Annotated in this window: 114 protein-coding genes, 2 pseudogenes and 2 riboswitches (2 of these 118 cut by a window edge); of the genes and pseudogenes, 102 read left to right on the plus strand and 14 right to left on the minus strand. The window is 39.2% G+C overall.

The window, feature by feature from the left end; all coding sequences use genetic code 11:
- The 7 genes from AA980_RS04070 to AA980_RS04100 all read left to right on the plus strand — a co-directional run.
- A protein-coding gene (locus AA980_RS04070; RefSeq protein WP_047771260.1) for a TerC family protein crosses the window boundary here: on the plus strand, nucleotides 1-199 show its 3' end. The gene continues 590 nt to the left of window position 1, outside the view; only the last 199 of its 789 coding nucleotides appear in the window; the start codon falls outside the window, past its left edge; its stop codon occupies nucleotides 197-199.
- Nucleotides 200-470: 271 nt separating this feature from the next.
- The gene (locus AA980_RS04075; RefSeq protein WP_024030737.1) at nucleotides 471-1,133 is read left to right on the plus strand and encodes a phosphatase PAP2 family protein; all 663 of its coding nucleotides are present in this window, start codon (nucleotides 471-473) and stop codon (nucleotides 1,131-1,133) included.
- Between the two features lie 47 nt (nucleotides 1,134-1,180).
- Nucleotides 1,181-1,885 carry a CDP-diacylglycerol--serine O-phosphatidyltransferase gene (pssA, locus tag AA980_RS04080; protein ID WP_024030736.1) on the plus strand — a complete coding sequence of 235 codons (705 nt, stop codon included), beginning with the start codon at nucleotides 1,181-1,183 and terminating at the stop codon, nucleotides 1,883-1,885.
- A gap of 24 nt (nucleotides 1,886-1,909) precedes the next feature.
- Complete coding sequence (locus AA980_RS04085) at nucleotides 1,910-2,215, plus strand: HesB/YadR/YfhF-family protein (protein ID WP_024030735.1); 306 nt, start codon at nucleotides 1,910-1,912, stop codon at nucleotides 2,213-2,215.
- A gap of 129 nt (nucleotides 2,216-2,344) precedes the next feature.
- Entirely contained in the window at nucleotides 2,345-4,060 is a 1,716-nt protein-coding gene (locus tag AA980_RS04090; protein ID WP_024030734.1) for an ABC transporter ATP-binding protein, read from the plus strand.
- Nucleotides 4,061-4,582: 522 nt separating this feature from the next.
- The gene (locus AA980_RS04095; protein WP_024030733.1) at nucleotides 4,583-5,338 is read left to right on the plus strand and encodes a Cof-type HAD-IIB family hydrolase; all 756 of its coding nucleotides are present in this window, start codon (nucleotides 4,583-4,585) and stop codon (nucleotides 5,336-5,338) included.
- A 120-nt stretch (nucleotides 5,339-5,458) separates the two neighbouring features.
- Nucleotides 5,459-5,659 carry a cold-shock protein gene (locus AA980_RS04100; RefSeq protein WP_024030732.1) on the plus strand — a complete coding sequence of 67 codons (201 nt, stop codon included), beginning with the start codon at nucleotides 5,459-5,461 and terminating at the stop codon, nucleotides 5,657-5,659.
- A 154-nt stretch (nucleotides 5,660-5,813) separates the two neighbouring features.
- Here the strand turns inward: AA980_RS04100 and AA980_RS04105 are convergent, their stop codons facing one another.
- Together AA980_RS04105 and AA980_RS04110 are read right to left on the minus strand one after the other, a co-directional pair.
- Complete coding sequence (locus AA980_RS04105) at nucleotides 5,814-6,011, minus strand: YwbE family protein (RefSeq protein ID WP_024030731.1); 198 nt, start codon at nucleotides 6,009-6,011, stop codon at nucleotides 5,814-5,816.
- Entirely contained in the window at nucleotides 6,004-6,207 is a 204-nt protein-coding gene (locus AA980_RS04110) for a hypothetical protein (protein WP_024030730.1), read from the minus strand. The genes AA980_RS04105 and AA980_RS04110 overlap by 8 nt, the downstream gene beginning before the upstream one ends.
- 273 nt (nucleotides 6,208-6,480) lie before the next feature.
- Here AA980_RS04110 and katA point away from each other — a divergent pair, with 273 nt between their 5' ends.
- The 7 genes from katA (at nucleotide 6,481) to AA980_RS04145 (ending at nucleotide 14,949) form a co-directional block, all read left to right on the plus strand.
- Nucleotides 6,481-7,944 (plus strand): catalase KatA, encoded by a 1,464-nt coding sequence (gene katA / locus AA980_RS04115; protein ID WP_047771264.1) that lies wholly within the window; start codon nucleotides 6,481-6,483, stop codon nucleotides 7,942-7,944.
- A gap of 159 nt (nucleotides 7,945-8,103) precedes the next feature.
- Nucleotides 8,104-8,574 (plus strand): GyrI-like domain-containing protein, encoded by a 471-nt coding sequence (locus tag AA980_RS04120; RefSeq protein WP_024029428.1) that lies wholly within the window; start codon nucleotides 8,104-8,106, stop codon nucleotides 8,572-8,574.
- Nucleotides 8,575-8,724: 150 nt separating this feature from the next.
- Nucleotides 8,725-8,915, plus strand: a riboswitch (cobalamin riboswitch).
- A 134-nt stretch (nucleotides 8,916-9,049) separates the two neighbouring features.
- On the plus strand, nucleotides 9,050-10,882 hold the full coding sequence (locus tag AA980_RS04125; protein ID WP_024029427.1) for a DUF4430 domain-containing protein: 1,833 nt from the start codon (nucleotides 9,050-9,052) through the stop codon (nucleotides 10,880-10,882).
- Nucleotides 10,883-10,946: 64 nt separating this feature from the next.
- Nucleotides 10,947-11,756 (plus strand): DUF4430 domain-containing protein, encoded by an 810-nt coding sequence (locus tag AA980_RS25640; protein WP_024029426.1) that lies wholly within the window; start codon nucleotides 10,947-10,949, stop codon nucleotides 11,754-11,756.
- A gap of 18 nt (nucleotides 11,757-11,774) precedes the next feature.
- Nucleotides 11,775-12,653 carry an energy-coupling factor transporter transmembrane component T gene (locus AA980_RS04135; protein WP_024029425.1) on the plus strand — a complete coding sequence of 293 codons (879 nt, stop codon included), beginning with the start codon at nucleotides 11,775-11,777 and terminating at the stop codon, nucleotides 12,651-12,653.
- On the plus strand, nucleotides 12,635-14,278 hold the full coding sequence (locus AA980_RS04140) for an ABC transporter ATP-binding protein (RefSeq protein WP_024029424.1): 1,644 nt from the start codon (nucleotides 12,635-12,637) through the stop codon (nucleotides 14,276-14,278). The genes AA980_RS04135 and AA980_RS04140 overlap by 19 nt, the downstream gene beginning before the upstream one ends.
- Nucleotides 14,257-14,949, plus strand: a complete 693-nt coding sequence (locus AA980_RS04145) for an ECF transporter S component (protein WP_024029423.1) — start codon at nucleotides 14,257-14,259, stop codon at nucleotides 14,947-14,949. Before AA980_RS04140 ends, AA980_RS04145 begins: the two co-directional genes overlap by 22 nt.
- 66 nt (nucleotides 14,950-15,015) lie before the next feature.
- Here the strand turns inward: AA980_RS04145 and AA980_RS04150 are convergent, their stop codons facing one another.
- Nucleotides 15,016-17,121, minus strand: coding sequence for a transglycosylase domain-containing protein (locus tag AA980_RS04150; protein WP_024029422.1), 2,106 nt, complete (start codon nucleotides 17,119-17,121; stop codon nucleotides 15,016-15,018).
- Nucleotides 17,122-17,321: 200 nt separating this feature from the next.
- On the opposite strand from AA980_RS04150, the gene AA980_RS04155 reads away from it, so the two are divergent.
- From AA980_RS04155 to AA980_RS04170, 4 genes are all read left to right on the plus strand, one after another.
- On the plus strand, nucleotides 17,322-18,020 hold the full coding sequence (locus AA980_RS04155) for an ABC transporter ATP-binding protein (RefSeq protein ID WP_024029421.1): 699 nt from the start codon (nucleotides 17,322-17,324) through the stop codon (nucleotides 18,018-18,020).
- On the plus strand, nucleotides 18,011-19,360 hold the full coding sequence (locus tag AA980_RS04160) for an ABC transporter permease (protein WP_024029420.1): 1,350 nt from the start codon (nucleotides 18,011-18,013) through the stop codon (nucleotides 19,358-19,360). Before AA980_RS04155 ends, AA980_RS04160 begins: the two co-directional genes overlap by 10 nt.
- Nucleotides 19,361-19,456: 96 nt before the next feature.
- A complete protein-coding gene (locus tag AA980_RS04165) occupies nucleotides 19,457-19,726 on the plus strand; it encodes a phage holin (RefSeq protein ID WP_034724430.1) in 270 nt (89 codons plus the stop codon).
- Nucleotides 19,727-20,058: 332 nt separating this feature from the next.
- Nucleotides 20,059-21,273: an MDR family MFS transporter gene (locus AA980_RS04170; RefSeq protein WP_024029418.1), complete on the plus strand. Its 1,215-nt coding sequence runs from the start codon at nucleotides 20,059-20,061 to the stop codon at nucleotides 21,271-21,273.
- 235 nt (nucleotides 21,274-21,508) lie between these two features.
- Here AA980_RS04170 and AA980_RS04175 read toward each other — a convergent pair whose 3' ends face one another.
- Nucleotides 21,509-22,453, minus strand: a complete 945-nt coding sequence (locus AA980_RS04175; RefSeq protein WP_024029417.1) for an aldo/keto reductase family protein — start codon at nucleotides 22,451-22,453, stop codon at nucleotides 21,509-21,511.
- Nucleotides 22,454-22,653: 200 nt separating this feature from the next.
- Between AA980_RS04175 and AA980_RS04180 the strand changes: the two genes are divergently transcribed.
- From AA980_RS04180 to AA980_RS04200, 4 genes are all read left to right on the plus strand, one after another.
- Complete coding sequence (locus tag AA980_RS04180; RefSeq protein ID WP_024029416.1) at nucleotides 22,654-22,866, plus strand: hypothetical protein; 213 nt, start codon at nucleotides 22,654-22,656, stop codon at nucleotides 22,864-22,866.
- Between the two features lie 407 nt (nucleotides 22,867-23,273).
- Entirely contained in the window at nucleotides 23,274-24,857 is a 1,584-nt protein-coding gene (locus AA980_RS04190; protein ID WP_034724438.1) for a spore germination protein, read from the plus strand.
- On the plus strand, nucleotides 24,857-26,062 hold the full coding sequence (locus tag AA980_RS04195; protein ID WP_024029413.1) for a Ger(x)C family spore germination protein: 1,206 nt from the start codon (nucleotides 24,857-24,859) through the stop codon (nucleotides 26,060-26,062). The genes AA980_RS04190 and AA980_RS04195 overlap by 1 nt, the downstream gene beginning before the upstream one ends.
- A gap of 23 nt (nucleotides 26,063-26,085) precedes the next feature.
- Nucleotides 26,086-27,198: a GerAB/ArcD/ProY family transporter gene (locus AA980_RS04200; RefSeq protein WP_024029412.1), complete on the plus strand. Its 1,113-nt coding sequence runs from the start codon at nucleotides 26,086-26,088 to the stop codon at nucleotides 27,196-27,198.
- 40 nt (nucleotides 27,199-27,238) lie between these two features.
- Here AA980_RS04200 and AA980_RS04205 read toward each other — a convergent pair whose 3' ends face one another.
- The 3 genes from AA980_RS04205 to AA980_RS26090 all read right to left on the minus strand — a co-directional run bounded on the left by AA980_RS04205 (nucleotide 27,239) and on the right by AA980_RS26090 (nucleotide 29,880).
- Entirely contained in the window at nucleotides 27,239-28,888 is a 1,650-nt protein-coding gene (locus tag AA980_RS04205) for a PAS domain-containing sensor histidine kinase (protein ID WP_024029411.1), read from the minus strand.
- 145 nt (nucleotides 28,889-29,033) lie between these two features.
- Nucleotides 29,034-29,540, minus strand: coding sequence for a GNAT family N-acetyltransferase (locus AA980_RS04210; RefSeq protein ID WP_024029410.1), 507 nt, complete (start codon nucleotides 29,538-29,540; stop codon nucleotides 29,034-29,036).
- Nucleotides 29,541-29,727: 187 nt separating this feature from the next.
- Nucleotides 29,728-29,880, minus strand: a complete 153-nt coding sequence (locus AA980_RS26090) for a YpzG family protein (RefSeq protein ID WP_082195604.1) — start codon at nucleotides 29,878-29,880, stop codon at nucleotides 29,728-29,730.
- 219 nt (nucleotides 29,881-30,099) lie between these two features.
- Here AA980_RS26090 and AA980_RS04215 point away from each other — a divergent pair, with 219 nt between their 5' ends.
- From AA980_RS04215 to AA980_RS04225, 3 genes are all read left to right on the plus strand, one after another.
- Complete coding sequence (locus tag AA980_RS04215; protein ID WP_024029409.1) at nucleotides 30,100-30,549, plus strand: MaoC family dehydratase N-terminal domain-containing protein; 450 nt, start codon at nucleotides 30,100-30,102, stop codon at nucleotides 30,547-30,549.
- Nucleotides 30,546-30,947, plus strand: a complete 402-nt coding sequence (locus tag AA980_RS04220; RefSeq protein ID WP_024029408.1) for a MaoC/PaaZ C-terminal domain-containing protein — start codon at nucleotides 30,546-30,548, stop codon at nucleotides 30,945-30,947. Before AA980_RS04215 ends, AA980_RS04220 begins: the two co-directional genes overlap by 4 nt.
- Before the next feature lie 297 nt (nucleotides 30,948-31,244).
- Nucleotides 31,245-32,108 carry a GNAT family N-acetyltransferase gene (locus tag AA980_RS04225; RefSeq protein ID WP_024029407.1) on the plus strand — a complete coding sequence of 288 codons (864 nt, stop codon included), beginning with the start codon at nucleotides 31,245-31,247 and terminating at the stop codon, nucleotides 32,106-32,108.
- An 87-nt stretch (nucleotides 32,109-32,195) separates the two neighbouring features.
- Here the strand turns inward: AA980_RS04225 and AA980_RS04230 are convergent, their stop codons facing one another.
- Both AA980_RS04230 and motA read right to left on the minus strand, forming a co-directional pair.
- Nucleotides 32,196-32,951, minus strand: coding sequence for a flagellar motor protein MotB (locus AA980_RS04230; RefSeq protein ID WP_024029406.1), 756 nt, complete (start codon nucleotides 32,949-32,951; stop codon nucleotides 32,196-32,198).
- Nucleotides 32,935-33,732, minus strand: coding sequence for a flagellar motor stator protein MotA (gene motA, locus AA980_RS04235; RefSeq protein ID WP_024029405.1), 798 nt, complete (start codon nucleotides 33,730-33,732; stop codon nucleotides 32,935-32,937). The genes AA980_RS04230 and motA overlap by 17 nt, the downstream gene beginning before the upstream one ends.
- Before the next feature lie 191 nt (nucleotides 33,733-33,923).
- Here motA and AA980_RS04240 point away from each other — a divergent pair, with 191 nt between their 5' ends.
- From AA980_RS04240 to AA980_RS04415, 36 genes and pseudogenes are all read left to right on the plus strand, one after another.
- Nucleotides 33,924-34,763 (plus strand): CheR family methyltransferase, encoded by an 840-nt coding sequence (locus AA980_RS04240; RefSeq protein WP_024029404.1) that lies wholly within the window; start codon nucleotides 33,924-33,926, stop codon nucleotides 34,761-34,763.
- Nucleotides 34,735-35,775, plus strand: a complete 1,041-nt coding sequence (locus AA980_RS04245) for a protein-glutamate methylesterase/protein-glutamine glutaminase (protein ID WP_024029403.1) — start codon at nucleotides 34,735-34,737, stop codon at nucleotides 35,773-35,775. The genes AA980_RS04240 and AA980_RS04245 overlap by 29 nt, the downstream gene beginning before the upstream one ends.
- A gap of 413 nt (nucleotides 35,776-36,188) precedes the next feature.
- Nucleotides 36,189-38,081 carry a flagellar hook-length control protein FliK gene (locus tag AA980_RS04250; protein WP_160310240.1) on the plus strand — a complete coding sequence of 631 codons (1,893 nt, stop codon included), beginning with the start codon at nucleotides 36,189-36,191 and terminating at the stop codon, nucleotides 38,079-38,081.
- Between the two features lie 17 nt (nucleotides 38,082-38,098).
- Nucleotides 38,099-38,536, plus strand: a complete 438-nt coding sequence (gene flgD / locus AA980_RS04255; RefSeq protein WP_024029401.1) for a flagellar hook assembly protein FlgD — start codon at nucleotides 38,099-38,101, stop codon at nucleotides 38,534-38,536.
- A 37-nt stretch (nucleotides 38,537-38,573) separates the two neighbouring features.
- Nucleotides 38,574-39,518: a flagellar hook-basal body complex protein gene (locus AA980_RS04260; protein ID WP_024029400.1), complete on the plus strand. Its 945-nt coding sequence runs from the start codon at nucleotides 38,574-38,576 to the stop codon at nucleotides 39,516-39,518.
- A gap of 136 nt (nucleotides 39,519-39,654) precedes the next feature.
- Nucleotides 39,655-40,629, plus strand: coding sequence for a flagellar motor switch protein FliM (fliM, locus tag AA980_RS04265; RefSeq protein WP_024029399.1), 975 nt, complete (start codon nucleotides 39,655-39,657; stop codon nucleotides 40,627-40,629).
- 1 nt (nucleotide 40,630) lies between these two features.
- Nucleotides 40,631-41,758, plus strand: coding sequence for a flagellar motor switch phosphatase FliY (gene fliY, locus AA980_RS04270; RefSeq protein WP_024029398.1), 1,128 nt, complete (start codon nucleotides 40,631-40,633; stop codon nucleotides 41,756-41,758).
- A gap of 31 nt (nucleotides 41,759-41,789) precedes the next feature.
- The gene (locus tag AA980_RS04275; protein ID WP_024029397.1) at nucleotides 41,790-42,152 is read left to right on the plus strand and encodes a response regulator; all 363 of its coding nucleotides are present in this window, start codon (nucleotides 41,790-41,792) and stop codon (nucleotides 42,150-42,152) included.
- A gap of 60 nt (nucleotides 42,153-42,212) precedes the next feature.
- Nucleotides 42,213-42,647 carry a TIGR03826 family flagellar region protein gene (locus tag AA980_RS04280; RefSeq protein ID WP_024029396.1) on the plus strand — a complete coding sequence of 145 codons (435 nt, stop codon included), beginning with the start codon at nucleotides 42,213-42,215 and terminating at the stop codon, nucleotides 42,645-42,647.
- Nucleotides 42,648-42,868: 221 nt separating this feature from the next.
- Nucleotides 42,869-45,022, plus strand: a complete 2,154-nt coding sequence (locus tag AA980_RS04285; protein ID WP_024029395.1) for a methyl-accepting chemotaxis protein — start codon at nucleotides 42,869-42,871, stop codon at nucleotides 45,020-45,022.
- Between the two features lie 477 nt (nucleotides 45,023-45,499).
- Nucleotides 45,500-47,722 carry a HAMP domain-containing methyl-accepting chemotaxis protein gene (locus AA980_RS04290; protein WP_024029030.1) on the plus strand — a complete coding sequence of 741 codons (2,223 nt, stop codon included), beginning with the start codon at nucleotides 45,500-45,502 and terminating at the stop codon, nucleotides 47,720-47,722.
- A gap of 260 nt (nucleotides 47,723-47,982) precedes the next feature.
- Nucleotides 47,983-49,980 carry a chemotaxis protein CheA gene (locus tag AA980_RS04295; RefSeq protein WP_024029029.1) on the plus strand — a complete coding sequence of 666 codons (1,998 nt, stop codon included), beginning with the start codon at nucleotides 47,983-47,985 and terminating at the stop codon, nucleotides 49,978-49,980.
- A gap of 18 nt (nucleotides 49,981-49,998) precedes the next feature.
- Nucleotides 49,999-50,424, plus strand: a complete 426-nt coding sequence (locus tag AA980_RS04300) for a chemotaxis protein CheW (RefSeq protein ID WP_024029028.1) — start codon at nucleotides 49,999-50,001, stop codon at nucleotides 50,422-50,424.
- A gap of 60 nt (nucleotides 50,425-50,484) precedes the next feature.
- On the plus strand, nucleotides 50,485-50,970 hold the full coding sequence (locus AA980_RS04305) for a chemotaxis protein CheW (RefSeq protein ID WP_034724275.1): 486 nt from the start codon (nucleotides 50,485-50,487) through the stop codon (nucleotides 50,968-50,970).
- Nucleotides 50,971-51,001: 31 nt separating this feature from the next.
- Nucleotides 51,002-53,215 carry a methyl-accepting chemotaxis protein gene (locus AA980_RS04310; protein ID WP_024029026.1) on the plus strand — a complete coding sequence of 738 codons (2,214 nt, stop codon included), beginning with the start codon at nucleotides 51,002-51,004 and terminating at the stop codon, nucleotides 53,213-53,215.
- A 181-nt stretch (nucleotides 53,216-53,396) separates the two neighbouring features.
- Nucleotides 53,397-55,646, plus strand: a complete 2,250-nt coding sequence (locus AA980_RS04315; protein ID WP_024029025.1) for a HAMP domain-containing methyl-accepting chemotaxis protein — start codon at nucleotides 53,397-53,399, stop codon at nucleotides 55,644-55,646.
- 336 nt (nucleotides 55,647-55,982) lie between these two features.
- Nucleotides 55,983-56,789 carry a CheR family methyltransferase gene (locus tag AA980_RS04320; protein WP_024029024.1) on the plus strand — a complete coding sequence of 269 codons (807 nt, stop codon included), beginning with the start codon at nucleotides 55,983-55,985 and terminating at the stop codon, nucleotides 56,787-56,789.
- 102 nt (nucleotides 56,790-56,891) lie between these two features.
- On the plus strand, nucleotides 56,892-57,335 hold the full coding sequence (locus tag AA980_RS04325; protein WP_024029023.1) for a YaaR family protein: 444 nt from the start codon (nucleotides 56,892-56,894) through the stop codon (nucleotides 57,333-57,335).
- 79 nt (nucleotides 57,336-57,414) lie between these two features.
- Entirely contained in the window at nucleotides 57,415-57,837 is a 423-nt protein-coding gene (locus AA980_RS25645) for a DUF6115 domain-containing protein (protein ID WP_024029022.1), read from the plus strand.
- Between the two features lie 16 nt (nucleotides 57,838-57,853).
- The gene (locus AA980_RS04335) at nucleotides 57,854-58,744 is read left to right on the plus strand and encodes a flagellar hook-basal body protein (RefSeq protein ID WP_024029021.1); all 891 of its coding nucleotides are present in this window, start codon (nucleotides 57,854-57,856) and stop codon (nucleotides 58,742-58,744) included.
- A 66-nt stretch (nucleotides 58,745-58,810) separates the two neighbouring features.
- Entirely contained in the window at nucleotides 58,811-59,668 is an 858-nt protein-coding gene (locus tag AA980_RS04340; protein WP_024029020.1) for a flagellar hook-basal body protein, read from the plus strand.
- Between the two features lie 247 nt (nucleotides 59,669-59,915).
- A complete protein-coding gene (gene fliD, locus AA980_RS04345) occupies nucleotides 59,916-61,463 on the plus strand; it encodes a flagellar filament capping protein FliD (protein WP_024029019.1) in 1,548 nt (515 codons plus the stop codon).
- A 399-nt stretch (nucleotides 61,464-61,862) separates the two neighbouring features.
- On the plus strand, nucleotides 61,863-62,210 hold the full coding sequence (locus tag AA980_RS04350; protein ID WP_024029018.1) for a carbon storage regulator: 348 nt from the start codon (nucleotides 61,863-61,865) through the stop codon (nucleotides 62,208-62,210).
- Between the two features lie 140 nt (nucleotides 62,211-62,350).
- Complete coding sequence (locus AA980_RS28120) at nucleotides 62,351-63,616, plus strand: flagellin N-terminal helical domain-containing protein (RefSeq protein WP_024029017.1); 1,266 nt, start codon at nucleotides 62,351-62,353, stop codon at nucleotides 63,614-63,616.
- A gap of 373 nt (nucleotides 63,617-63,989) precedes the next feature.
- Nucleotides 63,990-64,067 carry a flagellin gene (locus tag AA980_RS27695; protein ID WP_407937453.1) on the plus strand — a complete coding sequence of 26 codons (78 nt, stop codon included), beginning with the start codon at nucleotides 63,990-63,992 and terminating at the stop codon, nucleotides 64,065-64,067.
- A gap of 68 nt (nucleotides 64,068-64,135) precedes the next feature.
- Nucleotides 64,136-64,330 carry a protein kinase family protein gene (locus AA980_RS04360; RefSeq protein WP_024027846.1) on the plus strand — a complete coding sequence of 65 codons (195 nt, stop codon included), beginning with the start codon at nucleotides 64,136-64,138 and terminating at the stop codon, nucleotides 64,328-64,330.
- 240 nt (nucleotides 64,331-64,570) lie between these two features.
- Nucleotides 64,571-65,023 carry a JAB domain-containing protein gene (locus AA980_RS04365; RefSeq protein ID WP_024027845.1) on the plus strand — a complete coding sequence of 151 codons (453 nt, stop codon included), beginning with the start codon at nucleotides 64,571-64,573 and terminating at the stop codon, nucleotides 65,021-65,023.
- A 13-nt stretch (nucleotides 65,024-65,036) separates the two neighbouring features.
- Entirely contained in the window at nucleotides 65,037-65,339 is a 303-nt protein-coding gene (locus tag AA980_RS04370; RefSeq protein ID WP_034723741.1) for a hypothetical protein, read from the plus strand.
- A gap of 276 nt (nucleotides 65,340-65,615) precedes the next feature.
- Entirely contained in the window at nucleotides 65,616-66,485 is an 870-nt protein-coding gene (locus AA980_RS04375) for a tyrosine-type recombinase/integrase (protein WP_024027843.1), read from the plus strand.
- Between the two features lie 14 nt (nucleotides 66,486-66,499).
- A complete protein-coding gene (locus AA980_RS04380) occupies nucleotides 66,500-66,805 on the plus strand; it encodes a DUF960 family protein (protein ID WP_024027842.1) in 306 nt (101 codons plus the stop codon).
- 661 nt (nucleotides 66,806-67,466) lie between these two features.
- Nucleotides 67,467-67,943 (plus strand): hypothetical protein, encoded by a 477-nt coding sequence (locus AA980_RS04385; protein WP_152681085.1) that lies wholly within the window; start codon nucleotides 67,467-67,469, stop codon nucleotides 67,941-67,943.
- Between the two features lie 97 nt (nucleotides 67,944-68,040).
- Nucleotides 68,041-70,566, plus strand: a complete 2,526-nt coding sequence (locus AA980_RS04390) for a hypothetical protein (RefSeq protein ID WP_024027840.1) — start codon at nucleotides 68,041-68,043, stop codon at nucleotides 70,564-70,566.
- A gap of 143 nt (nucleotides 70,567-70,709) precedes the next feature.
- The gene (locus AA980_RS04395) at nucleotides 70,710-71,567 is read left to right on the plus strand and encodes a tyrosine-type recombinase/integrase (protein ID WP_024027839.1); all 858 of its coding nucleotides are present in this window, start codon (nucleotides 70,710-70,712) and stop codon (nucleotides 71,565-71,567) included.
- Nucleotides 71,568-71,581: 14 nt separating this feature from the next.
- Nucleotides 71,582-72,355 (plus strand): hypothetical protein, encoded by a 774-nt coding sequence (locus AA980_RS04400; RefSeq protein WP_024027838.1) that lies wholly within the window; start codon nucleotides 71,582-71,584, stop codon nucleotides 72,353-72,355.
- A gap of 175 nt (nucleotides 72,356-72,530) precedes the next feature.
- Nucleotides 72,531-73,804, plus strand: a pseudogene (locus AA980_RS27705) (flagellin N-terminal helical domain-containing protein).
- A gap of 346 nt (nucleotides 73,805-74,150) precedes the next feature.
- Nucleotides 74,151-74,264: pseudogene (locus tag AA980_RS04415) on the plus strand (flagellin); the annotation flags it as partial.
- Nucleotides 74,265-74,439: 175 nt separating this feature from the next.
- Here AA980_RS04415 and AA980_RS04420 read toward each other — a convergent pair.
- Nucleotides 74,440-75,363 (minus strand): LAGLIDADG family DNA endonuclease, encoded by a 924-nt coding sequence (locus tag AA980_RS04420; RefSeq protein WP_024027834.1) that lies wholly within the window; start codon nucleotides 75,361-75,363, stop codon nucleotides 74,440-74,442.
- A 545-nt stretch (nucleotides 75,364-75,908) separates the two neighbouring features.
- On the opposite strand from AA980_RS04420, the gene AA980_RS04430 reads away from it, so the two are divergent.
- The 35 genes from AA980_RS04430 (at nucleotide 75,909) to AA980_RS04600 (ending at nucleotide 107,351) form a co-directional block, all read left to right on the plus strand.
- Nucleotides 75,909-78,455 carry an EAL domain-containing protein gene (locus tag AA980_RS04430; RefSeq protein WP_024027832.1) on the plus strand — a complete coding sequence of 849 codons (2,547 nt, stop codon included), beginning with the start codon at nucleotides 75,909-75,911 and terminating at the stop codon, nucleotides 78,453-78,455.
- Nucleotides 78,456-78,556: 101 nt separating this feature from the next.
- Nucleotides 78,557-78,907 (plus strand): flagellar protein FlaG, encoded by a 351-nt coding sequence (gene flaG, locus AA980_RS04435; RefSeq protein WP_024027831.1) that lies wholly within the window; start codon nucleotides 78,557-78,559, stop codon nucleotides 78,905-78,907.
- Between the two features lie 40 nt (nucleotides 78,908-78,947).
- Nucleotides 78,948-79,523 (plus strand): DUF6470 family protein, encoded by a 576-nt coding sequence (locus AA980_RS04440; protein WP_024027830.1) that lies wholly within the window; start codon nucleotides 78,948-78,950, stop codon nucleotides 79,521-79,523.
- Nucleotides 79,524-79,803: 280 nt separating this feature from the next.
- Complete coding sequence (gene flgM / locus AA980_RS04445) at nucleotides 79,804-80,076, plus strand: flagellar biosynthesis anti-sigma factor FlgM (RefSeq protein ID WP_024027829.1); 273 nt, start codon at nucleotides 79,804-79,806, stop codon at nucleotides 80,074-80,076.
- 14 nt (nucleotides 80,077-80,090) lie between these two features.
- Nucleotides 80,091-80,576, plus strand: coding sequence for a flagellar protein FlgN (locus AA980_RS04450; protein ID WP_024027828.1), 486 nt, complete (start codon nucleotides 80,091-80,093; stop codon nucleotides 80,574-80,576).
- Nucleotides 80,577-80,611: 35 nt separating this feature from the next.
- Complete coding sequence (gene flgK, locus AA980_RS04455; RefSeq protein ID WP_024027827.1) at nucleotides 80,612-82,045, plus strand: flagellar hook-associated protein FlgK; 1,434 nt, start codon at nucleotides 80,612-80,614, stop codon at nucleotides 82,043-82,045.
- A 10-nt stretch (nucleotides 82,046-82,055) separates the two neighbouring features.
- Entirely contained in the window at nucleotides 82,056-82,940 is an 885-nt protein-coding gene (gene flgL, locus AA980_RS04460) for a flagellar hook-associated protein FlgL (protein WP_024027826.1), read from the plus strand.
- Between the two features lie 187 nt (nucleotides 82,941-83,127).
- A complete protein-coding gene (locus tag AA980_RS04465; RefSeq protein WP_024027825.1) occupies nucleotides 83,128-83,751 on the plus strand; it encodes a flagellar brake protein in 624 nt (207 codons plus the stop codon).
- Nucleotides 83,752-84,154: 403 nt separating this feature from the next.
- Entirely contained in the window at nucleotides 84,155-85,057 is a 903-nt protein-coding gene (locus AA980_RS04470) for a hypothetical protein (RefSeq protein ID WP_024027824.1), read from the plus strand.
- A 126-nt stretch (nucleotides 85,058-85,183) separates the two neighbouring features.
- A complete protein-coding gene (gene fliS, locus AA980_RS04475) occupies nucleotides 85,184-85,564 on the plus strand; it encodes a flagellar export chaperone FliS (RefSeq protein WP_024027823.1) in 381 nt (126 codons plus the stop codon).
- 14 nt (nucleotides 85,565-85,578) lie between these two features.
- Nucleotides 85,579-85,926, plus strand: a complete 348-nt coding sequence (locus tag AA980_RS04480; RefSeq protein ID WP_024027822.1) for a flagellar protein FliT — start codon at nucleotides 85,579-85,581, stop codon at nucleotides 85,924-85,926.
- A gap of 256 nt (nucleotides 85,927-86,182) precedes the next feature.
- A riboswitch (cyclic di-GMP riboswitch) is annotated at nucleotides 86,183-86,269 on the plus strand.
- Between the two features lie 177 nt (nucleotides 86,270-86,446).
- Complete coding sequence (locus AA980_RS04485; RefSeq protein WP_024027821.1) at nucleotides 86,447-86,758, plus strand: hypothetical protein; 312 nt, start codon at nucleotides 86,447-86,449, stop codon at nucleotides 86,756-86,758.
- Nucleotides 86,759-86,798: 40 nt separating this feature from the next.
- On the plus strand, nucleotides 86,799-87,467 hold the full coding sequence (locus AA980_RS04490) for a glucosaminidase domain-containing protein (RefSeq protein ID WP_024027820.1): 669 nt from the start codon (nucleotides 86,799-86,801) through the stop codon (nucleotides 87,465-87,467).
- Between the two features lie 145 nt (nucleotides 87,468-87,612).
- The gene (gene flgB / locus AA980_RS04495) at nucleotides 87,613-88,005 is read left to right on the plus strand and encodes a flagellar basal body rod protein FlgB (protein ID WP_024027819.1); all 393 of its coding nucleotides are present in this window, start codon (nucleotides 87,613-87,615) and stop codon (nucleotides 88,003-88,005) included.
- 5 nt (nucleotides 88,006-88,010) lie between these two features.
- Nucleotides 88,011-88,466, plus strand: coding sequence for a flagellar basal body rod protein FlgC (gene flgC / locus AA980_RS04500; RefSeq protein WP_024027818.1), 456 nt, complete (start codon nucleotides 88,011-88,013; stop codon nucleotides 88,464-88,466).
- Nucleotides 88,467-88,479: 13 nt separating this feature from the next.
- Nucleotides 88,480-88,779 carry a flagellar hook-basal body complex protein FliE gene (gene fliE / locus AA980_RS04505; protein WP_024027817.1) on the plus strand — a complete coding sequence of 100 codons (300 nt, stop codon included), beginning with the start codon at nucleotides 88,480-88,482 and terminating at the stop codon, nucleotides 88,777-88,779.
- Between the two features lie 30 nt (nucleotides 88,780-88,809).
- Nucleotides 88,810-90,399, plus strand: a complete 1,590-nt coding sequence (gene fliF, locus AA980_RS04510; RefSeq protein ID WP_024027816.1) for a flagellar basal-body MS-ring/collar protein FliF — start codon at nucleotides 88,810-88,812, stop codon at nucleotides 90,397-90,399.
- A 5-nt stretch (nucleotides 90,400-90,404) separates the two neighbouring features.
- Nucleotides 90,405-91,415: a flagellar motor switch protein FliG gene (fliG, locus tag AA980_RS04515; protein ID WP_024027815.1), complete on the plus strand. Its 1,011-nt coding sequence runs from the start codon at nucleotides 90,405-90,407 to the stop codon at nucleotides 91,413-91,415.
- Nucleotides 91,399-92,229, plus strand: coding sequence for a FliH/SctL family protein (locus tag AA980_RS04520; protein WP_024027814.1), 831 nt, complete (start codon nucleotides 91,399-91,401; stop codon nucleotides 92,227-92,229). The genes fliG and AA980_RS04520 overlap by 17 nt, the downstream gene beginning before the upstream one ends.
- On the plus strand, nucleotides 92,213-93,535 hold the full coding sequence (fliI, locus tag AA980_RS04525) for a flagellar protein export ATPase FliI (RefSeq protein WP_024027813.1): 1,323 nt from the start codon (nucleotides 92,213-92,215) through the stop codon (nucleotides 93,533-93,535). Before AA980_RS04520 ends, fliI begins: the two co-directional genes overlap by 17 nt.
- Complete coding sequence (locus AA980_RS04530) at nucleotides 93,532-93,966, plus strand: flagellar export protein FliJ (protein WP_024027812.1); 435 nt, start codon at nucleotides 93,532-93,534, stop codon at nucleotides 93,964-93,966. Before fliI ends, AA980_RS04530 begins: the two co-directional genes overlap by 4 nt.
- A 12-nt stretch (nucleotides 93,967-93,978) precedes the next feature.
- Nucleotides 93,979-94,827 carry a MotE family protein gene (locus AA980_RS04535; RefSeq protein WP_024027811.1) on the plus strand — a complete coding sequence of 283 codons (849 nt, stop codon included), beginning with the start codon at nucleotides 93,979-93,981 and terminating at the stop codon, nucleotides 94,825-94,827.
- A gap of 26 nt (nucleotides 94,828-94,853) precedes the next feature.
- Entirely contained in the window at nucleotides 94,854-95,417 is a 564-nt protein-coding gene (locus AA980_RS25650; protein WP_024027810.1) for a flagellar biosynthetic protein FliO, read from the plus strand.
- 5 nt (nucleotides 95,418-95,422) lie between these two features.
- A complete protein-coding gene (gene fliP / locus AA980_RS04545) occupies nucleotides 95,423-96,169 on the plus strand; it encodes a flagellar type III secretion system pore protein FliP (RefSeq protein WP_024027809.1) in 747 nt (248 codons plus the stop codon).
- A 16-nt stretch (nucleotides 96,170-96,185) separates the two neighbouring features.
- Nucleotides 96,186-96,455, plus strand: a complete 270-nt coding sequence (gene fliQ, locus AA980_RS04550; protein WP_024027808.1) for a flagellar biosynthesis protein FliQ — start codon at nucleotides 96,186-96,188, stop codon at nucleotides 96,453-96,455.
- Between the two features lie 3 nt (nucleotides 96,456-96,458).
- Entirely contained in the window at nucleotides 96,459-97,235 is a 777-nt protein-coding gene (gene fliR / locus AA980_RS04555; protein WP_024027807.1) for a flagellar biosynthetic protein FliR, read from the plus strand.
- Nucleotides 97,236-97,237: 2 nt separating this feature from the next.
- Nucleotides 97,238-98,332 carry a flagellar biosynthesis protein FlhB gene (gene flhB / locus AA980_RS04560; RefSeq protein WP_024027806.1) on the plus strand — a complete coding sequence of 365 codons (1,095 nt, stop codon included), beginning with the start codon at nucleotides 97,238-97,240 and terminating at the stop codon, nucleotides 98,330-98,332.
- Nucleotides 98,329-100,362 carry a flagellar biosynthesis protein FlhA gene (gene flhA, locus AA980_RS04565; protein ID WP_024027805.1) on the plus strand — a complete coding sequence of 678 codons (2,034 nt, stop codon included), beginning with the start codon at nucleotides 98,329-98,331 and terminating at the stop codon, nucleotides 100,360-100,362. The genes flhB and flhA overlap by 4 nt, the downstream gene beginning before the upstream one ends.
- The gene (gene flhF, locus AA980_RS04570) at nucleotides 100,359-101,594 is read left to right on the plus strand and encodes a flagellar biosynthesis protein FlhF (protein ID WP_024027804.1); all 1,236 of its coding nucleotides are present in this window, start codon (nucleotides 100,359-100,361) and stop codon (nucleotides 101,592-101,594) included. The genes flhA and flhF overlap by 4 nt, the downstream gene beginning before the upstream one ends.
- Before the next feature lies 1 nt (nucleotide 101,595).
- Nucleotides 101,596-102,480, plus strand: a complete 885-nt coding sequence (locus AA980_RS04575; RefSeq protein ID WP_024027803.1) for a MinD/ParA family protein — start codon at nucleotides 101,596-101,598, stop codon at nucleotides 102,478-102,480.
- Between the two features lie 12 nt (nucleotides 102,481-102,492).
- Nucleotides 102,493-102,822, plus strand: a complete 330-nt coding sequence (locus AA980_RS04580) for a hypothetical protein (RefSeq protein WP_024027802.1) — start codon at nucleotides 102,493-102,495, stop codon at nucleotides 102,820-102,822.
- Nucleotides 102,823-102,870: 48 nt separating this feature from the next.
- On the plus strand, nucleotides 102,871-103,674 hold the full coding sequence (locus tag AA980_RS04585; protein ID WP_024027801.1) for a sigma-70 family RNA polymerase sigma factor: 804 nt from the start codon (nucleotides 102,871-102,873) through the stop codon (nucleotides 103,672-103,674).
- A 206-nt stretch (nucleotides 103,675-103,880) separates the two neighbouring features.
- A complete protein-coding gene (locus AA980_RS04590; protein WP_235815129.1) occupies nucleotides 103,881-105,608 on the plus strand; it encodes a sensor domain-containing protein in 1,728 nt (575 codons plus the stop codon).
- A 165-nt stretch (nucleotides 105,609-105,773) separates the two neighbouring features.
- Nucleotides 105,774-106,712 (plus strand): manganese-dependent inorganic pyrophosphatase, encoded by a 939-nt coding sequence (locus tag AA980_RS04595; protein ID WP_024027799.1) that lies wholly within the window; start codon nucleotides 105,774-105,776, stop codon nucleotides 106,710-106,712.
- A 66-nt stretch (nucleotides 106,713-106,778) separates the two neighbouring features.
- Entirely contained in the window at nucleotides 106,779-107,351 is a 573-nt protein-coding gene (locus AA980_RS04600; RefSeq protein ID WP_024027798.1) for a DNA-3-methyladenine glycosylase I, read from the plus strand.
- A gap of 121 nt (nucleotides 107,352-107,472) precedes the next feature.
- Here the strand turns inward: AA980_RS04600 and AA980_RS26110 are convergent, their stop codons facing one another.
- Nucleotides 107,473-107,637, minus strand: coding sequence for a hypothetical protein (locus AA980_RS26110; protein WP_162837337.1), 165 nt, complete (start codon nucleotides 107,635-107,637; stop codon nucleotides 107,473-107,475).
- Nucleotides 107,638-107,930: 293 nt separating this feature from the next.
- Between AA980_RS26110 and AA980_RS04605 the strand changes: the two genes are divergently transcribed.
- Nucleotides 107,931-108,587: a TetR/AcrR family transcriptional regulator gene (locus AA980_RS04605; RefSeq protein ID WP_024027797.1), complete on the plus strand. Its 657-nt coding sequence runs from the start codon at nucleotides 107,931-107,933 to the stop codon at nucleotides 108,585-108,587.
- A gap of 31 nt (nucleotides 108,588-108,618) precedes the next feature.
- Nucleotides 108,619-109,350: a GTP pyrophosphokinase gene (locus AA980_RS04610; protein ID WP_024027796.1), complete on the plus strand. Its 732-nt coding sequence runs from the start codon at nucleotides 108,619-108,621 to the stop codon at nucleotides 109,348-109,350.
- An 80-nt stretch (nucleotides 109,351-109,430) separates the two neighbouring features.
- Here AA980_RS04610 and AA980_RS27455 read toward each other — a convergent pair whose 3' ends face one another.
- Nucleotides 109,431-109,592, minus strand: coding sequence for a hypothetical protein (locus tag AA980_RS27455; protein ID WP_162837338.1), 162 nt, complete (start codon nucleotides 109,590-109,592; stop codon nucleotides 109,431-109,433).
- Nucleotides 109,593-109,785: 193 nt separating this feature from the next.
- On the opposite strand from AA980_RS27455, the gene AA980_RS04615 reads away from it, so the two are divergent.
- A complete protein-coding gene (locus tag AA980_RS04615; RefSeq protein ID WP_024027795.1) occupies nucleotides 109,786-110,133 on the plus strand; it encodes a metal-sensitive transcriptional regulator in 348 nt (115 codons plus the stop codon).
- Between the two features lie 176 nt (nucleotides 110,134-110,309).
- On the opposite strand, the gene AA980_RS04620 is transcribed toward AA980_RS04615, so the two are convergent.
- The gene (locus AA980_RS04620) at nucleotides 110,310-111,620 is read right to left on the minus strand and encodes an alkaline phosphatase family protein (RefSeq protein ID WP_024027794.1); all 1,311 of its coding nucleotides are present in this window, start codon (nucleotides 111,618-111,620) and stop codon (nucleotides 110,310-110,312) included.
- Between the two features lie 196 nt (nucleotides 111,621-111,816).
- Here AA980_RS04620 and AA980_RS04625 point away from each other — a divergent pair, with 196 nt between their 5' ends.
- The gene (locus AA980_RS04625) at nucleotides 111,817-112,728 is read left to right on the plus strand and encodes an alpha/beta hydrolase (RefSeq protein WP_034723758.1); all 912 of its coding nucleotides are present in this window, start codon (nucleotides 111,817-111,819) and stop codon (nucleotides 112,726-112,728) included.
- 245 nt (nucleotides 112,729-112,973) lie between these two features.
- Nucleotides 112,974-114,002 (plus strand): ATP-grasp domain-containing protein, encoded by a 1,029-nt coding sequence (locus AA980_RS04630; RefSeq protein WP_024027792.1) that lies wholly within the window; start codon nucleotides 112,974-112,976, stop codon nucleotides 114,000-114,002.
- A gap of 62 nt (nucleotides 114,003-114,064) precedes the next feature.
- On the opposite strand, the gene AA980_RS04635 is transcribed toward AA980_RS04630, so the two are convergent.
- Entirely contained in the window at nucleotides 114,065-114,439 is a 375-nt protein-coding gene (locus AA980_RS04635; protein ID WP_024027791.1) for a nucleotide excision repair endonuclease, read from the minus strand.
- Between the two features lie 325 nt (nucleotides 114,440-114,764).
- Between AA980_RS04635 and AA980_RS04640 the strand changes: the two genes are divergently transcribed.
- Nucleotides 114,765-115,343: the 5' portion of a TerD family protein gene (locus AA980_RS04640; protein ID WP_024027790.1), read on the plus strand. 3 nt of this gene lie beyond the right edge of the window; the window shows 579 of its 582 coding nt (coding positions 1-579); the start codon lies at nucleotides 114,765-114,767; its stop codon lies off the right edge, out of view.

The raw sequence follows: 115,343 nt of genomic DNA on the forward strand, positions 1-115,343 counted from the left end.
TGTTGGCTGGGTTGGTGTGAAGCTTGCTGTCTACACACTATCACATCCATCGTTAGCGATTCTTAGCGAGGAATTCGCCCATTCAACTGAATGGAAGGTAAGTTTTTACGCAGTGTTAGTTGGGATTGCCGCTGCAGGATGGTTTTTCTCCAAAGATAAAACCAATGAATCAGTAAAAAAGAAACCGAAAGTTTCATAACGTAAATGTAATGCTATAGCAATTCTTTCTATATGGAAGGATTGCTTTTTCAATGAAATTTTTTTACCACAAGACACCGATTTCAAACAAAATTAGTTATGTGATTCCTAGCTCAACAAATGAATAATTTAATTGTTCAAGTACAAAACTAATAAAACTCGCCAATCGGCGAGTTTTCTTTCAAGTGATGGTAGTGATATTTTAGTTATTTCATGGTACTATATGGTAAGCATTTAAGGAATGTGTAAATACAAATTGAAAGGATCTTTTTATGAATCTTAAAGGACATTTACTAATTGCTTTTATCATAAGTTTGGCATGCGTTCTCGGCTTCAGTTTAATCTCTTTGTTGATAAGTGACCATAAAATTAACGATTTTGATAGCGATATAATCGCAGCTGTTCAGGGGCTAGAATCACCAACCTTAACAAAAGTGATGAAATTTTTTACATTTGTTGGTTCAACTCCAGTAGTCATCATCCTTTGTATCTTTTTAATATTTTTCCTTTATAAAGTATTGCATCATCGGTTAGAATTAATATTATTTATATTTGCTATTCTCGGCTCAGCAGTATTAAATCAAATTCTGAAACAGTTTTTTCACCGGGTTCGTCCTAATTTCCATCGCTTAATTGAAATTTCAGGGTACAGTTTTCCAAGTGGCCATGCGATGAATGCCTTCACGGTTTATGTCATTCTGTCATTTTTACTCTGGCGCCATATCCCTAGTAGATGGGGAAGGAGTGTCCTGATTATTTTAAGTGTTTTCATGGTTATGGCGATTGGAATCAGTAGGATCTATTTAGGTGTCCATTATCCAAGTGATATTATCGGGGGATATCTTGCAAGTGGATTTTGGTTAACTGTTGCAATTTGGTTTTTCCAATTTTACCAAGAAAAGCGTTATAATAAGAAATATAAAAGCGAAGCATGATGTTTAGTGATTTTTTAAACTGAAATGCTTCGCTATCGAAAAGTGGAGTGATACATATTATAAGAAATAGTATTCCTAACTTATTTACACTGGCGAACTTATTTTTTGGCTTTTTATCCATTATGTATTCAGCGCAAGGGGATTATAAGAATGCGGCCATCCTAATATTAATTGGAATGATGCTTGACAGTATGGATGGAAGAATTGCCAGAATGCTGCGCGTGGAAAGTGAGCTTGGTAAAGAACTTGATTCACTGGCGGATATTGTTACCTTTGGTGTTGCACCTGCAATGATGGCCTACTATGCTTATTTTTCTGCATTTGGCGTTATCGGAATGGCAGTTGCCGGTCTTTTCCCATTATTCGGTGCGTATCGATTAGCTAGGTTCAACATTAACGCCGTAAAATCTTCCCTACAGTACTTTACAGGCGTGCCGATTACGGCTGCGGGCGGATTGTTAACACTTTTGACCTTATTCCATGGGAAAATGTCGGGTTACATCTTCGTAATCGCCTTTTTCCTTTTATGTTATTTGATGGTAAGCACAATTAAAATTCCTAGTCTAAAGGATGTACCGCTGCCAAAATACGGCATTATCATAACGCTATTCCTTGGCTATGCAATTTATATTGTCTTTAAAAAAGAACATCATCGATTCCCTTATTTTATTTATGTAGCAATCCCATTATATATTGCATTTATTAGTTACCAATTAATCAAGATAAAAAAGAATAGCCAAAAAAAGAATTAATAAGAAGATAGAGGAGAGCATAAGATGAAAGTCAAAATTAACCGCCATGCGGCAAAAGAGCTGCACAAAATGTTGGAACAGGAAGAAGCTCAAGGCAAAATGTTCCGGGTTTATGTTACAAGTATTCACGGAGATCATGCACACTATGATTTGATGCTCGATACGCCAACAGAAAATGACGTGGTGGTCAAAAGCGATAAAGAAATTGATTTTATTCTCGATAAAAATGACGAAAATTTGGAAAGTATTTGGATTCAATATTTCCACTTACCGAAAGAGGAATGGCTAATTACCAATCCAACAAAAGGCAGCCACCATCACCACCATTAAAGTATAAAGCGCTTGGCATATTTTTTGCCAAGCGCTTTTTGAATGTTGTATTTTCAAAAAACTTGAAATTGTCCGCCTCTTTCACATATAATCCTAGTATTGCTAACTTAGAGAAAAAGGGGATTAACTATGATTCGGCGTTTCTTTTCTTATTATCGACCGCATAAGCGGCTATTTATTTTGGATTTTATCAGCGCAGTCATTGTGGCCTTGTTGGAATTAGCGTTTCCGCTTGCGGTGCAATGGTTTATTGATGATCTGCTGCCTGGCAGCGATTGGCAAGCGATTGTCACAGTCAGTATCGGACTTTTACTTGTTTATTGTTTGAGCACCTTCTTACAATTTATTGTGAACTTTTGGGGCCATAAGCTCGGGATTAATATTGAATCTGATATGAGGCAAGAGCTGTTCGAGCATGTCCAAAAACAATCATTCCGTTTTTTTGACAATACGAAAACAGGGCATATTATGAGCAGAATCACCAATGATCTGTTTGATCTTGGTGAGCTTGCCCATCACGGACCCGAGGATGTATTCATCGCGCTGATGACTTTTATCGGTGCTTTCTGGATTATGCTGACGATAAACGTAAAGTTAGCACTAGTAGCAGTCGTGATTCTGCCTTTTTTAATCCTATTGGTTGTCGTTTGTAATTTAAAAATGAACAAGGCATGGGGCCAAATGTATTCCAGCATTGCAGATGTAAACGCCCGGGTGGAGGACAGTGTTTCCGGCAGCAGGGTCGTTCAATCGTTTACAAACGAAGAATTCGAGATTGCTAGATTTAAAAAGAATAATCAGAGATACCGCGGCGCTAAGCTTGGCGGTTATCGGGTGATGTCCTATAGTCTTTCCGGTATATATATGATGACAAGGCTAATCACTATTGTTGTTCTTGTTTATGGTGCTTGGTTAAGCTTTTCCGGTCAGTTGTCGCCCGGGGAACTTGTCGGTTTTGTCCTTTATATCAATGTTCTTTTTAAACCAATTGACAAAATAAGTGCGATTATGGAGTTGTATCCTAAAGGAATGGCTGGGTTTAAACGGTTTATTGACCTGATCGATTCGGAGCCTGAGGTGCAGGATACAGAGGGTGCAGTTGAAGTAGGGTTACTTAAAGGGAATATCGTCTTTGATGAAGTGTCTTTTCGCTATGATAACCATAAATCCGTTTTGGAAAATATTAATTTGAATATCCGTGCCGGTGAGACGGTTGCTTTTGTAGGGCCGTCGGGGGCAGGGAAGACGACAATTTGCTCGTTGATTCCAAGGTTTTACGATGTGAACGATGGCGGGATTTATATTGATGGTCTCGATATTCGTAACATGACGAAAAAATCGCTCCGTTCCCAAATCGGCATCGTTCAACAGGATGTGTTTCTATTCACAGGGACACTTCGTGAAAATATCGCCTATGGAAAGCGGGATGCCACGGATGAGGAAATTGCAGAGGCAGCAAACCGTGCACATCTTGAAAAGTTTATTGCTTCTTTGCCGGATGGTTACGAGACGCAGATTGGCGAAAGAGGTCTAAAGCTTTCCGGCGGTCAGAAGCAGCGGCTTGCGATTGCAAGGATGTTTCTAAAAAATCCACCTATTTTGATATTGGATGAAGCGACATCCGCTCTTGATACCGAAACCGAAATGGTGATTCAGGAAGCATTGACAGAGCTTGCCCAAAACAGAACCACACTTATTATTGCCCACAGACTGGCAACAATACGCAATGCCGACCGGATTATCGTCGTGACCGAGGACGGGATTGCTGAAGAAGGCCGACATGATGAGCTAATTGAACAAGGCGGTATTTTTGCCAATCTTCATCGTGTACAATTTCAGCGGTAATATTATTTTTAATTTTTCGAAGATGAAGACTGCGAATGAATTCGCAGTCTTTTTATTAACGGGCTCTTTTCTAAGATATGGATGCTTTTATTGATTCGCTGATAAAATTGAAAATTCGCTAATAAATTGGTCGAATTCGCTAATAAAATTGTAGATTCGCTAATAAACATCCAAAATCCGCTAATATATCTGTTCCACTTATTTATAAGGTGTAATTTTACACTGTTTTAAGGGTTTTTGTAAGCAGAATGAGGGTTAAAAATAAATTTTTTACGACAAACAGCCTATTAATATCAGAATAAAGACAATTTTGTGGGCTAGACTAGTGGTTTTGTCTTTAAGAAGGGGTATTAAAGACATTTTAGGGGTTAGACAAAGTTTTTTGTCCTTAAGAAGGGTTCTTAAAGAAATTTAGGTTAATATAAATATATTATGTAAACTGCTAAAGCGGACGTTTTGATAAATACCATTAAAAAGTGTTAACCTAGATAGGAAAAGTAAGAAAGGAGCAAGTTGCTGCAGATGGAAAAAGACAAAATGGAGAAACCAATCAAGCTCATTGCCCTGGATATGGATGGCACACTGTTAAATAGCAAGGGAGAGATAACGGAGGCGAACCGTCAAGCAATTAAGGCTGCACAGGATAGGGGAATATTTGTTGTGCTTAGCACAGGAAGGTCATTGCTTACCTGCCGGGAGCACGCTGATGCGCTTGAGCTTAGTTCCTATTTGGTAACTGTTAATGGCAGTGAAATCTGGGACGATAAACGGGAGCTTGTCGAGAGGAATTTAGTGAAATCCGAGCTTGTGGAATGGATGTGGAATCTCACCCGCGAGCATAAGACGAATTTTTGGGCGATAAGTACTGAGCAAAATTGGCGTGATGAAATGCCGGAGGATATACATACGCTCGAATGGTTGAAATTTGGGTTTAATATTGATGATGATGAAACGAGGGAACTAATTTTACGTGAGCTAGAGGTTAAAGGTGAATTTGAACTAAGTAATTCCACTTTGAAGAACATCGAGGTAAATCCTGCTGGAATTAACAAAGCAAATGGATTGAAAATTGTTTGCAACCGACTTGGAATCGCGATGGAAAATGTCATGGCCGTTGGTGACAGTCTAAATGATCTAGCGATGATCAAGGAAGCTGGACTTGGTGTAGCGATGGGAAATGCACAAGAGAAGGTGAAGAAGGCAGCAGACTGGGTTACTACAACAAACGAAGAAGATGGCGTTGCAAACGCAATCCACAGATGGGTTATTCAATTATAAAAAATTTCCTTTCTTTTTCCAATTTACCGTGTATAAGTGGTTAATGGATTGGTAAAAATAATTGAGCAAGAATAATTTGCAAAATCATGTAATTGTTACATGCTAGGAGGCTACAAAGAAATGGAACATGGTAAAGTAAAATGGTTTAACAGTGAAAAGGGTTTTGGATTCATTGAGCGTGAAGGCGGAGAGGATGTATTCGTCCACTTCTCGGCGATTCAAGGCGAAGGATATAAATCCTTGGATGAGGGTCAAGAGGTAACGTTTGAAATCGAAAACGGCCAACGCGGACCGCAAGCAGTAAACGTCCATAAATCATAATTTACCAAAACAGACTCCAAATGAAATTGGAGTCTGTTTTTTTGGCTAATAGAAAAGTATAAATTTTTTCAAAATTTACACTTTCCTATGTCGCATAAGTGCAACTACGCCTCTGTCTTCGCCTTAAGGCTCGCCAATCGGCGAGTTTTCTTTATTAATTATTAATTTCCTTTACTCTGCCAACCTGTCCGTCTGTCAGTCTTACTTTGATGCCGTGGGGGTGAAAGCTGGACTTGGTTAATATGTCCTTAACGACACCAGCTGTAAGTTTGCCACTTCTTTGATCGGCTTTTAGAACGATTTTGACAGAAGCACCTGGGAGAATATCATTTCTATTTTGCCCGTTAGACACCCATTTTTCTCCGAGAGTTACTCACTTTTTTCGTCTGCTGGCTTTGTAGCTTTTTGGTTGCCTGTGAGCCGTTTGCGGTTGCATTTCCGGCTGCTGCTTTGTTTTTCTTATTTTCAAGCTGCTGTTTCATCGCCTCTTGTAAGCTAATTTTCTTCTTTGGCTCTTCATTTTGCTGTGATTGATTAGATTCACTCATAAAAAATCCTCCTATAAACAGTATTATGACCAGTATAAACTATTTTTTTATTTATTTAAAATCCATCTTCCCAATTAGTACGAAAATTTTAGGATGTTATTCGGTAATTTTGGAATAACGTCCTTTATTTTTAATACTTATGTAGTAGTGGGTACATGTTTTTTTAGTTAATAGTTAATACTTTATAATATTAATTATAAATAAGTATTGATTATTATTTTATTTAAATTATAATGTGGTTAGTAATTAAAAAATAGTTTACGAGGTGAGGTAATGAGTAAAGAAAACAAGAAGTTAACAACAGGAACAGGGGCTCCAGTTGGTGACAACCAAAACTCAATGACCGCAGGGATGCGAGGACCAACATTAATTCAAGACGTTCATCTAATTGAGAAATTGGCACACTTTAACCGCGAACGCGTACCTGAGCGTGTTGTTCATGCTAAAGGTGCTGGTGCCCATGGTTACTTTGAAGTAACAAATGACATGTCAACCTACACTAAGGCCAAATTATTTAATGGGGTTGGAAAGCGGACACCGATGTTTATTCGCTTCTCAACTGTAGCGGGTGAACTGGGTTCGGCGGATACTGTCCGGGATCCACGCGGTTTTTCAGTGAAGTTTTATACAGAAGAAGGAAACTATGATCTTGTCGGAAATAATACCCCGATTTTCTTTATTCGTGATGCGATTAAATTTCCTGATTTCATTCATACGCAAAAAAGAGATCCAAAATCACACCTGAAAAATCCGAATGCCATTTGGGATTTCTGGTCCTTATCTCCTGAATCGTTACACCAGGTTACATACCTAATGGGTGACCGCGGAATTCCTGCTTCCCTTCGCCATATGAATGGCTACGGAAGCCATACCTTTAAATGGGTGAATGAGGACGGGGAAGCCGTGTGGGTGAAATATCACTTTAAAACGGAACAAGGCGTCAAAAACATGACGAATGAGGTTGCAGGTAAATTGGCCGGTGAAAACCCGGATTTTCATACTGAAGATTTGTTTAATGCGATTGAAAAGGGTGAATGCCCGGCTTGGAGGCTGCATGTGCAAATCATGCCATTTGCAGATGCCGAAACGTATCGTTTTGATCCATTTGATGTCACAAAAGTCTGGTCACATAAAGATTATCCGTTAATAGAGGTTGGCCGGATGGTGCTAAATCGCAACCCGGAGAACTACTTTGCAGAAGTGGAGCAGGCAACATTCTCCCCAGGAACCATGGTCCCTGGTGTTGAAGCTTCGCCGGATAAGATGCTGCAAGGCCGTATTTTCGCTTATTCTGATGCCCACCGTTATCGTGTCGGACCGAACCATAATTTGCTCCCGATTAACCGGCCAAAAGTGGAAGTAAATAACTATCAACGTGACGGGGCGATGCGTTCTGATAATAATGGTGCAGGTTCCGTTTACTATGAACCAAACAGCTATGGCGGACCTAAGGAAGCGCCTGAGTACAAACAGACGGCCTTCGAGGTTACAGGTGCGGCTGAACAGGTTCCATATGATGAACACGACCATTACACGCAAGCGGGCGACCTTTACCGTTTAATGTCAGAAGAAGAACGGGCCCGGTTGGTGGAAACAGTCGTGGGGGCGATGAAGCCGGTTGAGAGAGACGAAATCAAGCTTCGACAAATTCAGCATTTTTATAAAGCGGACCCAGAGTATGGCGAGCGGGTGGCAAAAGGCTTAAATTTAGCCCTTCCACAAAGTATTTTAAAATAATTCTTACTCAAGCAGCCTAATGATATAGGTTGCTTGTTTTTTCCATTTTACTATTTGAAAATTATAAATTTAATTTTTTCGTCGAATTTTCTTTGCAGGATTTTTCGGGATATTATTAGAATTATAAGAATAAGATACATATAAAAGGGGGGGATTTGCTTGGCTATCCAAGTAATTGAAAAAGAAGAGATGAACGTAGTAGGTATTTCCTGGAATGGTACTTTCTCGCAAATGGAAAAGATTCCAAGTCTTTTTACTAAATTAAGGGGACGACTTGAAGAGGTACCGTATCAAAAGCAAGAAGAAGTGTTGATTGCACCATTTCATATTAGGGAAACTGAGATCACCTATTATGTTACAACTCCTGTAGATGTCATTGATGAAATTCCGGATGGCATGGTTGGCTTTACGATTCCCCGGAAAAATTATGTCTTCGGCGTTCATAAAGGCAGGATAGAGGATGTTGAAAATACATACCATCGTATGTACAAATGGATGGAAGAATACGGCTATGACCAAGATCACCACGCATTATCACTTGAAATTTATAAAGAAGAACATAAATCCCAAAATCTGAGCGGTGACCTGTATTTCGAAATTTATTTACCAGTTAAGGTATATGAAAAATAGCATTTGCGGCCGTTGTTCGCCTTTTGATGTTTACAAAATTCTTAGTTTATAGAATAATAGGGATAACCTATAGAAAACTTGCCGCTAGGCGAAGACTAGGTGTTGTTGCACTTATGTCTGATAGGAAAGATACTTTCCTATCGCCAAAAAAAATACGATAAAAAAATAGGTGCTGAAGTCTTTTAAAAAGACTTCCAGCTTAATAGGGAAGTTGGTAGAAGCCAACGCGGTCCCGCCACTGTAAATGAGAGCAGCCTATAACATGTCACTGTCGATAAGATGGGAAGACATAGACTGCGATGATCATGAGCCAGGAAACCTGCCTGTTTTTGACACCAACAGCCTACGCGGATAGGAGAGTGTTAAGAATAGAAGCGTTTTTTTTCGTTTTCAAAACTTAACGTTCATGACACTCCTCCTCCTTTTAGGGGGATTTTTTTATGGTATTTTAATAATGAAGGGATGTCAGACGAAGATGAACAACAGAAAAAATCTAGCATTGGTTTTGCTGCTAGTGTTTGCGCTTTTTACAAGCGGATTCCAAACGCCTGTTTTAGCAGCGAATCAAGAGAAACAAGGCACGATTACTGTTATTGGGACAGATGCAGCCAATCCGCTGTTGCCGGAAACAACAGTCCAATTCGGTGAAAGTGAGACTGCAACCCAAGCCTTAGTTAATGCTGTAGGAGAAAGCAATATTGAGTTTACAGATACTACATATGGAAAGATGTTAACAGGGATTAAGGGGGAAAAGGCTGAAGGAACTCATTTTTGGGCTTTCTTTATTAACGGGGTCTCCGCCCAGGTTGGTGCCGATAACTATGTCGTCCATAATGGTGACCAATTAACCTTCCGTCTTACAGATTGGAATAAAACTCCAGAAAGTATGGTTTCGCTCAAGGTCGTTAATGGAGATAAAAAGATTGTCAATAATCTATCCGATATTGAAGTGATCGGCACTCCGACTGCCTTTCAACTCTTACAAGTGGCACTTGGTCCGGAAAAGGTTGGCTTTAGCGAATCACAATACGGGAAGATGATTACGTCAATTAATGGACTGGAAGCAGAAGGGACAAATTACTGGGCATTTTATATTGATGGCCAAATGGCCACTGTAGGTGCAGACAGCTACCCGCTTAAGCCTGGTAACCAAATAAGCTTTCAGTTTGAATCATGGGCGGATGTTCCCGAGGATGGCGGAAATGGAGGAGATGGACAACCAAATCCAACCCCTCCGGCTGGGACGGTTTCCGATGCCGCTCTTCAAACTGCGATTGACGCAGTGAGCCAATATGCTTTAAAATCTCCAATCGGTGAATGGGAAGCTATTTCCCTAAAACAGGCTGGGAAAACCATTCCTGCGAGCTATCTGGAAGCTGTTAAAGCGCTTGTCAAAGAAAGAGAAGGAAAATTCACGCGCATCACCGATACAGAACGGTATGTACTGGGAATTCTGGCCGCAGGCGGTGACCCAACAAATATCGAAGGCTATGACCTAGTTCAAGCAATTTACAATGGAAATGTCACAAAACAAGGATTAATTGGTGTCTCCTATGCATTAATTGCCTTGGACAGTGCGGGGTTCTCCGTTCCTGCTGATGCGTTGTGGACCAAAGATAAACTGGTAAACTATTTAGCTGAAAAACAAAACGCAGATGGCGGCTGGGCATGGGATGAAAGCTCAACAAGTGACATTGACACGACTGCAATGATTGTCACAGCACTTGCACCATATCGGGACCAAGCAGGGGTTAAAGAAAAAGTGGACGCTGCTATTGAATATTTAGCAGCCCAATATCAAGCGTCGAAGATTGATAACAGTTCAACAGCGGCACAAGTGATTATTGCTTTATCTGCATTAGGAATGGATGCGAATGCTTCTTTATTTGCCAAGGATAACAGCAGTCTTTTACAATATTTCCTCTCATTCCAAAATGCCGATGGCGGTTTTGATTGGCAGGGCGGCTATGTAAGTGATGTTTTTACTACTTCTCAAGCGTTTCAGGCACTAGTTGCTTATCAGCTTTTTTCACAAGGCAAAGGGTCGTTGTATCACTTACCGTTAATAGCAGAGCAGAAACCGGATGTGGAGAATCCTGAAGCGGAACTCCCAGAAGTAGAGAGTCCTGAACCGGAACGGCCGCAAGTGGAAGAAACTTCTTTAGAAAAAGAAAAACCCGAGGAAACCGTGAAGGGTCATACTCTTCCAAATACAGCATCTAATATGTATAACCTGCTGGCAATAGGGTTATTCCTCATGGTGGCCGGCAGCGCGTTTTATTTGAAGCAAAGGAAACGAAAGGCGTAAAAACCTTTGTGCCCCCTCTGATTGTCATTTGGAGGGGGCGTGGATAAGGAGGTAAACACACACCATGAAGAGAATCCTAAAAACAACGGCATTGTTATTCGTTTTGTTTGCTGCTTTCAGTTTGGCTGGTTGCGGCACCAACGTGGAGACCGCGAAGGAAACCAAGAAAGAAGCAGTAAAAACAGAAGAAGCTGCGAAACAGGCAGAACAAACACATCAAGAGGAAGAAAGTGCTAAGACAGATGCAGCCGGAGTGCAACAGGAAGAACCAGAGCAGTCTGCTGAAACGGCTAGTACCAAAGCGGCAGAAAAGGAAACAGAACAGCCGGATGCAAAACCGGAAACACCTGCACAAAATGCTCCAGCGAGCCAAGCTAAATCTGAAACAAATAAGGCAAATCCGGCAGCTTCGTCAAGTAATAGCAAATCGGGCGTGGCGCCAGGCAAAAGCAGTTCGACACCGGCTGCTCAGCCGAGTAAGCCAGCAGCACCAAGCACTCCGCCAGCTGCACCAAACACTCCGCCACCAACGAATCCGAAACCGGAAACGCCAAAACATGAATTGGCAGTGACCATTTCGATTGCCGGGCCAAAGGATAGGGGCACAATTCTAAGTGCAACAAAGGTGAATTTTAAAGACGGTGCAACGATTTTTGATATTATTTCACAAGCAGCCAAAAAACAAGGTATCATCATCGATTCTAGAGGCAGCGGAGCCACCGCCTATATCGAAGGAATTGACAATATTTATGAGTTTGATTATGGTGTCAAGAGCGGCTGGATATTTAAACAAAATGGTGTTAGTCTTACAAAAAGTATCGGAGTTGTAAAGGTAAAAGACGGTGATCGGATTGAATGCTTCTACACCGAATAACGAGAGGAGGGACAAGTAATGGAAAACCGGTTTGCACGCTTCCATCCGCTTGTTTCTTTCTTTTTCTATGCCGGTTCAGTATCCTTGTTAATCCTGATGCTACATCCCATTTTTTTAGGATTGGCGTTGGTGATTATTTTGCTGCTTAATTTTTTCCATGATCGCTTGTCAGGACTGTGGCGCTGGAAGTTTTTTCTCATTACGACTTTTATATTGATGATTATCTTGAATCCTTTATTTAATGAACGAGGTCGGCATTTGTTATTTGAGGTGGGGACTCATCGGGTCACATTAGAAGCAGTTGTTTTTGGCGGCATGAATGCGTTGTCCATCATCGGGGTAATTGCCCTGTTTGTTTCCTACAACGTCATCATGACGCCGAATAAGCTGTTGTTCTTATTTGCAAAAATCTTGCCTCAGTTTGCCGTCCTGCTGATGCTAACGCTGCGTTTCATTCCATTAATGAGAAGAAGATTGGAAGAAATTTCAGTCGTTCAAAGAAGTAAGGGGATTTCCGTTAGTCACGGTAAATGGAAACGAAGAGTAAGGACGGGGATGCTTTATGTTCAAACCCTGCTGACCTATTCGCTGGAAGAAGCGATTCAAACAGCGGACTCGATGAAAGCACGTGGCTATGGAATGAGCACCCGTTCATCCTATGAATATTTTAAATTTCGACGTGCAGATGTGCTGGCAATTATTTATCTTGTCATCCTACTCTCCTTGATTATTTATTGCCGGGCTTTTGGCTATGGTTTTTTAACGGTATATCCGGTCATGGAAGCATGGCAATTAACACATCTAGATATCGGGGCGCTTACGAGCTATCTGATGTTTTTAAGTTTCCCACTATTTGTTGAAGCAGGTGGATTGTTCCGATGGCGTTTATCGAATTAACAAATGTAACATTTACATATCCGGATTGTTCAGCACCAGCGATAAACAATCTTTCTTTAAAAATTAACAAAGGCGAATTTGTTGTCCTTTTTGGTGCATCTGGTTCAGGGAAAAGCACCCTCTTAAAACTTTTGAAAAAAGAAATTCAACCGCACGGACAGCTTATGGGCCAGATTGTAATCGATGGACAGCCGGTTCAAGAAACAGAGGGTCTTGCCAACGAGATCGGCTTTGTTTTTCAAGATCCTGAAAATCAGCTGGTTGCGGATGATGTCCTCCATGAAATGGTCTTTGGGCTTGAAAATATTGGGCTGCCGCCAACTGAAATGAGGAGCCGGGTCGCAGAAATGGTCCATTTCTTTGGTGCTGAATCGCTGCTGGCACGGAAATCACATCAGCTTTCTGGCGGAAAAAAGCAGCAAATTAATCTGGCATCGGTATTGTTAATGCAGCCGATTATTTTAATATTAGATGAGCCGACAGCCCAGCTTGATCCTGTAAGTACCAGAGAATTTTTAGATATGCTGAAGCGGCTGAACGATGAATTCGGGATGACGATTATTCTTGCTGAGCACCGACTTGAGGAAGTGTTTACCCTCGCTGATCAAATTATCATGATGGAAAACGGGCAGGTGCAAATTGAAGGCGAGCCAAAGGCGGTAATCCCAAAGATTTGGAATTCTGTAAACAGAGACTATGTCCCTAGTATTCCTGGATTATTTTTGAGCATGAATGGCGAGGGAAGTGTGCCTTTAACCGTGAAAGAAGGGCGGAGCTGGGTGCAAAAGGCATTGGCGGATGTTTATGATGAGGAAGAGCAAGTTTCGACACCTCTCCTTGATGATGTTCGGATAAGGGCAAAATCGATTTCCTTTCGCTATGAGAAAAAAGCTGATTTTATTTTGAAAGAGCTTGATTTGAGCCTGAAAAAAGGGGAGTTTTATGCGCTGTTAGGCGGGAACGGTTCTGGTAAATCGACGTTTTTAAAGCTGATGGCCGGACTATTGAAGCCGGACATTGGAAAAGTGTTATATGATAAAAAGCCTTTGAATGGCTATAAACATCATGAATTAACAAAGAGAATCGGCTATTTGCCCCAGAACCCTAAACTCTTTTTTCTTCAAGATACGGTTGAAAAAGAAATCCAGGAGACTATGGCCCAGTGGGAATTGGCTGATGCCTCTGAAGCGGACTCCCTGTTAGCTCAATTAGGGATTGCTCATGTGAAAACAAGTCATCCATATGATTTAAGCGGCGGTGAGCTCCAAAAGGCGGCGCTTGCTTGTTTGCTATTGCGCAAGCCGGAAGTGCTCCTGCTGGATGAGCCGACAAAAGGTTTGGATCCAATTTCCAAAAGAAGGTTAGCGGAGATTCTCCTCGAACTTCATGCAGCAGGGATGACGATTTTCATGTCCACACATGACATTGAGTTTGCGGCTCAATATGCAACAAAATGCGGGATGATGTTTCAAGGGAACATTACCTCGGAGGACATACCGAAGAAATTCTTTAAAGGCAATTTCTTTTATACGACGATGATTCAAAGAATCTTCCGCGATTTTGCGGAAAAGGCCCCGATGACGCTTGAGGAGGTTAAGCGGCAATGCGCTTCAACAAAACTGTAAAAACGGTATTGCTTCTCTTGCTTGCTTCAATCTTCTTGGTGCTGAATTTTTGGTTTGAAAATGCTTATCTGTGGTTAAGCTTCGGGTTTGTCCTGCTTTCGATTTTGCTGTTTTTGGTTCGTTTTGAAAGCAGAAAAGTAGAGCCGAGGGAATTGGTTCTTTTGGCTGTTTTAGCTTCGATTGCTGCTGTAGGGCGGATTCCGTTTGCAAGTATCCCCAGTGTGCAGCCGACCACTTTTGTCATAATGATGTCGGGATATGTTTTTGGTGCCGAAAGCGGGTTTGTGATTGGTGCCGTAGCGGCACTTGCCTCCAATATGATTATGGGGCAAGGTCCGTGGACACCATGGCAAATGACGGCATGGGGATTGGTAGGTCTTACGGCGGGATTGCTTCGGGGGACTTGGGTCATGAATAAGAAATGGGGCCGGATTCTCTTCGGAGCTGTTTGGGGATTTTTGTTCGGCTGGATTATGAACATTTGGGGATTCTTAGCTGTTGTCCAGTCCGGCAGCGGAGTAGGTTTCAAAGCATTTCTTCTCTATTTCGCTAGCAGCGCCGTGTTTGACACATTCCATTCCGTTTCAAACGTAATCTTGTTACTGGTATTTGGAGATGTTTGGCTAAAAATATTAACAAGATTTAAGCGGAAATATGGACTGCTCGAATAAAAATAGGCAAACGAGTTTGGTATATTATATTTTTTTAAATAAAAATAGCACGCCGAAGTCGGCGTGCTATTTTCCAATGCTTTTCGCTTTTTCGATTAATGAATCGATTCCTTCTCCAACCTTATATAACGCCTTATCCAAGCCCTTTTTCCAGCCTGGAGCTTTTTCTTTTATCGTCGAACCGATCTCTTGGGCGTTTTTATTTAATTCTTCGCCGATTTTCTTCGCCTGTTCATTGATGCTTTTCTTTGGAGGAGCCTCACCTGCGAGCTGAGCATTAATCGAACCTACCTCAAAGTTCTCTTTAGGCAAAAACCGATACGATTCCTTCATGATTTCTTTGAAAATCGGCACCACATTGGCCGAGCTAGAACTCGGCAGGTAATGCTCGCGGTCTGTTTTGTCATAACCAATCCAAATCGCGCCAACAAGGTTAGGGGTGTATCCGACCATCCATTGATCCTTTGTTCCATCTACATTGTTAAACGGAAGCTGGGTAGACCCTGTTTTTCCGGCAATTTGTACACCTGGAATATGAGTGCGTTTACCTGTGCCGGTTTCCACAACGTTAAGGAGCATCGAGGTCATTTCGCCGGCCACTTTTTCTGATGTTACCTTTGTTGTCTTTGCTTTCCGTTCGACGATGATATTCCCTGTCGGTCCGACAATTTTTGTAATTAGATGGCTTTCCTGCCGCGATCCGCCATTAGGAAAGGTGGAAAAGGCATTGGCCATTTGCAGCGGCGAAACTCCCTTACTCATGCCGCCTAGCGCAATCGCTAAATTCTTGTCTTCCTTTACCACAGGAATACCAAATCGATTTAAGGCATCAAGCCCTTTGTTTAAACCGACTTCATTAAGGAGCCAGACAGTGGGAATATTTAACGAATCTTCAAGTGCTTTATACATTGGCACTTTTCCTTGGTAGGTTTTTGAGAAATTTTCCGGTTTGTAATTTTTTCCGAAAGTAGTTGGCTCATCCACTAATTCAGATGAATAGGTGTAACCATTCTCAAGTGCCGGTGTATAGACAGCCAGCGGTTTTATCGTTGAACCAGGCTGGGCCTGTAATTGGGTGGCCCGGTTAAAGCCTCGGAAAACATGCTCACCACGCCCGCCGACAAGGGCGCGGACACCGGCGGAAGCGGGATCCATTAACACAGAGCCGCTTTGAACTAATGTATTTCCTTTTCCGCTTGGAAACAACGAATTACTTTGATACACTTTTTCAAGTCCTGCTTGAAGGTTTTGATCCATTTCGGTATAAATTCGGTATCCTCTTGTTAAAATTTCTTCCTGCGTTAATCCATAGCGGTTGATCGCCTCATTTAACACAGCGTCAACATAATAAGGATATCTTCGTTCCACATAACTGCCGCCGCCATCGTGAAGGCCGATTTTTTCTTGTTTTGCCTTGGTAGTTTCTTCGGCGGTAATCATTCCTAGTTCGTTCATTTTATCTAAAACCACATTGCGCCGTTTTATCGCCAGGTCATAATTTTTATACGGGTCGAGATAATTTGGTGCATGGAGGAGTCCGGCTAGCATCGCGGCTTCGCTGATGGTTACATCTTTAATGTCTTTATTAAAGTATTTTTTTGAAGCATTGCTGATTCCCCAGGCACCGCTCCCGAAATAGACTTGATTGAGATACATTTGCAGAATCTCATCTTTTTTATAAACCTTTTCGATTTTTACCGCTAAAAATAATTCCTCTGCCTTTCGTTTATAGGTGCGTTCGGGAGAAAGTAGCGCATTTTTCGTTAACTGCTGTGTCAACGTACTGCCGCCTCCAGTAATTCTTCCGTGAATCAAGTTGCCGAAAAAAGCACGGGCTATTCCCTTAATATCAAAGCCGCCATGTTCATAAAAGCGCTCATCTTCAATTGCGACGACGGCGTTGGGCACATACTTCGGCAGTTCCGCGATTTTAGCGCCTTTTGTTCGATTGGTGGCAACATTGCTGGCCACTTTGCCATTAATATCATAGATGACCGTTGGCTCATTAAGGCCTTCCTGAAGCGATTGCACATTCGCTCTCGTTGCGAGCCAAGCAAAATAAAGAATTGTTGACAGCACAACAACGAGGAGGATTAAGAGCAAAATTTGTGTGAGGTGTTTCCGTTTCCAGAAACGGACGATTATTTCCCATAATGAATGCAGCTTTTCCATACATTCTCCTTACTTTTAAAAAGGATTTTTCAATTTATTTATTATAAGTTTTTCTGGCAGAAAAGACTAGCAAAAGCATTTTTTTGCTACTACTTTTCCCTTTAAGAGTAAATTTATAAATTTTTTTTAGACTTTATGTAGGGGTTAAATAATCGTCCTTCGTCTAATAGTGTGAAGTGATAGGGAGGTAGGAAGAAATAATGATTACGGTAAAAAAGTTAAGCCATGATTTTGTGATTGGAAAAAAAGGTAGACAAACGATTATTCCGATACTAAGAGATATTTCTTTTTCGGTGGAAAAAGGGGAAATTGTTACGATTGTCGGCAGAAGCGGCTCGGGTAAATCGACGTTATTAAATTTGGTCAGCGGTTTTATACACCCTAAAGAGGGGGAAATCTGGATTAGCGGGGAAAAGGTTTCTAATCTGAATGAAGCAAAATTTGCTGATTTCCGGATTCATAATCTTGGATTTATTTTTCAAAGCTTTCAATTGATTCCTAGTATGACAGCCTTTCAGAATGTAGAACTGCCGCTGATCTTAAAAGGTATAAATGAGGGTGAACGAAGAAAGCAAACTGAGGAGATGCTGAAGAAAGTGGGGTTGCTTGACTACCAGGACCATTATCCTGGTGAACTGTCCGGCGGGCAGCAGCAGCGGGTCAGTATTGCCCGCGCCTTAATTGTTAATCCGCCGATTATCCTTGCTGATGAACCAACAGGGAGTCTTGATAGTGAAACAGAGGAAGATTTGCTGAAATTTATCAAGGAATTAAACCGGGATTTGGGTATCACGTTTTTGATTATTACCCACGATGATAAGGTCGCTGAAATTGGTCATCGCACAATTGAATTACGGGACGGCCGGATTTTTGAGGAGGTTAGATTAGTATGCAACTAAAGGATCAATTTCGCTTTGTGCGCCAAAATATGAAGAAAAATAAGACGCGCGTGTTTATGACGATCCTGGCAACAGCAATGGGCTGTGCTTTCCTGATCGTGCTAGCGTCGGTCGGTTTTGGTTTACAAAAATCGGTTGTCAAGGAAATGACCGAACAGCGGGTCATTACGCAAATTGATGTTCACGGGAAAGAGATTGCTGACCAAGGCGGGTTTCGTCCTGTTAGCGAGAAGGATATTCAAATTTTTGAAAAGCTTAAAGATGTTAAGGCTGTTACTAGACGGAAAATGCTTCAGCAGGAAGGCAATTTTTCGATTGGAAACTATCAAGAGCCAGCGCAAACGGTTGTCGCGAACTTCCCATCGGAAGTGAAAGCGGGTCTTGAGTTGTCAGCGGGCAGGCTCCCAAAGGGGGAGGATGAAGTAGTCGTGGGTTACAATTTCCCGCTCAATCTTGCAATCAAGGATGCTCCTGATGACCGCTATGACGATAAGGGGCAATTAAAGGCAGAATACCGCTACACCGGCAAATTAATCGGAGAGAAACTTGAAATAACGGTTAGACAGTTGAAGGATGGGAAACAAGAGGAAAAAACGATTCCTTTGACTGTGGTGGGAATATCGAAGAAGCCGACAAGAGAGTGGGCAGAAGATAGAAGTGTGTTTATTTCTGATACGATCTTAACAGAAATTGAGAATTTTACTGGAACACCTAAGGGATACTTACTTGATCCCAATAGTGAAGTTCCAAAAGACCAAGATATCCATGAAAATTCGTTTGATGAAGTGAAGATTTATGCGAGAAATATGGAGGCAGTCCAAGGGATTTCAGATCAATTAAAGGATATGAACTACGCGACCTATTCGGTTGTAAATGAATTGAAAGAAGTCAATATGATTTTTATGATAGCGAAGGCAGGGCTTATCTTTATTGGCACCATTGCCATTCTTATTGCATCGATTGGCATTTATAATACGATGACGATGGCGGTTACCGAGCGGGCTCCTGATATTGGCATTATGAAAGCAATTGGGGCGAATCCAAAAACAATCAAGCGGATTTTTCTGCTTGAAAGCAGCTATATTGGTTTGATCGGTGCGCTCATCGGAACGCTCGTTTCTTACGGGATTAGTTACGCTGTCAATTTTGCGATTCCATTAATCATTAAACAAGCATTCGGGAAAGAGACAGAGATTAATATCATTTTTAGTGATATTCCGTTTATTTTACCGGTTATTTGTATCGTGATTTGTTATGGGGTGACAATCATTTCAGGATACCGCCCGGCACAACGGGCTACGAGAGTAGATGTATTAAAAGCGATGCGCAGAGAAGTCTAATAAATCGCGAAAACCAATGATAATCGCAGACAACCATTTCTTAGTACAAGCATATGTTAATAGAAAGAATAATTAACATATTGGAAAGGGGATGGGATGATGATTAACTGGAAAGTCAGGTTTAGAAACCGAAACTGGGTGATTGCATTTATTTCACAGTTGATGATTGTCGCACAATTAGTATTGGCGGGGTTACATTCATTAGGCATAACCGATTTTCAATTAACAGATGCGATTCAGAGTTATATCATTACATTGGCGAATGCCATATTTGTTTTGCTATCTATGCTGGGGCTCGTTCAGGACCCCACCACAAAAGGTTATGGTGACAGTGAGCGGGCGTTAAAATACAAAGATCCAAATTAATCTATATAAGTCAGCTCCCTCGGGAGTTGACTTTTTTACATAAAATGTCTAATTAGCCAAAAGGGGGCGAAAAGTAGCCAAAACGGGTGGAAAAATAGCCAAAACCCTTCAGAAAATAGCCAAAACAGGTAAAAAAATAGCCAAAACCCCTCAGAAAATAGCCAAAACAAAAATCCTTCTTCTTTCAATCGAAAAAAGTGAGTCAAGTCTTCAAGGAAATCCAAGCTGGACAGTGCGCTTGCGGATTAATTAGAGTAATAAAATTCTTTACAACTTTCGCGCAAATTGGTTTACTTGATAGGTATCTAAAAAGAAGTGAGAGGCAAATACATATGATGAAAGTTAAAAACTATGTTGGACAGTTCCATCCGATTGTCTGGGTTTTGTTAATTGGCACGGTGTTATCCAGGGGCTCCGCGTTTATGACGCTGCCGTTTCTATCAATCTATTTATCAAGACATATGGACCTGTCACCAATCATTATTGGTATAACTGTCGGGATGAGTCCGTTAATGGGGACGGTGGGGGGATTCATTGGCGGCCACTTATCTGACAGGTTTGGCCGTAAACCAATCATGCTCGTCTCGTTGTTTATGGTAGCATTTGTTTACTATGGGTTCACAGTGGCAACAGGACAAGGCTGGTTTATCTTGTTAAATGCCTTAAACGGGCTTAGTAACTCCTTCTTTGAACCGACAGCACAAGCGTTGATGGCTGATTTAACTGAAAAGACGAAGCGAATGAAGGTGTATTCGTTACGATATACCGCGATGAATATCGGTGCATCCGTTGGTCCGCTTATCGGTGCTTATTTAGCTAACACCTCAGCAAAGCTGTCCTTTGCGATAACGGGGACAATCTATTTGCTTTACGCCCTTGTTTTGGTTTACTTTTTACAACGGCTTGTCGTGCCGCTATCGCAAGAAGGAAATAGCAAGAAGGTTGTATCCTTTGGTGCTGCTTTTCGGATTATAAAGACAGATAAGGCGTTACGATATTTAATCATCGGCATCATTTTGGTCAACATGGGCTATGTTCAAATTGATTCCAACTTGCCGCAAATATTAGAAGGAACCGTTGAAAATGGCATATTAATTTTTTCGATACTGATTACGATTAATGCGGTAATGGTTGTAGTTCTGCAGATGCCGATTAGCCATCTAGCTGAAAAATTTAGGTTGATGCAAGTCATGGTTGTTGGTGCTGTTTTTATGGCAGCCGGATTGGTTTGCTTTAGTTTTGTCAGCGGCTGGGCGACCGCTATAATTGCCATCGTCTTATTAACCTTGGGAGAAATATTGATCTTTCCTTCCAACAGCATGATGATTGATCAGCTTGCCCCGGAACATTTGCGCGGCACTTATTTCGGAGCAGCCCAATTTCGGAAGATTGGGAACTTTATCGGCCCTGTCTTCGGCGGGTATCTGCTTAGCCATTTCCAAGGACAAATCATGTTTTGGGTAATCGCACTCGTAACGCTCGGAAGTATTATTTTCTTCACTGCCGGTAATAAATTCAGAGTTACAAAAGCCGACGAGGTAGTTTAACTGAGGAATGTATCATTTTTAGTGGGAATTTACATGTTATGAGCGGGTATAGTGGTCTATGGGCGAATTTGCAGGTTCAATGGGCGAATTTTGCTGTTTAATGGCCGAATTTGCAGGTTCAATGGGCGAATTTAGCCATTCAATGGGCGAATTCAAAAAAACAACAATCTTTTAGAAATGGCCTTCAAAAAAAGGAAAAATTCCTCTGGATATAAAATCCAGAGGCATTACTATGTTATCTTAAAATATCCTCGATTGTTGCAAGGGTTTCCGCGCTTAGTTTCACACCGGAAGCTTTCACGTTTTCTTCGACTTGCTCTGGGCGGCTCGCACCCACCAAAGCACTTGCGACATTACTTTGTCTTAAAATCCATGCGAGGGCAAGGTTGGCAAGCGAAAGATCATTTTCTTGGGCCACTCCTTTTAAAAGCTCTACTTTATCGAGATTTTCGTCGGATAAAAATCCAGATAGGCTGCTGTATTTTTCCTGTGCACCACGAGAACCCGCTGGGGCTTTTTCACCCTTTTTATATTTTCCCGTTAAGACACCTTGTGCAAGCGGCGACCAAACGACTTGCCCGATTCCATGCTTTTCGGAAACTGGAAGGACTTCTTTTTCAATATAGCGCTGCAGCATGCTGTATTGCGGCTGATTGACGACAATCCGGTCGAGAAGCTTCTTATCAGCGAGATGAACCGCTTCGGAAATTTGTTCGGCCGTCCACTCACTCACACCCACATATAGAATTTTTCCTTGGCGAACAAGGTCATCAATTGCGCGCAATGTCTCGTCGAGCGGTGTTTCAGCGTCAAATCGATGGCAATAATAAATGTCAACATAGTCCGTGTTCAGACGTTTTAAGCTTGCATGGCATTGCTCGATGACATGTTTGCGCGATAAACCTCTGTCGTTTGGTCCATCGCCCATTGGCCAAAATACCTTCGTGGCTAGTACAAACGAATCACGTGCATATTTCTTAAGAGCCTTCCCGACGACAATCTCGGCTTCACCGCGCATGTAAACATTGGCTGTATCAAAAAAATTAATCCCTAAGTCGTACGCTTTGTCAATCGATGCGGCTGCATTTTGTTCTTCGACATAACCACCATATGTAAGCCAGCTGCCCAAACTAATTTCACTTACCTTTAACCCTGTTTTTCCTAAGCGGCGATATTCCATGATTATTCCCCCTTGAAAAATTTCGTAATTCAAAATAAAAGTACTACATGTACAGGCAAAATGTCTACTATTTAGCAACTTTTCTGATAAAATAAGAGCGAGGAAGTAATTGTAAAAGAATGGTAAGTGCAACATAGTTGGTACTTCTTTAGTTGAATCTCGAATATGATGAATCATCTATTTGAAAAGGGGTCCTTAATATGTCTTTTTGGATAACTATTTGTGGACTATTTTTTGGATTACTGCTTATCATCGAGGAATTAATCTATTTTAGTTGGAATCGATATGTGTACGGACCGAATCTGGAAAGGAAAATGAAACGAAAGAATAGAATCAAGTGGCTGCTAGCTCTTTTTAAAAGGAAAACAGTAGCAGAAATTCATGAAACAAATCAGAAAGAAAGCCCGCTGTAAAGCGGGCTTTCTTTACTATTAATTTGGCGTTGAACTGCTCTTCCGTTTTTTTAAGAAGGACATGATTGCTTTGATAAAAAAAAACAAAAAAAACAGCGTGACAATGATATATTCCGCTGGTTCCATCACTCTAAACGGAGTGATAGCCTTCCAAATTATTCCTCTTTTTGGAATTCCCATTAAAATGTCTAAGCCGATAATTAAGCACAACAAAGCAAGAGCTAAAGAAATAGTTACGATAAAAAGTTTCAACCGCGTCACCTTCAAAATGTAATATTTTTATTGTTTTGTTCCTAGCAAATTAATATGCAGGGATAATTGGAAATCCTTTGGGTAATCTATCCAATATTGAACAATAATTTTGGTATAGCTAAAGTGAGGCAAAAATTGTGTCGATTTTGTCTAAAATGTTGAAAAATAAACAAAAAAAACGGCAGAACGATAATTATAGACAGCAGCAAGATCCTCAAAAACCGGAAGAGCAAGTTATTCTCAGGAGTTATCTAGACAATGTTTCACGAATAAAGGGTGAATTAGGAAACAGTACGGATTTAGTGTTCCGTGAATTTACGATTTGCCAGCACAAGGGAACCGTTGTCTATATTGATGGCTTAGCAGATGAGAAACTGATTTGCGACTTTTTTATAGAATCGTTGTCGGATGAGGAATTCGATAGCCGGCAAGAACCTTTTCAGGTAATGGCTGATAAAGCAGTAGGCCTGGGCAGTTTACAGATTGCTACTGAATGGAATCAGGTATTTGATTCGATTCTCTCAGGAAATACCATATTCTTTTTAGATGGCTACAATAAAGCCATTAATGTAGAAACGAAGGGTTGGGAAATGCGCGCCATTACCGAGCCCTCAACGCAATTATCGATTCGTGGGCCGAAGGATGCGTTTACCGAAACACTCCGGGTGAGTACAGCCCAAATCCGAAGACGGATTAAAAGTCCGAATTTATGGTTGGAATCAATGAAAATTGGGATGGTGTCGCAAACGGATATCGCCATTATGTATTTAAAAGGAGTTGCCAATGAAAAAATAGTTAAGGAGGTAAAGGAAAGGTTGAAGCGGATCAATATGGACGCAATCCAGTCGTCGGGGCATATTGAACAATTGATTGAGGACCAAGCCTGGACAACCTTTCCGACCACGTATCATTCAGAAAGACCGGACGTAGTGACATCACATATCCTTGAAGGCAGGGTTGCCATCATTGTGGATGGAACCCCGTTTGTTATCACGGCCCCTGCTGTCTTTATTCAATTTTTCCAGGCGCCGGATGACTATTATTCCCGCTTTGATATTTCCACAGGAATTCGTATTTTACGAATATTGTCCTTCTATATTGCCATAATTGGACCCGCTATCTATATTGCAGGGACAACCTTTCATCAAGAGATGATTCCAACCACGATGGCGATTGCGATTGCAGCTCAGCGTGAAAATGTCCCTTTTCCCGCCTTTGTAGAGGCGTTAATTATGGAGGTCACCTTTGAAATATTAAGGGAGGCAGGGTTAAGGCTCCCACGGGCGGTCGGGCAGGCTGTATCCATTGTCGGTGCCTTGGTTATCGGACAAGCTGCCGTTCAAGCAGGTATTGTTTCTCCCGTCATGGTCATCGTGGTTTCAATTACGGCGATTGCCAATTTTTCAACACCGAGTTTTGCAATGGCGATTGCGGCACGGTTGATTCGCTTTTTCATGATGGGATTGGCGACTGTGTTAGGTTTTTATGGTGTGATGTTGGGGCTAATGTTTTTGTCGATTCATTTATGTTCATTACGTTCATTTGGAATTCCGTACATGATGCCAATTGCACCATTTAATCTTCGAAATCAACAGGATGTCTTTGTCCGTTTTCCCGTTTGGGCAATGAAAAATAGGCCCAAGTTTATTAGTAAGGGGAATATGGTTAGAACAGGAGAAAATCAAAAACCCGGTCCGAAAACAAAGCCAGATGATCAAGGTCCAAAAGGTGAATCATAATGAAAAGGTTTGTTGTGACAGCTTGGATTGCCGTTATGTGTTTACCAGTTCTTAGCGCTTGTTGGAATCAAAAGGAATTGACAGACCTTGCGTTTGTCATGGCGATAGGGGTTGACAAGGGCAAAGACAAAAAATTTAATGTTTCCTTTCAAATCGTTATCCCTGGTAATGTCTCCTTAATGCAAGGAGGAGGAGGTCAGGGCCTGCCGATAGCGATTTATTCAAGTTCAGGGGACACGTTAACCGCAGCAGCAAGAAGTGTGACCAAAAAAGTTTCACGACGGTTATATTATGCGCACACCAATTTAATCGTCTTCAGTGAAGAAATTGCGAAAAATGGAATTCTTAATATCATGGATGCGCTCGACCGCGACCCGGAATTTAGAACAACAACGCAAATGGTCATTATGAGAGGGACTCCTGCAGAAGTATTGGTTTCTTCGCTTGCTAATCTCGATAAACTGCCAGTCAATAAGATTACGAAAGAGATTAAAGCGACAGAAGCGATGTTGGGTGAGAATATGCAAATCAATATCGATGATTTCCTAGCAGGGCTCGTCAGTGATGGGATTGAACCAGTAGTCAATGGCTTTCGAGTGACTGGAGACATCGAAATGGCCGGGAAAGCGGAAGACCTGCAAAATACAAAGACAAAAGCGATTCTTGCCGCTGATGGTTTAGCAGTCTTTAAGAAGGGAAAATTAATTGGCTGGATTGAACACGAAAAGGCCCGTGGGGTGGTTTGGATTTTAAATAAGGTAAAAAGCACAGATGTGAATATAAATTGGAATGGAAAAAAGAAAGCAATAAGTATGGTGACCATCCGAACGAAAACAATGGTTTCGGCAAAGGTTAAAAAGGGGAAACCTGTCATTCAGATTGCAATTGAAGATGAGGGCTGGATTAGCGAAGCAAATACCGATGTCGACTTAACAAACCCAAAAGAGATCGAGAAAATTGATAAACTTGTTGAAGAAGAAATAAAGAAACAAATTTTAACCACTGTAAAAGAGGCACAGAAAATGAAAAGCGATATATTTGGCTTCGGGGAAAGGGTTCACAGAAAAGATCCGAAGCTTTGGAAGAAAATAAAATCAAATTGGGATGAGCACTTCGCCGAGCTTGAAGTGAATGTAAAGGTAGATTCCTATACAAGAAGAGAAGGGATTCGAACAAATCCATATTGGAAAGACCTCAAACAATAAACCCTTAGCGAGGGGATTTAGCAATGGAAAAGGCAAAAATTAAAGCATCGCAAATGTTTATCCTGATTGTCTTGTTTGAAATGGGCAGTGCCATTCTGGTTGGTCTCGGCACCGATGCGAAGCAAGATGCTTGGATCGCCATTTTGTTAGGACTGGCAGGAGGTTTATTGCTTTTTCTTGTTTACTACTTTCTTTTTTCCTACTATCAGGACGTGCCGCTAACAAGTTATCTTCAACTAATAACGGGAAAATGGATTGGACGATTTCTAGGTTTTTTATATATTGTCTATTTCATTTATTGCGCCGCAAGAATTTTACGAGATTTTGGCGAGCTATTAGCAACAACCATCTACACAAGTACTCCACTAATCGTGATTAATTCCTTGATGATCATTACGATTATTTATGCCATTCATAAGGGGATAGAGGTGATTGCAAGAGTCGGCGAACTTTTCTTTGCTATTATTTACTTAATGGCAATTGGCGGTATACTGCTTGTAACAGTTTCCGGGTTAATCCATCTCGAATACCTCCTTCCAATCTTAGAAAATGGCTGGAAGCCTGTGATAAAGACGTTTCTTGGTGAAACCCTGACTTTCCCTTTTGGAGAAATGGTTGTCTTTACGATGCTGCTCCCGTTTTTAAATGATGCGAAAAAGGTAAAAATCGTTTGTTTCGGGGGAATGATTTTGGCAGGCGTAAATATTGCGATTACGGTAGTAATCAATGTTGCATCTTTAGGACCAGAGCTGTTTACACGCTCGAATTTCCCCTTATTGACAACGATTGGAAAAATTCAATTGGCCAATTTCATCGAACGTCTTGATGTGCTATTTATGCTGTATTTAGTTGTCGGCGGTTTTTTTAAAATCTCATTATATTTTTATGCAGCAGTGGCAGGTACTGCCGATATATTCAAATTTAAAAACCAGTACAACCTTAGTTTTCCGATCGGGTTCGTTATTTTATTTGCATCGATGACAATCGCAACCACCTATGCGGAACATGTCAAGGAAGGGCTCCATGTAGTCCCGATTTATTTGCATTGGCCATTTCAAATTATCATCCCATTTATATTACTCGTTATCGCATTCTTTCGAAATCGGAAAAAGAAAAGATTAGCAAGAGGAACTTAAAAAACTGCCAGTGCACATTCAGCACAAGGCAGTTTTTCTACTAATTAGCGTTATTTTTGTGATTTTGACAAATCGGCAGAATCACTTCAACAGAGGTTCCTTGATTTTTTTCACTTTCAAAATGAATCGTCCCTTTGTGTGTTTGAACAATTTTGAAGCTGACCGTTAACCCTAAGCCCGTCCCTTTTTCTTTTGAAGAATAGAACGGCTCGCCAATTTTTTGTAACCGCTCCTTAGTAATACCGCAGCCATTGTCCTTTACGGTAATTACAACCTTATCGCCAACAACCTTTTCTAACCCTATTGAAACGGTGCCGCCATTTATTGTAGCTTCAATCGAATTCTTGATAATATTAATAAACAATTGTTTCAGCTGATTTGGCTCGCATTCAATCATTATGTTTTCTCTAGGAAAAATAGTCTCAATTTGCACATTATATAAACTTGCCTCGGTGCTTAATAACGAGACCACGTCCATCAGCAGCTTTTGAATATCTGCATTCGTGAATTTAAGAACCTGTGGTTTTGCCAGCAGCAAAAGCTCGCCGACAATATGATTGATTCGATTTAATTCATCCAACATGATTTGATAATAGAATTGATGCTTTTTATCTTCCGTTTGCAGAAGTTGGACGAACCCCTTAAGTGAAGTAAGTGGATTGCGGATTTCATGGGCGACACTTGCAGATAACTCCCCGACAACGGACAGCTTTTCCGTTCTTCTAAGCCGCTCCTCTGTTTTCCGCAATTTAGTCAAATCTCTTCCGTACCCGATGATTCCAGTGGTAACGCCATTAATAACCATCGGAACCGATGTGCATTGTAAAGTAATCGTTTCACCAGAAGCGTTTGGTAACTTAATTTCAAACATAAGCGGTTTAATTTCTTCAACTACTGAGGAGAAAAAATTCTTCATGTACCTTTTATATCTTTTCGGTAAAAAGGTATTTATATTGCTGCCTATTATGTCTTCCCGCTTGTAACCAGTAATCCCCTCAAATTGCGGGTTCAAGTTAGTAATAACCCCATCCAAATCCATCATATAAACGATATCGGGACTGTATTCAAATAATGATTTATATTGCTGCTGGCTTTCGGTTAATTGTTTTGCCATCTTTTTCTTTTCGGTAATGTCACGGCCAATAATCACTAAACCCTCTCTGCTGCCGTCATGGTTAAACAGGGGAACCTTGATGGTGTCAAATGTTTTCGATGTCCCATCGGGAACGGGAAGAACTTCTTCAATCCGGGTAATTTCTCGATTTTCCCATGTTTCCTCGTCAGATATTTCGCAGTATCGAAGGGCATCGGCATAAAAGTCGGTATATTCGGCTAGCTCCGAGTCCTTTTTTCCGCGATAATCGACATTTTCCAATTGAAATAAGTGCAAACCAAAATCATTTGCCTCAATCCATCTGCCTTCACCATCTTTAAAATTAACGAAATCGACCATCGAATTGATTAAAGTGGATAGTCGCTTTTGATCTTCCTTCGATTCATGTAATTCTTCTTTCTTATTGATGAAAAAGTAAATAAACCCGCCTGTTACAAGGATATATAGGATTTCTTTACCTCTTTCGACAAGTTCAATGAAGGAGGAATGTACATATTGTTGTAAAATATAGTTGGAACCATATATCCAAATAAAACTAGAAATAAAGTAAATGATGACTAGCTTCTTTTTATGCATGAAAATCTCCAATTCCTCCAAGAATGCTGTTTCCCAGAATGATAGAAAAACTATGATTATACACTATATAGTACTAAATAATCATGGATATTGGAATAATGCAAAGATGGAAAAAAATGAATCGTGTTTTGATCGGAAAAGTTTATTATTTAGAAATTCTTTTCCCAAGGATCAGTAAATCTCGCTCCACGCCCTCTAGTTCCGCTACATTAGGAAGATGTGCCCAGGTTTCAAAGCCAAAGTTCGAGAAAAGTTTAATGCTGGGTTCATTATGGGCAAAAATAAACCCAAGCAAGGTTTTGATTTCGAGCTTAGGACAGGCATCGAGAGCTTTTTGAATTAAGAACTTTCCAAGCTTTCTGCCCCGGAACTGGGGATGAATATAGATGCTGATTTCTGCAGTACCGTTGTAAGCGGGGCGGCCGTAGAATGATTGAAAGCTGACCCACGCACAAATATCCCCTTGGCATTCAACAACCCATAGTGGACGGAAATCTGGGGAATGGTCGTTAAGCCATTGCACACGCGATTCAACAGAAACTGGTTCCAGGTCGGCGGTAACCATGCGGCTTGGTATGGTTGAATTATATATATCGATAATTGCTGGCAGATCACTAAGAATGGCATCTCTAATTGTGAAGTCTTCAAACATAATTTCTTTACTCCTGTTCTTTTTTTATTTCATTATGTTATCGTTTCGTCCATATAATATCAATATAAAGTTTGGGCGAGATAAAAAACAGAAAGGTCTTTTCTCAGGGACTATTATCGAGAAAAGACCTTATCTGATCATGGCAGATTAAACTAGGGCTGCCACTTTTCGTTTCTTGCCAAACCTATTACCAGCGATGTGCTTTGGCATTGCTTCTTAGGATAATATTGGTTGGCGTCCTCATTGTTTGCCCGTTCATTTGCGACTTGGCATGTTTAGGTCTTGTCCAAGTGGAATGAAAAAGCTCTGAGTGTGGATCTAAATGATCTTTGTAGCTCATCAAATCACCTCATCAAAGGATTTAGAAACGATGATATCCTCTTAGGAATATCGCCTTTATTATTTGTATTAAGCCGGAAATTAGTCAGGAATGGCAAAATAGTTGAATTAAAATTTGTTTTATCTGAAGTTTCCAAATAAAATTAAACTAACATACCAATCGGTAGGTACGGCTAATTTAGAGGTCCAAAATATAAATTTTCTCGTGAGGTGAAGTGACTTGTTTAAAGACCAGATTGGCAAGCTCTCGTCCAAAGTAAAAAATGCAGTCGAAAGAGGTGCAGTAAAGAAATTTGCCGAAGCAATCGGTGACCTTCATCCGATATATGTCGATGAAGAAACAGGCAGACTTTCTAGATTTAAAAATAATATTGCTCCGCCGACATTTCCAAGAATATTTGATTATGGGGTGATTGAAGGATTTAACCTGCCTATAAAAGGCTTGATTCATGGTGAACAAACGTTTCATTACGATAGACCATTATTGGTAGGAGAAGAACTTTTCTGTTATACCAAGGTTAAGAATTATTTTGAGAAAAAAGGCAATTTTGGCAAAATGGGCTTCCTTGTTCTTGAAAACTATGGCGAGGATTTGGAAGGAAAGATGATTTTCAGTTCAAGCTCGACAATTGTAATCTCGGAAGCGGTAAGGAAGGTGTTAACTAGATGAGTACGGTTGCGGAATTACAAGTTGGCGAATCGCTAAAGGTAATTCAACTCAAGCCCGTTTCAAGGCTGGACTTAATTAAGTATGCCGGTGCTTCAGGGGACTTTAATCCGATTCATACGATTGACGAAGAGGCAGAAAAGGCGGGCTTGCCTGGCATTATCGCCCATGGGATGTGGACGATGGGCAATTTAGCCAAGCTTTTTACCGACTACTATGAAGAAGGTTTCATCCAGGATTATTCGATCCGCTTTAAAGGGATGGTATTTTTAAATGATGTTATCACCCTTAAAGCGACGTTAAAGGAAAAACAAGAAAATTTGCTCCGATTTGCCGTTCAAGCCATGAACCAACACGGGAATGTGGTTTTAAAGGGGGAGGTTGTCTATCGCCAATACTAACGGCTTTGGACGAACGCTAAGTGGCTGCATGAGAAACCGCCAGTAAATGGAGGACATTCGACAGTTGGAGAGCGATTAGCGACAGTTGAGGGTGGTTTTGCGACAGTTGGCGAGGGGTATGAGACAGTTGGGAGAGGATTTGCGACAGTTGGGGGAGGTTTCGCGCCAGTAAGTGAGGGTTGTGCGACAGTAAATGGGGGTTAGGCGCCAGTAAAAGAGGGTAACGCGCCAGTAACCGCGTGTTATCCGCCAGTAAATTGTTATTTGTTTATTTCACCATCGAAGGAGTGAAACTAAATGGCTATTATTTTTAAAAAATTATCCGAATGCAAGATTGAAGATGCGATTATTGCCTGGAATCGCGGGTTTGAGGGGTATTTTGTTCAGATTGAGATGACCGCAGAGACATTTTTTCAGCGTTTTATCAATGAGGGTCTGTCGATGAACATGTCGCTGGTTGCCTTTGACGGGGAGGAACCTGTGGCGATAATCTTAAATGGCGTCCGGACCATTGACGGGAAAAAAACAGTCTGGAATGGCGGAACGGGCGTCGCCACCTCCTACCGCGGGAAAGGCGTCTCCAAGCAGCTAATGGAGGAGACGCTCAAGCTGTATGCCGAAGAGGGAATTGAAGTGGCCACACTGGAAGCCATTAAGGAAAATGAACGAGCAATTCGTTTATATCAAAAATATGGCTATGAAATCATCGATTCGGTCGTATTTTTAAGTGGAGCTATTGAATCCCAGTCCGTCGTGGTTTCGACGATAAAAATAAAGTCAATCCGGCCGGAGCAGCTGCCAACAATTTCATTTTATAAAGAAAATGTCCCATGGCAATGTCAGTGGCAGAGTGTCAGGTCAGGGGAAGCGCTACTTTTTTATGCTGGCGGGGACGAACCGCTTGGTTATTGCTTGTATAGAAGAATTTGGAATCAAGAAGGGCTGCTGGAGAAGGTAGTCATCTACCAGCTTGAACTAGTTTGTGAGTTAACTAAGGAAATAATCAATACGATCATGGCGAGCATCTGTGGCGAGGCAGACAATAAGGTAAATATCATGACCGTCAATGCCTCCGTATCAAATCCGGTTACAAAATACTTAATCGAAAATGGATTATCGACAGCGACGGAGCAGGTGCAAATGGTCAAACAATTTAACTAATAAACAAAGAAGCCAAGCTCTACGTTCTAGGGAGTTTGGCTTCAATAAAAATTTGCTATTTCTTTAAATTAAGATACTACAGCCTTCTTATTTAGCACGAAGAATGACAATTGTCACACGTCGATTTTCTTGACGATGTTCGTTCGTATCATTAGGGTAAAGTGGGTGTGATTCTCCGTACCCTGTAAATTGGAGCCGGTTGCTTGCAATACTTTTCGATTCAAAATAGTAGAGAACACTTACGGCTCTGGCAGAGGATAATTCCCAATTTGAGGCAAAACCTGACTTTCCTACAGGTACATTATCTGTGTAGCCCTCAATACTAATTGGATTTGGTACCGTATTAATTAAACCAACTAAACCATCCAATGTTTGAAATGAATTGGGTTTAAGGTCTGCTTTTCCAGAGTCAAATAAAATGACATCTTGTAAAGTGACTTCAACCCCTCTTTTGGTGTCTGCTAGAGTAATTACCGCTTTTAAACCATTATCGGCAATGTATTGTTGTAATTTTTCCTTCAAATTATCAAGTTCAATCTCTTCTTTGCTTTTCTTGGGTTCGGCATTTTGAACGGGCTCCTGTTTTTGAGGAACTGCTGCTGTACTTTTTGATGCCGGTTTTGGTGAGAGACCTTTTTGATTACTCTCAATTTTGGTCCCTGTCAACTCTGATTTTAGTGCGTTCATTATTGCTTCATACTTAGATACATTTATATTACTTGCTGCAAATAAGACAATAAATAAGGCCAACAACAGCGTCATTATGTCAGCATAAGGGATTAGCCAAGATTCATCCATATGCTCATCTTGCTCTTCTTCGAAATGTTTACGCGGTTTTCTCATCAACATTTTCCTCGATTTTCTTTTCAAACTTTTTTTGTTCCTTTGGTGTGGTATACACAGTTAATTTCTTTTCTAATGCACTAGGGGAAACACCTTGACAGACTGCTAACAATCCTTCAATAGTAAGAATTTTAAACTCTTGTTCTTGTTTAGAGAGTCTTTTTAATTTATTGGCTATTGGGTGCCATAACACATAACCTGAAAAGATTCCCAGTAAGGTTGCGATAAATGCTGCGGAAATAGAATGTCCCAACTTATCGACATTATTTAAATTTCCAAGTGAGGCAATAAGTCCAATTACAGCCCCGAGTACACCCAATGTTGGGGCATATGTTCCTGCCTGTGAAAAAAGCAGTGCACCTGCTTTATGTCGCTTATCAATTGCTGCTACCTCGTCTAACAAGACCTCTTCAATGAACTCAATATCATGACCGTCAATCACCATTTCAAGTCCTTTTTTGAAAAAAGGATCTGTTACACTATTGGCTAGCTCTTCAAGTGCAAGAATTCCTTCTTTTTTTGCAATTTCTGCACATGTTACTAAATCAGAAATTCGTTCCATTTTTGATGGCAGTTTTGGTTCTAATAGGGCTATTTTTAATACGAAAGGAAACTTCTTGAGTTCACTAAACGGGAAAGCGATAATGACTGCAGAAATTGTTCCTCCAAAAATAATTAGGAAGGCCGCGGGATTGATTAATGCAGAAAGTGAGGCTCCTTTTAAAAACATCCCGTATCCTATTACTAACAGCGCTAACACAATTCCAAAAATACTAGACATTGAATTCTCCTTTATTGGTATCAAAATAATTTCTTAATGCCATTGTACGTCACTAGTCAAAATTCGACAACAACGTTTTTATTTGACGCGGGACTATTTATCCAGTAATTTTGATACTATCAAAGTAAAATTTGAAACATTTAGGAGTCTTTACAATATTAGCAGCACAGTGAAAGTTAAAGGTGATAAACGTGCAAGATAATGGACTAGTTACATTAAGCCAAATCATATATGACTTTTGTGGACTTCGGTTTGCTGACCGGCTTCCCACACTAAGAGAAAAAGTTTCAAAACGGCTAACGGAACTCGGCATCTCACACATGGAATATTGTCAATATTTGAAAAGGTCACCAAGGGAATGGGATGTTCTTATCGAGTTATTAACAATTAATGAAACATATTTCTATCGGGAAGAAAATCAATTAAACGAGTGTTGTTCCTATGTTTTATCCCTGGTAAAAAGAAAAACAAGAAACCGCCCGATACGAATTTGGAGTGCAGCCTGTTCGAGCGGTGAGGAACCCTATACTTTAGCCATGTTGATTCAGGAAACGGGAAAATTCTTACCTGGTTCGGTTGAGATTGTTGCAACGGATATTAACAAAAAGGTCCTTCGAAAAGCTGAAACGGGATGGTATCATCATGGATCGTTTGCTTTTAGAAGAACCCCTGAAAACCTTTTGAAGAAGTATTTTACAGATATAGACGGTGGATACCAAATCAATGCTTCTATTCGAAAAATGATCAAATTTCAGTATTTAAATCTGCTTGAACATGATAAAGTTTCTCAACTAGCAGAGGTAGATATCATTTTTTGTCGAAATGTTTTGATCTATTTTGATCAAGAAACGACAAAACGGGTAATCCGCAGCCTACATCAAAATTTAGCTGTGGGAGGATACTTGTTTCTTGGCCACGCTGAATCCATTACGGATATGACCTTGGGGTTTAAAAAAGTGGATTCAGATAAGACTTTTTATTATCGAAAGGAATCTGATCGGGATGAAACAGTACAGAGTATTAGTGGTTGATGACTCTGCATTTATGAGAAGAGCAATTAGCCATATACTGGAGGAGGACCCGCAATTTCATGTGATTGGCATTGCAAGGAACGGGGTTGAGGCTGTTGACAAGGTTCATCGGTTAAAGCCTGATCTAGTCACCATGGATGTAGAAATGCCGAAAATGAATGGGTTGCAGGCATTGGAGCAGATAATGCAAATTTCCCCGGTTTCAGTGGTGATGTTAAGCTCCCGAACTAGAGAAGGAGCGAAGGAAACTTTACATGCACTAGAACTCGGGGCCGTTGATTTCTTTTTAAAAGAAAGCTTAATCAGAGATCAGGATGGCGAAGTTCATAGCCAAGAATTTTTACAACGATTAAAAGGGATTGTAGAAGCCCAAAAACCGCGTGTTGCCGCTACGGTTCAACCGCTGCCAAGAAAAGCAAGAAAAATGAAGCAGCAAAGAACTGGGCTAATTTTCATTGGTTGTTCAACTGGAGGTCCTTCTGCCTTACAAACCATTCTCCCTCATTTTCCTGCGGATTTCTCAATTCCCATCGTTGTTGCTCAACATATGCCGCCTGGTTTTACAAAACCTTTGGCTGAGCGGTTTGATACCTTGTGTCAACTAGAAGTTAAGGAAGCAGATAATGGAGAAGTAGTGCAGGGGGGAACAATTTATATAGCACCCTCGGGTTATCAAACAAGATTTGAGAAAAAAACGGATGGAACAGTGATTTTTAAAGTGGATAACGATGTAGGCGGTGATGCCCTATATAAGCCTGCTATTGATATAACACTTGAATCAGCTGCACCAATCTTCACTAATCAGTTATTAGCTGTAATTTTAACTGGAATGGGAGTAGATGGGATGAAAGGGTGCGGCGTAGTGAAAAACTATCATGGACATGTATTTGTTGAGGCGAAGGATACCTGTATAGTTTATGGAATGCCAAAAGCCGTTTTGGAAGCAGGATTTGCGGATGGTCAATTTATCCGTTCTCAAATATATCAAGAAATAATATCTTTTATTAAGTGAGTGGGTATCCTCGGAAATCCAGCCCTTTTAATTAAAATGAATTTTTTATCAAAGAAAGTAAATTAACGATTCCGTTGAATCTAGCAAGGAAAAAAGAATCAAAAACTATCAAACACGAAATAGTAGAAGATGAAACAACAATCACTGTGCTAAGCATGTGATTAGCTAATATTTGAAATAAAAAATCCCGAGACACTAAAGGTAAAACAGGTACGGATTGCACCAACCTGCCTGTTTTTTTATTTTATTGATATAAGGGGCAATTATAATTAATCAAAAATCATTTGAAAAATGATTGAATAATAATTTGCTAGGAACAAAAAAACCTCATGACGTATACAAGTCTATGAGTTATAATATAAAGTAATTGAAATTAAATATTCAATCGAAAGGATGGAAGATGTTTGGAGGTTATGCAATTTCCTATCAAAATAAATCAAACAAACCTATCGGAAGGTGGAAGGCAAAAGTTAACTTCACAAACTAATTCTTTGGGGAATTCCTTCGATCAGATATTAGCTGGGTTTAACTTTTCAGGTCAAACCCTAGCATCAGACCGACAATCAATGGATCCTACTATCCAAAATGAATCTGGTACGGAAGAGAGCAGAATGATAGAACAAGCCTTTCCAAGTGAGGAAGATTGGTTGGAATTAGACTTGATTTTGTCTTCCTGGATTGCCGAAATCCATCAAGTTCAATATTCGCAAGATTTACCTGATGCCTCTTCTGCTAACCTTTACTCAGGAAACAAAGCAATCATATCAGCTATGTCTCCAATAGCGGGTTCAATAAAAGAGGCTACTGCCGATGAAAGTAATGGACCGGTCCCATCGTTACAAAAGGTGGAAAGTACGAATCAAACAGCAACTTTGAATCTCGATCAGTTCATGCAGCGGTTAGAAAAGGTAATGGGGGAATTACAGTCCCAAGAGGAAGATGATTCAATTGAAATCCCTGTTGATATAAGGGGCAAAATCCAATTAATATTAGATGAATCAAATTCAGTGAAGAAACCTATTGTCACCACACCAGTGGTTCGACAAACAGATAAAAATCCGTTCTTTTTTGATCACGAAATACAAGAAGTTAGTGTTACTTCTATGGAGGACGGGAAGAGACCGGCATCCCACCTGCAAAATGTTTCAGAAACAAAAGGAAACCTCCAACCTGATCTGAGGCAACTCAGTACAGAAGAGCAGCGGGAAAATAATACGACTAAAGTAACGGAAACGGAGCTAGGCCAACAACTACATACCAGACAACGAGATTTGCAAGAAAGTAGTTATTCTGGAAGCAACTTAAGGGAATTATCCGTGGCATTGGTAAATAATTATCAACAGGCAGCTTTAGACCACAGGATCGCATTGGGCCAATGGTTAGAAAAGGTCGAAGGTGTTTATCAAGGACTTACTTTTGACTCGAATAAATTGATACAGCACTCACCACTTGTTATTGGTGAATTACAGGTACTAGAGAACCAAAGTCCGATTAAGATTGACGGAAAAACCCAAATGATTTTGGATGATGTGCTTACGTCACCCAGTTCTTTGATTTCTAAATTTATTCCTAAGGAAACGAGTCAGGACGAATTCTCCTTTTTGCAAGATGAGGCTATTTCTTCTCAAGAGAAACAACCCTTAACTTCAGCTGAAGCAGTTAAGTTCCATGAGGAAGGTAAATTTGACCGAATATCTTTTCAACAGCAGTTGGAAGAATCAACGAAATCTACCGCACAAACAGTTTTAATAAATCAGCAGCAAAAATCAGAAGATTGGAATGTGTCGAAGGCAGCTCCATCTTCGCCAATTCTCTCCGTTTCTGAATTTGTTCCAGAAGTGAGCGGATGGATTGGCGGATATTTGAGGAGCACCAACGGCCAGTTAGGCAACATTGAGGCAAGATTTTCTTTATATCCAGAGCATTTAGGACATATAGAGATCAAAATTACTTCTCAATTAGGACAAATAACGGCACAAATAGTGGCGGAGACAGGGATGGCGAAAGAAGCACTAGAAGGTCAGCTTCACCAATTAAGACAGGCATTGCAACAGCATGGCTTACAGGTCAAAAATCTAGAAATCGTACAGCAAACACCGGTATCCATGGATGCGCACCAAGCAAACTTAGCTTTTTCTCAAGGGGATTCAAGTTCACCCCGTCAGCAACGGACCTTTACTGTTGATCAAAATGGATCAAAAAAACAGAATGGGACTGATGAAACTGAGATGGAGAAAGAGCAATTGTCTGTCCCCTACGGAGGAGCAGCTCCAAAGACTGCCTCACAAATAGATTTTACGGCATAGAAGGGAGCGATCGTAAAATGAGCACATGGGTGGATGTCAACACTGTTTCCAAAAACAATTCTATATACAATAATACTAATTCTTTCGAACAAAAAAGCATTCTTGGTAAGGACGACTTTCTTCGGATACTTGTTACACAGTTGTCAAACCAAGATCCTTCCAGTCCACTCCAGGATAAGGATTTTATTGCCCAATTGGCAACGTTTAGTTCCTTGGAACAAATGACCAATCTAAATAAATCATTCGAGAAGTTTGCCAGTAGCCAAATGAATCAGTACACTGCAGCGATTGGAAAAGAGATTAGCTGGACACCACCAGGGAACACATCCCCTGTATCTGGTGTAGTTACTGGGATATCTTCGCAAGACGGAAACTATTTTTATATAGTTGGGAATGAAAAAGTGCCTACAGAAATTGTTACCGAAATCAAGCAAGTGATAACTGAGTCAAAATAATCTATCAAAAAGACTAGAAAATAAGGAGGAACACACTATGTTAAATTCACTATACTCAGGAGTTTCCGGAATGAAGGGCTCTCAAACGAAACTCGATGTCATCGGCAATAATATTGCCAATGTCAATACGGTAGGATTCAAGAAGGGGCGAGTCGTTTTTCAAGATATTATTAATAGAAATATAGGTGGAGCGGTCGCACCTACCAATGTGAGTGGCGGGGTGAATCCAATGCAAGTTGGCCTTGGAACAAGGATAGCTTCCATTGATACGGTCCATACACCGGGGAGCCCAATGTCAACCTACGTGGGCACCGATTTAGCCATTGATGGAGAGGCGTTTTTTGTTGTTTCCCCTGAAAATGGTGGTCCGAACTACTTAACGAAGGCTGGTAATTTCACACGTGATGCAAATGGGTATATAGTCAATTCCAACGGATTTTTTGTCATGGGAGTAGTTCAGGATGAAGATGGAAATCCAGTAACAAAAGCCATCAAAATAGTAGAAGATGAAACGATTAATCAGGATGGCACTGGTGCTTCTGGCACAGATTCAGATGAAAAACATATGAAATTCACATCTTATTCTATCGATCCTAACGGATATATTATTGTTGTTCGTGAAGATGGAAAAAGTGGGAAATTAGCAATGAATGATGAAGGTAAATATTATATGAACGATTCAGACGATAAATTAAACGAGAACATTTCCATCGGTACAGCCGTTGTTGCCAATCCCGGGGGCCTTACTAAGGTTGGAAATACAATGTTTGCGGTAACTGGAAACTCTGGAGAAGCTGACCTAAATCGGATTGAAGATAACAAAGGTGGTACAGTTATCTCTGGTGTTCTAGAAATGTCCAACGTTGATTTAACCGAAGAATTTACCGAGATGATAATAGCACAGCGTGGGTTCCAAGCGAATGCTAGAACTATTACAACATCGGATTCAATTCTGGAAGAAATTGTTAATTTGAAACGATAATATAATTTAATGAGGGACACTCTTCCTCTGTAAAAAAATAGAAAAACAAAGAAATAATCAAATGAAGCAAATAAAATATTGTTCAAATTTACAAAAAATGATTTAATAACTCAGGGAAGAGTTAGGGGGATGCCCATTGGCAGATATATTATCGCAATATGAAATCGATGCACTTTTATCAGCCTTAAATAATGGCGAATTGCAAGCATCCGATGTAACAGAACAGAAGGAAAAAGTAAAAGTATATGATTTCAAACGGGCGATGCGATATTCTAAGGAGCAATTACGCAGTATTACTAGAATACACGAGAATTTTACCCGATTGCTGACATCCTATCTTTCAGCACAACTAAGAACGTTTGTTCAAATTGAAATAGACCTAGTAGATCAAGTGAACTATCAGGAATTTATCGCGTCCATCCCCTCGCGAACAATTTTGAACATTTTTGAGGTGAAACCGATGGATGAAAAAATGGTCATGGAAATAAATCCACAAGTGGCCTACTCCATCTTAGAACGGTTGCTGGGGGGACATGGGGATCCGTCTACTCGAAACGGAACATTAACAGAAATCGAGACGGTGCTCATGCAAAGGATTTTTAGCCGTGCGTTTGACATGTATCAAGAGGCATGGAAAAACATTGAAAATATTAAGGTGAAGTGGGAAGCGATAGAATCTAATCCGCAGTTTATTCAGATCGCATCCCCAAATGATACAGTGATTATCATCGCACTCCGTACTACTATAGGGGAAATTACAGGGCGGATGACACTTTGTTTACCGCATTTCATCGTGGAACCAGTACTGCCAAAATTATCTACACATCAATGGCTTTCATCCATGGCGAAAACGGCCGTTCCACAGCATGATATTTTAAAGGATAATCTAGACACAGTAAATGTCCCGGTGGTTGCTGAAATCGGTAAGGCAACCTTACAAGTTTCCGATCTCTTCAATCTGCAAATTGGAGACGTGATTGGAATTGAAACAGGGAAGCTTCAAGTCAAAGTAGGTCATTTGACAAGGTTTCTGGGGAACCCTGGCCTTCAAAAAGGGCACTACGCAGTTCAGATTGAACAAATAATCCACTCAGAAGGAGATGATCAATAAAATGGGTGATGGTTTACTATCTCAAGAAGAGATCAATGCGCTGTTTAATCAAACAGATGCAAAAAGTTCTTTATCTATCGATGATTTTTTGAGCTCCATGGAGAAAGACGCATTAGGGGAGATTGGAAATATTTCGTTAGGAAGTTCTACCACGGCTCTATCCACACTGTTGAACCAACGGGTAGAAATCACTACGCCTACACTCTCTGTTATTGAGCGGGATCGAATTGAAGAGGTCATACAGGAAAAGAATGTAGCCGTTCACGTCGATTATACTGAAGGCATCCGTGGTAAAAATATGTTGATGATCAAAGAAAATGATGCAAAAATTATTGCCGATTTGATGATGGGCGGTGAGGGAACAGGTGGGGATTTTGAACTTTCGGAACTGCATCTAAGTGCTGTTCAGGAAGCTATGAATCAGATGATGGGGTCAGCGGCTACCTCCATGTCAACTTTGTTTCGACAAAAAGTGGATATTTCGCCACCTTCCATAGATGTACTCGGTTTACCGCCAAAAAAATTAGACCAATTTAAGGAAGATATTATCATCGAAGTTTCCTTCCATTTAAGTGTAGGAACCCTCATTGATTCTAATATGATACAGTTAATACCTTTGTCTTTCGCAAAAGAGATGATTCAACAAATCCTTTATCCTGAAGCTCCAGCCGTCCATAGTTCGGTAAGAGAAGAAGCGGCAGTTACACCTATTCAGGAAGTGGCAGCCCAAACCACTGCAACTTCACAGTCTGAGGGAATAGCAAATTCACATATCCCGACAGAGCCTACAGCCAATTCTAACGTACAAAAAGTAGAATATGCTGCTTTCTCTGAGAAACCAGCAGGTAGCGGTGCAAGCAGTGGTACAGGTAATATCGATATGTTATTTGATATTCCGTTGGGGATTACCGTGGAGCTGGGACGAACGGAAATGCAGATCCGCAAAATCCTTGAATTGGGGCCGGGTGCCGTTATCCAACTAGATAAATTGGCAGGCGAGCCAGTGGATATTCTTGCAAACCATAAGCTAATAGCCAAAGGGGAAGTGGTCGTGATTGAAGAGAACTTTGGTGTACGTATCACAGACATTATTAGCCCAGTTGATCGACTAACGAAGATGACTATGTAAATATCATTACTGAATATTGGAGGAGCATAATATGGCAAGGGTTTTAATCGTAGATGATGCAGCTTTTATGCGCATGATGTTAAAAGATATTTTGATTAAGAATGGACTAGAAGTGGTTGGAGAAGCAGTGAATGGTGCAGATGCCATCGAAAAATACCGGGAACTGCAGCCTGATGTTGTGACGATGGACATTACAATGCCTGAAATGGATGGAATTACGTCTGTAAAGCAAATTCGAGCACTTTATCCACAAGCTAAGATTATCATGTGTTCGGCTATGGGCCAACAACCGATGGTATTAGAGGCGATTCAAGCGGGTGCGAAGGATTTCATTGTAAAGCCATTCCAAGCTGACCGGGTAATTGACTCGATTAATAAAGTGATAGCAAGCTAATTACTTTCGATTTCCTAGTTTTATCATTACAAGTTAAAGGAAAAATAAGGGGGGAGCCTTTTGGGTACACCGCAATTAACTAATTGTCCAAAGTGCGGGAAGCTCTTCCTGCGCATAAGAAATATTTGTGACGGATGTTATCAAAAACAAGAAGAGGATTTTCTGAAGGCAGCCGGATATTTGCGGGAGCACTCTGGAATTACGATTCAAGAATTAAGCGACCAAACTGGAGTCTCGGTTACTCAAATCCGTCAATTTATCTGGGCAGGTAGAATTTTGGTGGATCAATTTCCTAACCTATCTTATCCATGTGAAACGTGCGGAAATATGATACAAAAGGGAAGAAAATGCAAAGACTGCCTGGATACTATTAATAAGTTAGCCAGTCAAATTAGTAATAGAGAAGAAAAGGGAGAAGGGGACCGCAGTCATGAACGGAAAAGTTTGGCAGGTGGTTATATATCCCATTACTTAAAAGAAAAAAGCGAGACATGATCGGTTCCGATCACTCTCGCTTTTTTTGAGTTGGATAAAGGGAGAATTCGTATTTGATTGGCATGGGTTTTGACTCTTTTATCAAACAACCATTCATTTTCAAAAAAACAAAAGTCAAAAAGACTTCAAAATAGTTTGGTTAAAATGTAAAAAATTATGCTAATATGAGGTGGGTTATTAATCGGGGAATGTATTTGAGGGCAAAAAAGGAGAGGAAATTAATGTGGAAAAAAGTTTCAATGAATGTGAAACAGTGGGGCAGTTATATCATCGTGATTTTATTTTTTATAGTGGTAACAGATGTTTCTTATAATAATGTAAACCATCTAAGAGATCAAACCCAATTTATCGGAAAAACGGACGTACCAAAGATTGTATTAGTAGGAAGCTTTAAAGAAGACTTTTCCCGTATTAGTTTATATTCAACAAAACAGGCATTTGAGCGTGATGAAGCAGATAAATTAAAAATGGAGAAGACAGTTAATGAAGATATCACAAAGGTAAGAAAGAATATGAAGGAACTGGATAAACTAGACCTTTCTATTCAAGATAAAAAGCTATTCACTGAATTCCGAGAAAGCTTTGAAGAATATGTTGAAAGTCTTCCATCATTCTTTGAGATATCTAAAAGCAACAATTATGACTTAATACATACACAAATAGGGTTATTGGCGTCTCGTGAAGAAAATATCTTCACTTCTCTTGATAACCTCAAAATAGTTGCCCAAAAAGGTGCCAATGATACCCTTAAGGCTTCTGCCCAAGATTCAAATAAGTTTAATTATGAAATTTTAATCCTGTCTGTTGTAGCCTCTCTTTTTAGCGTTTTTGTTGCATTCCTAATGACTAGACTTATTCGTCAATCTGTTACAAGAGTAGTGAAAAATGTTGATATTACCACCAATTCTGTTAGTGAAATAAAAAAATCGATTAATCAAACCACCCTTAGTTCACAGCAGTTAGATGTTTCCATGAACAAAACAAATCATTCTATAAACGAACTTGTTGCATCTATTCAGCAGGTTGCGGGCTCCACCAATATTACAGCAACTGGAGTAGACGAAATATCTGCTGCGATTGAACAAATGAGTGCGACGATTAATTTAGTTGCAGAGAGTGCCGGACAATTAGATGCTTCAGCTGAAGCAACATCGACTGCTATCCAAGAAATGATGGTTTCTGTTGACAATGTGGCTGAAAATGCCGGTAATGCAGGTGTAAGTGTAGAACAAATCTCTTTAGCAATTGAATTAATGAGCAAATCTATTAAGGCGGTTAGTGAAAACGCTGTAAGTTTGCACCAGACTGCTGAACAATCATCTGATACAGTTGAAGAAATGGTCGTTTCAATTAAGAAAATTGCCGACAGTGCGCAAACAGTCAACCAACTAAGTAATTCTGTTAAGAACGATGCCATTGAAGGCACAGTCTCGTTGAATGAAACATTGAATGGGATGAAAGAGATTTTTCAGGTGATTAGTCAAGCGAGTGATGTGATGGAGAACTTGGGAAAAAGTTCGGAAGCAATCGGCAGCATTATCGAAGTTATTGATGAAATCGCGGAACAAACGAATCTATTAGCACTAAATGCTGCAATTGAGGCTGCACGTGCTGGAGAGCATGGCAAAGGTTTTGCAGTTGTTGCAGATGAAGTGCGTAAACTTGCTGAACGGTCTGCCAAAGCAACAAAAGAAATTTCAGGCCTGATCAAAGGGATTCAAACTGAAACAGCTGTTGCCATCGCTTCAATTAAAACAGGTGCAGATAAAGTAAGCATTGGAAATCAATTGGCAGAAAAAACGAATCAGGCTATTAAGAAAATAACTGAAGGTATTGCCCAAGTGACTGAGGAAATGAACCAAATTGCTAAAGCCACGGAAGAACAAACGAGTAATAGCGAATTCATCACAAAAGTGGTTGAAAATTTTACGGACCAAGCGACAGAAATGACGTATTCAACTAAAGAACAATCAATCACGGCTGAAGAAATAGTCACTGGGATAATAAATACAAAGAAACAAGTTCAGCAAATCAGTATCGAAACGGCTGAACAAGCGAAAGGTGGTAGTGCTATCGTAAACGCAATTGAAAATGTCACAACCCAAACTAGCTCAGTAACAAACGCTACTCGAGAACAGGCCCTAACTGCCGAAGAAATTGTTCGAAACATCAGTAGTATTAAAGAAATGGTTCAACATATGACGATATCGGCGGATAATCAGGCAAGATATGGTCAAGAAATAGCCTTAGAGGTTGAAAATGTTCAGAAACAAACGGAAGAGTTAAATGCCAGCATTGAAACGCAAACGAAAGAAGCTGAAGAGGTAGTACATGCAATCGCAGATGTAAATACCCAAATAGAAAAACTAAAATAATGGAGATATGAGCTTCAACACCATCGCAAAAAATTTGCACTGGCGTTTTATTAAAAATAAGGCTGTGTTAAAGTACATTGTTGATTTTGAGACAATGTTGATTGGAGTGGAAGGCGCGAGACTCCTGCGGGAGCAGCGGGACAGGTGAGACCCCGCAGGCGCCGCCGAGGAGGCTCATCGCCCGCCCCGCGGAAAGCGAAGCGCCTGGAACGGAAATCAACATTCACTTTTAACACAGCCAAAAATAAAAAAACTTGGTTGATGAAAAAGACTATTTTCACCCCGATTAAACTAGAATACAGATCACATTGTATTAATCAAAAACCCGTATTTTTCTAAAGAGTTATTTGAAAAGAAAGCTAAAATTAAAAACTATCAAAAAAATTGGGATAAAAGATCAAAATTTATGTTAATATGAGTTATATATTTAAAGAGTGTAAAAAGTCCTATTATTTTAGTCGGGGGAGAAGGTAAATAATGTTGAAAAAACCGTCAATTAACGTATCAAGCAAGGCATTAAGAAAAGCCGTAAGAAATGTGTTTAATAAATTGTCTATGAATATGAAATTATGGGGCAGTTTTATCATCGTCTTATTGTTTTTAGGTATTATTTCTTTTGTTTCCTACAATAATATTAACCGATTAAACTCTCAAATGGGTTATTTAGGAAATACGCAAGTTCCCAAAATTGAATTAGTTGGAAACTTGAAAGAAGAGGTAACTAATATTCGTTTATATGCAACTAAACACGCTTATGAGGCAAACGCTCAGGATAAGGAAAATATCGAGAAATTTATCGCCGAAGATGTTAAAAAGGTAAGAAAAAATATAAAAGAAATCGAAAAATTAGACGATTCTTCTAATCAAAAAAATAATAGTAAATTACTGGATAATTTCAACAAAGACTTTGAAAAATTTGTTGACCTTATACCATCATTCTTTGAAGAATCTAAAAGTAACGATTATGAGACTGTCCATGGAAAAATGGGGTTGTTAGCAGCCTTGGGATCAAAAGCCAACCTCTCACTTGATGAATTAGCAAAAGGTGTTAAAAAAAGCAATGATGAAATGATTAAAACATCCGAACATGATGCATCTGGTTCCATTAATCAAATTATTATCTCTTCTATTGCAGCCGTACTTTTTAGTGTTTTAATTGGTTTCTTAATGACCAGACTCATTCGTAAATCTGTTACAACCGTTGTAAAAAATGTAGAAGTCACAACTAATTCCGCTGCTGAAATTAAAAAGTCCATTGATAAAACCGCTAAAAGTGCACAAGAATTAGATTCTTCTATGAATAAAGCAAACGATGCTGTAAGTGAACTCGTTGCCTCTATTCAACAGGTTGCAGGAAGCACCAACGTAACTGCAACTGGCGTCGATGAAATCTCTGCTGCGGTAGAACAAATGAGCGCTTCGATTAATTTAGTGGCAGAAAGTGCTGACCAGTTGGATTCATCTGCAGAAGAAACATCTTCAGCTATTCAAGAAATGATGGTCTCTATCGAACAAGTAGCGATTAATGTAGGAAACGCCGGTACTGGTGTAGAACAAATTACTAAAGCAATTGAATTAATTAGTAAATCCATTAAAGAGGTTAGTGAAAATGCGGTAAATCTGACTGCAACCGCTGAACAATCTTCTGAAACAGTTGAGGAAATGGTTGTATCAATTAAGCAAGTTGCAGATAGTGCACAAACAGTTAATCAACTTAGCAATTCTGTTAAGAATGATGCGCTTGAAGGAACAATCTCTCTTAATGAAACGTTGAATGGGATGGAAGAAATTTCTCAAGTGATTAATCAGGCAAGTGATGTGATTGAAAACTTAGGGAAAAGTTCTAATGAAATCGGAAGTATTATCGAAGTTATTGATGATATCGCAGATCAAACAAATTTATTAGCACTTAATGCTGCGATTGAAGCTGCCCGTGCGGGTGAACATGGAAGGGGCTTTGCGGTTGTTGCCGATGAAGTACGTAAATTAGCTGAAAGATCAGCAAAAGCAACAAAAGAAATTTCTGTTTTAATCAAAGATATTCAAAATGAGACTGCTGTAGCCGTCACTTCTATCAAAGATGGTGAAGATAAAGTTAAGGCAGGAAATCAGTTGGCGGAAAAAACAAATCAAGCAATTAAGAAAATATCTGAAGGAATAGCCCTAGTAACAGAGGAAATGAATCAAATTGCCAAAGCCACTGAGGAACAAACAAAGAATAGCGAATTCATTACAAAAGTGGTAGAGAATGTAGCAAAACAAGCAGCAGAAATGACGCAATCAACAAAAGAACAATCGCTTACTGCTGAAGAAATCGTCAAAGGCATTATTGATACAAAAGAACAGGTTCAACAGATAAGTATGGCAACAGGCGAGCAAGCGCAAGGAACGGTAGCAATTGTAGCTGCAATTGAAAATGTTACAATTCAATCTAGTTCTGTGACCAGCGCTACAAAAGAACAGGCCCTTACTGCCGAAGAAATTGTACATAATATCAGCAATATTAAAGAAATGGTAAGTCAAATGTTGATTGCTACAAATGACCAAGCAAAGTACGGTCAAGAAATTGCCTTGGAGGTTGGAAAAGTTAATAAACAAACAGAAGAATTAACTATAGCCATTGAAACGGAAACGAGAGAAGTGGAAGAAGTGCTTCACGCGATCAATGATGTAAATCAGCAAGTAAAAAAACTAAAATAATGGATGTAGAGCTGAGACACTTTCGCAGAATAGGCGGAGGTGTTTTATCAATGGTTCCATTTACCCGATTTTTGATAGTTGGAGAGTTTTATCAAAAAAACACCTTGATCTAAAGTGATTTTCCAAGATAAATATTGCGAAATCTAAAAAACTATCAAAATAATTTGAGTTAAAAGTCAAAAAGTATGGTAAAATGGGACAAATATACTACTTTTACATAAAAAATTACTGCTATTTGCGATGTGCGGAAGGAGTCTGAAATGGATTTAAGTAATTATTTAGAAATGTTTATCGAAGAATCAAAAGATCATTTGCAAGCAATAAACGATGAATTGTTAAAGCTGGAAACAGATCCTAATAATACAGCTATTATCAACGAAATCTTTCGGTCAGCCCACACACTTAAAGGGATGGCTGGATCGATGGGGTTTGATGACCTGGCGTCATTGACTCATCAAATGGAAAACGTCTTAGATCTTCTCCGAAATTCCAAATTGGTTATCACAACAGAAATTATGGATGTCATTTTTAAATGTGTAGATTTCATCGAAAAAATGGTAGATAGTGTCGAGCAGGGTGGCGATGGAAAAGAAAATGTAGTGGATATCGTACAACAGCTAGAACAAATTCAAAATCCATCCAGCGCGCATCATGCAGACGTTCTTGACGCCTCTCTTGAGGTGGCTGTTGCTGCGGAGCTAGTGATTGATGAGTATCAATATTCCGTAATCAATGAAGCAAGGAAGACTGGCAACCAAGTTTTTCAAATCACGGTAACATTAGATGAACGATGTGTGATGAAGTCGATAAGGGCCTATATGGTATTTCAAATTGCTGAGGAACTTGGTGAAATCATTCAGACCCATCCAACGGTAGAACAAATAGAAGAAGACAATTTTGGCGATTCATTTTCCCTTTTGTTGTTGTCACAGCGCGAGATAAAAGAAATTCAAACACAATTAGCCAATGTCTCTGAAGTAAAGGAAGTCATCGTTTCTGAACAAATACACCAAGAAATGGTATTAGGAAAAGAAGTTGATACACAAACTCAGATAACCCAAGCGCAAGATAAAGAAGACTCGGCTGATAGCAAGAAAAAACAACGGTCAAAATCGATTCGTGTAGATATTGATAAACTGGACCACTTAATGAACTTATTCAGTGAACTGATTATTGATCGAGGAAGACTGGAACAAATAGCTCGTAAATCGGAGCTTTCCGAACTAACGGAGACAGTGGAGCATATGACCCGGATTTCAACAGACCTGCAAGATCTCGTTTTAAATATGCGCATGGTTCCTGTCGAGCAAGTGTTTAATAGATTTCCGCGATTGGTGAGAGATTTGGCGAAAGAACTGAATAAGAAAGTTCAATTGGTGATGGAAGGTGCTGAAACAGAATTAGATCGGACGGTCATTGATGAGATCGGAGACCCATTGGTCCATCTGCTCCGAAATGCTTTAGATCATGGACTTGAGTCTGCGGAGGAAAGAAAAGCTAGTAATAAGAACGAAGAAGGTACTATTCTTTTGAAGGCCTACCACGGTGGTAACCATGTGTTTATTGAAGTGATTGATGATGGGAAGGGCATTAATCGTGAAAAAGTGCTGAGCAAGGCAATTGAGCGCGGCGTCATATCGTCAGAAGAAGCAAAATCGCTTTCAGATCAACAAATTTATGCGTTAATTTTTTCATCTGGATTTAGTACTGCAGATAAAATATCAGATATTTCAGGTCGTGGTGTGGGCCTGGATGTTGTTAAAACTAAAATTGAATCTTTGGGTGGTGTAATCACTATTGATTCGACACCAGGACAAGGGTCTATATTCCACATCCAGCTGCCGCTAACTTTATCAATCATTAATTCAATGTTAGTAAGGGTGGAAGATGAAACCTACGCGATTCCATTTAGTTCGATTGTGGAAATTACAATGGTTTCACAAGATATTGTTTCAACCCTGCATGGACAAAGAGTTATTCAGTTCCGAGGACAAGTTGTTCCGTTAGTTTATTTAAATGAAGTTTTCCATGTACCTTCATCCGAAACAGAGTTCAACGAACAACAGCATTATGTCATTATTGTTCGAAAGGGAACGAAGACAGTAGGATTAGTGGTTGACTCTGTTCTTGGACAGCAAGAGGTAGTTTTAAAATCTTTAGGAGGTTTCTTAGACAACCTGTATGCTATTTCAGGCGCAACAATCCTTGGAAACGGTGAAGTTGCGCTAATAATAGATTCTAATCAGTTTATCAAATAGAAAGGAAGGTCGTTCTCAATGGAAATGTTGAAAATAGTCGCCTTTAAATTGGGAGATGAAGAGTACGGTTTGGACATTGATCAAGTGCAGTCGATCGAACGAATCGAACATATTACAAGAGTTCCCAATGCGCCATCGTATGTAAAAGGCGTGATCAATCTTCGGGGAAAGGTCAATCCAATTATTGACCTTCGAAGTAAATTAAACCTTGGAGTAGCACAATATACCGAAAATACACGAGTGATTATCGTAAAGTATGAGGATATTGAGTTGGGATTAATTGTTGATCAAACTAGTGATGTGATTGATATAGATCCCAAGGCAATCGAAATAATTTCTTCTGACAATTTTAATGCCGACTATTTTAGAGGTATTGCCAAAGTCGATGGGCGTTTGGTTATTTTAATTAAGCTTGCAGAACTAATGCAAACTCCTACTAACTGAAAATAGAAATTAATTGAATGAAGCAGGTCTATAATGTTAATGAAGAAAAGGGGGTTCATAATGATGGATCAAATCAATTTTCAGGATTTTAAGGCACTCATTTTTAAAGTAGGCCAAGAAGAGTATGGGGTACATATCAATCAAGTGGTTTCTATCGAGAGAATGCAGACCATTACGCCTTATCCAAATCGGCAGCCACATGTATTGGGAGTTACTTCAATTCGAGAAGTAGTGACACCTATTGTTGATGTACGTACAGCACTAACAGGGGAGACAATTAAACCAACCGATGATATGCGTATCATTATCGTTCAGGTTGGTGAAAAAGAAATCGGCCTTGTAGTCGATTCGGCAACGGATGTGTTGGATATTGCTTCCGACACGATTCAGCAGCCCAATCTATTGGAGGAAAAAAATGTTTCTTATCTGAAAGGAATAGCTAAACAAGGCAATCGGTTATTAATCCTCTTAGATATTGAAAAGTTACTCCAAGACACAACAAATTTAGATGAATTGAAAGAAATAAAAGATGAGTTAAGTTCGTAAAAAATTATTAGATTCAGAAGGAGAAAGTTAAATGTTTCGTAAAACATCAAGTAAGTCATCAAGTAAATCAATAAGTAAATCACCAAATAAGGTGAGAATGAAGATCCCAATGAGTGTACAACAGTGGGGGAGCTATATCGCCATTATCTTATTTTTAGCTTTTATATTTTTTGTTTCGTATAAAAATATTAATCTTTTGAGTGGATTAATAAATAAATTAGGGAATGAACAAATAACTAAAATAAAATTAACCGCCGATATAAAAGAAAAGCAAGCTCAAATTCGTTATGAGTTAGTCCAGCATGCGTACGTAACAGACGAAGCGGATAAAGCAAAAGCAGAGCGGGAAATAAAAGAAAACGCCAATCTAATTAGAAAAAATATAAAAGAACTGGATAGGTTTGTTGTTACAGCGGAAACGAAACAGGATATTGCAAAGTACAGTGATTACTTTGATAAATGGATGGATATAACTCCAGCATTCTTCCAATATTCTAGAAGTTTTAACATTGACAGTATCCAATCTCAATTACTTCTAGTGACAAGTTACGCTGATAAGGCCGACAAATCACTTGACATAATTGGAGCTGGGATCGACCAATTCAATGATATGATGGTCAAAGATTCTAAACAAAGTTCTGTAAGTTCCATTAATCAAATAATTGTTGTTTCTCTGATTGCGATCCTTTTTAGCATCCTAATTTCATTCAATATCACTAGAATTGTTCGTCGTTCTGTTTCTAGCGTGGTGAAAAATGCAGAGATTACGACTAATTCCGTTACCGAAATAAAAAATTCTATTGATAAAACGGCTATCAGTGCACATGAATTAGATGAATCTATGAATAAAGCAAACGATTCTATTAGCGAACTGGTTGCGTCTATTCAACAGGTAGCTGGTAATACCAATGTAACAGCAACCGGCGTGGATGAAATATCCGCTGCAGTGGAACAAATGAGTGCTTCTATTAATTTGGTTGCTGGAAGTACAGATCATTTAGATGCTTCTGCTGAAGAAACTTCTTCTGCTATTCAAGAAATGATGGCTTCCATCGAACAAGTGGCAGTAAGCGTTGGGAATGCGGGTGTAAGTGTGGAACAAATCTCTTCATCTATTGAAGAAATGAGCAAGTCCATTAAAGGGGTTAGCGAAAATGCTGTTAGTTTGACCGATACTGCTGAACAAACATCGGAAACCGTTGAGGAAATGGTTGTTTCCATTAAGCAAGTGGCCGATAGTGCGCAAACAGTTAACCAACTCAGCAACTCTGTTAAGAGCGATGCCCTCGAAGGAACGATTTCTCTAAATGAAACCTTGAATGGGATGAAAGAAATCTCTGAGGTGATTAACCAAACGAGTGATGTAATCGAGAACTTAGGGAAAAGTTCTGAAGAAATTGGCAGTATTATCGAAGTCATTGATGATATCGCAGAACAAACCAATCTACTGGCACTCAACGCCGCGATTGAAGCTGCACGTGCTGGAGAACATGGAAAAGGATTTGCCGTTGTTGCTGAAGAGGTCCGTAAATTAGCAGAGCGGTCTGCAAAAGCAACAAAAGAAATAGCCGTCCTAATCAAAGGCATCCAAAATGAAACTACTGTTGCTGTTACTTCTATCAAAGATGGGGAGCAGAAAGTAAAAGTTGGGAATCAATTGGCTGAAAAAACGAATCAAGCAATCAAGAAAATTTCTGAAGGGATTGCCCAAGTTACAGAAGAAATGAATCAAATTGCCAAAGCGACAGAAGAACAAACGCAAAATAGCGAATTTATTACAAAAGCGGTTGAGAATGTGACGAAACAAGCAACAGAAATGACGCATTCTACAAAAGAACAATCCATCACAGCCGAAGAAATTGTCAGAGGGATTATTGACACAAAAGAACAGGTTCACCAAATTAGTATTGCTACGGCAGAACAGGCAAAAGGCAGTCAAGCAATTGTAACAGCAATTGAAAATGTCACCACTCAATCTAGTTCGGTGACCAATGCAACGAGGGAACAGGCACTAAGTGCAGAAGAAATCGTTCGAAATATTAGCAATATTAAAGAAATGGTCCAACAAATGACGATCGCTACAAATGATCAAGCTAGATATGGCCAAGAAATCGCGTTAGAGGCTGGAAATGTTCAGAAGCAAGCAGAAGAGTTAAATGCTACCATTGAATTACAAACGAAAGAAGTCGAGGAGGTCGTCCACGCAATCACCGATGTCAATACAGAAATATTAAGACTAAAGTAATTTACTTTTAATAGAAGAAACGCTTTCGCAGAAAATTGCGAAGGCGTTTATCTGATTACCCTAAGCTGTTGGTAATATGCCGCGTGGATAGATTATGCAAATGTATAAGATAAAAACCTTTAATTGAAATACGAAAAGATGTTAAAAATTTATTTTTATCTGAATAAGGGGATGTTAATATATGCGGGGGAAATTATCAGGTAAACTACCAATTAATGAGTCAGGAATTAAGGCGAATAAATGGCATCGTAAAGTATTACATAAAGTTTTTCGTAAACCATCATTTAAAATGACCATGAATGTTAAACAATGGGGCAGTTATATCATTATCATATTTTTCCTAGCAGCAATCACTTTTGTATCTTATAAAAATATAAACGATTTGAGTGATCAAACGCATAATTTAGGAAATACTCAAATTAAAAAGATTAAATTAATCGGAAATTTAAAAGAGGAGTACACCCGTATTCGACTGTATTCCACCCAACATGCGTTTGAACAAAATCTCAATGATAAGGATAAAATGGAGAAGTTTGTTAATGAGGATTTAGAGAAGGTAAGAAAAAATATAGAAGAAATGAAAAAACTAAACAATTCTAGTAAAGATGCAAAATTATTACAAGAGTTCAAGAAAAACTTTGAAAGTTATGCTGCTATTATTCCATTTTTCTTTAAAGATTCTAAAAGCAACAATTATGAATTTGCCCATTTGCAGTTGGAGGTATTGGCTCCGCTGGGAGAGAAAACGGTTATTTCTCTTGATAAGCTTGCTAAAGATATAGAAAACGATGCTGATGCAGTCATCACGACTACTGAGCAAACTGCATCACAATCTACCAAACAAATTATTTTCGTTTCTCTTATTGCTGTTCTTTTTAGCATCTTAATTTCATTTTTCATGACGAAACTCATTGGTCGCTCCGTTAAAGGGGTAGTAAAAAATGTTGATACTACAACGAATTCAATCAATGAAATAAAAAATTCAATTGCTAAAACGGCTGTCAGTGCACATGAATTAGATGCTTCGATGTTCAAAGCAAACGAATCGGTAAAAGAACTTGTTGATTCTATTCAACGGGTTGCAGGGAACACAAATGAAACGGCAACTGGCGTCGATGAAATCTCCGCTGCAATCGAACAAATGAGTGCTACCATTAATTTAGTTGCAGAAAGTGCCGGTAATTTGGATACTTCGGCTGAAGAAACATCTGCTGCAATCCAGGAAATGATGGTTTCTATCGAACAAGTAGCTGGAAACGCTGGCAATGTAGGTGTAACTGTGGAACAAATCTCTTGTGCGATTGAATTAATGAGCAAATCCATTAATGGGGTTAGCAAAAATGCAGTTAGCTTGCATCAGACTGCTGAACAATCATCTGAAACGGTTAAGGATATGGTGGTTTCCATCAAACAAGTGGCTGACAGTGCGCAAAAAGTGAACCAACTTAGCAACGATGTTAAAAATGATGCCCTTGAAGGAACTGTATCATTGAATGAAACCTTGAATGGAATGAAAGAAATTTCTCAAGTGATTAACCAAGCAAGTAATGTGATGGAAAACTTAGGAAAAAGTTCTGAAGAAATCGGCAGTATTATCGAGGTGATTGATGAAATCGCCGATCAAACCAATCTACTAGCGCTCAATGCTGCGATTGAGGCTGCACGTGCTGGAGAACAAGGGAAAGGATTTGCGGTTGTAGCCGACGAAGTACGTAAATTGGCAGAACGATCAGCAAAAGCTACAAAGGATATTGCTATAAGAATCAAACGGATCCAAAATGAAACCGCTTTTGCTGTTACCTCTATCCAAGACGGAGCACATAAGGTGAAAGTTGGAAATCAATTGGCTGAAAAAACGAAACAGGCAATTACAAAGATTTCTGTTGGTATTGGCCAAGTGACAGAGGAAATGAACCAAATTGCCCGTGCTACAGAAGAGCAAAAGAAGAATAGCGAATCTATTATTAAAGCAGTTGAGAATTTTACCGAGCAAGCAACAGAAATGACCTATACTACAAAAGAACAATCAACGACGGCAGAAGAAATTGTCATCGGAATTACAAATACAAAAACACAGGTTCAACAAATCAGCATGGCAACGGCTGAACAAGCGAAAGGTGGTCGGGCCATCGTTGATGCAGTTGGAAATGTTACGACCCAATCTAGTTCAGTGACAAATGCGACCAAGGAACAGGCTCTCACTGCCGAGGAAATCGTCCGCAATATCAGCAGTATTAAAGAAATGGTCGAACAAATGACGATATCGACGAGTGACCAAGTAAGATATGGTCAGGAAATCGCGTTAGAGGTTGGAAATGTCCAGAAACAATCAGAGGGATTAAATGCTAGTATTGAAACGGAAACAAAAGAAGTGGACGAGGTAGTACTGGCTATCACTGAGGTAAATACACAAATTGCAAAACTAAAGTAATCGGTTTCGCAGGATATAATGCCTTCGCGTATTGCGAAGGCGTTTTAGTATAACTCCTAAATTATCTTGAAGGGACAGGGCTGCCATCTACGTGTTTGATTGATAATTTTAAATAAAATCACCTGATATAAATAAAGTTTTATATAAATCACAAAAACTATCAAAAAGTTTGAATTTAACCTGAAAAATTATGGTAATATGATAAATATATATTTGTCTTTTTGAGGTAAATTCACAAATAGAGAAATCTAAAGTAATTGGCTTATGGAATGGAACGCTTCCACGTCGTTTGAGGAGGGAGGGTATCAGATTCCCGCTTAAAAAGGAAGAGATCAAGTGTTAAATAAACTTATGGAATTAGCTTTATCAATTAAGGAATTTTGCGGAATTGATTTCACTTCAAATCTCGCAAATTTGGAATTGAAAGTATCTAGAAGGCTAAATGAATTAGAGTTAACAATGGACGAATACCTTGTCTATTTAGAGAAAGACCCGAACGAATGGGAGAAACTCGTGGAACAGATCACGATTAATGAAACCTATTTTTTCAGAGAATTCAGCCAACTAGAAGAATTTCAGAATCTCCTTAAGAAACAGACAGGTAAACAAATCAATGTGTGGTGCATCCCTTGTTCAACGGGTGATGAAGCCTATTCGCTTGCGATCTTAGCGCATGAGTTAGAATATTCGACAGGCAATCGTGTCAGAATCTTGGCTTCTGATATAAATAAAAAGGTATTGGATCACGCAAAAAAAGGATTTTATCCAAAGAATTCCTTGGCATTCAGGAGACTTCCGGAAAATAAGGAATATCTTAAAAAGTATTTTATCGAAACAGAGGCAGGCTATGAAGTGAAAAATGAAATCAAACAAATGGTTTCATTTGAACCGTTTAACTTGACCGATTACCCTACATATGCAAAATTCAAACAAATGGATTTTATATTCTGTAGAAATGTTTTGTTCTATTTTAACGAAGAGATTATTAAAAAAGTAATCGAGAGTTTTCATTCAGTCTTAAAAAATGATGGTTATTTATTTTTGGGTCATGCGGAGTCAATCTCAAGTTTCGAGAATAACTTTGTCTCAGTACATACGCAAGATACTTATTATTACAAGAAAAAAATCTTCAGTACTATTTAATGAAATTTGAAGTTAGTTACGAAATAATCACTTCATTATTTTGATTTATTTTGATAGGATAGATAAAGAAATATTTATTCGGAAAGCTGAGGTTGAATCCATTTGAAAATACAAGAACCGGTTAGGGCTAACATGGCTGACCCAAGACTCTCAACAACCGAGCGCTCTTCCAGCAACTCAGCATCATTTCAAAGAATCATGAGCTCCTATTCCAAAGAACTCACCCAGGAACACCTCCATCAACTGCTGCAAGATATTGACCAGCAAGGGGTAGTCCTAAGCGAAAAGCCAACGTTTCATGAACTGAGTAAATACAAGACCCTTGTCAAACAATTTATCGGTGAAGTCACAAAAAACGGGGTGGGTTTGTACCAAACAGAAAGCTGGGATCCGTATGGTGGAAATCAAACATTGAAAACGGTTCAAGTGCTCGACCGCAAATTGATGGAACTAACGGACCATGTATTAAATCAACAAAATGGCGGTCTTTCTATTTTGGAGAGAATTGGAGAAATTAAAGGCTTATTGATCAACCTTTATACGTGAGTATTTCCCTACTTAAAAGGCAAAAATGTCAAGATTCTTACTAAAGCTGCATAAGAAAAAATAGAAAGGGAGCGAATAAGTGCAAAAATATGTAATTGAAATCCTTTTAGGCCTCAATTTGATTGGCGTGATTTATTTGGCTATTCGGGTCTCCTTCAACAATAAATTTGATCCCCAGCAGAAATTACATCAAAAAATAAACGATAATCAAAAACAAATAACTCGTGAAATTACTGAGTTAAAAATAGCGCTAAACCACTTACATAAAACCTTTCAACAGGAGTCCGAGCAGTGGCGGAGCGAAAGGCAAGCATTGGAAGCATCAATAAAGGCTGCTAGGAAATCAAACATTGGCCAGAATTTATTACTAAATGATCGTTATAAAGAGATATTTGATTTACAGGCTCAAGGGTTTTCCGTGGATCAAATTGCTAAGAAGCTTGAGAAAGGCTCTGGTGAAGTAGCCTTCATTTTACAGCTGGCTGCTCAAGCTCGTACCTAAGGAGAGGGGTTTAATCATGATAAGAGGTTTGTACTCTGCAGCATCGGGAATGTTTGCATTAGAACGGAAGCAAGAAACATTAGCCGATAATCTAGCCAATGCGCAAACACCTGGATATAAAAAGGATGACGCGGTCCAACGAGCGTTTCCAAAATTATTTATGCAACGAATTCAGGACTTTAGTGAAAACGGAAACGTCCAAGCTGCTGGCGCCTTCCAACTCCCTGGACAGGCGGTTCGGATTGGAGAACTATATAACGGAGTGTATACACAGGAACGGATACCTAGTTTCAATCAAGGGTCACTCGTTCAAACGTCAAATCCGTTGGACCTTGCGATTGAAGATCAGGGGATTCCCGCACAAATGATTAATGGCCGCCAAGTGAAGCCGGCTGCCTTCTTTGCCGTACAGATGCCTGATGGAACCGTTGGCTACACACGGAATGGAAAGTTAGATTTAGACGCAAATGGTCATCTGGTTACATCGGAAGGGTATCTTGTGTTAGGGGCGGATCATACACCGGTCACAATCACAGAAAGTATTTCCAAAGAGGATTTGTCCATTAATGCGGATGGCCAGTTGATTGCTTATCCTAATAATCCTTCTAAAACTAGGGTGGCCGGTCAGATTGGCATCGCAGTCGTGCAAAATCCACTCGAACTTCGCCGGGTAGGAGGAAATGTATTCCAGTCTGCGAACCAGGTGCCATTTATTCAAGACGCTGGAGGTACTAATCCGGGAATTTCTCTTCACCAAGGTTTCATCGAACAATCGAATGTCGATACTGGCCAAACGATGACGAATATGATGATGGCAATAAGAGGGTATGAGGCAAATCAAAAGGTAATTAGCGTATATGATAATTCATTGCAGCAGCTATACTCGATTGGAAAGATGAACGGATAACGTAAAGTCTCTACTAGTTAGACCGTTACTATACGATTAATAACGTTAGAATAGGAGATAAGGAAATTGAATACTTCATTATTTATCTCATCCGGTGCATTGCAAGCATACCAGCAAAAAATTGATACGACCGCAAATAATGTGGCCAATGTAAACACGACCGGATTTAAACGCAAGGACCAAAGCTTTTCTGAGATTTTAGCTTCGCAAATAAATAATCAAGGCCGGACAAATCAGGAAATTGGACGGCTTACTCCAAATGGTTTGCGAGTCGGTTATGGCACGCGAACAGGGCTTACGCAACTGGACATGGAACAAGGACAAGCGATTCAAACAGGCAACCCATTTGATCTGATGATCTCCGGAAATGGTTTTTTCCAAGTAGCCTATCCATCTGCGACTGCCGGTGGCGCTAACGAAGTTCGGTATACTCGTGATGGGAATTTCCATGTAAGTCCTGCTGCAAATAAACCGGGGAGCTATCATTTGGTCAATGCAAATGGCGGTCTTTTACTAGATCAGAATGGTCGGCCGATTGAGCTGGATGGTCAATATGAAGTGAACATGGATTCTACAGGTCAAATCCAGCTGAAAGATAAAAATGGCCAAGGTGGAGCATTTCTATCAGCGCAGCAGGTGGGCATAGTTGATATTCAAAATCCGCATGTCTTACAGAATGATGGAAATAATGAATTCTCGATAGCCGCTAGTGCATTAACAAATGGAGCAACCGCAGCTAACTATGTGAGAATGATGACCATTGGTGAGGCGCAAATCTCAACTGGTTATTTAGAAGGCTCGAATGTGGATTTGTCAAAAGAGATGACAGATTTAATGACAGCGCAGCGGGGCTATCAATTGAACGCTAGAGCGGTTTCTTATGGTGATCAGATGATGGGGATTGCGAATAGTATATTGAAGTGATTTTTTAGTAACGGCCGCAACCTGGTGAATGACTGCTAGGTGATTGCGGCTTTTTTTACATATTAACTATGATGAAAAAAACCTAAAAGAAATTTATCTTTTAAACTTTTTTAAGATTCATCCGATAGATTATTATAAATGGGCATTTATTTATGAAACGACCATAAAAAGATAGACTCTGGACAAAATCGAATAAATTATCCCAAATTTAATTAAAAAATAAATTGTTTTAAAGGAGGAACACACAATGGTTAACTTAACAACACATATTTCTGGACTTGCCTCTGGATTAGATACGGAGAAATTGGTAAGTGACATGATGAAGGTCAACAAAATACCTCTAGATAAACTGCAACAAGCGAAAATACTAAACAGCTGGAAAACCGATGCTTACCGGGAAATCAATACGAAAATAGCAAGCTTTAGAGATGCAATGCAGGATTTAAGATTGGAAGGAACGTTTAATGCGCAAAAAGCAACATCAAGTAGTGCAAGTATCGATGTTTCAATGGCAGGAGTGTCAACACAACTGAATTTTACGATTTCTGAAGCAGTATTGGCAAAACCTGCTACAAGTAGTTCTGTAAGTTTTGATACAAAAATAGGAAAAGGTACGGACAGGATAGACCCTGATGGGAAAGAGGGTGAAATGTTAGAGTTTGAAATAAATGGTAAAAAAATCACAATACCAAAAACAAGTACATTTGATGAAGCGATTGCCGCAATTAATTCTAAAAGCGCAGATACAAACGTCAAAGCTGCAAATGTGGGTGGGTCACTTGTTTTTACTTCAACGAAAGTCGGAGAAAACAATCCCATTACGATTTCTAGTTTTAACGCTGAGGGGTCGCTATTAAAGATTGCTAACGGTTCTACTAGCGATAGCACTAGTTTTCCTAAAGGAACTTTTTTCTCCAAGGGTTCCGGTTTAGAACCAGGGTATGTTGTCATTAACGGAACACAAATCAATGTATCAGAAAACACCTTTACATATGATGGCGTCCAAATCACGTTAAAAGATGGAATTTCAGCAGGCAGCAATGTGGGTATAAGCGTTAGTGCGGATACGGATAAGATTTTTGACAAACTGAAAACGTTTGTTGATAAGTACAATGAGCTTATAAAAGATTTAAATGACAAACTTGGTGAGAGTAAAAATCGCAACTACCCACCGCTTACTGAAGCTCAAAAGAAGGATATGAAAGAAGCAGATATTAAGCTTTGGGAGGATAAAGCGAAGAGTGGCCTGTTAGCTAATGATCCAACGATACGTCAATTTCTTACCCAGTTACGGACAAGCATGAGTGAAACGATCCAATCGGCAGGGATTAATCCAGATTTTAACTCTCTGCAAAAAATTGGTATTACGACAAGTACTGATTACAGAGAGAATGGTAAATTAACTTTAGATGAGTCTAAGCTAAAATCGCTGTTAACGAGTAATTTGACTGATATCCAAAAAATGTTTTCCAACAAGATTGATACTGTCAATCCAAATGATACAACTGTAACAAGTGCTGTCAAACACCAAAACAGTGGATTTGGGGTCAGAGTTTATGACCGAATTGCCGATGCGTTATCGCAATTAAAAGTAAAAGCTGGAGCGCCGGGTACGATTGCTATTAACAGTGATTTGGGTAAAGAGGCTAAGTCGCTTGATGATCGAATCTCCAAACTTCAAGTCCGTGTGAATGCACAAGAGCAAGCATTATGGGTCAAATTCAATGCGATGGAAAAAGCCCTGCAAAAATTGAATACACAGAGTTCTTTCTGGGCTCAACAATTGGGTCAATAGTATTTTTATACAAGAACAAAAAAACGTAGTCAGAATTTCATTTTGACTGCGTTTTTTATTGGATGAACAAATTATTAATATAGCTAAACATTTCACACAAGACGCCGATAATTATCAATACCAAGGTGTTGTTTGCGAAAAAAATCGGTAAAAAAACTAGTTAAAAAGAACTAAACTAAATATTTGATTTACCGATAATAAATAATACCAAGGGATTCTTTGAGGGAAAATGCAAAAAAACAAATTGTTAAAAATAACTAAACAAACAGTTTGATTGACCGATAAGAATATATACCAAGGTAATCCTTCGGTACATAAACGAAAGTGATTTTGATAATGAAGTTCTAAAGATACTTAAAAAGATGATTATTACGTTCATGACTTTTGGAGGATGCTAGCATGCTTATTGTAGGCAGAGAAATCGGACAATCCGTGATCATAGCTGACGTCATTAAAGTGACTGTACTACAAATTGGTTCCAAACTGCGGTTAGCCATTGATGCACCACAGCATATGCGCATTTCTCAAGTCAAACAAACTGGAAGTAGTAAGGACAAGTTGAAAAGGGGTGCTAGAATCATCGGTGCCACTACGCTTATTGGAGATTTGATAAAAGTAACGATTCTCCATACTGAATCAGGATTACTCCGCTTTGCGATCGATGCACCAAAAGAAATTAGCATCTTTCGAGAGGAATTGTATAAAGAAAACTTCTTATCAATTAATCAAAATGTACTCAGTCTTTAGATTTTGATATTTTTATCAAAAATCATTTCTAGTTAACTACTTTTGATAATAGACCCATTGGGTTTTATTATAAATAATCTTCAAAAGGGAAATATCCCAATCGAAATCAAATTTTATTATTATAGGGAGGAAAAGTAATTATGCAAATTAACCACAATCTTACAGCAATGAACACACTTCGTCAGTTGAATACTGCTTCTAACGCCCAGGGTAAATCGATGGAGAAATTATCTTCAGGTCTTCGTATTAACCGTGCTGGAGATGACGCAGCAGGCTTAGCGATTTCTGAAAAAATGCGTGGACAAATTCGTGGGTTAGATATGGCTTCTAAGAATGCACAAGATGGTATTTCATTAATTTCAACTGCTGAAGGAGCTTTGAATGAAACGCATGATATTCTTCAACGTATGCGAGAACTTTCTGTTCAATCTGCAAATGATACAAATACATTAGATGATAGAAAAGAAATTCAAAAAGAAGTTGAACAATTAAAGTCTGAAATCAACCGCATTTCTGAAACTACAGAGTTCAATACTCAAAAGTTATTAAATGGTAGCTTGGGAGTTTCAGGGACTTCTAGTGATAAATCAAAAGTTGATATCACAACGGCTACTGGACTAGCACAAGGTAACTATACAGTTACTGTTGATACAGCAGCAACAAAAGCAAGTGCTGCTGCTGGTTCCGCAGACGTAAAGACTGCTCCAGTAGATGTTTCAGCAAAAGAATTGGTAATCAATGGAACAAAGATTGATTTTAGTGGTATGACTGCTGCAACTCAAACCGATATTTTAAATAAAATTAATGAGTATTCAAATGTTACTGGAGTGAAAGCTACTGCTGGTGGTAATAATGTAAAATTAGACCAAACTGAGTTCGGTTCCGAAAAGAAAATTGTTCTTGGTGGTGCTGACGCTGCTGAATTTGGTGGAGTAATTACAGCTGGAAAAGATGCAGTAGTTACAATTGCTGGTCCAGATAGCGCTACACAACAGGTGGCTGGTTTAGGTCAAACTGTAGGGTTTAAAGGGGCTGAATTAGTTGCAAAAGGTGCAGCTACTGAATCGGCAACTATCACTGTAACTGGTGGTGGAGCAACTCTTCACATTGGTGCTAATAAAGGTCAAAGTATGTCAGTTGATATTAATGAGATTAGTACAAATACGCTTGGTGATAAAGCAAATAATGATTTAGTAAAAGATATTAACTTAACTACACAAAAGGGTTCAAATGATGCACAAAAAGTTTTAGACGAAGCTATTAAACAGGTATCAGGAGAACGTTCTAAACTTGGCTCTTTCCAAAATCGTTTAGAGCATACAATTAATAACTTAAGCACTTCTTCTGAAAACTTAACTGCTGCGGAATCACGTGTACGTGACGTAGATTATGCTTTAGCTGCTTAAGCGGTGACAAGCACAGTCGTCCTAGCTGGTAACGGCTAGTGATTATTATCGGGTGAATTGCTGGAAACCCCTTAGAGCTTTTCTTACCACAACGTTGTTGGAAACGGCAAGCGTGATGGTTTGAAAAAAGAAAAGATTGGGCAATCAGCAGCCGAGCTCCTGTCTCGAAAGAGTGGAGAAGGTTCAACGACTAGGATAGACCATCTAAGGCGAAAGCTATGATGATGAAATCCATAGGTGAAACAATGGTCATCAGCATTGTGAATCCGAAGTGCCCGACCCCTACTAATCATAGAGGGTGAAGATATAGTCTAGTCATTTATGAAAGTAAATGTTCGCACGATGGCGAAAGAAATGATGAACTAAGAACTCGATTCTTGCACAAGCAGCACAAGCAATGTTGGCTCAAGCAAATCAGCAGCCACAGGGCGTACTTCAACTTCTTCGTTAATTTTAAAATATTTGAAAGGGACTCTAGTATTACTAGGGTCTCTTTTCACACATAGGGGGGTGAATTAAGTGAATATAGTTGAAGAATATGAAAAAGAAATAGCAGGTAGACTTGTGAGTATAGTAGTTAGGCACGAACAAGATAAACCATTGCCTTATTATGCTGTAAGTTCACTTAATGTTGATGGTTCTGGAAAAACTTTAGAAGAAGCAAAGATGAAATGTGAAAATGCAACTAAGATGGAAATAAGCATGAACAGGTAGATTCGATTGCCAGTCCACGGAAGCATATGGACGGTTAAAAGTAGGAATGGACAGCCAACAGCTATCACCATTTACGCAGTGAAAGTATAAATTATGCATTTTGGCATTCTAGGAACTGCTGGAAGGCGAAACAACTAGAATATCAAGCATATATCATAATATTAACATGATGTTCATCAAAACGGGGCTTTTCTCTTCGGAGGGAAGTCCTTTTTCTATTTTGGAGGAGGAATCGTAATCATGAAAAATCAATCTGCAAAACGTGTAAACATTGTAAACCTAAAGTTAGTAAAGGAATCAAGCATGCTTTACAAAAATCGTTGTGTACGAAGCTCTGAAGATGGCTATCAATTGTTGAAGCAATTCTTAGGAGACATGGATAGGGAGTATTTTGTTGTTATTTGTTTGGACACAAAAAATCAGCCAACAGCCATTAACATCTGTCACATTGGAAGCCTAAACGCAAGCATAGGACATCCAAGAGAATGCTTCAAGCCTGCCATTTTGAGTAACGCAGCATCAATCCTTGTTAGTCATAACCATCCTAGCGGGAAAAGTGGCGAAAGCAGGGAGGATGTGGAGGTCACTAAAAGATTAGTACAGGCAGGTAAAATCATAGGTATTGACGTGATTGACCATATAGTGCTGGGTGATGGGGAGTATGTTTCTCTCAAGGAAAAAGGTTACATTTGAATGGAGGAAATTGATGATGAATCTAAAATGGTTTACTGGAAGAATGAAGAAGATTTTTAATGTTGATGTCAAAATGGACGAAGTAGGATATGAAGCTTTGGATTTCTGTCATGAAGAACTGGATGATTTGCTCATTCCAGCGGAACACTTAGAAAAGCTGCCTGACCCTTTGCTCCTTGACACGCTCTCGTATGTGGATGATAAGGGATATGAGTGGATAGCAGGCTTTGTCTTGGAAGATGAAACGAAAAGAAGGTTGTACGAAGTTTGGATAAGGAACGGGGAACAAATTGCCTATGAAATGTATTTTGACTAAAATTCATTTGAACGTTTTTGCCAAGCAGATTTCGCGACATTTCTTTCTGTTTACTCATGACAAAACTATTTGGACAATTATTCACAATTGCAGAATGTATGAGCGGCAAAGAATCGGTATCATTTCTGTATGAAAAAACTGTCGACATTATTATATAACTGTCGTGAGCTGGTTAAGAAAGGAACAGGAAAATGAATACAAAGAAAACGTAAATAGCTATTGGTGTATGAATGCGTACATCAATAGCCTTTTTTCATTTTTGGAGGTGAATCAATCTTGGAAATTGATGAATTTGAACAATGGCTCTTTACAGATGGGAAAGCAGCCAAAACAATCGAGTCCTATGTGAACGATGTCAAAGGATTCCAATCATATTTACAAGAGAAGTTTAAGGGTGTTCCAGTCTTATCCCGCTTCTCATTTGTGAGGTACAAGGAACATTTGATGAAGGATGGCTATGCCATTTCTACCATCAACAAGAAGATTAATAGCCTAAAGGTCTACAACGATTTTCTAAGAACCGAAGGAGCCCTAAGTGAATCATTCATTCAGTTGAAGCGGGATAGAATCAAAATTGCCGCTGGAAGTGAGGTCAATGTAGATGCACTTTCAGAAGAACAGGTGGAGCAATTGCTTTTCTATGTTGAAAACAGAGGCAAAGTTAGCACTCGTAACAAGCTGGTTGTCTATTTGTTGCTCTATACGGGTGTAAGGGTCAGTGAATTAGTTTCAATCAAGATTACAGACATTGATTTCTTGACGAATCAATTGACGGTGATTGGCAAAGGCGAAAAGAGACGTGAAATCGGGCTTAGACAGGATGTACTTCAATTAGTAAGGGACTACATGAAGGAAGAGCGTTCGGGGTCTATTTTCAGCTATAGCGACTATTTGTTAGTAAGCCAGAGGGCAGAAAAAATGCACCGTGACGCAGTGAGGGATTGGTTAGCAAAAGTTTCAAAAGTACTAGGGTTCAAACTGCATCCACATTTGTTTCGGCATACGTTTTGTACAAGGTTGTTGAAAAAAGGTGTAGACCTTACGACTGTAAGCAAGCTGGCGGGGCATTCCACTGTGAATATGACAGCAAGGTTCTACATCCAAACAACCAAGCAAGAGAAGATGGATGCGGTGAATTTATTATAAAGGCGGTGGCGGAATTGTTTGAAAAGGACAAGCCAAGATACGTAACAAGACAAATCGCTTCAGATGTGAGTATGGAAATACAGACATTGCTTTGGAGGATGATTGGCAAGCGTAGGAGCAATCAAGAACTATTGGATTATTTACAAGTGTTTCATCTTCAAAGAAGCGGTGATATGCAAAGGATTACAAACAAGCAGGAACAGCCGCTAATGGAAATGGCTGTCCAATTGGAACTGAAAGAGAGTCAATCTTTTGATACAACCATTTGGATTGTGGATGATGGTTCCCATTGTACTATGATGTTTCCAAATGACTACTGATTGGAGGGAAAAGAATGGATACTAAGCAAATTCTAATCATCAAAAAAGTGGTATGTGCTATTTTGGTTATTGCTTTGGAAGAATTATCAAAGAAAAATAGAAGGTAAAAGGAATCGCAATTTTTGCATGATGAACAGGAATCCATAATTGATTCTTGTTTTTTTTGACATTCTTTTGACTGCCTAATGAAGGGTCAGAAGAGGCAATAGCAACAGTTTGATGCTACTGACGCTACTATAGGCAATGAGCAGTACGGTCACATCGGATAGAAATTTTTTTCAAGATATAAATGGAAAATAAGGGTGAATAATCTTTCAGCAGATTATCTTTTGAAAAAAGCTTCTAATTTGTGTCTAAATTGTGACGGTCAGCAAGACTTAGTCTACAAGTCCGAAAAAATCAGATTGAATATTAAAATGAGTTGGAATTATTTTATTTTAATCGCGAACAGATAGGAATTTTTTTCAATTATTTCAATCTGGAAGACTCGTAGACCTAGCATAAACGTCTGAAATAGTTTATTTGTGAATTTACCAAAACCGTTGATATATAAGGGTTTGTTGTTGAATTGCAATATGTTTTTAGGTGTAATATTATGTCTCTTGCAAGGAAGTTGCTAAAACTATTTCAAAAAAATGGAGCTTATCGGAGGGTCATAAAAATGCAAAAACTTCAATCGAAATTAGTTCGTCCTTCAAACAAGTATTTCTTTGATGATGGAGCCAAGAATGGAAAAATCTTTTCCGTGGATGTTAAAGAGTTTGATAGTTACTATCACGATTCAGGCAAGCGAGTTGCCCTTAACACCAAAGTAGAGTTTATAAAACCTAATGGTGAATTTTTCTACTTGTATTACGCTCCAACTATCACATGGTCTGAAAAAGGAAAGTTTTTGAAAATGCTTCACGACTTAGATGTTGTTCCAGCGGAAGGTGAAGAACTGGATATTAATGCACTAGTAGGTATGAATGTAACAGCTACGATTGAAAACGTGGAACGTGACAATGTTGTTTACAGCAATATTGTTAGAATCCAAAAAAGAGGTACTAGTACTCAAGCTAAAGCACAGAAAGAAGAAGATAGCGAAATGATGAAGCAACTTTTTGATGTAGATGATATCGACTTCGGTGACATGTAATATCCCTAATAAAGCAACAGTACAGGCTATAGCGGCAATGGTTGGTATAGTCGGTACTGACGCTACATGAGACAAAACAAAAAGGAGACGAACAAGAATGACACATATAGAAGCAAGTACAACTGAGGAAATGATAATGGAATCCCTTTCCATGTTGAAACGAAACGAGGATGTAACAGAATTACGCATCTTGAAAACAACTAAAGGCACAGTTAGTGGATACTTCGACGATTACCAAAAGTTAGCGGATGTCGTAGCGGAATATGACGGAAAAGTTCCAGCAATCTATTTTACTCTTAATCCCGCAAAACCTGATTTGCTTTCAAGGGCAGCAAACCGTGTTATACAACGAGCAAAGAATACGACTGCAGATGCTGACATTGAATGCAGACGTTGGCTTCCGATTGATTTTGACCCTGTTCGTCCATCTGGTATTTCATCAACAGATGAAGAACACAAAGCCGCTCACACAATGGCAAAAGAAGTGAAACAATTTTTGACGGGCAGGGGTTGGAGTGAACCGATTGTAGCTGATAGCGGCAATGGTGTGCATCTTATCAAACAAGCGTTGGAAGCATTGGACTTCCAATTCAGTAGTGAATCAGTCAATGTTGATAGAAGCGTATATAATGCCGCTCGAATTTGGAAGCTTTATGGCACAATGGCTTGCAAAGGCGACCATACAGATGAACGCCCACATCGGTTATCACAAATTTTGACCTATCCAGAAGAACTGAAAGAGGTATCGAAGGAACAACTACAGGCATTAGCCTCTTTATGTCCAAAAGTTTCGAAGCCAACTTCCAAAAAGGGCAATATGGAAGAAGGGTTTGATTTGGATTCATTCATTGAACAACATCAACTGGATGTTTCCTTTATCGCTCCATGGCAAAAAGGGGCAACCAAGTATGTATTATCAACTTGTCCATGGAATGAAAGTCATACGAATGGAAGTGCCTTTATTATCCACTTTACTAATGGTGGAATTGCTGCAGGTTGCCATCATAATAGCTGTTCAGAAGAAAACTGGCAAACATTACGGAAGAAGTTTGAGCCGAATTGGAATCCAACTTCCCAAAATGAGGAATCCAAAAAGGAATCACAAGCGGACATTTTGATTGGGGTAGGCGAAGAGGCTGAGTTCTTCCAAAATGATTTGGGAGATGCCTTTGCTGCGGTAACCATTAATGGTCATAAAGAAGTATTAAAAGTGAAAAGTAAGAAATTTAAAATGTGGCTAACAAAGCAATTCTATGACGCTACAAAAAAAGCACCAACTAGTGATGCAATGAATCAAGCACTAGGGGTCATGGAAATGAAAGCAGCCTTTGACGGGGATGAACATAGCTTGCAGTTGCGAGTGGCGGAAAAGGATGGCGCATTTTACTATGACTTAGCCAATGAGGATTGGAGTGTTGTAAAGGTTGAGCCGAATGCTTGCCATATATTGAATGAACCGCCAATCCTATTTACTCGCAATAAGAATACGAAAGCACAAGTATTGCCTGATTTTACAGGTGATTTAAAACGATTACTAAATCATGTGCGAATTAAAAATGAAGATGACCAAATTCTTTATCTCACTTATGTTGTTACTTGCCTTATTTCGACTATTCCGCATGCTGTACTGGTATTCAGCGGAGAAAAAGGAGCATCTAAATCCACTTCCATGCGATTAACTAGACAAATCGTTGACCCCGCCGTACAAGATTTGCTTACAATGCCTAATAGTTTGCAAGACTTGGCACTATCATTGGCAAACAACTACATGCCATCTTTTGATAATTTAGATGGTTTGTCAGCCGAAAAAAGCGACCTATTATGTATTGCTTCTACAGGTGGTGGGTTTAGCAAGCGCACATTGTTTACAGATGATGATGAAACATTACTTGAACTCCGACGATGTGTTGGATTGACAGGTATCAATGTAGTTGTCACAAGAGCGGATTTGATTGACCGTTCAATCATCATTGAATTAGACCGTATTCCAGAGGATGAACGAAAAGAAGAACGAGATGTATGGGAGTCATTTGAAAAGGATAGAGCATCCATTGTGGGAGGAGCCTTGCAAGCTTTGGCAAACGCAATGGCTATCTATCCAAACGTGAAATTAGACAAACTCCCAAGGATGGCTGATTTTACCCGATGGGGCTATGCGATTGCAGAAGTTTTAGGGTATGATGGTGAGCGCTTTTTACAGGCTTATCGTAAGAATCTTAATCAATCCAACGAAGAAGCCATTTCTTCACATCCAGTAGCCGCTACCGTTGTAGCTCTAATGAAAGACAAACAAAAATGGTCAGGCTCCGTTGCTAGTTTGCTAGGTGAACTAGAACGTGTAGCGGAACAAGAAAAGATTAATACCAAAGTCAAAACATTCCCGAAAGCGGCTCACATTTTGAGTAGAAGGCTAAAGGAAGTGAAGTCTAATTTGGAGGATGTTGGGATTACATTTGACATTAGACATGCAGGAGATTCCAAAAAGGTATCCATTCAAAAGTCTGGTAACAAGGTTGTTCCCATTCGTCCACAAAAAGGAACATTGAAACGGACAGGAACCGATTCAAATGAAGTCACAGATATTGAGCTGTCAGAAGGTTACGATGAATTTGCGGGATGGTAATCATCCTTTTTTTACACCAACAGTAGTGTCAGTAGCGAAAGAAGCGTTGCTACTGACGCTATTGGAGGCAGTTCCCACCCGAATCAAAACGAGAATCAAAAATTATATTATTACCTTGTATTTATTGGAAAGGGGATATTGACATGTTATTCATGGAATCAGTTGAACTCTTTGGAAGGTACCAAGCAAACATTGAACGAAGTCCAGTAACCATAAAAGCCTATAATGAGGATTTGTCACTTTTGAGCCGTTATCTTGAAGAAAAATACAACAGTCCAGTTTACCTAGAGGACATTACACAAGAGGATGTGCAGGAGTATCTTTATTATCTGAAGGAGGTTAAAGGGCAGCAGCCAATTAGCAGAAAACGTGTGTTAGGGAGCATGCGGTCATTCTTCGGCTATGCCTACAAAAGCGAATGGTGCGACAAAAACGTAACTGCAAGACTAGAGCCAATCAAATGTCAGCAAAAGGAGCGGCAATATCTATCAGAAAAAGAAGTTAATCAGTTTGTGGATGCGATTCAACACAAATTGGCTCGATTAGTGGCACAAACCCTTTATTTCACTGGAATGCGTATTTCCGAATGCCTAAACCTACAAGTGGATGATGTCGATTTAGAAGAAAATCTCATTCACATTAGACATGGGAAGGGGAACAAAGACCGTTTTGTTCCAATCAATTCAAAATTGAAGGGGTTACTTGTGGATTACACGGAAAACTGGAGGGTGAATTCTGACTACTTCTTTGCCACAAGGAACACGGGTATGTTTTCAAAAACTAGAGTATCCAAGATATTTAGGGATACAAATCTAGCATTGGGATGGAAAAAGAACGTGACCGCACACATTTTGCGTCATTCCTTTGCTTCAAAACTTGTCCAAAACGATGTTCACTTGGTCAAGATTTCAAAATTGCTGGGGCATAGCAGCCTAAAAACAACGAGCATTTATGTCCACAGCAATATGGATGATTTGAAAGATGCTGTTAATACGTTGTAAAGGAGAGAGAGCAAATGGCTAAAGCGGAAGTATTGCAACCGATTTATGATGACAAGGTCAAAAAGATATTGAAATTATTGGGTGATGGTTTTTCAAGGGAAGAAGTCGCTGCCCAGTTTCAGTATTCAACTTATCGTTCGATGGATGGCTATATGGGTCGTAAGAACTTTGTTTGGGACAAGCGAAAAAATACTTATGTACCAGCGGATTCTATAAAAGCTTCACTTGAAACAATGGTGAATTTCCCATCAGACCGAGTCCGAAGAATCGAAATGGAATTGAACAAGGAAGGGGCGGATTTGAAGGAGGTTGCATCGAAGGTAGGATTCGAAAATCATTTGGAAATGGCTTCTTATATGAAGTCAAAAGGCTTTGAATGGTCACAGGAAGCGGGGAATTATCTCTCTACTTCTCCGACCGTACCTAATGATGAGGGAGGAGTTGCTACTTCCAGTATTGACGCTTCATTAGAGGGCTCGCTCTGTGTTGGGAACGGCGGTATGGAGCAATTCCTACCTTTACTCGAATGGTTAGTTTCCAACAAGGAGGGCTTGCAAAGTCTTTTAGGAGCGTCAGTAGCGTCAGGACAAATTCCCCGCTTTACTCTTCCAGGTCAATTTATCACAAAATCAGTTCATATGACGAACACACTTGACCAAATGGTTCGAGACTTTAGTAAGGAAAAGAACATCAATCAGCGGGAAATTTTCGAGGTTGCATTGATTGAATTCTTTCAGAAGTACGGTTATGAGCGAGAAGTTGGGATATTACTGCAACAAAATGCCTAGCAAATGGCTTTCAAATGGAAGAAATGATGAACAGTTTATAATGGTTTCCTTTTGGACAACTGTTTTTCATTCTTCCATTTTTTCATGATTTCCTAATGTTTTGGAACAGGTTCTTTCCATTATGTTTGGTTTTCCTAATGATGCAACTTCACATTTTGCAAATTCCTTGGGTCACATGGGTTTCTGGATTGGGAAGAATTTTGATTTTGAGGTTGCTTTTCGTCAGTTGAATACTGCATCAACTGCACAAACAAAATCAATGGAGAAATTATCTTCAGGTCTTCGTATCAACCGTGCGGGAGATGACGCAGCAGGTCTTGCAATCTCCGAAAAAATGCGTGGACAAATTCGTGGTTTAGACCAAGCTTCTGCAAATGCTCAAGATGGTATCTCATTGATTCAAACAGCTGAAGGTGCATTAAATGAAACTCATAGCATTCTTCAACGTATGCGTGAATTTCTTTTCTATCGTCAAATGATACAAACACATTAGATGATAGAAAAGAAATTCAAAAAGAAATGGAACAGCTAAAATCTGAAGTTGACAGGATTTCAGGAACAACTGAGTTTAATACTCAAAAATTATTAAATGGAAGCCTTGGTGTTACAGGAACTTCCTCAGCTAAAGCTAAAGTCGATGTTACATCTGCTACAGGATTAACAAAAGGTAATTATGATATCACGATTGATACTGCTGCAAAAAAAGCAACTGCGGTAGCTGGTACTACTGATCTTAGTGGTGCTGTAGATGTTTCTGGAAAAGAATTAGTGATTAATGGTACCAAAATTGATTTTTCAGGAATGAAAGCTGCAAAGGTACAAGATGTAGTAAATAAAATCAATGAATACAAAGATGTTACTGGTGTACAAGCAACAATAGATGGTACTGGTAAACTTACTCAATTAGACCAAACATCATACGGCTCTAACGCAACAATCACATTAGGTGGAGCAGATGCTTTAGAATTTGGTGGTGCTGTAACAGCAGGCGTAGATGCAGTCATTACAGTTAAGAATCCAAATGGTTCAACTGAGCAAGTAAAAGGATTAGGACAAGAAGTAGGATATCATGGTGCAGAATTTGTTGCAAAAGGTGCAGCAGCTGATACAGCAACTATTACTGTTACTGGTGGTGGTGCGTCATTACAAATTGGTGCTAATAAAGACCAAAATATGATTGTAGACATTAATGAAATCAGTACTAATACTCTTGGTGATAAAGCCAATGGTGATTATGTGAAGGATATTAATGTAACTACACAATCAGGAGCAAACGATGCAATAAAAGTTTTAGATGAGGCTATTAAACATACTTCAGCAGAACGTTCTAAACTAGGTGCATTCCAAAATCGCTTAGAACACACAATTAATAACCTAGGAACATCTTCTGAAAACCTAACTGCTGCGGAATCTCGTATCCGTGACGTAGATTATGCTTTAGCTGCCTAAGAGCAGTAACAAGCACAGTCGTCCTAGCTGGTAACGGCTAGTGAGTATTATCGGGTGAATTGCTGGAAAACCCTAAGAGCTTTTCTTACCACAATGTAGTTGGAAACGACAAGCGTGATGGTGTGAAAAAAGAAAAGATTGGGCAATCAGCAGCCAAGCTCCTGTCTCGAAAGAGTGGAGAAGGTTCAACGACTAGGATAAACCATCTAAGGCTTCGGCTATGATGATGAAATCCATAGGTGAAACAATGGTCATCAGCATTGTGAATCCGAAGTGCCCGGCCCCTACTAGAATGCTAGAGGGTGAAGATATAGTCTAGTCATTTATGAAAGTAAATGTTCGCACGATGGCGAAAGAAATGATGAACCAAACTAAGAACTCAATCCTTTCTCAAGCTGCTCAAGCTATGCTAGCTCAAGCAAACCAGCAGCCTCAGGGAGTTCTACAACTTCTTCGTTAATTTAAAAAATTTATTAGAGACTCTGGTATTGCCAGGGTCTCTTTTCTTAATTATCAATTGAAATCCTATAATATGAAAAAATAATGATTTTTCCCAAGTTTTGAATAGCTTGGTCCGCGTGACATGTGGTTGAATTTATTGTGCGAATGGCCTACTTCATATTTATTTAATTTATTCAATCATTTAATAAAAAACAAATAGCAACAATTTGACTAACTGTTAGCCCTGTTCGATTCCTAATCGAATGTAAAAGGGTATTATATTTTTCATCTATAATAATTTGATAGCCTCTAGTCTCTTTCATTATACATCTATGTGCAATTCTTTTTTTATAAAAGTCAATATAACTTGTTCTATCCATAATAATTTCATGTAAAGTGTGCAAGTTTTGGAGTTTCTTATTGATTTCAGCTGTGGGTTTCATCACTTGAATATTGTCAGGTAAGTATATGGTTGTTCTTTTTCTAGCTTTATGAGTCTGATTTGGTGAAATTAATTTCCTCACCATAGAAGTATGCATGTAGGGCTCGACTAAGCGGAGAAAGTAAAAGATTTGTAGCTGATCATATAGTATAATGCGATTTTGAGAATCTAGCATAAAATAAAGGCGAAACTTTTTTGCTAAGAAATCTGTTAACTGTCGGTTTTCAATTGAGGTGAAGTTGTCTGTTGAAAGGATGACTTTTTTTGGAATGTTTTCCTTTTTGGATAAATGTCCGTCATCTTGGTACCACCAAGCTAAAGCAAGTTCAGTTAAGTTCTGGTCCAAAAAGTCAAACGGAATCCTTTTGATGCGGTTACAATACCAAATAGTCTCCAGCCATGTTATCAACGGATCGGTCCGAGATTGTACCTGGAAACATTTAGTAAAACCCTTTTGAATTCTGTTATCCTGAACTTTCTTATAATAAGGTGGCGCTAAAGGTAAGCCATTCAGTAATTCTTCATAACAATAAAAACACCACTCTTTATCGCTAGTTGTATGAGCAAATTGAAATCGTGGTTTTCTCCCTTTCTGCATTGTAATACACCCATCTCCTAACAATTTTCCTGTCATCATTTGAAATATTTTAGTTGAGGCTGTTAATGAGCAGGCCAAAAAGGACACCCCCCTAAAAAGAATTGAAACATTTGTTCTATTTTAACAGAAGGTCAGTCAAATGTCATTATTTAAGGCAACTTATCCACACTCATAAGGGTATTACAACTCTTTATACTTTTTTTTCATAAAAATGATTCTAGGATTTCTAAGGCCCTTTTATATGCAGAGCATTTTAACATGATATGTATTCATTATGGAAAAATTCAAATCCCTTTATCAAAACTTAATCTGAGTTTTTTTCTTTCGATTCCCAAGATCCATCCGTTACTAAAATTAAGTGATAATAAAGGACTGTTTAGGTTAACTTTCACATAAAATTCGCAAATAATTCTTGTTAAATAGACAAAATTCCTCATTTTTTGTAAGATGTGGTAGTGGGTATTAATAAACAACAGAATTGGATACCACGCAATCATTTTGTTTTCCTATACAATTATTAATAGTTTTTTATTGTTTTTGAATTAATGATTTTATAAGAGTTGAATTTTCTCTTTTTTGATTTATTTTGAGTATGTCATTTTGACTATAGGGAGGATACAGTATTGAAAAGACTTTTCAATAGACTAGCAAAGGAAACTAACTCTATTCAATTAATCGATAGTGAAGAGGAATTTCCTTCTATAATAAATGACTATCTTTTGCCTGTGATTCAATTGGATGTGTCTGGGAACGTCATTTCTTGCAATCGTTCTTTTACGAAACAATTTGGTTATACGGAACAAGATCTCAAAAAGCCATTTTTAAAAATCTATGTAAAAGAGTATAGAAATGAGTTAAAACAATATTTCAAAATTGCTCAATCCGGCCATGTACAAACGTTCAATACAATTGGAATTGGCAAGAATGGAAAAACCTTCGATATCCGTGTTACATATATACCGACCGAATCAGAAAATGGCACGATTATTTATGTAATAATAAGTAATATTACGGAATTAAAGGAGAAAGAAAGAGAGATTCTTTTGTTCGAAAATAGATTAAAATCAATTGAGGGAATAGGGGAAATAGGAAGTTTTCATTACGATATATTGAACGATTGTACCCATTGTTCTAAACAGGCGCAAGTCATTTTTGGGAAAAGCGTTGATGAAGATTTTTCCCCTACATATACACAACTTTTAGAGCTTATTCATCCTAACGATTACCCTATCCTCTCAGCTGCCTTCAAGAAAACCTTAAAGGATAATTCGAATAAAACCGTGGAATGCAGAATTGTAATGCAGGATCAATCCATCCGGCATGTATTTGTGCAATTAGAAGCTTTTCTAGGGGAAAATAGACAACCTGTTCGTGTGATGGGATTTATTCAAGATATTACCGAGCAAAAGATGTTAATTGAACAAGTTCAGCACCTTTCTTTTCATGACTATTTAACGAATTTGCCAAATCGAAGGATGTTCGATGGAAAACTTCAGCAGCTTACAGATGGCTATCGTGGCAATAACAAGAAATTTGCTGTGATGATCTTCGATATTGATCATTTTAAGTATATTAATGATACGCTAGGACATCCCATTGGTGATGACGTGTTAAATGGTCTTTCTGCTCGTCTCTTAGCTCTTTTATCACCTGACGATCTGCTAGCCCGAATTGGTGGAGATGAATTCGGTCTGTTAATCGCTAACATGGCTTCGATTGATTCTTTGAAAGAATTGGCTGATAGAATTATTAATTGTTTAAAAGAGCCCTTTTATATAAAAGGGTATGAGTTGTTCCTCACCGCAAGTATTGGAATTAGCATATATCCTGATGACGGCGTGACTAGCCACGAACTATTGCGAAATGCAGATATTGCCTTATTCAAAGCAGAAGAACTAGGGAGAAATAATTATAAGATTATTTCTCCTTCAAGCAGTATCGAGTCATACAAGTTATTCAGCTTAGGGCGAGATTTACTAAAAGCATTGGAAAATAATGAGATGGTCTTGTATTTTCAACCTCGGGTGGACGCGAGCTCTGGTAAAATTATCAGTGCTGAAGCACTTATACGTTGGGAACATCCAGAGTGGGGACTTGTTTCACCAGCTGAATTTCTTATGCTTGCCGAAGAAAACGGATTAATTATCCAAATTGAAGATTGGGTTTTAAATGAAGTATGTCAACAATTGAAGACATGGAAGGAAGCAATGCTATCGACAGTACCTATTTCCATCAATATTTCCGCCACCCATTTTATGAAACAAAATTGGCTTGAAACAGTTGAAGAAACGATTCGAAATGCAGGTATTCGTCCCACTGATTTAGAGTTTGAGATTACTGAAAATTCTTTTTTAAACAATGAAGAAATTGTAAATAGGACGATAATTTCATTGAAGGAAATGGGAATTAAAATTTCATTAGATGATTTTGGTAAAGGATATTCATCCTTATCTTACTTAGCGCAATTTCCTTTTGACTTTATTAAAATTGATAAATTATTCATCCAAAATATGATTGAAAGCCATCATGACCTATTCATCGTAAAATCGATTATTTATTTGGCGAAGGGATTGGATATAGACGTGGTCGCAGAAGGTGTCGAAACGATTGAACAATTAAAACTACTTAAGAAAGAAAAATGTCAACAAATTCAAGGTTATTTATTTAGTCGCCCAGTCCCAGTGAAAGAAATTGAACCGCTTTTGCAGAAGAAAATATTGCAGCCAATCGATCCAAAGTTGAAAGAGAAACAAAGCAAACGGAAATATTATCGTGTCAATTTCCCTTATCCGCTTGCGGCTAAAATGACGCTTTTGTCGATTGCCGGTAAACCGATGCGTTTGGGGAAATCAAGTGTTTTAATTGAGGATATCAGTATAGGAGGTTTGCGCTATCTTTCAACCCTTAAGTTGCCTGTAAGGGATGATGTTATTCTTCAGTTTGAATTTGAATTATTGAGTGAAGTCATTAAAGTAAAGGGTCATATTGTTTGGAAAGAAGATAATGATGAACTAACTGAATATGGTATTGAGTTTATTATCAAAGATAAAGACCAATCTGATTTGGGTAAATTGCTAAATAGATTAAATCTGTTATTGAAAAATAATGTAAGTTTGCCTTCGTATGGGACGGTAGTGGAAGACAAGGATCAATACTTTCAAGGAACGTAGGGGTGGTGTCCCGTTTTCTATAAGTCTTACTCCCTCTAAACTTTTATTTCACTCTTCCGATAACACAGATAAATATAATTTTTGTTATCGGGGGTCTTGACATGTTAGAGAAGTTGTCCAATTCTGGTAGTCAATCAACGGATTATCAGGTAAAACAAATAGAAAGCATTCCGAAAATTAAAGAGACACCAGCGGAAAAGCAGGAGAAGCCTCAACAACAAGTACTGACAAAGGAAAAGACCGAAAAAGTCATCAATAGTATGAATGACTTTTTAAAGGCATCCAATTCCCACTTGAAATTCCAGTTCCATGAGGGTTTAAAAGAATACTATGTATCGATTGTCGATGATACAACCGATGAAGTCATTAAGGAAATTCCCTCGAAGAAATTACTAGATATGTATGCCGAGATGACGGATTATCTTGGTTTATTAGTAGATCGTAAAGTTTAACACTACTAAAAAAAGAATGATCGCAGGTGGTGACACATTCATGCAAATCCCGCAAATTCGTTTGCAGCAAACCTACGCCCAGATTGGCTTGCGTATAACCCAGCCAGTCCAAGAAATAGAGCAACCTACAGCTGAGCAATCGATTAAACAAATACCGGCCATGATGAAGATTGAACGCCAGCCATCAGAGCTTGAGATTGATCAAGAGCAGGCATGGAATGAACTAGGGTTGAAGAAGATAAGTGTGTTAACTGCTGAAATGGCGGAATTTTCTAAGCAGGAAGGGTTAGAGGCAATTGCGCGAATTGCACAAGAGGGTGATCAAATGGCCGCGATAGGGAACAAGTCAGATCCATTCGCATCCATCGCCTTGGCAAAAGCAAGCCCAGGACCGGCAGATTTCAATATAGCATTTATCCCGAGTTACGGTTCAGTCAAACTGCATTATACTCCCGCAGAACTGCACATCGATTGGAAACAAGGGGGAGCCGAAATTGAAGTCACTCCTCACAAGCCGATTCACAATTATACCCCTGGGAAGACGGAAGTATATCTCCGCCAAATGCAGCAGCTGCAAATTGATTTTGTTGGAATTAATGTGAATAGCAAAACGTAAATAGTGTTGAAATTCCATTTATTGTAAACAGTGACGGAGAGCAACAGGGTGCAACCCTTTCCGTCGCTTTTTTTACGTTCACTTATAAAAAAGGTTTAACGAATCAAACACTATCAAAACCATACAAAATACTTAATGTAAAACCCGCTTTGCTTTGATACAATTAGACATATGATAAATGCAAACAGGTGAAAGATGCTGTAAATACATTTTTTTAAACTAAACTTTTTTCGGGAATGACCGATTATAGATAATATAGGATAAGTGGGGAGGACTAGTAATGAGAATCAATGATATGAAATCCGGTTTTTATACCTACCAAAATCAACTGAATCGTTCAAATATACAAGATACCCAAAAAAAGACCTCCGCTTCTACGGAAGTGAAAATCTCATCACGCGGCCGAGAAATTTCTCAAGCGATGATGTCAGAACAAGCACAGCGGCAAAATCGTCTGCAAGAATTGAAACAGCAAATAACCGATGGGACTTACAAGGTTGACAGCAGCAAAGTTGCTGACAAGATGATTGATTTTTGGAAAAGTAATTCCTAATAGGAGACATGAAAATGGAATCCCTGAATAAACTCATTCAAACATTGGAAGAAATGACGGACGCACATTCACGATTACTTGTTCTTGCTGAGGAGAAAAGAACAATCCTTGTTGAGGGAAATATCAAGGAACTTCAGAGTTTGATTAATCGTGAAAGTTCTTGTGTCGAAGAAATTGAAAGACTTGAACAGAAAAGAACGGAATTAGTTCAAGTATATATAGCCCAAAAGGGTCTTACGGGGCAATCCTTCACGCTTGAGGAATTAATCAATAGTCAGAACGATGCCACTACTAAGACTACATTGGATTACATTACCAAACAACTTCGTGGATTGGTTCAAAAAATCACCCAATTAAATGAAAGCAATCAACAATTAATTCATGCATCCCTTTCATATGTTCAATACTCGATGGGGATGCTCGTTCGCAAAGAACCGGCAATCGGATATGGACCATATGCCAAGAACCGCTATTCAAACATGTTAGATGCAAAAATATAGCGGTTTTTATATTTAGATAGAGAGTAGGAGATTAAATGACTTCAACCTTTCATGGAATCGAGATTGGGAAAAGAGGACTTGCTGCTCAACAAACAGCACTCTCCACGACAGGACAAAATATTTCCAATGCGAATACAATCGGGTATACACGCCAACGGGCTGAAATGCAAGCTACCCCTTCCATTTCCAGTAACGGATTGCAATTAGGAACAGGGGTAGATGTTAATAGCCTTGTCCGGCTAAGAGAAGAATATTTGGATGTCCAATTTCGGGGCGAAAATAAAAATTTGGGCTACTGGGAAGCCAAAAGTGACACCTTAGGCAGGATTGAAGAATTAATGAACGAACCGTCTGACGATGGATTAGCCTTTACCATGGATGAATTCTGGAAAAGTTGGCAGGAGTTAGCGAAAAATCCGGATAGCGAAGCCGCACGTGGTGTGGTCAGACAAAAAGCGGTAGCGGTGACGGAAACCTTTAAACATATCTCAGACTCCTTAGATCAAATGCAAGACGATCTTAAAAATGTTATTAACGCTAAAACGACCGAGATCAATTCTTTGGCAGCACAAATCGGTAATCTCAATGATCAAATTTCTCGTCTGGTTGCGAACAACTATCAACCAAATGATTTATACGACCAACGAGATGTGCTAATCGATCAACTATCAAAACTTGTCAATGTCAAGGTAACGCCTAATGCCAATGGTAATGGGATGGTCGATATCTCCGCAGGGAGTGGAGTTTTAGTCACTGGTAAAACAGCAAATACACTTTCGATTGATTTTGATCAAACTACGGGATTAGTGAATCCAGATGAAATTAAGATTAATGGAAGCAAAGTAACAGTAGAATCTGGCGAGTTGTTGGGACGGATTGAATCGTTTGGAATTCTGGGCGGCGGTTCGAAATCAACCATTCCTAGCATGAAGGATCAAATCAACAAATTAGCTGAAACATTCGTACAAGCTGTAAATGATGTTCACCATAATGGTCTGTATTTAATTAATAACAATGGCCAATTAGACACGGCTTCTGCCAAGGATATTGACTTCTTTACGGGGACTACAGCTAAAGACTTGATGGTAAATCCGGACATTATGAACAATTTAAACTTGATTGCTGCTGCAAAAGAAGAAATTCCCGGGTCAGGGAAGTCATCACCGGGAAATGGTAAAAACGCTCAGGAGATGACCAATATCAAATCCATTGTGGGTGATATGTATCGCAGCATAATCGGTCAACTAGGTATTGATTCGCAGGAAGCTGGGCGTATGCTTGACAACTCCGAAGTGATTGTTAATCAAGTAGAAAACCGTCGTCAATCTGTCTCTGGTGTTTCGTTGGATGAAGAAATGGCCAATATGATTAAATTCCAACAGGCATATAATGCTGCCGCACGGATGGTGACTGCAATGGATCAATGTTTGGATAAAGTGATTAACGGCATGGGCCGGGTAGGATTGTAGGAGGGTTCGTATGGGTATGCGTGTGACGCAAGGAATATTGAATCAAAATATGCTGTTTAGTTTACAGCAAAACAACAAGGCGATGGAAAAATATCAGAATCAAATTACCACGGGTAAAAAGGTAAACAAACCATCGGACGATCCTGTTACGGCGGTGCGCGGCATGGCCTATCGTTCTTCGCTAAATGATATTGAGCAATACAAAAGGAATGCCGATGATGGACTTTCATGGATGACCACCACGGATGACGCACTTAATGAGGTAACCGCTGTAATGCAGCGGGTGCGGGAGCTTACGGTACAAGGTCTGAACGGAACGAATGACCCAGATGCACGGTATGCTGTTGCGCAAGAAATCGATCAGTTAAAAGAACATTTAGGCGAAATTGCAAATTCTCAGATAGCTGGAAAATATATCTTTGCCGGAACGAATGCAACAACACCACCATATTCGGTTGCATCAAAAGAGTTTGAAAATACAAATCAAGAATCAATCGATTTACAGGTGGGCCAGACAAACATAGTACAAATAAATGTTAATGGAACCAATGTGTTTACTCATGGTGATGGCATCTTCCAAGTGCTGTCAAATATTGTCTCTGGGTTTAATTCCCCGGATGCAGGTGCGAATGATTATTTAGACCAATTAGATAGTCAGATGAATAACCTCTTAAAGGAACGGTCGGAATTGGGTGCCCGCATGAATCGTATGGAGCTAAGCATCTCACGCCTAGATGGGCTAGAGGTATCTACAACTAGTTTAGTATCAAAAGAAGAGGATGTGGATATTTCTCGAGCGATAATCGATTTGAAGTCTCAGGAGAACGTGCAGCGGGCTGCTTTATCGATAGGAGCGCGAATCATTCAAACTTCTTTAGTGGATTTTTTACGTTAATTTTATTTAGGGCAGCACAAGCATCAATTGTGATTGCTCTTTTTTTATCGAAAAAACGAATTTTTGCCCGCAAAAAACAAATGATACCAATTTGGGTAGTTTTACCCAAAAGTAGTTTCCCATTTTCAATTATTCTGATAAAATTAATTGGAGAAATTTATCAGAAAAATGATAGTAGGTGTAGTCGATGTATCCCAAGGTCAATCAGAATATTATAATTGATATTAAAAACCATGAACAATCGTGTCGTTCAATTATTGCGGAAGTTGAGGAGCATGAGATTCTAATTAGTTTTCCGATGGATAGAAATATAATTGGACTGTTTACGGAAGGAACACAATTAGATATCATCTTTATGGCGGATGATCATCAATATAAGTTCCAAACAGAAATTATCGGCAAGAAAAAAGACAGAATACCTTTATGCCGGATAACCAAACCACAAGAAAACGAGATTATCAGAATTCAACGCCGTGAGAATTTTCGAGTGAATTCTCATTTGCGTCTCATGATAAATGAAATCAAATTTAACACCATCAATATTAGCTCAGGTGGAATGTTATTTAGCTGTGGGGCGGATGTCAAACTACAGGAGGGAGAAGAGGTGTCGGGGACATTATTTGTTCCTAATGTCCAGAATAAGGAGGCCGCTCTAATTCCATTCCAAGGCCAAATCATACGAATACACTTACTAGAACAAGAAAGAAAAAATGTAGGGATGAAATTTACCAAGATGGATAAGAAGGATCAAATGAAAATCGTTCAACATTGTTTTGAAAAACAAAGACAAATCCGTTTGAAAACACGATAATCAAAAGGTTTCAAAGAAAGATAGAATACATATACTTGGCCCTCTTTAATATTGAGGGCTATAATTATAAACTGATAAAGCTAAATCCATCATGTTAGTATCCATTTTTTACAAAATTCAAACAAAACGTTTACAAATCCTTACAAATTCAGTATAATAATATTATTCCTATTCACTAGTGGAATCGCTATCAAAAATAGTCCAATTTTTTCGAATAATAAAATTTTTTAATCTTTTTGATGTACACCCAAAAAAAATTCATAAGATCGAATCATATATTACAGCATCATTTATGGAGAGAGTTTGAAAAAGTCAAAATTAGTTTTACCTTTTTTGTTAAAAGGCAAAAAGGTTTGTAAAACCAAATCTGTTCAATTCTCGTATGCATTTAGGAGGTAATCTAATGGGTTTAAAATCTGCACTATTTGAGATGAAAGAAGCTTTATTGAATCAAAAAGTAGGCCGTTCGGAACAAGATTTCATCCGTGAATTGGAAGATAAAAACCAATTGAACGCTGGAACCTTAATTTTTTATTTTAATAATCTGATGATGTTGAGTATGAATAGTTCAGAACTTGCAAACCAGTCCCTTGATGATTCAAAAAAAGTCAATCGCAAATGGACTAAAACTGAAGTTGAGTTCATGTTTCAATATATTAACGAACGTCAAGAGGAAGGTGCTTTAAATATAACAGAGATATTGGAGGAAGTAGCTCAACTATTAACTCGTGGCTACCAGTCTGTTAATTATAAATATTACTCACTTATGAAGGCGAAGAATAAAAAAGAAGTATCCAACCAAAATGCTTATCAATTCATTACCATTTCAGACAATGAGGTTCCGGTGGTATCCACTGAAGTCATCCGTGATTCCGCTTCAGAACAACAAGTTATTCAGGCGAAACCCTCTGAAGACAATGATTTGTTGGACATTTTATCTGGATTAATCACCAACGTACAACAGCTGCCTGGAATTAATTTAAACGAACTTCTAAGAAGTTTATACCAACTAACAAACATGGCGCTTCAGAATCAGGACGCAGTTCAACAGGTAGCAAGTATGAAAACAGAAATCAACCTTGAAAAAGAAGCAATTCGAGAACAGTTAATGAAAAAGGAACAGCAGTTTATACAAGAGAAAAAGCGCAATGATGAATTACAATTAGAGGTTGCTAAATTGGCAAAGGAAATAACAGCATTTAACAAGCTGGGAGACGCAGCCAAAATCCAACAGCTGAAATCATATAATCAAAGACTAAACTACATTATTGACAGTTTTGGAGTAGTTCTTCAAGTTAGCAGTTAAGTTTAATTCTAAATAGGATTAGCGAAAAAATATCAAAAGCTTGTTACCTTTTATCCTTAACTATTTTACCTTTTATCCGATAATCATTAACTAGAACGAAACGGAGATAGAGAGGGGTAATTATTCATGGCTTTTAGAAATCCATATCAAACCTATCAAAAACAAGCAGTCACTACTTCAAAGCCTGAGGACTTAACATATATGTTATATCAAGGAATGGTCAAATTTATCCGGCTTGCCAAAGTGGCTCTTCAAAATAATAATCTAGAGGAAAGTAACGGTTACAATCTTAGAGCTCAGGATATCTTAAGCGAGTTAATGGTAACGTTAAAACCAGGGTACACCATCTCAGATCCATTACTCTCGTTATATGATTACATGAAATCTCGTTTAATTGAAGCAAATATTAGTAAAAAAATTGAGATTTTAGAAGAAGTGGAAGGGCATGCTATGGAATTAACGGAAACATGGTCTTCGGCCATGAAGCTAAATAATACTAAGAACTAAGGTTTGGTAAAACAATGGACGAATTGATTACACGCATTTATGACATCACATTAGAGATGAATCGGGCGCTAGAAGATGATGATTATGAGAAATTTGATCAACTATTAAATACTCGAAACAGCATGATGATCAAGGTTGATACGTTGAGAGCTGAACACCCAGGATATCAATATACAGCTAAAGAAAGACAATTGTTGGAGGATATTCGTTGTTTTGATCAGCGTTTGACATCACTTCTAAAAGAAAACATAAGTGAAACCCAACACTCTTTAAATCAAATGAAACAACAGAAACAAGTTACAAAGAAGTACCGCCCATTTATAAAACAAACAAATGGAGTATTTTTAGACTCAAAAAAATAATTTTATGCGTGATCGCTCATTTCCTATTGAGTGATCACGCATTTTTTTTTGGGTAATAAAGACTAAAAATGAGAGAGAAAAATTCATGAATTTATGGTAGCACATTGCTTATTTACTGTAAAAAGCATCTTTTTTGGGGGGTAAAAATAAAAATATATCTTTTGACCTAGTATTTTCGACATAAAATGATAAAATAGTAGTATATTCGCTAATGGTAAAACATTCTATTATTTAAGAGGAATATAAAAAAATCGAATCATGATAAAGGCACACCTGATGAAAATCAGTGTCGCAAAGCTATAGGGACTAAGGTGCTATTGTACTATGTCAGCCAGTTACCAAAAGATTAAGGTATTATTCATAGGTACTAAATGTCTATTTAGGGATGGATTTTTTATGTCTAAAAAGATATTTTTTGTCTATTACCTCCCTTTTTGGTAAAGGCGAGGTTATTTTTTTGCCACATTGTCGGAGCACTTATGTCCTTTTTAACAACCCGTTACCTGAGAGGAAGATATCCATGCACCAGCAAAAAGTAATGGACAAACGAACGTATGGTCAGCTTTATAATTTTATGGAATTTAAAAAGATGAGACCATTCTTCGTAAAACCTATTAAAATAACGATGGGATACCCAATAAATGAAACGTATTATCTGGTGAAAAATGTAGTATACAATGGGAAGCAGATTCTTGCAATGAAGCAAAAAAAGGATTCAAAGACGATTATTTTGGTAGAAGCGAAAATAAAAGATGGAAAGCTAACACATATTTCTAAGATTTCAGAAGACGTTTTAGGGGATATTAGCGGGATGTTAGAAAGAACCATTTAATCTTTATAAAAATATACGAGGGAAGAAAGGGTGCTATCCATTGATTAATGGTGATGATTGGTTTACGAAAACAATGTTAGTTAATACATTATCCAGGACTCAACAATTACGGAAACCTACGGAGGGAACCACTTCTAAAGGTGAGAATCTATTTACAATGGTCTTAAACCAACTTTTAATGCAACAGGAATTACAATCGACAATACAACCACAAGTCAATTCCTTTGTTCCCAATATTATTAATGAAATAAACAATAATATGAGTGATCAAAACTTGCCTTTAAACACGAATGAACCGTTACGATTTCAGTCATTAAACGCTGAAAAATTAAATCAAGTATTGGGCGGGAAATTAAAAGGAATGGGCGAGGTTTTCGTTCGCGCTGGAAAAAGGTTTAATATCAATCCGGCTTTGTTAACAGCTATTGCTCAGCATGAAACAGGGAATGGGAAATCTCGTGCCGCCAATGAAAAAAATAATATTGCTGGAATGATGGGCATTAATGGCTTGAAATCGTACTCCTCCATTGAAGATAGCATTATGGATATGGCTCGGAATCTAAGTAAGAATTATTTAGGAGAAGGTTTATCCAGTATTTCCAGGATTGGTGCGAAGTATGCTCCTATTGGTGCGGATAATGATCCGTCCGGTCTAAACAACCAATGGGTATCTGGGGTGTCCAAGTTTTTTGAACGGCTTAGTGTGTAACAAGCTGTGAATGGAAATCAGCCATAAAAAAATGGTAGATTTGCAGGCCTTCTTTATAGTATATTGATTAAGTATGTTCGTCAATTTTGACATTTATCAAAAATAATCAAATAAATACACATTAGATAAAAGGAGAGTTATCGGCTTGAATAATATTGGCATCCTTCAATCAGCATTAGATGCTTCCAGTTTACGACAACAGGTAATTTCTAATAATATAGCCAATGCGGAAACTCCTGGCTATAAAACAAAAAAGGTAGTGTTTGAGGATATTTTAAAGCAGCAACTAAACAATCAATCCAATTTTGTAGGCAATCCTACTGACTCCCGCCATTTTGCGATTGGGAATACCACTAATATTCCATCTGCAAAAACGGTCGAGAATACGAATAGTATCATGCAAAGCAATGGGAACAACGTTGATATCGATGAAGAAATGTCTCGGATGGGGAAAAATTCATTATGGTATTATACGTTAACACAGCAACTTACTAGTGAATTCCATCAATTATCAATAGCAATTAAAGGAAGGAGTTAACAGCGATGTTTGATTCCTTAAATATAAGTGCATCTGCCTTATCTGCCCAAAAATTACGGATGGATGTAACCTCGTCTAATATTGCTAACGCCTCAACTACCCGCGGAAAATTGGTGAATGGAAATTGGGAACCATATCGCCGAAAAATGGTCGTGATGGAACCTAGGGAGAGAGCCTTTAATCAGGTTTTACAGGGTGAAATAAAAAAACAAACCGGGTCCGACACCAACCTGCAAGGGGTAAGGGTAACGGGTATTGTGGACGATAAAACACCATTCAAGACAATCTATGACCCTACTAACCCAGATGCAGATATTGAAGGATATGTAAAATTACCAAATGTTGACCTGTCAAAGGAAATGGTCGACTTACTTGCTGCATCAAGAGCCTATGAAGCGAATGTTACGGCGTTTAATACCGGAAAATCCATGATGTTAAAAGCTTTAGATCTGGGCCGTTAGGAGGGGCATATAAATGAATATTTCAAATGTAGGCAGTGAATTAATCAAAATTAATCAAAATCCATTCCAAAACGTAGAAGTAGATAAAACTAAATCTTCATTTGCTGGTGTCCTCCAAGGATATTTGGAGAATGTGGATAACACGGTTAAGCAGGCCGCTGACATAAGTACTAAAGTGGCTACAGGAGAGATTGATAATATTCATGATGTAATGATTGCTTCACAGAAAGCGCAGATAGCTTTGGAACTGACAGTCACCGTCAGGGATAAAGCTCTCGAAGCATATCAAGAAATGATGCGCATGCAAATTTAAAGAATGATGGAAAGCTAGGCAGGGTGAGAAATGAATCGATCATGGACAGATCAAATCAAACATACCGGAGAGCGCTTTAGTGAATACTGGAGAGCAAGAAGCCTGAAACAAAAAGGGCTCATCATAGGGACATTTTTATTTCTTATTGTTGCCTTATCAATGTTTATCTTTTTTGCGTCTCGTCCGCAATATGTCCCGCTTTATACGGGTCAATTGACACAGCGGGAAGTAGGGGACATAAAAGCAGAATTGGATAAACAAGGGCATACAAACTATCAGATTTCTAATAATGGAACAATGCTGCTTGTTCCGAAAAAGGATGCTTCCGATTTAGTAGTTAGTCTTGCATCAAAGGGATACCCAAAGGATAACAAAATTAATTACGATATTTTTGGCCAAAATCTCTCATTCGGAGCAACAGACCGCCAATATAACATACTTGAACGTGAAGCGATGCAAAACCAAGTCGCTAATGTACTTACACATGTTGAGGGAATCAAAAACGCTGAAGTCATTTTGACGTTACCTGAAGATTCTGTGTTCATCAGGCAAGGTCAAGATCAATCAGCTAGTGCTTCAGTAATGGTAGAAGTTGAGCCAGGGGTGCAATTAAACTCCCAGCAAAATAAGGCTCTTTACACGTTAGTCTCGCGCAGTGTGCCGAAACTCCCGGTGGAAAATATTACCATCATGAATCAATACAGTGAGACATTAGCGCTACAAGATGCAAATAACAGTGATCAAACAGTTGATAAATATGATGAACAGCGAAAAATCCAACAAGATTTGGAAAGAGATATCCAACAAAATCTTCAAGGCTTATTAGGTACAATTCTTGGATCAAAAAAGGTCTATGTACATACTTTTTTAAAAATGAATTTCGATAAAGTGAAAACAGAAGAAAAGTTGGTTAAGCCGGTAGATCAAAATAATAATGGGATTGTGATAAGCTCGGATAAAAACTCGAAAACAGCTACAGGGACAGGAGCAAGTGCTGGCGGCGTGGTGGGAACCGGGGAAACCGATGTTCCTGGATATCCTGGTGACAGTTCAAATGGTGATAGTAGTTACGAAGAGTCAAATAGCAAGGTGAACTATGAGGTTAATCGAATTAATAACGAGATTATTAAAAGTCCGTATCAAATAGAAGATATTACGATTAATGTTGGTGTTGAGGCAGATCCTGCCAATCCTGATAAGTTACCAAAGACGACACAAGATAATATTCAAAACATTGTTGCTAATACAGTTCGCACGGCTCTAGGACATCCCGATTTAACCCAACAAGAGATTGACCAACGGATTACCATTTTTCCGCATACATTCGCCACAAGCACGAGTACGGCGAATGGATCATCGTCAAATTGGCTATATATAGCAGGTGGCATAGCACTAGGTATGCTTTTGATTGGCGGTTTAATCTGGTGGCTAGTGAGTCGAAGAAAATCAAATCAATTTGAGTTAGAAGAAGAAATGGCCTATAAGGCTCCAGTCGAAGAACCGGACTATTTTGCAGAACAAGATATGGGTGTCGAAAGCCAATTGAAGAAATTGCTAGAGCAAAGACCGGAAGATTTCTCCAAAGTGATTAGAACATTGCTACATGAAGAGGAGGCGTAATTTCCATGGCGACAGGATTAAGGCTAACTGGAAAACAAAAAGCAGCGATTTTACTCATTTCGATGGGAAAGGATGCTTCCTCTAAAGTGTTCAACCATTTGCCGGAGGAGGAAATTGATCAACTTACTCTCGCAATTGCCAATATTCATAAAGTGGATGCCAAAGAAAAAGAAGAAGTATTGAAGGAATTTCATGAAATGTGCATTGCCCAAGATTATTTGGCAATGGGGGGAATCAGCTTTGCACAGGATGTGTTGGAGTCTGCCCTGGGTAAAGATAAAGCCAAGCAGATTATTCATCGATTAACGTCGCAGCTCCAGGTTAAACCATTCGAGTTTGCCCGCCGTGTTGACGCGATGCAAATCTATCAATTCTTACAAAATGAGCATCCTCAAACTATTGCGCTCGTTTTAGCTCATTTAGAGACACAACAAGCATCAATGATACTTTCATCACTACCTAGCGAACTTCAATTCGATGTCGCTAGACGTATTGCATTGTTAGAGCAAACTTCACCGGAAGTAATTAAGGAAGTAGAAAATATTTTGGAGCAAAAGTTATCATCTACCATCCGTGAAGACTTTAGTGTGGTAGGGGGAATCGAATCGATTGTCAATATCCTAAACGGTGTGGACCGTGGTACAGAAAAAGGTATCTTAGAGCATCTTGAGCTGAAAGATGAGGAATTGGTGGAAGAAATCAAAAAACGTATGTTTCTATTTGAAGATATTATTAATCTCGATCGTCGTGCCATCCAGCGTGTTATTCAGGAAGTGGAGAATCATGATTTACTCCTTGCACTGAAAGCAGCCAGCCCGGAAGTCAAAAAGGTTATCTTCGAGAACATGTCAGCAAGGATGGTCGAAACGTTCGAAGAAGAAATGCAGTTTCTCGGACCAGTCAGAGTCAAAGATGTCGAGGAAGCGCAAGGAAGAATCGTTTTCGTTATTCGCCGCTTAGAGGATGCTGGTGAAATTGTCATTGCTCGAGGTGGAACAGATGGCATCCTATTCTAAAGTATTTAAGGCTACTAATCTCTCTTTGATAGAAGAAGTGAAGGTCATTTCCCAGCCACTTCTCGCCATTAATGCACAAGGGGAAATATCTGATACAGAGACCCAGCAAGCAGGCGATGAGGGTATAGGGACACAAAAAGCTAACCAATTGATCCAAGCAGCTAAAGCTGAAGCCCAAGCAATCATTGAAATGGCTGAGCAAAACGCCCGTTCAATAGAAGCGGCCACTACAGATAAAATCAACCAATGGTGGGAAGACAACCAGCAGAAGCTAGAGGGATTGTCACTTGAAGCAAAACAGCAAGGGTTTGAAGAAGGATTAGCAACGGGAAAACAGGAAGCGATTCAGAAGATTCAACAAGAATATCAAGAGAAATTAGAGCAAGTTCAGCATTTGTTGAATGCTGCTTATGAACAAAAGGCATCGATAATCTCCGAAGCGGAACCATTTTTACTCGAGTTGAGCACAGTTATTGCTTCCCAAATTGTTAAACGGGAATTAGAAACTAATCCCGATCATTTTGTGGAGTTAATTCAACAACATATTCTTCGCTTTAAGGAAAAAGAGTCGATTACAGTCTGTGTGCATCCTGATGATTTTGATTTTATTCAATCCCAGCGCGTACACCTCGTTGCTGTTGTTAATGGAGAAACAGAAATCAAAATCATCCCGGACCATTCCGTTTCACTCAAAGGATGTATTATTCGTACTGCATACGGCAGCGTCGATGCCCGGATTGATACGCAAATTGAGGAAATTAAAAAGGTCATTCTAGAAGCAAGAAGGGAGCCGGAAAGTGGGACTATCAGCTGAAAATTATATTAATCTCATTCGCACGATAGACCCAGTCAGAGTCAACGGGAAAATCACCCAAATCATCGGGCTAACCATTGAATCTCAGGGCCCTGACGTAAGAATTGGTGAATTGTGTTCGATCTATCCCTCTCAGTCACAAACCCCCATTCAAGCCGAGGTTGTAGGGATTAAGGAGAACAAAGTGTTGCTTATGCCACTTGGTGAGGTCCGCTCAATCGGTCCTGGCTGTGATGTGGTTGCAAGTGGCAAACCAATGAGTGTTAAAGCTGGCAGCCAATTGCTAGGACGGATTCTCGATGGTCTTGGTCAACCCATTGATGGGAAGCCATTGCCATTAGGCTTGGAAGATGTACCAACGCATGCGATTCCGCCTAACCCACTCAGTCGACCAAGGATTCATTCTCCTTTAGGGGTTGGGGTACGTACGATTGATGGGTTATTAACTATGGGTAAAGGTCAAAGAATGGGTATCTTTGCCGGGAGTGGGGTCGGAAAAAGTACACTTCTTGGCATGATTTCGCGAAATACGACAGCTGAAGTGAACGTCATCGCACTTATTGGAGAGCGTGGACGTGAGGTACTAGATTTTATTGAACAAAACTTAGGGGAAGAAGGGTTGAAAAAATCTGTCGTTATTGTAGCGACATCTGATCAACCGGCCCTCATTCGGATAAAAGGTGCCATGACAGCTACGTCTATTGCTGAGTATTTCCGCGATCAAGGAAAGGACGTATTACTTGTCATGGATTCCGTAACCCGATTCGCGATGGCGCAACGAGAAGTGGGCTTAGCAATTGGCGAACCACCGACGACTAAGGGGTATACTCCTTCTGTGTTTGCGATGCTTCCGCAACTATTGGAACGTGCTGGAACTGGACCGAAGGGCTCTATTTCAGCAATTTATACGGTTCTGGTTGATGGTGATGACATGAACGAACCGATTGCCGATGCAGTCAGAGGAATTTTAGATGGCCATATTGTCCTTAATCGTTCGATTGCAGGGAAAGGGATTTTTCCTTCAATCGATGTTTTAAACAGCGCAAGCCGGGTCATGACCGAAATTACATCTGACGGACATTTAACCGCAGCACAGAACTTCAAGAAATTACTTGCCTCCTATAACGAGGCCGAAGACTTGATCAATATTGGTGCATATAAGAAGGGCTCGAATCGGGATATCGATTTAGCGATGCGGCTAAAGCCAACAATGGATAATTTTTTACGACAAGGAATTTATGAAGCTTCACAACTTGAGGAGGCAGAGTCCTTCCTACTTTCACAATTTGGAGCGATGATTCGATGAAATTTACCTTTTCTTTTCAAAAAGTACTGGACGTCAAAGAAAAAGAACAGGAAATTGCCAAGCAAGAGTATGGGATAACTAAACTCCGGCAATTGGAATTAGCAGAAGAGATGGAAGAGCTAGAAGTGGTCAAGGAGAATGTTTTCAACCAATACAATGATGTAGATTGCAAAACAGTCAAAGAGATTTTAGAGTTTCAACAAGAAATTGACCATGTTAGTCTTCGAATGAAACGGTTGGAGGATCGATCACAGCAAATTCATCAGGAAGTAGAACAAAAACACCAAGTACTCATCAATAAAAATCAGGAAACAAAAATGTGGAATCAATGGAAGGCGAAATCGATGGAAGCTTTCCAAAAGCAACTCGATCGAAGTGAGCAGGCAATGCTCGACGAAATGGCCGTCTTACGCTATAGCAGAAGGACATGAGGAGATTAACAAATGGCAGAAAAACGACGCGGAATTCTAGGAGGTTTTTTATTCTGGGGAATTTCGTTACTAATTACCGTCCTATTAATATTGTTCCTGTTAAATTTTGTTGGTTTTCCTGTTTGGAAGACATTTCAAGATTGGGGAAATAAAGTACCTGTTTTGAACCTAATCATTCCTAATTCTACAGAACCTGAAAAGACGGTTGATGTAAATGACTGGGAAGAGAAATATTTAACGACCGAATCTTTGTTGAATCAAAAAGAACAAGAACTGGACGAATTGAAAAAGCAGCTAAGTTCTAATCAAAATGACATAAAGGTTTTAAAGAAAAACAACGAAGATTTGCAAAAAGAGTTAGCAAATAAACAGACAAAAGAAGTTCAAGATCAAGTGAAACATGTAGCAGGAATTTATGCTAGTATACCTGCATCAAAAGCCGCTGCAATGCTTGTATCCATGCCGCTAGAAGAAGCTTCGTTAACGATAGCTCAGCTAGATCAGGAATTGCAAGGCAGTATCCTTGGCAGCATGAAGGATGTTAAGAAAGCCGCTCAAATTACTATGATGTTAAAAGAGATTGCTGGGCTTGATGAAACCAATCAGTCTGTGCTTTCAGAACAGGTACACGAACTCGCGCTAAAACATGAAAATCCAACGGAAACCTTAGCTGAAACCGTTGCAGGGATGCCTCCTGCTCAATCGGCTAGTATTATTCAAACAATGATGGCGACGAACTCACAAGTAGCTATGAATCTCATGAAAAATATTAAGACAACGAGTCGTTCGCAAATTTTAACAGAAATAGCGAAATCTGATAACAAATTGGCAGCTACGATCGCGGCAAATTTAAACAACTAGAAATAACTCCAAGGAAGGAGAAAATCATGAAACGCACCATGTTCTTATTTGTTTTGTTTTTTTATTTATTTTCTTTTCAACCCACCATTTTTGCCGCGGGTTCAACTACTAGTGGCGAGAAATCCGTCTTTGACTCTTTTCCAAAAAGTGAGGGGAAACCGTCAGCTCCAGCGACAAAAGTCGTGGAAAGTGAGTCACCTTCTGTTTTTCCCTTATTTATCAAATTTACTCTCTCCTTTATCTTGGTTATTGGTTTATTGATTGCATTATTGCGCTTTCTTTCAAAACGAAGCAAACAAATACAAACAAGTGGTCTTGTTCTCCCATTAGGTGGTCACGTCCTTGGAACGAATAAATCGTTACAGGTTCTTCTTATTGGTCAGACGATTTATATCGTTGGTGTAGGAGAGAACATTACGATACTGCGCTCTATTACCCAAGGGGAAGAATATCAGAATCTACTTGAAAGCTATGAAAACCAGGGAGAAGGTATTAGTCCCAACTGGTTAACGAAGGATTCGATAAAAGGGTGGAACAGTGTTTTTCGAAAGCATATGCAAAATATGAGGAAAGAAAACGGGGAGGAATAGGATCAATGATACGAAAATTAGCCATTCTTGTTCCTCTGCTTTCACTCGGGATCTTTTCCACTGCCTATGCCGCTGATCCCACCCAAACAATTCTTCCTGGAATTGACTTGGGCTCAAATGATCCGGATAAGGTCTCAAATACATTACGAATTATTCTATTAATTACGATACTTTCAATTGCACCTGCCATCCTTATTTTAATGACAAGTTTTACGCGAATTATTGTTGTACTTGGGTTTGTTCGTAATGCCCTTGGTACTCAGCAAATGCCACCCAATCAAGTATTGATTGGACTCTCGCTATTTATGACTTTTTTTATCATGGGCCCAACATTTTCGCAAATAAACAATGAGGCATTACAACCATTTATGGCTGGAAAGATGACGCAGCAAGAAGCATACGAAGCAGGAAGTACGCCATTGAAAGAGTTCATGGCAAAACATACACGTGAGAAAGACTTAGCACTGTTTATGAATTATGCCGGGATGGATCAACCCAAGACAGTGAAGGACATTCCATTAACTGCTTTAGTTCCGGCCTATGCGATTAGTGAATTAAAAACAGCCTTTCAGATGGGATTTATTATTTTTATCCCTTTTCTGGTAATTGATATGATCGTTTCGAGTATCTTGATGTCGATGGGGATGATGATGCTGCCTCCGGTGATGATTTCATTGCCATTTAAGATTCTGTTATTCATTTTGGTTGATGGTTGGCATTTAATTTTCCAATCACTGCTCACGAGTTTTTAAGAAGGAAGTGTAATCCATGACGACTGAAATGATCATCGGACTTGCCCAAGAGACTGTTTATACCATCCTGATTGTCATCGCTCCGGTTGTCGGTATCGCCTTATTAGTCGGGTTATTGGTAAGTATTTTTCAGGCTACAACACAGATCCAAGAACAAACGTTATCGTTTGTCCCAAAGATCGTTGCGGTTTTCCTCGCTCTTCTTTTCTTTGGGGCATGGATGTTGCGGCATGTCCTTGATTTCACTCAAAATTTATTAGGAAATCTCTCCAATTTTGTGGGGTAAGTGATGACTATTGACACTTCCAGCTTGTTGAATTTTTTACTTGTATTCGTAAGAATCACATCATTTATGGTTACCGTCCCGGTATTTTCCGGACGTCAAATACCGAACACTTATAAGATTGGGTTTAGTGTGGTGCTTAGTATACTATGTGTCGGTATTATTAATGAACCCATCCACTCTTTTGCACTGGGGACAATGGTCCTATTAATTCTTAAAGAGTTTATTATTGGTATCGTGTTAGGAATGGTTGCTAATATCCTGTTTTATGCTGTCCAGTTGGCAGGGGCATTATTAGATCTTCAAATTGGCTTTTCGATGGCCAGTCTTTTTGATCCTACTTTTGGGACGACTTCACAAATAACGGGACGTTTCAAAAATATCTTAGCCATCCTGGTGTTACTTGCAACAAATGGTCATCATCTCCTTATTCAAGGGATATTAGCTAGTTTTGATTGGGTATCGCTGCAATCTTTCGTTCCTGCCATGATGGACGGGCGACTGTCCACCTTTCTGTTGGCATGTGTCCAGCAGATGTTTATGATTGGCTTTTTGATGGCAGCCCCTTTGATAGGTACACTGTTTATTGTGGATGTGGCTTTAGGTATTGTCGCAAGGACCGTACCACAGATGAATGTGTTTGCTATTTTCCCGCCAGTCAAGATTTTGATCCATTTTGGGATGTATGTGATCATTTTACCTGGATTCTTTTACTTGCTAAAAATCCTTTTTGAAACCATGTTTGGATCCATGAATACTTTACTGAAAGTTATGGGGGCGTAACCATGCTGCTTCGTTTAGATCTTCAATTATTTTCTGGTGAAAAAACGGAAAAGGCAACGCCGCATAAAAGACGAGAGACTAGGAAAAAAGGACAGGTTGCCAAGAGTCCGGAAGTTTCATCTGCCCTGACATTGCTGCTTTGCTTTGCTTTTTTTATGGTTGGTGGCAAGAGCTTGATTGCAGGCTGTCTTAATATCTTTCGTCATAGTTATCAGGAGTACTTACTTTGGGATTTTTCTATTGCGAGTACCCAATTATTATTTAACCTTTTATTGTGGGATGTTGTTAAATTGGTTGCACCCATTTTTGGCGTTGTGTTAGTCGCCGGTGTAATTGCTAACTATTTGCAGGTTGGATTTATGTTCAATCCTGAATCTTTGAAAATGAATTTAGGAAAACTGAATCCGCTTCAAGGATTCAAAAGGATTTTTTCTCTTAAATCGATTGTGGAATTAATTAAGTCGATATTGAAAATTGTGCTTACCTCTAGTATTGCTGGAATGATGATTTGGGAACAGAAAGAAGAGCTGTTTTCAATCGGTCAAAAAAGCCTTTGGGATTCTTCTAGATTCATAGGTTCACTAACGATTAAAATCGGGATCGTAACAGCCTGCATCTTGATAATTCTGGCGGCAGCTGATTATTTTTATCAAAAGTTTGAATATGAAAAAAAAATCCGGATGTCGAAACAGGATATCAAAGATGAATATAAGAAGATGGAAGGCGATCCGTTCATTAAAGGGAAGCGAAGAGCCAAACAACGAGAGTTATCCATGAATCGAATGATGCAAGAGGTACCAAAGGCTGATGTTGTCATCACCAATCCAACGCACTTTGCCATTGCTATCCGCTACGATATGGAAACGATGGATGCGCCCGAAGTGATTGCGAAAGGTAAAGATCATATCGCTTTAAAAATCAAAGAAATAGCTAAAGAAAATAAAATTATGACAGTAGAAAATAAACCGCTCGCCCGTGCATTATTTGCTGCGGTAGAAATAGGCGGGCAGATCCCAGAAGAGATGTTTAATGCAGTAGGAGAGATATTGGCTTATGTTTACTATCAAGAAAATCGCTATAAGGGGATGATAACTTGAAAACAAAAGATGTATCCGTGTTGATTGTTGTCATAATGATTGTCGCAATGATGATCATTCCTCTGCCAACATTATTATTGGATTTTCTATTAATTATTAATATCAGTGTGTCATTGCTAATCTTGATGGTGGCTATGAATACAAAAGAACCTTTGGACTTTTCTATTTTTCCAACTGCTTTATTAATAGCGACGCTCTTCCGCTTAGCATTGAATGTGTCGACTACACGTTCGATTCTTTCAAATGCAGACGGAGGAAAAGTAATTGAAACGTTTGGCTCCTTCGTTGTTGGTGGCAGTCCTGTTGTCGGTTTTGTCGTTTTCTTGATTCTAATTGTTATCCAATTCATTGTCATAACGAAGGGTTCTGAACGAGTAGCGGAAGTAGCTGCACGATTTACCTTAGATGCGATGCCTGGAAAGCAAATGAGTATCGATGCCGATATGAACGCCGGATTAATCAGTGACCAGGAAGCCCGTATGCGCCGCAGAAAAGTCGAACAGGAGTCGGATTTTTACGGGGCCATGGACGGGGCCAGTAAATTTGTAAAAGGGGATGCCATTGCAGGAATCATCATCTTAATAATTAATGTTGTTGGCGGATTCATCATTGGGATGGCCATTCATGGCATGGGCTTTGCTGAATCTGCCAGTACATTTACGCTCTTATCTGTGGGGGATGGGTTGGTTAGCCAAGTCCCGGCCTTGCTTATTTCCACTGCGACCGGGATAACAGTTACCCGTGCAGCTTCTGACGGTACGTTGGGTGCCGACATTATGAAACAGCTGTTTAATTATCCGAAGCTGCTTTATATTGTTGCCGGGACAATAGTAGTTCTCGGTATTTTCACTCCGATAGGCCTTTTCTTGACGTTGCCTGTAGCGGGAATATTGATTTTCGGTGCCTTTTCTATGCAAAGGGCTGTACAAAAAGAGCAACAGCAAAATGATTTGGTTGAAATGGAAGGGCAAGAAGAAGACATCAGCAGTCCAGAAAAAGTGATTAACTTGCTTCAGCTCGATACGTTGGAATTAGAGATTGGGTATGGCTTGATTCCATTGGCAGATCAAAAACAAGGTGGAGATATTCTTGATCGGATTGTGATGATTCGGAGACAGTTTGCTATTGAATTAGGTTTGATCATTCCAACCATTCGCATTCGAGATAATTTACAATTAACTCCCAATCAATATGTATTAAAATTCCGCGGCAGCAAAATTGCGACTGGTGAGGTATACCTTGATCATTTTCTTGCCATGAATCAAGGCGGAGAAAACGAGGAAATCGAGGGCATCCATGTGACTGAGCCAGCATTTGGGCTGCCCGCCACTTGGGTAAGTATTGATGCAAAGCAAAAAGCCGAGCTGATGGGATATATTATCATTGATCCTTCTTCTGTGATTGCTACTCATTTAACAGAGGTATTAAAAAAGTATGCATACCAATTGTTACGAAGAGAGGAAACAAAGGAATTAATCGAAAACTTGAAAGAAACTCACCCAAATCTAGTCGAGGAGATTGTTCCGAATTTACAGTCAGTCGGAGATATCCAGAAGGTATTACAAAATCTTCTGCGTGAACAGATCTCGATTCGTGATTTAGCAACGATTTTTGAAACTTTAGCAGATTTCGCGGTTTTTACAAAGGAACCTCGGGTGTTAACAGAATATGTACGTCAGTCCTTAACACGGCAAATCACGGAGCAATATGCTGACGAAGGAGTCATTCATGTGTTAACGGCAGGAGCGACGTTAGAGAAAGGCATTTCCGATTATATTCAGCAAACGGAAGCAGGGGTTCATTACCTTTCGATGGATCCGCAAATGTCTCGAAAGATTACCGAAGAATTACAACAACAAATTGATCGAGTCATAAAAGCGGGTGGTCAGCCAATCTTCCTGACTTCACCTTCCATTCGCATGTATTTGAAACAGTTTGTAGATAAAATTATGCCGACCGTGCCCGTTCTTGCTTATACCGAGCTTGAGCCCGATATAGAGATCCAAAGTATAGGAGTGGTGAATATATGAAAACCAAAAAAATCGTAGCCGATTCTATGCCCCTTGCTTTAAAAATGGTGCGACAACAATTGGGTGATAATGCCATTATCGTGAACACCAAAGCGATAAAAACTGGTGGAGTATTTGGTTTCTTTGCTAAACAAAAATTTGAAGTTACGGCTTACTCAATAGAAAAAGAAGGAGTTAGTGCGGAACCCAAATTTTCAGTAGAACTTAAAGCGAAATCAGAGGTTAACAATCAAATGAGCGGAGAGACCAGTAACTCTGTCTTTCATAAGAAACCTCAGGAGCTCTATAATTATTATTCTCAACCGACTGCTGGAACGGAAAAACCAGTTTCACCAACGCCCCAACCTTTGGAAAAGGAAAACCCTTTTCTCGATGAACTGACATCGATGCGAAAAATGATGATGACCTTCATGATGAATGAACAACAAGGTAATACTTTGCCCCCAGGATTAGCTAAGTGCGTGAACAGGTTGAAAAAACAGGGCGTGGATGAGGAAGTTATCGAATATATCGTGAGCTGCATACTAAAAAGGCATGAGTCAATGGTCGATATGGCTGAAGAAGTGATTGAAATTGAAGTCATTACCATTGTTAAAGAAATCATTGAAAAACGTGTCCCTGTAACAAACCTTGTCAACGAGAGTACGCGAATGATTAATGTTATTGGCCCGACTGGGGTTGGAAAAACCACTACAATCGCCAAACTAGCCACTGAACAAGTGTTAAAACAAAAGCGCAGAGTAGCGATGATTACCACCGACGTTTACCGGATTGCCGCTGTAGAACAACTAAAAATATATGCTGGTATCTTGAACGTGCCACTTGAAGTGGTTCGCACGAAGGATGAATTAGAGAAGGCTCTTACCAAACTTGCGCATTACGATCTTATCTATATGGATACCACTGGACGCAATTACAAAGAAGTGAAATATCGAGAATCTATTAATGAATTTTTAAATCATCCTCTTGAGAGTGATAATTATTTGGTTTTAAGCTTGACCACCAAGTTTGAGGATATGCAAATATTGTTGAATGAATTTAGGGAAAGTCCCATCCAAAAATTGATTTTTACAAAATTTGACGAAACGACAAGTTACGGTTCGCTCCTTAATGTCGCGTATAAGTATCCTTTTCAATTAGCCTATCTCACAAACGGCCAAAGTGTCCCAGAAGATATTACAGCAATCGATGCGACACTGCTTGCGAGATATTTATTAGGAAAGGAAAAATAATATGGATCAAGCGCAAAGTCTTAGAGAATATATGCAGCGTTTTAATGTTCAGGAGGAAAAAACTCATGCCTCTCGTGTGATTACAATTACGAGTGGAAAGGGTGGGGTCGGCAAATCCAATTTCACGCTCAACTTTGCCTTAGGCTTACAAGCAGCTGGAAAAAAGGTTGTCATCTTGGATTTAGATTTATCAACCGCAAATATTAATATTCTAATGGGAATCACACCAAGGTACAGTCTGGTAGATGTCCTTTATCACAAGAAATACATTTGGGATGTGTTAGAAAAAGGAATCAAAGGAATCGAATATATAGCAGGTGGTTTTGAAATCCAAGATCTGATGAAATTGGATCAACAGACGTTAACCTTTTTTTGGAGTCAAATTCAAGAACTTCAAACCTATGCTGATTATATTTTACTAGACACTGGTGCTGGTATTTCAAGGGAGCTCGTTGATTTTATTTTAGCATCGGACGAAACCATTTTGGTAACAACACCAGAGCCTACTTCCATTGCTGATTCCTATGCCGTAATGAAAACTGTTCACCAGTTCACTAAAGAGTTTCCAAATTTCTTGTTAGTTGTTAATCGTGCCCATTCATATCGAGAGGCTGTAGAAACATCAAGAGCATTGAAAAATGCTTGCAGTAGTTTTCTTAAGATAAAATTAAAAACACTTGGCTTTCTAATGGAGGATACGCACGTGGGGAAAGCAGTACGCTCACAAACGCCATTTTTTATTTCCTTTCCAAATTGTGAAGCATCAAGAAGTATCAAACAAATTGTCTATGCTTATTTACCTAATAGGGATGAGAATACGATAGTTAAAACAAAAGGGATCCGAGGTTTTTTCGAAAAAATGTTGTCGTTTGGTAAATCGTCTTAAAGGGAGGACCTTATGGCAGGAAATTGGGGAGTTAATGCAATCCTGGGATTAATCGCGTTCATTTGCACCTATTTGTTTTCTTATTTAAACAACACATGGCAAACGTCCCTGTTTAGAGCGGGGATAGGCCTTCTAGTTTTCTATGTATTGGGCTATATTTTCCGCTTTGCTTTGCTGCAAATTGGTTCAAAGAAAAATGGGAATTACATTCATAAGCAAGCTCTAGATGAGGGAATCAAACCTCAAGTAGACCAGAAAAACGAAATTGATGAAGAGCCAATTGGCGAATCATCTTTCCAGTCTATTCCTCTTCAAGCCTTACATAAGGGGGAGGACACATAAGAACACCAGCTGTGTACACAGAAAAAGCTAAACCTGGAGGGATAACCGTTGAGACCAGCTATCAAAGAAATCATACCAAATGATTTTTTATGGAGGACCTATCGTGAGAAACACGATTTAAAATCACAAGAAAATCTGGTAAAACAATATATGTATTTGGTAGATAAAATGGCTAATCGTTTGAGCGTAAGCATCCCGTCTCGTATGATTCCCAAGGAGGATCTAATAGGTTTAGGCTATATCGGTTTAATTGAAGCAATTAAAAAATTTGACTATCAAAAAGGTTATCAATTCGAAACGTATGGTCTTTGGCGGATAAAGGGCGCAATGCTCGATGGGATTCGCCAGATGGACTGGGTGCCGCGTGGGTTAAGAGAGAAAGCCAAGAAACTCAACACTGCTTATCGCCAATTAGAGCAAAATTTATTGAGATCACCTTCCGAAGAGGAATTAAGTCAGTATTTAAATATGTCACAAGATGAAGTGGATCAGGCGATTGTGACGTTATCATTATCTACGCTCTTATCTCTTAATGAGCCGATAAATGCTCATGCAGACGAAGGGAAAGAGCAAAGCAGATTGGAACAAATTAGTGATAATAATTCCATATCACAAGAACAGCAGCTGCAAATGGGCGAATTTCGTAACCTAATTGCAGAAGGTATTGACAAAATGCCTGAGAAAGAAAGACTAGTTATCTCCTTATTATATTATGAAGGATTGACACAAGTAGAAATTGCTGAGGTGTTGAATCTAACGAAGGGAAGAATCTCGCAAATTCATTCGCAAGCGATCCTTCGACTGCGTCGAACCTTCGAAGCAAAAGGTTTTTCATTAGATTCGTTTATTTGATAATCACAAGAAAGACTATTTTGACACACTCTAACAAGTAAAGGGTGTGTTTTTGTTTGTATCAAGAAAACTCAACGATTGGAGAGCTGTTAGCGTGTTCAAATATCGATGCTGCTCTTATGCCAGGAGGGAATTAAACAATTTTTTACTATTTCCGATAATAAAAGGGGTTGATTATTAATTAATAGGAAGAAATGGTGTTGCATGTGGAAACAATATTTGAAGCGAATTCTCATTTCAAAATTTATAAGTCACTTTTTGATTATCATCAAAATGCCTGTTTTGTACTAGATTTAGAAGGTAAGTTTATATTGTTTAATGATGCCGCTGTTAAGTTAACAGGGTATTCAAAAGAAGATGCAATTCTAATGTCATTTATACCATTATTTATTGATGATTGTAAAAAAGATGTTTCTCGGTATTTTGACAAAGTTTTACAAGGGAATGAAACAGGTTTCAAAACTACAATACAAAATAAGCATGGAAATAAAGTGGAAGTATCATTATCCGTTTTTCCACTTTACCTAGAGAATCTAATTGTTGGTGTAGGATGTACGGCACAAGATATGAACGAAATAAATAACTTAAATCTGTTATTAACAGCTGCGAATGAGAGAATCGATTTTTTGAGCTTTCATGATGAACTAACAGGGTTAGCTAACAAAACATTATTTGGTGAAAAAGTGGATATCGCGATTAAACTCTATAAAAATACACACGGGAACATGCTAGGAATCATCTATTTTGATTTAGATCGTTTTAAACTTATTAATGATTACCTTGGACATACAATTGGCGATCAATTATTAAAAATAATTGCCCAAAGAATCCAGAGTTGTATCAGAAAGAATGACATAGCTGCTAGGCAGGGCAACGATGAATTTACAATTTTATTAGATAATGTGACTAAACATGAGGTAGACATTATAGCACAAAGATTAGCAGACCAGATTTCAGAACCTATTATTATTGGAGGACAAGAGGTTTTCCTTACTCCAAGTATTGGAATAAGTCTATATCCAGAGGATGGGCAAAACGCAAATGATCTTATAAGAAAAGCTGATATGGCTATGTATCATGCGAAAGAAGAAGGCAGAAATAATATTCAATTCTATCAAGCTAACTTAGAAAAAAATAACTCTGAGCGCATTAAGCTTGAACATGAACTAAGAAAAGCAATTGAAAAGAATGAATTTATTCTTCATTACCAACCAATTATCGATCTTTCAACAAATAAGATTAACGGTCTGGAGGCATTAATTCGGTGGGAACACCCTCATCAGGGACTAGTACCTCCTGATAAATTTATCCCAATTGCTGAAGAAACAGGCTTGATCATTCCTATTGGAGAAATGGTCTTAAGAAAAGCTTGTTATCAAATGAAAAAATGGCATGAGAGTAAAATATTTCTGCCGACGATTTCGGTTAATATTTCTATTCGCCAGTTTTTTCAACCCAACCTTGTGTCTATGATTTCGCAAATTATCAAGGAGACAAATATTGAACCAAACCGCCTCACTATTGAAATTACGGAAAGCATGACAATGGACGTGGAAAAGGCCTTAATTATATTAAATGATTTAAAAAATCTAGGTGTTAATATTTCCATTGATGACTTTGGAACTGGATATAGTTCGCTTAGCTATTTGAAAAAATTCCCGATTGATAATTTGAAAATAGATCGGTCTTTTATAGGTGATATTGCCGAAAGTGAAGAGGACGAAAATATTGCCACTACGATTCTCCTTTTGGCAGATAAACTAGGTCTTAGCGTGATAGCTGAAGGGGTAGAGACAAGTGAACAGTTGCGGGTTCTTCGCGAGCATAGTTGCAATGAAGCACAAGGCTTTTTATTCAGTAAGCCTCTAGCTGAAGATGAATTGAATCAATTTCTATCTCATTTTCCAGAAAATTTATTAGATGATAGAGGATAGTTTCCTTGCGATGGGATTGTTAATTCAATTGACAGAAATTAATCATTAGTCAAGCCCATATGTAAGAATGCAAAAGATATTTTGAATCTGTTTGAGAAATCGGATATAATTTTATAGTGGGGCAGGGTTTGTCCTACATAATTTCAGACGATTGGGAGTAGTAACATGGAAAAAGTACTTATATTCGGTCATAAAAATCCCGACACCGATACGATTTGTTCTGCAATTGCATATGCAGATTTAAAAAGACAGTTAGGAATGGACGTGGAACCAGTCCGCCTTGGAGAGATTAATGGCGAAACGGAGTATGCACTGAAACAATTCAATGCCGAGGTTCCGCGCTTGGTTGAAGCAGTGGCGGCTGAAGTTAATTCCGTTATTTTAGTAGACCATAATGAACGCCAGCAAAGTGCCAATGATATTACGGATGTGCGCGTCCTTGAAGTCATTGACCATCACCGGATTGCCAATTTTGAAACAAGTGACCCGTTATATTATCGCTGCGAGCCTGTTGGCTGCACGGCGACCATATTAAATAAAATGTATAAAGAAAACGGCAAAGAGATTAAACCGGAAATTGCTGGGCTAATGTTATCAGCGATAATTTCTGACTCATTATTGTTTAAATCACCTACATGTACGGCTGAGGATGTAGCAGCAGCGCGTGAATTAGCAGCGATTGCCGGAGTTGATGCTGACGCATATGGGCTTGAAATGTTAAAGGCCGGCGCTGATTTAAGTGATAAGACAGTGGAACAGCTCATCTCGCTTGATGCGAAAGAGTTTGAAATGGGCGGGAGCAAGGTGGAAATTGCTCAAGTCAATGCCGTTGACACCAATGATGTGCTGGCACGTCAAGCGGAATTAGAGGCAGTAATTGCGAAAGAAATCGCGAACAAGAACTTAGATTTATTCTTATTTGTTGTGACCGATATTTTAACAAACGATTCCGTTGGGTTAGCGTTAGGAAGCAAAACCCCTGCAGTTGAAAAAGCTTATAATGTAACACTAGCTAATAATACGGCTGTTTTAAAGGGCGTTGTTTCACGGAAAAAGCAAATTGTTCCGGTTCTAACTGATATTTTTAATAAAGGTGAATTGTAATCAAAGAGACCGTCCAATGCCTAATATCTGCATGGACGGTTTTTTTTAAGGGGAGGCAGGACAAGAATGAATAGATGCGGCTGGGTTAATCAGGACCCGCTATATATCGATTACCATGACAATGAATGGGGTGTACCCGTCTATGATGATCGCTTACTATTTGAATATTTAAACCTCGAAGGGGCTCAGGCAGGACTGAGCTGGTACACGATATTAAAGAAACGCAACAATTACCGCCAAGCCTTTGATCATTTTGAAGCTGAAAAAATTATTCATTATGATGATAAAAAAATTGAAGAACTTTTACAAAATGAAGGAATTGTTAGAAATAAATTGAAAGTTAATGCGGTGATTACAAATGCGAGGGCCTATTTGCAGGTGGTCGAGGAATTTGGCTCATTCCAAAAGTACATCTGGTCATTTGTCGGCGGGAAACCGATTCAGAATCACTTCAACGAGATGAAAGAGGTTCCGGCCACGACTGAAATAAGTGACAAACTAAGCAAGGATTTAAAAAAACGCGGGTTTAAATTTGTCGGCTCTACGATTTGTTACGCATTTATGCAGGCAACCGGCATGGTAAATGACCATATCGTTACTTGTGACTGTTATCAAAGGGCATCCGAGAAAACAAAATAATGAAAAAAGCGATTATCTCATCTGCGAGACATCGCTTTCTTTCGGTTGGGTAAAGAAAAAGATAAAGCAGATAGAAAAAAGCCCACCACGATTGTGATGGACTTTTGCGGATACGAAAAGGCTATGACTGTGTTGGTTTTTCCATTAGAAAATCAGAAGCAGGGATTGGAATGATTTTTCCGCCGATTTGCACATGAACGGTATCGTTGAAAATGGCTTTCACAATTCCTTTTAAGGAAACGGTGGAATTTACAGCAATTTTTTTAGAGTCAGATTGTTTCGCCAAAGTAATCAACACCTTTCTAATGTTGTAAATCATAGTTATCATGAAATGATTTAAAATAACGACACATTAATGTATTCGCAAAAATATCATGATCTCCTTCATTGCTGATCATTTTTTTGAAAAAAATGTTCATGTTACCTTCAGTTCATTATTCAAGGGGTGTGAACAATAGTGAAGTGAGAGTAACATGAACTTTGGTTCAAGTATCACACGAATTGTATTGGCTGTCAACTGAAATGTGAACTATGGTTCATTTTTTTAATTTATGATATGATAATGTCAGAGGTGATAAAATGGCAGACCGTGAAGAATTACTTGTTGGCGATTTTCCATTTGTCCCGAAACAGGAACGTGCCCAACAAAAAAGAAACGCATTGCTCGAGAGCGGGCATTCGTTATTTTTTTCGAAGGGGTACGAACAAACGACGGCGAAGGAAATTGCTGCCCATGCAGGCGTAGCTACGGGGACCTTTTATCGTTATTTTTCAGATAAACGGCAGCTTTTAATGGCGCTCTTAGAAGATAAATTAGACAAACTTTTGCCTCCTGAACCGACTTGGGTATCCTGTGATCCTGAAGCCTTGTTAGCTTCACTTTTGAAGGCCCATAATAATCGTCTTCAAGAGGTAGGGCTTCGCCGTGTCCTGCCTGAATTATTGCCTAAAGATCCGGAATTGGCAGAGGTTTTAAGTGCAGCTAGAAGAAAAATTCATGGCAGAATTCTGTCGGGATTAAAGCATGCCAGTGATAGCGGGTTAACCTGGAAGGATCTAGATTTAGATACAGTTACTTGGTCGATTATGGTATTAGCGGAGAATGGACCTGAAAAAGGTCAGCAAAGCGGAAAACAAGCAGATTTTCTTGAACTTGCAAAGGTGATGTGCCGCTTGGTATTTCCGCCGGATGTACTAGTGAAACTACGGTCCAAGGGATCTGGTCCTGCAGAATAACCGGCAAACACCATGGAGAGGACGTTGCTGATTGAATATTGAGGAAATGATTGATATGAGAGAATTGAAAGCATTAAAAGTGGAACTGACAAGGTTCATGATGGCCTATAAATTTGCTTTGGACGAAATGAGTACGAAAATAAATATTCTAAAAGATGAGTTTAATTATATTCATGACTATAACCCAATAGAACATGTAAAATCGCGGATTAAGTCGCCGGAAAGCATTTTTAAGAAGGTATATCGTAAGGGCTATGATTTTTCTTTAGCTTCGATAAAGGAGAATGTAAGGGATATAGCGGGGATTCGGATTACTTGTTCCTTTATCTCGGATATATATGAATTGAGTAAAATGATTGCCGGTCAGAAGGATGTTCGTGTTGTGGATTATAAGGATTACATTAAAAACCCGAAGCCTAATGGCTATCAAAGCCTTCATTTGATTTTGGAAATTCCGATCTTCATGTCTGACCGCGAGGAATTAGCCTATGTTGAGGTGCAAATCCGGACAATTGCCATGGATTTTTGGGCCAGTTTAGAACATAAAATATATTATAAGTACAATAAAGAAGTGCCGGACAGGATGGTAGCTGAATTAAAAGACGCTGCGGTAATCGCAGCGGAGTTAGATCGAAAAATGGAACGGCTTCATAAAGAAGTTTCTGAAATTAAACAAGCTGAACAAGAAAAAGAAGAACTCCTGTCATTAAATAATGGAGGTTTTAATCTGCCATTTTTTGAAAATCTATTGCAACGAATATAGATCCTTATTGGTTTTGAAGTGCAAAAAAGCCTCTCATTTTTAGTTCTCATGAGGGGCTTTTTTTTGAATTTGGAAATCAATTAGCGAGTTGACTTTTCAAGTAAATATTCTGATGTTGGAAGTGTGATGATTTTTCCGCCAATTTGTACATGAATAGTATCATTGAAAATGGCTTTCACGATTGCCTTTAAAGAAACCGTCGAATTAATGGAAATATTTGGTGATTCAGATTGGTTTGCCAATGGACCCAACACCTTTCAGATAGTTATGAAATTATTATAAATGATTTCAACCAATTAATGCGAGTGTAAAGAACCAGAGATTTGGAAAAATCTAAAGAGATGTTAACAAGAAGTTTTTTAGAATGAAGATAAAGCAGTATATCGATTTACCCTACCGGGGTATGATATAATAAGCGGAAAAGGGGGCGGTTGAATGTCGTTTGATCAAGAAAATATGGAAGAAATAGTGGATGAATCGTGCTGCGGCCATGACGGCAGCCAGCGAAAAAGTCATCATTCAGATAAAGTGAAAAATAATCTAGTTACAAGACTTAACCGGATTGAAGGCCAGATTCGCGGCATTAAAGGGTTAATTGAAAAAGATACGTATTGTGATGATGTAATCAATCAAATTTCCGCCACTCAATCGGCATTAAACAGCGTTGCAAGGATTTTGCTGGAAGGTCATATGAAGAGTTGCGTGGTGGAACGAATTCAAGAGGGCGATTTCGAAGTTTTAGATGAAGTCCTAGTCACCATCCAAAAATTAATGAAAAAGTAATAGACTGGAAGTTGGTGTCAGGCACCATTTTCCAAAATAAGGGAGACTTCACATTACAGTGAAGTCTCCCTTGGTTTTTGAGAGATTGAATATGTTTTGGTAAAAGAAATAGACGAGTAGAAACAGAAAAAAGGACGACGGTAAGCATATTTTTATAAACGGTTCACACGGCTGTTTTATTTCATTAATAGTTCTTCAATCACTCTGCCGTCGGTACTTCCGAGGCTGATACCAAGAAGCCTTGCAAATGTCGGTCCTTCGTCAATCAGCCGAATGCTGGGCAGTGTAACCGGGTTAATCCCGCTGCCAGCTGCCATCAAAATCGTCCCGTAATTTTCTTTCTCAGGTGAATATCCATGGCATGCCAAGGTGTATTTTTTATCGGCGGTGACATCCTCTGGCGAAATCGTTTTGAGATACTCGCCTTCAAAGTCTTCTAAAAAGTAATAACCTCTGCTGGCCTCGAGCATAAAGGCACAAGTACCGTCTGCTCCTTTTTCTGCCGCTTGTTCACCGGTAAGTGCCTTTTCAATTCCCGAATTAGGGTCCAGGAGCAAGGAATCTACTAGAAGTTTCACTTCGTTAAATGCCGCGGTGTCGTGTTTGTCTCTCAAGTAAATATAGGCAGAGCCATCGCAACTTTTACAATAAGCCTTCCAATGAATGAGTTTAGATCTAGAGTTGGTTGTGATGAGCTCGTGTTTATGTAAAAGGACATTCAGGTTAATCGCTTTATTTTCATCGAGGGCACTATGATCACCCAACACGACTATTGTTGAGTTTTCATCGAGGCCGCTCTCCTTTAAGGCTTCCATAATTCTCCCCAGCCGCTCGTTGTGGCGATGGATTGCGGCAATTGCTTCATCGGCAGAAAAGCCATGATAATGACGCTGGGTATCTAGATCAGTAAAGTGGACCAGCAATAAATTCGGTTTCTTTGTTTTGATTGTGTGGACGGTTGATTCTAGAACAAAGTCATCCAGCGCCGGCTGGTTCAATCCATCGCGGATATGACCGTAGCGGTTATTAAGCTCCAATTGATATCCGGGAGTGCCGTTCATAAGCGAGACAAGGATTTGATTTTGCCAAGGGCGGTTAGCAAAAATCTCCGGCATGTTGTAGTCAAGCCCCTTCGCCTTCGCTGTTACTGGCCATAATAAAGCGGCGGTTGTCAGATTGGCCTTTTTCGCTTCATCATAAAGAGTCGTGCCGTGAATGCAATCACGGTACCAATTCCAATCCGGGGAAAGCCTGCCAGGCTGCAGCATGGTGTTATTAATGACACCATGCCGGTTCGGATAATTTCCGGTGACAATCGTCGCATGACAAGGATAGGTAACAGATGGATATATCGTTTCAACCTTTTCGACATATGCCCCGGTTTTCAATAGGGTTTGAAAATGAGGTAAATCTTTTAAAATCGGGAAGTCTAAGGCAGATAGACAATCAAAGGAAATAATAATGAGATGATCGGTAAGTCGCTTCACGAAAAAACCTCCACGTCTACGTTTTCGGTTACCTTAATTGTACAATACGCAATGGACAAATTGTTACAGAATTTTTACAAAAATCTTGAAGTATCAGAAAATAACGCAGAATTTTCGACTGGAAGTTATCTGTAAAAAGGGTTTTTTCAGTATAATGAAAACAAAGGAATTGAAGCTTGAAAGGGAGATTGGGGTCATGCCGAGTTTCAAAAGTTATTTTTTAGAAAAAGTAATTAAACTTACGGCTAAGAGTGTGGGCGGAAAGAGTTTGGAAAAAAGGGGGATAGCGGAAAGGCGTCAAAAGCTGGATGCCGCTTCTAAACGGTTGAGGATGCCGGAAAACTGCCTGGTTGAGCCGCTTCGAATCGAGGGAATCTACGCCGAGTGGCTTTCCTATAATGACTCGCCGGATGACAAGGTGATTCTTTACCTCCATGGCGGCGGCTATGGTTATTGCTCTGTCCAAACACATCGAACGCTTGCCGCTGGGATTGGAAAAGCGGCGGGGGTTATGGTGATTATCCCGGATTACCGGCTTGCTCCTGAACATCCATTCCCGGCTGCGATTGAAGATGCTGTCCGGGCCTACCGCTGGCTGCTTGAGCAGGGTTTTCATTCCAGTCAGATTATTTTTGCCGGGGATTCTGCAGGCGGGGGATTGAGCATTGCCACTGCTTTGGTGTTAAGGGATCAGAATGAACCGCTTCCGGCCGCGCTAGTCTGTCTTTCACCATGGGTGGATTTAACAAGCAGCGGGCAAAGTTACCAAAAAAACGAGAGTGTCGACCCGTATCTGAACGTAGACGGCGTGAGGAAAACAGCCCGCATGTATGCCGGAGAGGCAGCGCTTGATCATCCGTTGATTTCACCGGTGTTTGCTGATTTAGCAGATCTTCCGCCGTTATTCATCCAGGTTGGCAGCCACGAAATCCTGCAAAGCGATGCCGAAATGCTGGCGGCCGCGGCCCGCCATGCCGGTGTAACAGTGAAGTTGAAAGTTTGGGATGGGATGTGGCATGTTTGGCAAATGAGCGGTGATTTTATACCAGAAGCGAGAAGGGCAATTAAGGAGATTGGTGATTTTGTAAAGTGGACATTCAGGGATTGATAATGGACAAATCATTCGGTGCCTGACACTTTAAATTTACTATGAATTTGAAAAATCTGAAAAGGTTTAAAGGCCTTTTTATGGAATGATAGGTTAACAAGAGCATGGAATATTTTTATAAAAAATCGTTTCTGCTTTTGCAGGAACGTTTTTTTAATTGAACAATATCTCTTTTAGGATTATAAAATGATTCTAGTTGGCGCATAATGGGAAAGGTCTGAACTACAACATGAAAGAGGAAAAAAATGAAGATTTGGTTTAACCGCTGGTTTACAACAGTTTCGCATTACATTGATATGATCCGGGCTAATGAAGATAGGCGGAAATTTATTATTTATGGAACACATCCGAATAAAGATGCGCTCTATTTACAAAATTGCGATTTTGCCTTCGTGGAACCCGATATATCTGGAGATGATTATCTAGCGTTTTGTCTTGATTTTTGCAAAACGTATGGAATTGACATTTTCATACCCCGGAAAGAGAATGTGCTAATTTCGAAACGGCTTGCGGAATTTGCAGCACTCGGTGTCAAGGTTTTAGTTTGCCCCGATGCTGAACTGATGGAGACGTTGGATAATAAAGCTGCCGCATACGAAGTGTTATCAAGTGGACCGCAAATCTTTTCCCTTCCTGACTATTATGTGGTTAATACGGTTAAGGATTTTAAAAAAGCTTACACGCTCCTTAAAGAAAAGGGCCATAATGTTTGTTTCAAGCCGGTGGTAGGTGAAGGGGCAAATGGATTCCGTGTGATTAAGGATGAAATTGAGTCAATTAATCAGCTTTTTAATAATGGGGTTGGTTATCGAATTCCCTACAGCTATGCTTGCGAGATACTATCTCAGCAAGAAACCTTTCCTTATCTAATGGTTCTGGAGTATCTAGAGGGCAGGGAATATAGTATTGATTGCCTTGCTTCGAGTGAGGAACTGCTGGCTGTCATTCCAAGGATGAAGGGAGACGGGAGGGTGCGGGAGCTTGTTGAAAGTCTGGAACTAATCCAATTAGCACACAGGTTTCATCAAGAATATCGATTGCCCTATATGTTCAATATCCAGGTAAAGTATAACAATGGGTTGCCGAAGCTGCTGGAAATTAATCCGCGCATGAGCGGAGGAATGCACGTTAGTTGTCTCTCCGGCATCAATATTCCTTATCTTGCTATTAAGATATTATTGGGTGAAAAAGTAGAACCATTGAAGCCGCAATTTGGAATTCGCGCTAGTCATATCGAAAAAGAAATGATTCTTAAAATCGCTGATATCAGTTGAAAAATGACAAGAGCAGGTTTTCGAAGGTTCGTACCTGCTCTTGTCTTTAAATTGAAGGGGAATTACTTATAGAAAACCTTGTCCACATTGTATTTTGCGTGAAGAGTATTAATGGCATAGGTTTCGTAAATTTCTCGTTCCATTGGATTATCGACGACAATGACGGCAATCTTGTAAACTTCATCTCGATACGATTTGATTGGGGAAACAGTATCTTCAAAATGCCGCTTTACACGGGGTCTTAATTTTCTAGCTTTGCCCACATACATTAATTCGTCATCTGCATTGAAAAACAAGATCATTCCACCCTTATCCCGTGGAATCTTATGATAATCTGTAAAGCCATATACACTACTTAGCGGTGCTTCAACCTTTTCACCAACTTGTTTCTTTTTCGTAATCACGATATCCGGATTAGGTATTTCAATTTTTATCATCTGAAAGAATCGCTCCCTGCTTAAAATAACGGTGAACCCGTTTTGCTAATAGTTCATTATAGCACAACTATTCTATCCGAGGTTTGACTTTCTTAATTTAACCCAATTTCTCTGCCGTTAATCTAATCGGGGATGAAATGACAGGAGGCGGCAAGAAAATAATGGTAGCAAAATATGGCTGGTTTTTGTACACTTAAGAAGGGTATTGTTATTTTTAGTTTTTATATTTTTCAAGTCCATAAGCAGTTGCATGGGTCCATTTTGTTATTAGCTTTCTATTTTTTTAGAAAGTTATATAAAAAATAAATTTCGAAAGGGTGTTTTTATGGCAATCTCATTGTCTAAAGGTCAAAAGGTAGATTTAACGAAAACGAATCCAGGTTTGTCGAAGGTCGTTGTTGGACTTGGCTGGGATACGAATCGCTATGATGGCGGCAGCGATTTCGATTTAGACGCTAGTGTATTTTTACTAGATGCAAATGGCAAATGTGCTTCAGACCGTGATTTTATTTTCTATAATCAGCTTGAAGGCGGAAATGGTTCCGTAATACATACAGGTGATAATCGCACGGGTGAAGGCGAAGGTGATGATGAGCAGGTAAAAGTTAGCTTAAGTGCTGTACCTGCTCAAGTGGAAAAAATTTCGTTCGTGATTACAATTCATGATGCTGAAGCACGGAGCCAAAATTTTGGACAAGTGTCGAATGCATTTTGCCGGATTGTAAACGAAGATACCAATCAAGAAATCATCCGTTACGATTTGGGAGAAGATTTCTCCGTTGAGACTGCCATCATCGTTGGTGAATTATACCGCCACAACGGCGAGTGGAAATTCTCTGCAATCGGTTCTGGCTACCAAGGCGGCCTTGGCCGCATCGCCACAGACTTCGGACTGAACGTAGGC

It is taken from the genome of Neobacillus vireti (assembly GCF_001026695.1).
In the GTDB taxonomy this organism is placed as follows: Bacteria; Bacillota; Bacilli; order Bacillales; family Cytobacillaceae; genus Neobacillus; species Neobacillus vireti.

Coding starts and splice junctions, on each gene's coding strand:
- fliE (WP_024027817.1), top strand. CDS start 88,480: ATGAATATTTCAAATGTAGGCAGTGAATTAATCAAAATTAATCAAAAT.
- flhF (WP_024027804.1), top strand. CDS start 100,359: ATGAAAACCAAAAAAATCGTAGCCGATTCTATGCCCCTTGCTTTAAAA.
- AA980_RS04095 (WP_024030733.1), top strand. CDS start 4,583: ATGGAAAAAGACAAAATGGAGAAACCAATCAAGCTCATTGCCCTGGAT.
- AA980_RS04195 (WP_024029413.1), top strand. CDS start 24,857: ATGAAAAGGTTTGTTGTGACAGCTTGGATTGCCGTTATGTGTTTACCA.
- AA980_RS04625 (WP_034723758.1), top strand. CDS start 111,817: ATGCCGAGTTTCAAAAGTTATTTTTTAGAAAAAGTAATTAAACTTACG.
- fliQ (WP_024027808.1), top strand. CDS start 96,186: ATGACGACTGAAATGATCATCGGACTTGCCCAAGAGACTGTTTATACC.
- AA980_RS04370 (WP_034723741.1), top strand. CDS start 65,037: ATGATGAATCTAAAATGGTTTACTGGAAGAATGAAGAAGATTTTTAAT.
- AA980_RS04530 (WP_024027812.1), top strand. CDS start 93,532: ATGAAATTTACCTTTTCTTTTCAAAAAGTACTGGACGTCAAAGAAAAA.
- AA980_RS04135 (WP_024029425.1), top strand. CDS start 11,775: ATGGAAAACCGGTTTGCACGCTTCCATCCGCTTGTTTCTTTCTTTTTC.
- AA980_RS04595 (WP_024027799.1), top strand. CDS start 105,774: ATGGAAAAAGTACTTATATTCGGTCATAAAAATCCCGACACCGATACG.
- motA (WP_024029405.1), bottom strand. CDS start 33,732: ATGTCTAGTATTTTTGGAATTGTGTTAGCGCTGTTAGTAATAGGATAC.
- katA (WP_047771264.1), top strand. CDS start 6,481: ATGAGTAAAGAAAACAAGAAGTTAACAACAGGAACAGGGGCTCCAGTT.
- AA980_RS04520 (WP_024027814.1), top strand. CDS start 91,399: ATGGCATCCTATTCTAAAGTATTTAAGGCTACTAATCTCTCTTTGATA.
- AA980_RS04220 (WP_024029408.1), top strand. CDS start 30,546: ATGAGTACGGTTGCGGAATTACAAGTTGGCGAATCGCTAAAGGTAATT.
- AA980_RS04485 (WP_024027821.1), top strand. CDS start 86,447: ATGCACCAGCAAAAAGTAATGGACAAACGAACGTATGGTCAGCTTTAT.
- AA980_RS04230 (WP_024029406.1), bottom strand. CDS start 32,951: ATGAGAAAACCGCGTAAACATTTCGAAGAAGAGCAAGATGAGCATATG.
- flgD (WP_024029401.1), top strand. CDS start 38,099: ATGAGCACATGGGTGGATGTCAACACTGTTTCCAAAAACAATTCTATA.
- AA980_RS04160 (WP_024029420.1), top strand. CDS start 18,011: ATGCAACTAAAGGATCAATTTCGCTTTGTGCGCCAAAATATGAAGAAA.
- AA980_RS04100 (WP_024030732.1), top strand. CDS start 5,459: ATGGAACATGGTAAAGTAAAATGGTTTAACAGTGAAAAGGGTTTTGGA.
- fliF (WP_024027816.1), top strand. CDS start 88,810: ATGAATCGATCATGGACAGATCAAATCAAACATACCGGAGAGCGCTTT.
- AA980_RS04090 (WP_024030734.1), top strand. CDS start 2,345: ATGATTCGGCGTTTCTTTTCTTATTATCGACCGCATAAGCGGCTATTT.
- AA980_RS04335 (WP_024029021.1), top strand. CDS start 57,854: ATGATAAGAGGTTTGTACTCTGCAGCATCGGGAATGTTTGCATTAGAA.
- AA980_RS04600 (WP_024027798.1), top strand. CDS start 106,779: ATGAATAGATGCGGCTGGGTTAATCAGGACCCGCTATATATCGATTAC.
- flaG (WP_024027831.1), top strand. CDS start 78,557: ATGTTAGAGAAGTTGTCCAATTCTGGTAGTCAATCAACGGATTATCAG.
- AA980_RS04085 (WP_024030735.1), top strand. CDS start 1,910: ATGAAAGTCAAAATTAACCGCCATGCGGCAAAAGAGCTGCACAAAATG.
- AA980_RS04205 (WP_024029411.1), bottom strand. CDS start 28,888: ATGCATAAAAAGAAGCTAGTCATCATTTACTTTATTTCTAGTTTTATT.
- AA980_RS04165 (WP_034724430.1), top strand. CDS start 19,457: ATGATGATTAACTGGAAAGTCAGGTTTAGAAACCGAAACTGGGTGATT.
- AA980_RS04250 (WP_160310240.1), top strand. CDS start 36,189: ATGCAATTTCCTATCAAAATAAATCAAACAAACCTATCGGAAGGTGGA.
- AA980_RS04170 (WP_024029418.1), top strand. CDS start 20,059: ATGATGAAAGTTAAAAACTATGTTGGACAGTTCCATCCGATTGTCTGG.
- AA980_RS04390 (WP_024027840.1), top strand. CDS start 68,041: ATGACACATATAGAAGCAAGTACAACTGAGGAAATGATAATGGAATCC.
- AA980_RS25650 (WP_024027810.1), top strand. CDS start 94,854: ATGAAACGCACCATGTTCTTATTTGTTTTGTTTTTTTATTTATTTTCT.
- AA980_RS04290 (WP_024029030.1), top strand. CDS start 45,500: ATGTTGAAAAAACCGTCAATTAACGTATCAAGCAAGGCATTAAGAAAA.
- flgM (WP_024027829.1), top strand. CDS start 79,804: ATGAGAATCAATGATATGAAATCCGGTTTTTATACCTACCAAAATCAA.
- AA980_RS04285 (WP_024029395.1), top strand. CDS start 42,869: ATGTGGAAAAAAGTTTCAATGAATGTGAAACAGTGGGGCAGTTATATC.
- AA980_RS04155 (WP_024029421.1), top strand. CDS start 17,322: ATGATTACGGTAAAAAAGTTAAGCCATGATTTTGTGATTGGAAAAAAA.
- AA980_RS04615 (WP_024027795.1), top strand. CDS start 109,786: ATGTCGTTTGATCAAGAAAATATGGAAGAAATAGTGGATGAATCGTGC.
- AA980_RS04575 (WP_024027803.1), top strand. CDS start 101,596: ATGGATCAAGCGCAAAGTCTTAGAGAATATATGCAGCGTTTTAATGTT.
- AA980_RS04190 (WP_034724438.1), top strand. CDS start 23,274: ATGTTGAAAAATAAACAAAAAAAACGGCAGAACGATAATTATAGACAG.
- AA980_RS04580 (WP_024027802.1), top strand. CDS start 102,493: ATGGCAGGAAATTGGGGAGTTAATGCAATCCTGGGATTAATCGCGTTC.
- AA980_RS04635 (WP_024027791.1), bottom strand. CDS start 114,439: ATGATAAAAATTGAAATACCTAATCCGGATATCGTGATTACGAAAAAG.
- AA980_RS04150 (WP_024029422.1), bottom strand. CDS start 17,121: ATGGAAAAGCTGCATTCATTATGGGAAATAATCGTCCGTTTCTGGAAA.
- AA980_RS04295 (WP_024029029.1), top strand. CDS start 47,983: ATGGATTTAAGTAATTATTTAGAAATGTTTATCGAAGAATCAAAAGAT.
- AA980_RS04535 (WP_024027811.1), top strand. CDS start 93,979: ATGGCAGAAAAACGACGCGGAATTCTAGGAGGTTTTTTATTCTGGGGA.
- AA980_RS04175 (WP_024029417.1), bottom strand. CDS start 22,453: ATGGAATATCGCCGCTTAGGAAAAACAGGGTTAAAGGTAAGTGAAATT.
- AA980_RS04180 (WP_024029416.1), top strand. CDS start 22,654: ATGTCTTTTTGGATAACTATTTGTGGACTATTTTTTGGATTACTGCTT.
- AA980_RS04450 (WP_024027828.1), top strand. CDS start 80,091: ATGGAATCCCTGAATAAACTCATTCAAACATTGGAAGAAATGACGGAC.
- fliG (WP_024027815.1), top strand. CDS start 90,405: ATGGCGACAGGATTAAGGCTAACTGGAAAACAAAAAGCAGCGATTTTA.
- AA980_RS04470 (WP_024027824.1), top strand. CDS start 84,155: ATGGGTTTAAAATCTGCACTATTTGAGATGAAAGAAGCTTTATTGAAT.
- AA980_RS04365 (WP_024027845.1), top strand. CDS start 64,571: ATGAAAAATCAATCTGCAAAACGTGTAAACATTGTAAACCTAAAGTTA.
- AA980_RS04300 (WP_024029028.1), top strand. CDS start 49,999: ATGGAAATGTTGAAAATAGTCGCCTTTAAATTGGGAGATGAAGAGTAC.
- AA980_RS04210 (WP_024029410.1), bottom strand. CDS start 29,540: ATGTTTGAAGACTTCACAATTAGAGATGCCATTCTTAGTGATCTGCCA.
- AA980_RS04465 (WP_024027825.1), top strand. CDS start 83,128: ATGTATCCCAAGGTCAATCAGAATATTATAATTGATATTAAAAACCAT.
- flgK (WP_024027827.1), top strand. CDS start 80,612: ATGACTTCAACCTTTCATGGAATCGAGATTGGGAAAAGAGGACTTGCT.
- flgL (WP_024027826.1), top strand. CDS start 82,056: ATGGGTATGCGTGTGACGCAAGGAATATTGAATCAAAATATGCTGTTT.
- AA980_RS04480 (WP_024027822.1), top strand. CDS start 85,579: ATGGACGAATTGATTACACGCATTTATGACATCACATTAGAGATGAAT.
- AA980_RS04385 (WP_152681085.1), top strand. CDS start 67,467: ATGCAAAAACTTCAATCGAAATTAGTTCGTCCTTCAAACAAGTATTTC.
- AA980_RS04350 (WP_024029018.1), top strand. CDS start 61,863: ATGCTTATTGTAGGCAGAGAAATCGGACAATCCGTGATCATAGCTGAC.
- AA980_RS25640 (WP_024029426.1), top strand. CDS start 10,947: ATGAAGAGAATCCTAAAAACAACGGCATTGTTATTCGTTTTGTTTGCT.
- AA980_RS04400 (WP_024027838.1), top strand. CDS start 71,582: ATGGCTAAAGCGGAAGTATTGCAACCGATTTATGATGACAAGGTCAAA.
- AA980_RS04315 (WP_024029025.1), top strand. CDS start 53,397: ATGCGGGGGAAATTATCAGGTAAACTACCAATTAATGAGTCAGGAATT.
- AA980_RS04305 (WP_034724275.1), top strand. CDS start 50,485: ATGATGGATCAAATCAATTTTCAGGATTTTAAGGCACTCATTTTTAAA.
- fliD (WP_024029019.1), top strand. CDS start 59,916: ATGGTTAACTTAACAACACATATTTCTGGACTTGCCTCTGGATTAGAT.
- fliS (WP_024027823.1), top strand. CDS start 85,184: ATGGCTTTTAGAAATCCATATCAAACCTATCAAAAACAAGCAGTCACT.
- fliP (WP_024027809.1), top strand. CDS start 95,423: ATGATACGAAAATTAGCCATTCTTGTTCCTCTGCTTTCACTCGGGATC.
- AA980_RS04110 (WP_024030730.1), bottom strand. CDS start 6,207: ATGAGTGAATCTAATCAATCACAGCAAAATGAAGAGCCAAAGAAGAAA.
- AA980_RS28120 (WP_024029017.1), top strand. CDS start 62,351: ATGCAAATTAACCACAATCTTACAGCAATGAACACACTTCGTCAGTTG.
- AA980_RS04145 (WP_024029423.1), top strand. CDS start 14,257: ATGCGCTTCAACAAAACTGTAAAAACGGTATTGCTTCTCTTGCTTGCT.
- AA980_RS04140 (WP_024029424.1), top strand. CDS start 12,635: ATGGCGTTTATCGAATTAACAAATGTAACATTTACATATCCGGATTGT.
- AA980_RS04245 (WP_024029403.1), top strand. CDS start 34,735: ATGAAACAGTACAGAGTATTAGTGGTTGATGACTCTGCATTTATGAGA.
- AA980_RS26090 (WP_082195604.1), bottom strand. CDS start 29,880: ATGAGCTACAAAGATCATTTAGATCCACACTCAGAGCTTTTTCATTCC.
- fliY (WP_024029398.1), top strand. CDS start 40,631: ATGGGTGATGGTTTACTATCTCAAGAAGAGATCAATGCGCTGTTTAAT.
- AA980_RS04125 (WP_024029427.1), top strand. CDS start 9,050: ATGAACAACAGAAAAAATCTAGCATTGGTTTTGCTGCTAGTGTTTGCG.
- AA980_RS04310 (WP_024029026.1), top strand. CDS start 51,002: ATGTTTCGTAAAACATCAAGTAAGTCATCAAGTAAATCAATAAGTAAA.
- flhB (WP_024027806.1), top strand. CDS start 97,238: ATGCTGCTTCGTTTAGATCTTCAATTATTTTCTGGTGAAAAAACGGAA.
- fliR (WP_024027807.1), top strand. CDS start 96,459: ATGACTATTGACACTTCCAGCTTGTTGAATTTTTTACTTGTATTCGTA.
- AA980_RS04200 (WP_024029412.1), top strand. CDS start 26,086: ATGGAAAAGGCAAAAATTAAAGCATCGCAAATGTTTATCCTGATTGTC.
- AA980_RS04440 (WP_024027830.1), top strand. CDS start 78,948: ATGCAAATCCCGCAAATTCGTTTGCAGCAAACCTACGCCCAGATTGGC.
- AA980_RS04605 (WP_024027797.1), top strand. CDS start 107,931: ATGGCAGACCGTGAAGAATTACTTGTTGGCGATTTTCCATTTGTCCCG.
- AA980_RS04260 (WP_024029400.1), top strand. CDS start 38,574: ATGTTAAATTCACTATACTCAGGAGTTTCCGGAATGAAGGGCTCTCAA.
- AA980_RS04395 (WP_024027839.1), top strand. CDS start 70,710: ATGTTATTCATGGAATCAGTTGAACTCTTTGGAAGGTACCAAGCAAAC.
- AA980_RS04075 (WP_024030737.1), top strand. CDS start 471: ATGAATCTTAAAGGACATTTACTAATTGCTTTTATCATAAGTTTGGCA.
- AA980_RS04225 (WP_024029407.1), top strand. CDS start 31,245: ATGGCTATTATTTTTAAAAAATTATCCGAATGCAAGATTGAAGATGCG.
- flgC (WP_024027818.1), top strand. CDS start 88,011: ATGTTTGATTCCTTAAATATAAGTGCATCTGCCTTATCTGCCCAAAAA.
- AA980_RS04275 (WP_024029397.1), top strand. CDS start 41,790: ATGGCAAGGGTTTTAATCGTAGATGATGCAGCTTTTATGCGCATGATG.
- AA980_RS04630 (WP_024027792.1), top strand. CDS start 112,974: ATGAAGATTTGGTTTAACCGCTGGTTTACAACAGTTTCGCATTACATT.